Below are 112,849 nucleotides of genomic sequence, written 5' to 3' on the forward strand. Positions count from 1 at the left end.
ATGTGCCGGTAACCGATCTCTAGGGCGGTGCGCACCGCGCCTGCGGTCTCGTCGGGGTCGATCTGATAGACGCCGAACCCGAGCTGCGGGATCGTGGCGCCGTCGTTGAGGGTGATGGAGGGTACGTTGCTCACCGGTGCAGCGTGCCCCGTCGGTGTGCAGCGCAAACGAGGCTGACGCCAGCGTTCACCGGCCGTGCGTCAGTCCGTCCGCAGCACGGCCAGCAGGCGCCGCGCGGCGGCCACCCGGTCGGCGGCCGCGCCGGTCAGCGCGTCCAGCGCACACTCCGGATCGGCGGGCGGACCGAGGTGCCCGCAGCCGCGCGGGCAGTCCTCGATGGCGTCGGCGAGATCGGCGAACGCCAGCAGGACGTCGTCGGGTGCGATGTGCGCCAAGCCGAACGACCGCACGCCCGGGGTGTCCACCACCCAGCCGGACACCGCCAGCGGCAGCGCCACCGACTGCGTCGAGGTGTGCTTGCCCTTGCCGACCCCCGACACCTCCCCGGTGGCCCGGTCCGCCGCGGGGACGACGCGGTTGACCAGCGTGGACTTGCCCACACCGGAGTGGCCGAGCAGCACCGTCACCCTGCCATCGAGCAGTTCGGCGATGCGGTCGACGGTGTCGCCGCGGCCGGCGGTCACCACCTCGAGGTCCAGTCCGGCGAACTGCGCGGCGAACGGTTCGGGCGCCGCCAGATCGGTCTTCGTCAGGCACAGGATGGGGGTCAGCCCGCCGGCGTACGCCGCGATCAACGCGCGCTCCACGAACCCCGTCCGCGGCGGTGGATCGGCCAACGCGACCACGATCAGCAGCTGGTCGGCGTTGGCGACCACGACGCGTTCGGTCGGGTCGGTGTCGTCGGCGGTGCGCCGCAGCACCGTGCGACGGTCCGAACGCCGGACGATGCGGGCCAGGGTGTCGGGTCGACCGGACAGATCGCCGACGATGCCGACGTCGTCGCCGACCACGATGGGCGTGCGGCCGAGTTCGCGGGCGCGCATCGCGGTGACGAGGCGACCCGGATCGCCGCCGAGCGCACAGCCCCACCGCCCACGGTCCACGGTGACGACCATGGCCTCCTGCGCGTCCGCGTGCTCGGGACGGGTCTTGGTGCGCGGCCGCGATCCGCGGCCGGACCGGATCCGGACGTCGGACTCGTCGTACTCGCGGCGGCTCACCGCTTCTCAGGCACCTGGGGCTTTTCAGGCACCTGGGGCTTCTCAGGCGCCTGAGGCGTCTCGGTGACCTGCCCGCCCAGCATGTCCGTCCACATGCGCGGGAAGTCGGGCAGCGTCTTGGCGGTCGTGCCGATGTCGGCGATCTCGACACCGGAGGTCCGCAGCCCGACGATCGCGCCCGCCGTGGCCATCCGGTGGTCAGCGTAGGACTCCCACACGCCGCCGTGCAGCGGGCGGGCGACGATGACCAGTCCGTCCTCGGTCTCCTCGCACTGGCCGCCGAGGCGGTTGATCTCGGTCGTCAGCGCGGCCAGCCGGTCGGTCTCGTGGCCGCGTAGATGCGCGATGCCCCGCAGCCGGGACGTCGCCCCGGGATCGGCGAGCGCCGCGAGGGCAGCGACCGCCGGTGCCAGCTCACCGATCTCGCGCAGGTCGGCGTCCAACCCGGCGTAGCCGTGCGGACCCACGACCTCGAGGTGGGCGTCGCCCCGGCGCACCTCGGCGCCGATCTGGCGCAGCAACGCGACGATGACGTCGGCGGGCTGCACGCTCTCGGCCGGCCAGCCGGCGATGCGGACAGTGCCGCCGGTCGCCACTGCGGCGGCCAGGAACGGCACGGCGTTGGACAGATCGGGTTCGATCACCCAGTCGTGGGGTGCGACGTCCCCGGCCGCCACCCGCCACCGGTTGCCCTGCGCGTCGTCGACCTCCACGCCGGCGGTCCGCAGCATCGACACCGTCATCGCCACGTGCGGCGCGGACGGCACCGCCGTCCCGGTGTGCACGACGGTGAGCCCGTCGTCGAACGTCGCCCCGGACAGCAGCAGCCCCGACACGAACTGCGAGGAGGCCGACGCGTCGATGTCGACGGTCCCGCCCCGCACGGCCCCGGTGCCGTGCACCCCGAACGGCAGCGCGTCACCGCGCACGTCGACGCCCAGCCCGCGCAGGGCGTCGAGCAGCGGGGCGATCGGCCGCGACCGCGCCTGCTCGTCGCCGTCGAAGGTCACCACCTCCTCGGCGAGCGCTGCCACCGGCGGTAGGAACCGCAGCACGGTTCCCGCCAGCCCGCAGTCGACGGTCGCCTCGGCGCGCGGTGCGATCGCGCCCCCGACGGTCAGCTCGGTGCCGTCGCCGTCGACGTCCACCCCGAGCGTCCGCAGCGCGCCGATCATCAGGTCGGTGTCGCGGCTGCGCAGGGCGCCGCTCACCGTCGAGGTGCCCGTCCGGGTCGCCAGCGCCGCGAGGATCAGCGCCCGATTGGTGAGCGACTTGGAGCCGGGGACCGCGACGGTCGCCTGGACGGGGGTCGGTGCAGTCGGGGCCGGCCAGGTACTCACGGAAGACCATCCTGCCTTGTCGCCGCAGCGTGCCACCATGGGATGCATGTGCGGGCGATTCGCGGTGACGACCGATCCGGCGCTGTTGGCCGAGAAGATCAAGGCGATCGACGAGGCGACGTCGCTGGACCGCACGGGCTCCAACTCCACGGTGTCTAACTCGACGGCGTCCGACTCGACGGCCCCCAATTACAACGTCGCGCCGACCACCACCGTCGCGACCGTGGTCAAGCGGCACGACGAACCGGACGACGAGTCCACCCGCCGGGTGCGCCTGATGCGCTGGGGGCTGGTTCCGCCGTGGGCGAAGACCGGCGAGGGAGGTGCCCCGGACACCAAGAAGGGCCCACTGCTGATCAACGCCCGCTCGGACAAGGTGACCTCCTCGCCGGCGTTCCGCACCTCGGCGAAGTCCAAGCGCTGCCTCGTCCCGATGGACGGCTGGTACGAGTGGCGTGGCGAGAAGGGCGCCAAGACGCCGTTCTTCATGTACGCCGGCGACGGCGAACCGCTGTTCATGGCCGGTCTGTGGTCGACGTGGCGGCCGCAGGGCGCGCCGAAGGACGCCCCGCCCCTGCTGAGCTGCACCATCATCACCACCGACGCCGCGGGCCCGCTGGCCGACATCCACGACCGCATGCCGCTGACGATCAGCGCCACCGACTGGGACCGGTGGCTGGATCCGGACGCGCCGATCGACGAGGGCCTGCTGCGCGGGCACGGCGACCTGGATCGCATCGAGGTGCGGGAGGTGTCGCGGCTGGTCAACAGCGTCCGCAACAACGGGCCCGACCTGATCGCGCCCGTCGAGCCGGAAGCCCGGGCCGAGCAGGGCACCCTGCTGTGACCGCGGCGCCGCTGGCGTCGAGCGCGGTGATCGATGCGCTCGGGGCGGACCTGCGCAGCGCGCGCTACACCACCGACGGTGTCGCCGACCTGCTCGACGCCGGCGCAGCCTTCAGCCGGGGTCTGTGGTGGTCGGCGCTGCGCGCCACCGAACGCGCCGCACCGGGAGACGCACGGCTGGCCGTCCTGGTGCGGCTGTTCCTGCTCGGCGCCGAGGAGTCCCGCGCCCGCGTCGCGGAGGCGCTGCCCACTGCCGGGGTGGACGCGCTGCTGGCCGACGGCGTCCTGGAGACGGGGCCCACCGGCGGGCTGCGTGCCGCGCTCGACGTGCGGCCGCACGGCGACGGCGTACGCGACTTCCTGGTGGTCTCCGACCTGGACGCCGCGCTGCGCGCCGGGCCGGTGCGGCGCGACCACGTGCTCGGCATCGGCGGAGCGTCGGTGTCGTTGGCGCACGCGGTGATTCGCGAGCCCGTGCAGCGCGCGCTGGACCTCGGCACCGGGTGCGGCATCCAGGCGCTGCACCTCGACGCGCACTGCGAACGGATCGTCGCCACCGACACCAACGCCCGCGCGCTCGCGCTCGCCGCGGCCACCGCCCGGCTCAACGGCATGGCGTGGGACCTGCGCGCCGGCAGCCTGTTCGACCCGGTCGGCGGGGAGCGCTTCGACCTGATCGTCTCCAACCCGCCGTTCGTCGTGGGCACCGGCGCACTCGACTACGAGTACCGGGACTCCGGCATGGCCGGCGACGCGCTGAGCCGCACGCTCGTCGAGCAGGCCGCCGAGCACCTCACGCCCGGCGGCACCGCACAGCTGATGGCCAACTGGATCGTCCACGCCGGCCAGGACTGGCGGGAGCGGGTCCGTTCCTGGCTGGCCGGTACCGGCCTGCACGCCTGGGTGGTGCAGCGCGAGTTCGCCGACCCCATGGGTTACGTCTCGCTGTGGACCTCCGATGCCGGGGAGCGCCCGGAGGACGCGGCGCGTCGCGGCGGGCAGTGGCTGGACTGGTTCGACGACGAGGGTATCGCCGGAATCGGCATGGGCATGATCACGCTGCGGGCGCCGCGGTCGGGGGAGACCCGGGCGCCCGACCACGTCCTGGAGGAGATCACCGGGGCCGACGAGGCACTCACCGGTCCGGAGGTCGCGGCGTTCCTCGCCCGGCGCGAATACCTGCACGTCACCTCCGACGACCGGCTGCTCGCCGCCCGGCTGTCCACCGCGCCGGTCGTCCTCGAGGAGCAGTCCCTGCCCGGCCCCGACGGGTGGCAGGTGGTGGGCGCGGCGGTGCGCCGCCCGGGCGGCCCGGCCGCCGTGCTCGGCGTCGACGAGGTGTCGCGGGCGCTGCTGGCCGGCTGCCGCGGCGAGGTGCCGCTCGGCATGCTGATCGAGCTGCTGGCCACCCACCACGGCGTCGACGCCGATGCCCTGGCCGGCGCCGCGCTGCCGGTCGTCCGCGAGGCGATCGGCCGGGGGATCCTCTACGAGGCCGACTGATGTCCGGCGACGTGCTGGGCGTTCCGCTGACGGCGCCGCCGCTGGCGCTGCCCGTGACGTTCGACCAAGTCTGGGCCGACCTGGTGTTCCTGCACTGGCCCGTCGAGCCGGACGCGGTACGCCGTTTCTTCCCCGTGGGCACCCGTCCCGACGTCTTCGCCGACGGCATGACCTACGTCGCGCTGGTGCCGTTCGTCATGCGGCACACGCGGATCGGCACCCGCCTGCCTCTCGGCTACCTCGGTGGGTTCGCCGAGACGAACGTCCGGCTGTACTCCGTCGACGACGCGGGCCGGCACGGCGTGCTGTTCCGCTCGTTGGAGACCGAGCGGCTCGCGGTGGTACCCGCGACGCGCGGCGCGTTGGGCATTCCCTACACGTGGGCGCGCATGCGCGTCGAGCGCGACGGCCGGCGGATCACGTACACCAGCAGCAGACGGTGGCCGCGGCGCGGTCTGCGCAGCGCCCTGACCGTCGACGTCGCCGACCGCATCACGCCGACGCCGCTGGAGACCTGGTTGACCGCGCGGTGGGGCGCCCACACCCGCAAGGCCGGCCGCACGTGGTGGTTGCCCAACGAGCACGACACCTGGCCACTGCACGGCGCCCGCGTCGTCGACCTCGACGACGACCTGGTGGCCGTCGCGGGGGTCACGCCCGCCGGCCCGCCCCTGCGGGCGCTGTACTCGCCGGGGGTGCACACCTGCTTCGGACGTCCGACCCGGGTGACCTGACTCGGCTCAGCCGCGTCGCACCGCGGTGACCACCGCGTACGGCGCGGTGAAGCGCACCCCGTCGGCCGAGGCATGCGGCCGCAGCGCCGCGGTGAAGGCCGCGAGGAGGCGGTCGCGCGCGGCGGCGTCCACCCGGGCGAACAGGGCGACGTGCATCGGCGATTCGTCGGTGAGGAACCCGAGCGCCGCGTCGAGCGACGCGAACTCCCACGGGTGCCGCCCGTCGACGATCTCGACGTGTCCGAAGTCGGCGGCGAGGCGGTCGTGCACGACCTCGGGGTCACCCCACTGGTCGGGGGTGAAGTCCGCTGCGGGCGGGGCGCCCAGCACCTCGACGATGGGGTCGTGGAACGGGTTGCGGGCACTGCGCACCCAGGCCGAGAAGCCCAGGGCAGCACCGGGTTTCAACAGCCGGGCGAGTTCGGCGACCTGCCGGGCGGGGTCGACGAAGATGATGCCCATGTTCGACACCGCCGCATCGAAGGCGTCCGACGGCAGGCCGGTGTCCGCGGCGTCGGCGGTGACCCACGTGATGGCACGGTCGGCGGCCTTCGCGCGGGCCTGTTCGAGGAGTTCGGCCGTGAGGTCGACGGCGGTGACGGTGGCGCCGCGGTCGACGGCGGCCAGTGCGGCGCTACCGGTGCCGCAGGCGAGGTCCACCACCGCCGCCCCGTCGAGCGCGCGGCGACGTCCGACGGCGTCGACCACCTGCCCGGCGATGGACGCGATGCGTTGCCCCACCGCCTCGTAGCGCCCGCCCGACCACGGCGTGCTCACTGCTAGCCCTGGTATCCCGGCGGGTTGGGGGTGTCGACCCACAGGTCCACGCCGAGGTCGGAGCCGGGCACGCAGTCGTACACCGACAGGTCGGTGACGCCGGACTCCAGCAGCACGTCCTCGCACAGCAGCGAGTGACCGGTGTAGCTCGTCGGCTTGTTGAGGACGACGTACGCGGCGTCGGCGTACACGTCGGGCTTGCGGGCGCGGGCCATCGCCTCGTCGCCGCCGAGCAGGTTCTGCACGGCGGCCGTGGCGACCAGTGTGCGCGGCCACAGGGTGTTGGAGGCGATGCCGGCCTCGCGCATCTCCTCGGCGATCCCCAGCGCGCACAGCGTCATGCCGAACTTCGCCATCATGTAGGCGGTGGGCTTGAGCCACTCCGACTCCAGCCGCAGCGGCGGGGACAGCGTGAGCACGTGCGGGTTCTCCCGCCCCTTCATGTGCGGCAGGCAGGCCTGGGTGACGGCGTACGTGCCGCGCACCTGGATGCCGTTCATCAGGTCGAACCGCTTGAGCGGCACCTCCTCGACCGAGCCGAGGTTGATGGCCGAGGCGTTGTTGACGCAGATGTCGATGCCGCCGAACCGTGCGACGGCCTGGGCGACCGCCGCCGTCACGGAGTCGCCGTCGCGGATGTCGCCGACGATGGGCAGGGCCTGGCCGCCGGCCTCCTCGATCTCCGCCGCGGCCGTGTAGACGGTGCCTTCGAGCTTGGGGTGCGGCTCGGCGGTCTTCGCGACCAGTGCGATGTTCGCGCCGTCGGCCGCGGCCCGCTTGGCGATGGCCAACCCGATGCCCCGGCTGGCGCCGGAGATGAACATGGTCTTCCCGGAGAGCGACATGGGTTCACCCTAGAACCCGGTGACGCCGATGTCGGCGGTGACCGCGTCGGTGAGGCGGATCAGGTCGGCGGGGGCGAGCGCCACGTCGAGGCCGCGCTTGCCCGCACTGCACAGCACGCGGTCCCAGCGCAGCGCGGACGCGTCGACGACGGTGGGGAGCCTCCTACGCTGACCGAGCGGCGAAATGCCCCCGACGACGTACCCGGTGGACCGCTGCGCGGCGGCGGGGTCGGCCATCTCGGCGCGCGCGGCGCCGAGCGCCGCCGCGGCGGCCTTGAGCGCCAGCCGGGACGGCACGGGCAGGACGGCGACCGCGAGTCCGGTGGGCACCGAGATCACCAGCGTCTTGAGGATCTGCTCGGCCGTGACGCCGGCCGTGTCGGCCAACGCGGCGACCGCCTCGGCCCCGAAGGAATCCGCGCGGGCATCGTGGTGGAAGTGCAGCACCTCGTGCGCCACGCCGGCCGCGACGAGGACGCCGATCGCCGGGGTTGCTGCGCGGGCCACCGGTACACCGTAGGACCCGGGGAACAACCCCCTGGCACCTGCTGTTGTTCGGGGCGGTCGGCGATGAGCGGGCCACCGGTTCCGGCGTCGTCGATGCCGTGTCGGTTCGGCAACTAGGATCTACGGGAAGGGGACCTCGGTGCCAACGGCCCTGATGGAACGTCCGGTGGACGTGTCCGATCCGTGCGGCGCCGCGAGAGAAGGGACGGTGTCCACCGACATGACCGACTCGAGCGTGCCAGACGGATCGGTTCCGGCCGCATCCGAGGAGTCGGACGCCGACCTGACCGCACGGTTCGAGCGGGATGCCATCCCGCTGCTCGACCAGCTGTACGGCGGCGCCCTGCGCATGACCCGCAATCCCGCCGACGCCGAGGACCTCCTGCAGGAGACCATGGTCAAGGCGTACGCCGGGTTCCGCTCCTTCCGCGAGGGCACCAACCTCAAGGCCTGGCTGTACCGCATCCTCACCAACACCTACATCAACAGCTACCGCAAGAAGCAGCGGCAGCCGGCGGAGTACCCGACCGACGAGATCACCGACTGGCAGCTCGCGGCCAACGCCGAGCACTCGTCCACCGGTTTGCGGTCGGCCGAGGTGGAGGCCATGGAGGCGTTGCCGGACACCGAAATCAAGGCGGCGCTCCAAGCGTTGCCCGAGGAGTTCCGCATGGCGGTGTACTACGCCGACGTGGAGGGCTTCCCGTACAAGGAGATCGCAGAGATCATGGACACCCCGATCGGGACCGTGATGTCCCGACTGCACCGCGGTCGCAAGCAACTGCGCGACCTGCTGGCCGACGTCGCGCGTGATCGCGGCTTCATCCGCGGTGCGCAGGTGGGTGCCCCGGAGGAGGTCACGTCATGAGCCAGGAGTTCTCGCGTCCCGAGGGACACGACTTCACGCCGCCCGTCGGCCCGGTCGATCCCGAGCATCCCGAATGTGCCTCGGTCATCGCCGAGGTATGGACGCTGCTCGACGGGGAGTGCACGGCCGAGACCCGCGACAAGCTCAAGCAGCACCTCGAGGAGTGCCCCACGTGCCTGCGGCACTATGGCATCGAGGAGCGCGTCAAGAACCTGGTGGCCACCAAGTGCAGCGGTGAGCGCGCCCCCGACGCCCTGCGTCAGCGGCTGCGCATCGAGATCAGCCGCACCACCATCATCAGGGGCTGACCGCCCCGCCATCATCCTGGGGCTGACCGCCCGAGAACGTCGAAACGCCCGCCTGTCCCTCGGGGACGGGCGGGCGTCGACGTATGCGTCAGCGGGCGATCAGCGCACGGACTTCGAGCCGGCGTTGGGTCGCTTGCCGTGGTTGGCCTTCGAGTGCTTCCGATCGCGCTTCTTGCGGCCCCGCTTGGCCATGGTGGTCCTCCGTTTGCAGTGATACCGATACTCAACGGCCAGTGTCTCACGATGGGCCCGTCGAGTTCCAATGCGTTCGGCCGGGACCGATGTGGTTCGATGGACTCCTACCGCGGCACCTCGATCGGCGAGGTTCGAGGAGTTGAGACGATCGGAGTGGAGATGGCCGAGGACGTGCGCGCCGAGATCGTGGCCAGTGTGCTCGAGGTCGTGGTGCACGAGGGCGACCAGATCGGCGAAGGGGACACCCTCGTCCTCCTGGAATCCATGAAGATGGAGATCCCGGTCCTCGCCGAGGTCGCGGGGACCGTGTCGTCGGTCAACGTCGCGGTCGGCGACGTCATCCAGGCCGGCGACCTCATCGCCGTCATCGACTAGGCGCCCCAGGCCCCGGGAGTTCGTTCGTGTCGACCCTCGGTGACCTGCTCGCCGAGCACACCATGCTGCCCGGCAGCGCGGTCGACCACCTGCACGCCGTCGTGGGGGAGTGGCAGCTGCTCGCCGATCTCTCGTTCGGCGACTACCTGATGTGGGTGCAGCGCGACGACGACGACCTGGTGTGCGTGGCCCAGGTCCGCCCGAACACGTCGCCGACCGTGCTGCTCGCCGACGCCGTCGGCACCCGCAACCCGGCCGCCGCGATGCCGGTCGTCGTCGCGGCCTTCCAGTCCGGCCACATCGGCCGGGAGAGCGACACCGCCGCGGTCGGCGGCGCGGACACCAGCTGGCTCAACGTGGAGGCGGTGCCCGTACGGCACGGCAGCCACGTGGTCGCGGTCCTCACCCATCAGACGGCGCTGTCGGACCGCAAGGCCAGCCCCCTGGAACGGGCCTATCTGGACTGCGCCCGCAATCTGCTGCACATGCTGAGCGAAGGCACGTTCCCCAACGTCGGCGACGTCGCGATGTCGCGGTCCAGCCCGCGGGTCGGTGACGGGTTCATCCGCCTCGACGGCGAGGGCGTGGTGGCGTTCGCCAGCCCCAACGCCATCTCGGCCTACCACCGCATGGGGCTGGCCGCCGAACTGGAGGGGCACGACCTGGTGAGCGTCACCCGGCCGTTGATCTCCGATCCGTTCGAGGCCCAGGAACTCGCCACCCACGTGCGGGACTCGCTCGCCGGCGGATCGAGCATGCGGATGGAGGTCGACGCCGGCGGCGCGGCGGTCCTGCTGCGCACGCTGCCGCTGGTGGTGCACGGCGCCGCCGCCGGCGCCGCGGTCCTGATCCGCGACGTCACCGAGGTGAAGCGGCGCGACCGGGCGCTGCTCAGCAAGGACGCCACCATCCGGGAGATCCACCACCGGGTGAAGAACAACCTGCAGACGGTCGCGGCGCTGCTGCGGTTGCAGGCGCGCCGTACCACCAATCCGGAGGGCCGGGAGGCGCTGATCGAGTCGGTGCGGCGGGTGTCGTCCATCGCGCTGGTCCACGACGCGCTGTCGATGTCGGTCGACGAGGAGGTCAACCTCGACGAGGTGGTCGACCGGATCGTGCCGATCATGAACGACGTCGCCTCAGTGGACACCCCGATCCGCATCGTGCGCGACGGCGATCTCGGCGTGCTGGACGCCGATCGCGCCACGGCACTGGTCATGGTGATCACCGAACTGGTGCAGAACGCCATCGAGCACGCCTACGACGCCACGTCCCCGCAGGGGTGCGTGACGATCCGCGCCGAGCGTTCCGCACGGTGGTTGGACGTGGTGATCCACGACGACGGTCGGGGCCTCCCGCCGGGCTTCAGCCTGGAGAAGTCCGACCGGCTGGGCCTGCAGATCGTACGCACCCTGGTGTCCGCCGAACTCGACGGCTCACTGGGCATGCACGACGGGCCGTCGGGCGGGACGCAGGTGGTGTTGCGCGTGCCGATCGGCCGGCGTGCGCGCAGCCCGCAATGATCGCTGAGCCCCGGCCCGACGAGACGGGCCCGAAACGACGGCCCCGATACGACAGCCCAAAACGACGTACGGCCCCGGATCGCTCCGGGGCCGTACGTCGTATCGGAAGGATCTAGACGCCGGTGCGCGCCTTCGTCCGGGCGTTGCGCCGCTTGAGCGCGCGACGCTCGTCCTCGCTCATGCCGCCCCACACACCCGCGTCCTGGCCGGACTCCAATGCCCAGGTCAGGCACTCGGTGGTCACCGGGCAGCGGTTGCAGACGAGCTTCGCGTCAGCGATCTGGGCGATCGCCGGACCGCTGTTCCCCACGGGGAAGAACAGTTCCGGGTCCTCGTCACGACAGACCGCCTTGTGCCGCCAATCCATTGGATTCTCTCCTCATTCAGTCTCGTGCGTCGTGCGCAGCAAAGCGCCCGATCTTTTCCTTCGGCTGTTGAACGCGTGCACACGAATGTTTCTGCGCTGTTGCATCCGATGCTTTCACAGGCTGAACGGATGTCAATAGAAGCGCGTTAACACGTGGGCAATGTCACTTGGCTCTTTGGTGGCACCGCGTTAACGGGCCCCTCATTCGTTTGTACTAGACTCAATCCACTTGCGCCCTGAATCCGGACATCTGCAAGGAAAGTCACAGTTCACGCGAGGTGCGGCGGTGGTGCCACCACGTTCAGGGCGCTCGGCACGGACGTGAACGTCATCGAATCGCGCAGCCCGACGTAATCCCCGTCGATCTGGCACGCGACCGGTGCGTCGGCCGTCACGGTCGCCCAGGCGAGGTCGTCCTCGCGGACCAGGTGCTTGGCCTCGATGCGCGGTGTCTTCGCCATCATGCGACGGACCAGCCGCAGATTGGCCAGCACGTTCATGCTGGTGGTGGCGAATACTCCGAGACCGGTGTCGAAGGTCGTCGTCGGATTCGTCCACACCGGGCGGGAATTCGCATAAGTCCACGGGCTCGCGTTCGACACGAAGGCGAAGTGCACGCCCGGCACGGGCTCGCGCCCGGGCAGGCGCAGTGTCAGCGTCGGCTCTCGGCGCGCGCTGGCCAGCACCTCACGCACGGCGACGCGGATGTAGCGGCCCGCGGTCACCGTGCGGCCGCGCTCGCGCTGCGCCTCGACCGCGGCGACGACGTCGCCGTCCACGCCCATCCCCGCGGTGAACACACCCCACCGCTCGCCGCAGTCCATGAGCCCGATCCGCCGCCACGCCGCCCCACTGCGCCGGGCGCCGAGCAGGTCGATCAGCTGATTGGTGGCGTCGACCGGGTCGGCGCTGATGCCGAGTGCCCGCGCGAACACGTTGGCCGAGCCGCCGGGAACGACGCCGACCGCGGGCGCGTGGGGGTCGGGAGTGGCGCGCTGCGGCCCGCACTCGCCCAGGATTCCGTTGACCACCTCGTTGACCGTGCCGTCGCCGCCGTGCACGATCACCACGTCGAAGCGGTCCCGCGCGGCGTCCCTGGCGATCTCGATGGCGTGGCCGCGGTGGTCGGTGTGCGCCACGGTCAGCGTCACCCGACTCTCCAGCGCGTGGGCCAGCAGGTCCCGGCCGGCTGCGGTGGTGGATGTCGCATTCGGGTTCACGATCAGCACGGCGCGCACGGAATCCCAGCCTAACCGTGCCGTGTCGGGCACCCTCTACGCTGGCCGTCGTGACTGGCCAGGTGATGTTCCGGTGATGGTGCCCGCCCCGGCGACGGTGCGGCAGGCCGCGATCGTGGTCGCGCTCGAAGGCGTGGCGGCGGTGGTGATGACGGTGCTGGAGGCCGTCGGGCACTTCCGCGGTACGGGTTCCATCGCCGGGTTCAGCTCGCTGGGTACTGCGGCGTGGTTCGCGATCATGGGATCGGCGGTGCTCGCCGCGGCGTGGGCGCTGTGGACCGGACGCCGGTGGGGTCGGGGCATCGCGGTGTTCACCCAGTTGCTGTTGTTGCCGGTGGCCTACTACATGTCGATCGGCTCGGGACAGTGGGCGCTGGGCATCCCGGTGGCGGTGTGCGCGGTGGCGGTGCTCGCGCTGCTGTTCAGCCCGTCGGCGCTGCAGTGGCTGGGCGCGGTCGACGCCGGCCGCCCGGGTGACGACGAAAAAGCCTGACGCCGTTCAGGACTCGGCGAGTGCGGTGAGTTCCGGTCCGGATACCCGGTAGGTGATCCACTCGCTCTGCTGACGGCCGCCCACCGCGTCGTAGAGGGCGATCGCGTTGACGTTCCAGTCCAGCACCGCCCACTCGAGCCGGGTGTACCCGGCGGCGGTGCAGGTGCGCGCGAGGGTGGCCAGCAGCCGTCGCGCCAGACCGAGCCGTCGAAACTCGGGCCGCACGAACAGGTCTTCGAGGTACACCCCTGCCACGCCGTCCCACGTCGAGAACGAGCGATACCACACCGCGCAGCCCGCCGCCCGGCCGTCGACCTCGGCGAGCAGGGCCGAGGCGACCGGATCCGGACCGAACAGCGCCGTCCGCAACTGGGCCTCGGTGACGGTGCACTTCTCGGTCGCGTCCTCGAACGCGGCCAATTCGCGGATCATCGCGACCAGCTCGGCCTCGTCACCGGGCTGCGCGGTGCGGATGTCGACTGTGCTCACTGCGGTACTCCCAACGCGGTCATGATGGTCGCGAACTTGATCCCGGTCTCGGCCACCTCGTCGTCGGGGTCGGATTCCGCGACGATGCCGCCGCCGGCGCGGGCCTCGGCGACCCTGCGGTCGGCCGAGAGTTCGGCGCACCGGATGGCCACCACCCACCGGCCGTCGCCGCGGGCGTCGCACCAGCCGACGGCTCCGGCGTAGAACCCGCGGTCGCCCTCGAGTTCGTTGATGAGGTCGGTGGCGGGGCCGGCCGGAACGCCGCCGACGGCAGGGGTGGGGTGCAGTGCGATCGCGAGATCCAGTGCCGTGACCGAGGTGTCGCGCAGCCGTCCGGTGATCGGTGTGCTCAGGTGCCACACCGCGGACGTGCTGCTCAGCTCGGGTCGCGCGGCGATGGTGACGTCGCGGCACAGCGGCGCCAGCGCGGTGCGCATCTGGTCGACCACCAGCTGGTGTTCGTGCCGGTTCTTCGCCGACGCCGCCAGCGCCCGGCCGTGCGCCGCGTCGGTGTCGGGATCTGTCGACCGCGGCGCCGAACCGGCGAACGGCCGGCAGGTCACGACGTCCCCGGTGCGCGCGACGAGCAGCTCGGGGCTCGCGCCGATCAGCGCCGCTCCCGGCCTGCCGGCAGGGGTGAGATCGGCGAAGTACGCGCTGGCGCTGTGGTCGCGGGCAAGCAGGTGCAGCACGTCGACGGCATCGAGCGGGGCGTCGGCGACCAGACGCAGCGCGCGGGCGAGTACGACCTTGTGCAGGCCGGTGCGGGGATCGTTGAGCCGGCGCAGCGCCTCGGCGATCCGCGCGCGGTGCACCTCCGGTGCCGGGAATGCCCCGTCGACGCGGACACGGGGCAGCGGCCGCCCGGACGCTGCCGGGGGACCGTCGGCGAAGCGCAGGTGCTCGGGGCGGAACAGCGCGGCGGGACGGGTGAGGTCGAAGGGCAGCGCCCCCACCACCATCGGTGCCTCACCGGCGGCGAGCGCGGCACGCGCGTCCGCCAGCGCCGGGTAGCCGGCGGCGATCCCCTCGGCGATCAGCGTGCCGGCGGGGCCACCGAGGACGAAGGAGGGTTCGCCCATCAGGCGGGCAGACACGGGTTGGGATGTCCGGTCAGCCCCAGCGCACTGATCTGCCGGACGCCGTGCTCCCACCCGCACACCGCGAGCGACGCAGCCACCATGGAGACCCGGATGCCCTGCGGCACGGGCAGTTCCACCCAGCGGGTGAGCAGGGCGCGGGAGAAGTGGCCGTGCCCGACGAAAACCACGTCGCGCTCGGCCATGTGCGACAGCGCCAGGGCGACCGCGCGGTCGGCGCGCACGGTGACGTCGGCGATGCTCTCGCCGTTCGGGCAGCCGTGCGTCCACACCATCCAGTCCGGCACGGTCTGGCGGATCTGCGGGGTGGTCAGACCCTCGTAGTCGCCGTAGGCCCACTCGGCCAGGACCGGGTTGACCTCGTCGACGTCGAGCCCGGCCAGTTCGGCGGTGACCAGCGCGCGGTGGCGTGGGCTGCTGATCACCAGCGGGTCGGTGAGTCGAAGGTCGGCGATCGCCTCGGCCGCCAGCCTGGCCTGCTCGCGACCGACGTCGGTGAGGTCGAGATCGGTCGTGCTGGTGTGCCGGCCCGCCCGGGACCACTCGGTCTCACCGTGCCGCAGCAGCAGCAGGCGGTGCCGTTCGACAGTCACCTCGTGATTGTGCCGTACGCCCATTACCCGAGCGCGCGTGCTTGGATGGTTGGCGTGACGCGGGTACTTGCGGTCGCCAATCAAAAGGGCGGCGTGGCCAAGACGACGACGGTGGCGTCGCTGGGCGCGGCCATGGCGGAGAAGGGGCAGCGGGTGCTGCTCGTCGACCTCGACCCGCAGGGATCGCTCACGTTCTCCCTCGGCCAGGACCCGGACAAGCTCGCGGTGTCCGTGCACGAGGTGCTGCTCGGCGAGGTCGAACCGAGCGCGGCGCTGGTCACCACGCCGGAGGGCATGACGCTGCTGCCCGCTAACATCGACCTGGCCGGCGCCGAGGCGATGCTGCTCATGCGGGCCGGACGCGAGTACGCGCTCAAGCGGGCGCTGGCGAAGATCGCCTCGGACTTCGACGTCGTGGTGATCGACTGCCCGCCGTCGCTGGGCGTCCTGACCCTCAACGGCCTGACCGCCGCCGCCGAGGTCATCGTGCCCCTGCAGTGCGAGACGCTCGCGCACCGCGGCGTCGGGCAGTTCCTGCGGACCGTGAACGACGTGCAGCAGATCACCAACGCCGACCTGGTGCTGCTCGGGGCGTTGCCGACGCTCTACGACTCGCGGACCACGCACAGCCGGGACGTCATCTTCGACGTCGCCGACCGCTACGAGCTGCCCGTGCTCGCACCGCCCATCCCGCGTACCGTGCGTTTCGCCGAGGCCAGCGCGTCGGGATCGTCGGTGCTCAGCGGACGAAAGAACAAGGGCGCCCTGGCCTACCGGGAACTCGCCGAGGCGCTGCTCAAGCACTGGAAGTCCGGCAAGGACCTGCCGACCTTCACTCCGGAGATCTAGCTCAGCCGCTCCTGCCTATGGGCGGCTCAGCCGCCGAGCGCCACCAGGGCGTCGCCCCGCTGCTCCAGCACGACCGACCCCGCCACGGCGGGGACCACCGGGTCCGGCCCCGCCTGCCGCGTCAGCGCGATGTGCCGCTCCCCGGCGCCGGTCTTCGGGTCGAATACGTCGTATCCCTCGGTGACCGGCACCAGCAGGCGGCCGGCCATTTCGACGCCGGGGCCGACGGGTGCCTGCCCGTTGACGGGATTGACGGTGAAGCGGTAGCGCAGTCCGTCGACGGCGAACACCAGCAGGGAGTCGCCCGTCCACCAGGTGACGAGGTCGCCGGCGCGCGTCACCGCGGCCTCCTCCGACGCCGGTGCGGGCAGCAGGGTGCTGGCGACGGTGGCCCCGGTGTCGTCGATGACGTTGACCGTGGGTTTCGGCGACGGCAGGTAGACGGCGGTCATCGTGTCGGACACCGCGATCACCCGGGCGTCGGAATCGGCGGGCACGCCGGGCAGCTCGACGAACTTCGTCTCCGGTTGATCCTCCTCGTCGGCGGGCTTCAGCAGCGTCAGCCGCAGGTCGCGCGCCCCCGGGCAGGCCTCGAGCACCGCGACCAGCGCCGTGCTCGACGCAGCCGAGGTGAAGCGGCACAGCGGCTTCGCCGGCACGTCGGGCTTGATCGGCGCATCCAGAGCGCCGTAGCTGATCATGCGCACCATGTCCGAGCGCCACAGCTCCAGCCGGTTCTCGCCGGCCGAGAGCACGGAGGTGCCGTCCGAGGAGAGGGTGACGCGGTCGTCGGCGTACGCGGTGCGCGTGGCGTCGCGGCGCCCGGTCTTGCCGTCGACGGTCGTGACCTGACCGCAACCCCGCGCGTCCGGGTACACCGCGACGGCGTCGGAGTACACCGACGTGACGCCGCACAGGTCCACGTCGCGGGCGTAGCTCCACAGCACGTTCCCGGTGGCGGGATCGCGTCCCTCCATCCGGTCACCCGCGCCGGTGACGACGCTGCCGCCGGCCAGCACCGGCCGGGAGGTGGCCGGGCTGGCCGCCGTCCACAGCTGGCGCAGGCCGTCGGGTACGGCGCGGGCATCCTTCACGGACGGCACGGGTGCCGCGGCGGGACGGCTGTCGGTGGCGCGCGCATCACTGGTCCACCAGATGCTCCCGGCGGCGATCGCGACGATCACCACGAGGGCCAGCGCCACCAGGACGTCGCCCCTGGTGCGGCGTTCGGGTCGAACCACGAGGTCGGCGGCGGGTGTCAGCCGGACGTCGGAGCGGCCGCGTTGCTGCGGCGACGACGGCGGCGCCGACCGCTCGACCGGCTGCCGGAACCGGCCTCGCCGGACTCGGCGGCGGGTGCGTCGGTCGGCGCGTCGGCCTGGTCGACGTGCCCGCTGGCGGCCTGGCCGCCGCGGGTCCGCCTGCGGTTGCGGTTGCGCGCCGGACGCTCGCTGCGCTCGCGCGGCTCCCGGGCCTCCCGGGTCGCCGAGGCCGCGCTGCGGGTGGCGGCACCCACCTTGCCGGTGACGTCGGTGGGGATGTTCAGGTCGCTGTAGAGGTGCGGCGAGCTGGAGTACGTCTCGGCCGGGTCGGGCGTGTCGAGCCCCAGCGCCTTGTCGATCATCGACCAGCGGCTCAGCTCGTCCCAGTCGACCAGGGTGACGGCGATGCCGGTCTTGCCGGCGCGGCCGGTGCGGCCGATGCGGTGCACGTAGGACTGCTCGTCCTCGGGGATCTGGTAGTTGATGACGTGCGTGATGTCGTCGATGTCGATGCCACGTGCGGCCACGTCGGTCGCGACCAGCACGTCGACCTCGCCGGTGCGGAACTGCTTGAGAGCCTTCTCCCGGGCGCCCTGGCCGAGGTCGCCGTGCACGGCGCCGACCTTGAAGCCGCGCTCGGCGAGTTCGTCGGCCACCTTCTGGGCGGTGCGCTTGGTACGGGTGAAGATCATGGTGGCGCCGCGGCCCTCGGCCTGCAGGATCCGGCTGACGGTCTCCACCTTGTCCAACGCGTGCGCGCGGTAGATGTACTGGGTCGTGGTGTCGTGGGTCTGCGAGGACTGCGCCGACTCGGCCCGGATGTGGGTGGGCTGGGTCATGAAGGTGCGGGCCAGCGTGATGATCGGATCCGGCATGGTGGCCGAGAACAGCATCGCCTGCCGCTCGTCGGGGATCTGCCGCAGGATGCGCTCGATGTCGGGCAGGAAGCCCAGGTCGAGCATCTCGTCGGCCTCGTCGAGCACCAGCATGCTCAGCCCGCCCAGCTGCAGGTGCCCCTGCTGGGCGAGGTCGAGTAGACGTCCGGGCGTGCCGATCACGACGTCGACGCCCTTCTGCAGCGCCTCGATCTGCGCCTCGTAGGGGCGGCCGCCGTAGATGGAGTTGACGGCGAGCTTGCGCGGTGCCGCGCCCTCGACGTCGACGGTCAGGTACTTCGCGGCGCGGGCGATGTCCTCGTAGACCTGCAGGCACAGTTCGCGGGTCGGCACGACGACGAGCGCGCGGGGGATGCCGGTGAGGGCCCGCGTGGCGTCGGTCGTGATGCGCTGCAGCAGCGGCACGCCGAAGGCCAGCGTCTTGCCCATGCCGGTGCGCGCCTGGCCGATGAGGTCGTCACCGGCCAGCGCCATCGGCATGGTCAGTTCCTGGATGGCGAACGGGTGTTCCTTGCCGTCCTCGGCGAGTGCGCGCACGATCTCGTCGCGGACGCCGAGATCGGCGAAGGAGATCTTGGCGGGTTCTGCCGCGACGACCTCGGTGATCTCGGTGATCTCGGTGATCTCGGTGTCGTGGGCGGCGGTGGTGTCAGTGGATTCGGTGGTGGATTCGGTCATGTGGTGGGGGCGGTGCCTTTCGGGTCGATCCTCGGTGCCAAACGCGGATGGTCACGCGCGCACGAGTTTCGACGAAAGGAGCACCGGGGCCCTGGCCTCATCGGGAGGCGAGCCGACTGCGTGCACGCACATTTCTTCGGACGCCACCCGCCGGAAGCGGGCCACGGCCTCCTCCATCATAGCTGGTCGCCGCCGCGGCCGAGGGCGGCCGCACCCGCGGCGTCTAGAGTCGACCCATGACTCCGACCCAGCCGGCGGCCACCGGAGAGCAGGCCTCGGCCCCCGTCGACCGTGGTGTCACGGCCGATCACCCCGGCGTTCACGAGCTGTTCGCGCTCCTGGCGTACGGCGAGGTGGCGGCCTTCTACCGGCTGACCGAGGAGGCGCGCATGGCGCCGAATCTGGCAGGCCGGATCAACATGGCCAGCATGGCCGCCGCCGAGATGAACCACTACGAGGTGCTGCGCGAGGCGCTCGAGCAGCGTGGCGTCGACGTGGTGCGGGCGATGACGAAATACGCTCCGGCACTGGAGAACTACCACCGGCTGACGACGCCCAGCACGTGGCTCGAGGCGCTGGTGAAGACCTACATCGGCGATGCGCTGGCCGCCGACTTCTACCTCGAGATCGCCGACGCGCTGCCCGCCGAGGCGGCCGCGGTGGTGCGGGCGGTGCTCTCGGAGACGGGGCACTCGCAGTTCGTCGTCGCCGAGGTGAAGGCCGCGGTCACCGCGAGCGAGAAGCAGCGCCACCGCCTGGCGCTGTGGTCGCGCCGCCTGCTGGGTGAGGCCATCACGCAGGCGCAGTTCGTCCTGGCCGACCACGACGAACTCGTCGACCTGGTGGTGGCCAGCGGCGAGGGCCTCGAGCAGCTGGCGGGCTTCTTCGACCGCCTGCAGCGCACGCACACCTCGCGGGTCCGCGAACTCGGCCTCGGCTGAGCCCTACCTGGTGCAGGTCGTGATCAGCGAATTGCTGGTCTGGGCGGCGATCGTCGCTCCCGCGGCATCGGTGATCGCGCAGTTCAGCTGACCGGTGACGCTCGTCGCGGTCACCGAGGTCAGGGTCACGCCGGGGTCCAGCACGATGGTCTTGTGCCACGGCAACGCCACGTTGACGTCGGTCTGCAGGGCGCCCTGGGCGTCGGTGTAGATGACGGTGACCAGGTCGAGCAGCGAGCGCGTGCCCGTGACCGCGTAGGTGATGGTTCCCGGGGCGGCCGCGGGGTCCGGTGCCGGGGCCGGAGCGGGTGCGGCCGGCGGCGCGGCGGTCGCGCTGGGCGTCGGCGACACCGTGGTGACGGTCTCGGCGGGCAGTGACGCCACGGGCGGCGGCGGCGCGGTCGGGCGTGCGGAGGTGAACGCGGGCTCGCTCGGTGTGGTGGCGGGCGCGCCGCTGGTGGTCGGCGCGGCGACGGTCGCCGACACCGAGCCGCTGTCCCCGCCGCCCAGGATGACGACGGTGCAGATCACCGCGACGAGCAGGATGGCGCCGGCGACACCGGCCACCCACACCCAGCGCCGGTCGAGCGGCTCGTAGTACTTGTAGACGTCGTCGGGGTAGTTCTCGGCGTCGGCGTCGGCGTCGGCGCCGTCGTAGGCGTCGTAGGCGTCGTCTCGGGGGTGACCGCCGTTCTCGTCCCGATGGGTTCGACGGTCGTCGTCGAGGACCTGGGTGCGGTGCGCGTAGCGACCGGATCCGCCGCCGTCGGTGCGCGACTCGGTCAGGTAGGACGGCGTGTACTCCGGCGGATACGGAGCGGAGGTCGAGGCGGAGGAGCGTGTGTACCGGCGGGCGCGGGGGGTGCCGTGGTCGTAGCCGTACGTGCTGCCGAAGCTGCGGGCGCCACCGTCGCCGTAGGCGGTGTCGCTGCCGTAGGGCGTGTCGTCGCCGTCGGCGGAAGCGTAGGCGCGGTCACTGCCGTAGGCCGAAGCGCCGCCGTGGGTCGCGCCGTACCGGCCGTCGTCGTCGTAGGCACCGCGGCTCCGGTCTGGGCGCCACGACTCCGCGCGCGATCCCGATCGGGGCGAATACGGTGGAAAATCCCTGCTCATCACGCTTCCCGTGGTCGTCGATCACTGCCAGTCCTGATGCTAACGAGGCGGAAGTGACGGGTGAGGCGGACGCGCGGCCGGGTGAGGTCACGGTCGGGACTCGGGTTGGACAAGGCGGCGGTGACCTCGCCCGGCGGGGACGGTGTTCGCGCACCGCCGAACCGCCGGAGTGCGGTGTCCACTAGCCTTTCGGGTGAGACAAGCATTCGTCGACGGAAGGTTCAGCGGTGGAGGTCAAGATCGGTGTCGCCGACAGCCCGCGCGAGTTGGTTCTGAACAGCGCGCAGTCGCCGAGTGAGGTGGAGAAGGTCGTCACCGACGCGTTGGGCCAGGACGGCACGGTGTTGAGCCTGACCGACGAGAAGGGTCGTCTGTTCCTGGTGCAGAGCGCGCGGATCACCTACGTCGAGATCGGTCCCTCGGACTCACGCCGCGTCGGCTTCGGCATCGGGACCGTCGGCGCGGAGGCCGTCAAGAACGGGTGAGCGGCACGTGTGACAGTCCGCCCCAAGCGAACTGAACGGTGCCGTCGACCGCCGCCTCCTTCGAGATCGGTCGGTCGTTGTTCAGCCAGTAGCGGGCGCTGTCCACGCTGACGGCCACCAGGCCCACCGCGATCATGCGGGCGCGGTGGGCTTCCAGGCCGGAGTCGATGCTGATGAGGTCGAACACCGCGTCGGTGCACGACTCGGTGGCCATCTTCACCTGCTCGGACACCAACGGTTCGGTGACGTAGTCGTTCTCGAAGATCAGCCGGTAACCCTGGCTGTCGTGCTCGATGAAGTCGAAGAACGCGCCGACCGCGGCGTGCAGCCGGCGCCGGTTGTCGGTGGTCGTGCGCAGCGCCTGACGCACGCCGGACACCAGGTTGTCGACGTGCCGCTGCAGCACGGCGAGATACAGCTCCAGCTTCGACGAGAAGTGTTGATAGAGCACGGGTTTGCTGACCCCGGCGCGGTCGGCGATCTCGTCCATGCCCGCGGCGTGATAGCCACGGTCGACGAAGACCTCGCTGGCGGCGATGAGGAGCTGGCCGCGACGCTCGTCGCGGGGGAGACGGTTGCCGCGTCGGTTGCCCCCCGCCGACCGCCCGGAGGCGGCGTCGCCGTTCGGCGGCTGCGCGCCTCTCCTCTCGGCGGCGTTGGCGAGATCGCTCATCACGTCCTCAATCTGGGTCGCCTCAGACGTCCCCCGGTTCGATCGGTTGCGGCCCGCGGATGCGCCGGCCGGTCATCGCACCGACCTTACTACTCCCGGCGAACGCCCTGGGTGATCTGCCGTCGGAGGCCAGTTCGAGTGGCGCGCCGTCGCGGACTACGGCGTCGGGCTGTGCCATTCTGGTCCGGTGACCCAAGACTCCCGCATGCGCGGAGGACCGGTGGGTCCGGAACGTCGCGGGGGCGGTCGTGCGCCCGTACTGCGCAACGAGTGGCGCGAGCCGCTGCGCGCACAACGCGATCCGGTGGCAGGCGATCCGGGACGGCCGCGGTCCAGGCGCGACGAGCACCAGCAGCTGCGCAAGCAGACCTGGCTCGGCAGGTTCGTCTCGACCTACGGTTGGCGCGCCTACGCCATCCCCGTGCTGGCCGTGCTGACGCTCGTCGTCGTGTACCAGACCCTCACCGCGCCCGCGCCGGCCAGCCAGACCGAGGCCGACGGCCCGGTGCAGGGGCCGCCCACGATCACCGCGGGCAGCACCGCCATCCTCGGCGCCCCGCCGAAGGGGCTGACGCAGTTCGACGCCAACCTGCCGACCGGCATCCTGCCCGACGGCGGCCCGTTCACCGAGGCGGGCGCGAAGACCTGGCACGTGGTTCCCGGTGCCACGCCGAAGGTGGGGGAGGGCACCACCAAGACGTTCACCTACAGCGTCGAGGTCGAGGACGGCGTCGACACGGCGTCGATCGGCGGTGACGAGGCCTTCGCCCGCATGGTCACCGAGACCCTGTCCAACCCGAAGAGCTGGACGCACAATCCGCAGTTCGCCTTCCAGCGCACCGACGATCCCGCCGTCGTCCCCGACTTCCGCGTCTCGCTGACCTCGCCGATGACGGTCCGGGAGGGCTGCGGCTACGACATCCCGATCGAGACGTCCTGCTTCAACCCCGCCTACCTCACCGACCAGCCGCGGGTGTTCCTCAACGAGGCCCGGTGGGTGCGGGGCGCGGTGCCGTTCCAGGGCGACGTGGGCTCCTACCGGCAGTACCTCATCAACCACGAGGTCGGCCACGCCATCGGCTACCAGAAGCACGAGCCGTGCGGCGAGAACGGCGCCCTGGCGCCGATCATGATGCAGCAGACGTTCTCGGTCAGCAACGACGACAACGCCCGCTTCGACCCCGAATCGGTGCAGGCCGACGGGCGCACCTGCCGGTTCAACCCCTGGCCCTACCCGATCGCCTGATCCGGCCGGGACCCGCCGGGAAGGTCTGAGCGGTGGTTACCGTTGAATGACTGTGCCTGGTGCGGAAGTCACCGGGGTCCGCCTTCGATCACGAGGAGTTCACGTGCCCGGTGATCCCACGTCCTTGCCGCCGCTGGTCGAGCCCGCGGCGACGCTCACCCGCGAGGAGGTGGCGCGCTACAGCCGCCACCTGATCATCCCGGATCTCGGTGTCGATGGTCAGAAGCGGCTGAAAAACGCCAAGGTGCTGGTCATCGGCGCCGGCGGTCTGGGCTCGCCCACGCTGCTCTACCTGGCCGCGGCCGGCGTCGGCACGATCGGCATCGTCGAGTTCGACGTCGTCGACGAGTCCAATCTGCAGCGCCAGATCATCCACGGCCAGTCCGACATCGGCCGTTCGAAGGCGCAGAGCGCCCGCGAGTCGGTGCTCGAGGTCAATCCGCTGGTGACGGTCAACCTGCACGAGTTCCGGTTGGAGCCCGACAACGCGGTCGACCTCTTCTCGCAGTACGACCTCATCCTGGACGGCACCGACAACTTCGCTACCCGCTACCTGGTGAACGACGCGGCGGTGCTGGCGCACAAGCCCTACGTGTGGGGGTCGATCTACCGCTTCGAGGGTCAGGTGTCGGTGTTCTGGGAGGACGCCCCGGACGGGTTGGGCCTGAACTACCGGGACCTCTACCCCGAGCCGCCGCCCCCGGGCATGGTGCCGTCGTGCGCGGAGGGCGGGGTGCTCGGCATCCTGTGTGCGTCGATCGCGTCGGTGATGGGCACCGAGGCGATCAAGCTCATCACCGGCATCGGCGAGCCCCTGCTCGGTCGGCTCATGGTGTACGACGCGCTGGACATGACCTACCGCACCATCAAGATCCGCAAGGATCCGGCCACTCCGAAGATCACCGAGTTGATCGACTACGAGGCGTTCTGCGGCGTCGTGAGCGAAGCGGCCGCCGATGCCGCGGCCGGAGCGACGGTCACCCCGCGCGAGCTGCGGGAGATGATCGACACCGGCCGCAACGTCGCGCTGATCGACGTCCGCGAGCCCGTCGAGTGGGAGATCAACCACATCGAGGGCGCCGAGCTGATCCCGAAGTCGACGCTCGAGGCGGGCGACGGTCTCGCGAAGCTGCCGCAGGACCGCGTCGCGGTGCTGTACTGCAAGACCGGCGTGCGGTCGGCGGAGGCGCTGGCCGCGGTGAAGAAGGCCGGCTTCTCCGATGCGCTGCACCTGCAGGGCGGGATCGTGGCGTGGGCCAAGCAACTCGAACCCGACATGGTGATGTACTGACGGCTGATCGGCCGGTCAACGGCTTAGGCTGAGCGGCGTGACCGTCCCGATGCCCAGCGCCGATGGGCCGCCCGACCACGTGTTGACGGCGTTCGGGCTGACCGGGTTGGCCCCGGTCGCCCTCGGCAGCGGGTGGGAGGGCGGCTGGCGCTGCGGCGAGGTCGTGCTGTCGATGGTGGCCGATCCCGCGCGCGCCGCGTGGTCGGCGAAGGTGCGCGAGACGCTGTTCGTCGACGGCGTGCGGCTGGCCCGTCCCGTGCGCTCCACCGACGGTCGGTACGTGGTCGCGGGCTGGCGCGCCGACACCTTCGTGGCCGGCAATCCCGAGCCGCGGCACGACGAGGTGGTCTCCGCTGCGGTGCGGCTGCACGAGGCCACCGCCAAGCTCGAGCGGCCGCGGTTCCTGACCCAACCGCCCGCGGTGCCGTGGACCGAGGTCGACGTCTTCATCGCCGCCGACCGTGCGGCGTGGGAGGACCGGCCGCTGCACAACCTGCCGCCCGGTGCGCAGTTCGCGCCCGGCTCGGCCGACGGGCAGCGCTCGGTCGACCTGATCAACCAGCTCGCCGCACTGCGCAAGCCGACGCGCGCGCCGAGCCAACTGGTGCACGGCGACCTCTACGGCACGGTGCTGTTCGCGGGGACGGCGGCGCCGGGCATCACCGACATCACGCCGTACTGGCGGCCGGCGTCGTGGGCCGCGGGCGTCGTGGTGGTGGACGCCCTGGCGTGGGGTGAGGCCGACGACGGTCTCGTCGAACGCTGGTCGTCGCTCTCGGAATGGCCGCAGATGCTGTTGCGCGCGTTGATCTTCCGGCTCGCCGTGCACGCGCTGCACCCCCGCTCCACCGCGGCCGTGTTCCCCGGGTTGGCGCGCACCGCGGCGCTGGTCCGCCTGGTCCTCTAACGCGCCTCGAAGCGGTGCCGGTGCTCGGACAGCGGCACCCGCCCGTCGGTCGCCAGGACCCCCTCGGCGCACAGCAGTTCCAGTTGCCGCTCCGCCAGGTGCGGCGCCGGCGTGCCGGAGGCTCGGATCACGCGGTGCCACGGCAGATCCGAGGAGTCGGTGCGCATGATCCACGCGACGATCCGCGGGCTGGCGAGCCCCGCCGCGTCGGCGATGTCGCCGTAGGTCGTCACCGCGCCGGCCGGGACCGCGGCGACCAGCGCGCGCACGGCCTCGACCTGCGCGTCGGTGATCGCCGCCATTTTCAGCCCAGGCGGTCGCGGATCACCGCGGCGGTCTCCGCGGGGCGGGCCAGCGGCACCATGTGGTCGCAGTCCCACTCGAGCAGCGTGAAGTCGTCGCCCAGCCCGGTGTCGAGCGCCTCGACGAGTTCGTCGGTGGCATAGGGCGGTTGCACCTTCGTGGCCCGCACCAGCGTCGTCGGCGTGCCGTCCCGCGGCACCGTGACCGCGCGGGTCAACTCGCTCCAGTAGCACAGCATCGCCGGGATGCCGATGCGCCAGCCGACGCGTCCGTTGGGCAACGGCACCAGGTGTTCGTCGAGTTCGCGCTCCACCTCCGCGGGGTCCACCTCGCCCCAGGAGCCGTTCACCTTCTCCTGCCGTGCTTCCTCGCGATCGGTGTAGTCCGGGGAGGCGTACATCTCGTCGGCGATCTCGCGCATCCGTGCCCCGTCGAGTGCGACGGCGGGGTCGAGCAGCACCAGCGCGGTGATGAGGTCGGGACGCGCGGCGGCGAGGTTCAGCGCCAGCGCGCCGCCGAAGGAGTGCCCGACGACGACCACCGGGGCGCCGCCCTCGGCGTCGAGCAGGGCCGCCAGCGCGGCGGTGTTGGCGTCGATGGTCCACGGTGCATCCCACGACGATCGGCCGTGACCGATGAGATCGGGTGCCAGCACGGCGACGTCGGCGAGGTGCTGCTCGGCGAGCGACTGCCACCGCCGCCCGTGACCGGTCAGTCCGTGGACGGCCAGGACCCGGGCGGGACCGGGCGGACCGAAGCGGTGGGTGTTCAGGCTCTGCGTCACCCGTCCGATGCTGCCAGCCTCGACCGACGCCGACGTGTCGGACCCCCGTGGTGTCATTCTCCTCATGCCCATCCCGCCCGCTCCGACGCCCGCCGTCCCGTCGCCCGACGCCCTGACCGACCCCGGGCTGCGGGGGCGCGTGCGCGTGCTCGGTGGGCCCGGTACCGGCAAGACGACGCTGCTGACCCGCATCGCGACGGCGCGCATCGCCGCGGGCACGTCGCCGGAATCGGTTCTGCTGCTGACTGGTTCGGCGCGGCTCGGCGCGCAGGCCCGTGCGGCGGTCACCACGGCGCTGCTCGGTGACGGCGCGTCCGGGCCGCGGGCGGTGCGCGAACCGCTGGTGCGCACCGTGCACTCCTACGCGTTCGCGGTGCTGCGGGCGGCCGCGCAGCGCAACGGCGATGCGCCGCCGCGCCTCGTCACCGGCGCGGAGCAGGACGGCATCATCCGCGACCTGCTGGAGGGCGACGTCGCCGACGGTGACCGCTCGGCCGTGGGCTGGCCCGACGAGCTGCGACCGGCGCTGCGCACCGCCGGGTTCGCCACCGAGCTGCGCGACCTGCTCGCCCGCTGCGCCGAGCGCGGCGTCGATCCCGTTGCGCTGCAACGTCTCGGCCGCAGACACGGCCGTCCGCAGTGGGTGGCGGCGGGCCGGTTCGCGCAGGTCTACGAGCAGGTCATGCTGCTGCGCTCGGCGGTCGGCATGGCGGCGCCGCAGGCCACCGTGCCCGCGCTGGGTGCCGCCGAACTCGTCGGCGCGGCCCTGGACGCGCTGGCCGCCGACGCCGACCTGTTGGCCGCCGAACGCGCCCGCGTCGACCTGCTATTGGTCGACGACGCGCAGCATCTCGACCCGCAGGCCGCGCACCTGGTTCGGGTGCTCGCGGCGGGTGCGGACCTCGCGGTCTTCGCCGGCGACGCCAACCAGTCGGTGTTCGGCTACCGCGGCGCCGATCCGGGCCTGCTGCGCACCGAGGACCCGGCGGTCCTGCTCACCCGGTCGCACCGCTGCGCGGCGGCCGTGGCCCGCGCCGTGAGCGGCATCGCCGCCCGGTTGCCGGGCGCTGATCCGGCGCGCGCGGTGACCGGCGACGAGGACGTGCCGGGAGCGGTGGCCGTGCGGATCGCCGCCTCCCCGCACGCCGAGTCCACGATGATCGCCGACGCGCTGCGCCGCGCGCACCTCGTCGACGGGGTGCCGTGGGAGCGGATGGCCGTCCTGGTGCGGTCGATGCCCAGTGCCGGTGCGGCGCTGGGCCGTACGCTCGCCGCGGCGGGCGTCCCGGTCGAACGCCAACCCCTCGGTGCGCCGCTGGCGGAGTACCCGGCGGTCGGTGCGCTGCTGACGGTGCTCGACTGCGTGGCCGGCGGCCTCGACGGCGCCCGCGCGGTCGACCTGGTCACCGGGCCCATCGGCCGCGTCGACCCGGTGTCGCTGCGGCAGCTGCGTCGCTCACTGCGCCGCGCCGACGGCAGCCGACCGCCGCGCGACTTCCCCGACCTGCTGCTCGCCGAACTCGACGGTGCGGGCAGTGCCGAGCTGCCCGACCAGCTGGCCCGCCCGCTGCGCCGGGTCCGCAGCGTGCTCGCCGGGGCCGCGCGCAGCCACGCCGCCGGGCAGGACCCGCGGTTCACGCTCTGGCAGGCATGGCACCACTGCGGGCTGCAGCGCCGCTGGCTGGCGGCCGTCGAGCGCAGCGGCGGCGCAGCGATCCAGGCGACCCGCGACCTCGACGCGGTGACGGCGCTCTTCGACGTCGCCGAGCAATACGTCACCCGCACCACCGGCGCCACCCTCACCGGCTTCGTCGATCACGTCCGCGGCATGACGCTCGCGGTGACCCACCGCGACGACCGGCGCGCCGACGACGGCGTCGCCGTGCTCAGTGCGCACGCCGCGCTGGGGCGCGAGTGGGACGTCGTCGTGTTGGCCGGACTGCAGGAAGGTCTATGGCCCAACACCGTTCCGCGTGGCGGCGTGCTCGGCACCGGACACCTGGTCGACGTGCTCGACGGCGTGGCGGACTCGTCGGGCACCACGGTGTCCAGCCGCGCGCCGCTGCTGGCCGAGGAGCGGCGGCTGCTGGTCGCCGCACTCGGCCGGGCCCGTCGTCAGGTCGTGGTGACCGCCGTGGACGGCGGCGAGGACGACGAGTCGGCACTGCCGTCGCCCTTCGTCGCCGAACTCGCCGCCTTCGCCACCGAGGACGTGCCGCAGGACGCCCCGCCGGTTCGGGCGCCGCGCGTGCTGACCCCGGCGGCGCTGGTCGGGCGGTTGCGCGCGGTGGTGTGCGCCCCCGCCGAGGCGGTGACACCGGAGCACCGTGCCCACGCGGCGGCGCAGCTGGGCCGTCTGGCCGCCGCCGGCGTCGCCGGGGCCGATCCGGCGCACTGGCACGCCACCACCGCGACCTCGACCACGGAGCCGCTGTGGGCCGGCGACGAGCACGTGGTGGCGCTGTCCCCGTCGACGCTGCAGACGCTCACCGACTGTCCGCTGCGCTGGCTGCTCGAGCGGCACGGCGGCGCCGACCGCCGCGACGTCCGTTCGGCGCTCGGCTCGCTGGTGCACGCGCTGGTGTCCGAGCCCGGCATGACCGAGGAACGGATGCTCGCCGCGCTGGAGCGGTCCTGGCCCGAGCTGCCGTTCGACGCGCCGTGGCATGCCGCCAACGAACTCGAGCGGCACCGCGCCATGCTCGTCGCGTTCGTGCAGTGGCTCGCCGACACCCGCGGCCGGTACGGCGTGGTGGGCACCGAGGTGGACGTCGACGGCGTGCTCCCCGCGGGTCCGGACGGCCCGGCGGTGCGGGTGCGCGGCCGCGTCGACCGGCTGGAGCGCGACGCCGAGGGGCGCCTGGTGGTCGTCGACCTGAAGACGGGCAAGACGCCCGTCAGCAAGGACGACGCGCAGCGCCACGCGCAGCTCGCCGCCTACCAGCTCGCGATCGCCGAAGGGCTGCTGCCGCAGGGTGATCAGGCCGGTGGCGGGCGGCTGGTGTACCTGGGCAAGCCCACCGCGTCGGGCGCGTGCGAGCGTGAACAGGACCCGATGGGTGCCGATGCGCGCGAGCAGTGGCGCGCCGGGGTGGCCCGCGCCGCCGCCGCGACCCGGGGACCCGAGTTCACCGCGCGCGTCAACGACGGCTGCGCGCACTGCCCGGTCAGCGCCCTATGCCCGGCCAACGCCGCGAAGGAGGGCCGGTCGTGACGCCGCGCTTCAGCCCCACCGACCTCGCCGAAGCGTTGGGCATCTTCGCCCCGACCGACGAGCAGGCCGCGGTGATCGCGGCGCCGCCCGGGCCGCTGGTGGTTATCGCCGGCGCGGGGGCCGGCAAGACCGAGACGATGGCGGCGCGGGTGGTCTGGCTGGTCGCCAACGGCTATGCGCGTCCCGGAGAAGTGTTGGGCCTCACCTTCACCCGCAAGGCGGCCGGTCAGCTGCTGCGCCGCGTGCGCACGCGACTGGCCCGGCTGGCCGGTGCGGGTCTGATGCCCGGGGACGACGTCGCCGACGAACACCCCACGGTCAGCACCTATCACGCGTTCGCGGGCACGCTGCTGCGTGAGCACGGCCTGTTGCTCCCGGTCGAACCGGCGACGCGGCTCATCAGCGAGACGGAGCTGTGGCAGTTGGCGTTCCGCGTCGTCTGCGAGCACCCGGAGCGCCTCGAGCTGGCCAAGTCGCCGGCGACGGTCACCGACATGGTGCTGCGCCTGGCCTCGCAGTTGGCCGAGCACCTGGTGGACACCGCCGAGCTGCGCGACACCCACGCCGAGCTGGAGCGCCTGGTGCTGACGCTGCCCGCGGGCCCCGGCCAGCGCGACCGCGGTCCCACGCAGGCGCTGCTGAAGATGCTCGCCGCGCAGACCGAGCGCACCGAACTCATTCCGCTGGTCGATGCGCTGCACGCCCGCATGCGCGCCGACCACGTCATGGACTTCGGCATGCAGATGTCGGCCGCGGCGCGGCTGGCCGCGCGGTTCCCGCAGGTCGGTGCCGAGCTGCGCAGCCGTTACCGGGTGGTGCTGCTCGACGAGTACCAGGACACCGGACACGCGCAGCGGGTGGCGCTGTCGGCGCTGTTCGGCGGCGGCGCGGACGACGACCTCGCCCTCACCGCGGTCGGCGACCCGATCCAGTCCATCTACGGTTGGCGCGGCGCCTCGGCCACGAACCTGCCGCGCTTCACCACGGACTTCCCGCGCGCCGACGGCAGCCCGGCGCCCACGCTCGAGCTGCGCACCAGTTGGCGCAACCCGCCGCGCGCGCTGCGTCTCGCCAACGCGGTGTCGGCCGAGGCGCGGCGCCGGTCGGTGTCGGTGCGGGAACTGCTGCCGCGTCCCGACGCCCGGCCCGGCACGATCCGGTGCGCCCTGCTGTCCGACGTGGCGGCCGAACGCGACTGGGTCGCCGACGAGGTCGCCCGGCGCTGGCACGCCGCGCTCGACGCCGAGGAGCCGGTGCCCACTGCCGCGGTGCTGGTGCGCCGCAACGCCGACGCCGCGCCGATGGCGGAGGCGCTCACCACCCGCGGCGTGCCGGTCGAGGTGGTGGGCCTGGCCGGTCTGCTGTCGATCCCCGAGGTGGCCGACGTCGTCGCGATGCTGCGGCTGGCCGCCGACCCGACCGCGGGCCCGGCCGCGATGCGGGTGCTGACCGGGCCGCGCTGGCGGCTGGGCGCCGCGGACGTCGTGGCGCTGTGGCGTCGCGCCGTCGAACTCGACGGCGGTGGACGGGCGGCCGACGCGACCGTCGCCGACATCGTCGCCGAGGCCGCTTCCGACGCCGACACCGCGTGCCTCGCCGACGCCATCTGCGATCCCGGAGCGCCACAACGGTATTCGGCCGACGGTCACGAGCGGGTGGTCGCACTGGGCCGCGAACTGACCGCGCTGCGCGCTCAACTGCACCATCCGCTGCCCGACTTCGTCGCCGAGGTGCGCCGCCTGCTGGGCGTCGACGCCGAGGCGCGTGCCCGGCAGCCGGTGGCATCCGGCTGGACGGGGACCGAGCACCTCGATGCCTTCGCCGACGTGGTTGCCGATTTCGCCGCGCGCTCCTCGGAGTCGGTGCCCGGACTGCTCGCGTTCCTCGACGCGGCGATGACGGTCGAGAACGGCCTGGCGCCCGCCGAGGTGACGGTGGCCCGCGACCGCGTGCAGGTCCTCACCGTGCACGCGGCGAAGGGCCTCGAGTGGGAGGTCGTCGCCGTGCCGCACCTCAGCGCCCGGGTGTTCCCGTCGACGGCGCTCGCCCGCACCTGGCTGACCGACGCCGCCGACCTGCCGCCGCTGCTGCGCGGTGACCGGGCCACCGAGTCCGAGCACGGCGTACCGGTGCTCGACACCTCCGACGTGACCGACCGCAAGATGCTCGGCGACCGCATCGCCGCGCACAAGAAGAGCCTCGACCAGCGACGCGTGGACGAGGAGCGCCGCCTGCTCTACGTCGCGATCACCCGCGCCGAGGACACGCTGCTGATCTCCGGACACCACTGGGGTGCCACCGAACTCACGCCCCGCGGACCGTCGGACTTCCTCACCGAGATCCGCGACGTCCTGGTGGCGGCCGACGCCGCGGGCGAGCCGTGCGGCGAGATCGTCCAGTGGGCGCCGGCCCCGGCCGACGGCGAACCGAATCCGCTGAAGGATCAGATGATCGAGCGGACCTGGCCGCCGGTCGCACCGACGGCCGCCGACGACGACGTCCGCCGCGGCGCAGAGCTGGTCACCGCGGCGATGGCTGCGGGGCCGGTGCAGGCCGGGGCACTCGAGGGGCGCCTCGACGATCCCGACGACCCGGACGGCGACGCCCCCGACGTCGCTGACCCCGACGTCGCTGACCCCGAGGGCTGGGCCGCCGACGTGGATGCGCTGCTCGCCGAGCGGGCACGCGGCCGCGACCTGCCGCCGGTCGCTTTGCCGGGGCAGCTGTCGGTGAGTGCGGTGGTGGACCTCGGCCGCGACCCGGCGGGCGCGGCGGAGCGGCTACGCCGACGGCTGCCGGTCCGTCCCGATCGGCACGCCGCGCTGGGCACCGCGTTCCACGACTGGGTGCAGCGGTTCTTCCACGCCGAGCGGCTGTTCGACCTCGACGACCTGCCCGGCGCGGTCGACGGCGAACTGGCTCGCGCCGACGCGGAGCACCTGGCCGAGCTGCAGGCGGCGTTCGCGGTGTCGCCGTGGGCCACCCGCACACCGGTCGACGTCGAGGCGCCGTTCGACGTCGTGATCGGCGGCACCGTGGTGCGCGGCCGGATCGACGCCGTGTTCGCCGACCCCGACGGCGGCGTCACCGTCGTCGACTGGAAGACCGGGGACGAGCCGAACGAGCCGAAGGACCTGCAGCACAGGGCGATACAGCTGGCGATCTACCGGCTGGCGTGGGCCGCGATGCACGGCGTCGACCCCGAGACGGTGCGTGCGGCATTCCACTACGTGCGCAGCGGCACCACCGTGGTGCCCGCGGACCTGCCCGACGCCGAGGCGATCGCCGGCCTGCTCGCCGCGGCCGACCCGGCGCGCGCCGTCAGTTCCGGGGAGCGGTGCGGTACACCTTGAGCGCCTGCAGCACCATCGGCACCTGCAGCGGCAGACGGGCGAGCGCGACGAGGCGCGCGGGCCAGCCCTTGTTCCACCACAGCCGGACCATGTTGACGTTCGCCGGGTAGACGGCGAGATACAGCGCGATGGCCGCGAGTGCTCCGAGCCGGCGGGTGCGGGGCGCCAGCAGCAGCGCACCGGTCGCCACCTCGACGACACCGGAGGCGTGGGTGTACACGCGCGGTCCGCCGGGCAGCTCGGCGGGCACGATCGTGTCGAACGGCTTCGGCGCGACGAAGTGCAGGGCGCCCATGCCGATCAGCAGCGCGCCCATCCGCTGGGCGGTGGCCTGGCCGGCCGCGGAGCTGCTGTGCGCTGAGGGTGTCAGGGGGGTCATGGTTACATTGTGCTGTGCAGCGCCGGCGGCGGATGATGGGGCCTCGTGGCCAGGGGTAAGTTGCGCCGACGGCTGCAGCGGCTGGACCGCGAGATCCTGACCGAACGGCACGAGGCCGACCTGGTCGACGTCCTCACCATTCCCGAGGACTTCGTCAGCCCGGCACGCCGGATCGCCATGCGCGTCATCTGGGCGCTCGGCGCGCTGTTCGCCGCCGTGTTGATCGTCTACCTCGACCGCGACGGCTACCGCGACATCGAGTCGACGCCGGACGCGAGCAGCCCGCTCACGTTCCTGGACTGCCTGTACTACGCCACGGTGTCGCTGTCGACCACCGGCTACGGCGACATCACGCCGTACACCGAGACCGCCCGCCTGGTGAACGTCCTCGTCATCACCCCGCTGCGGGTGGCGTTCCTGATCGTGCTCATCGGCACCACGGTCGAGACGCTGACCACGCAGTCGCGGCAGGCGTTGAAGATTCAGCGTTGGAGGAAGAGCGTGCGCAACCACACCGTCGTCGTCGGCTACGGCACCAAGGGCAAGACCGCGGTGACCGCGATGGTCAGCGACGACGTCGCGCCGGGCAACATCGTCGTCGTCGAGCAGAACGACTACGCGCTGGAACGCGCCAAGGCCGCCGGTCTGGTCACCGTCCGCGGCGATGCCACCAAGGCCGAGGTGCTGCGGCTCGCCAGCGTGCAGCACGCGGAGACGATCATCGTAGCGGCCAATAGCGACTCCGACGCCGTGCTCGTCACCCTCACCGCGCGCGAACTCAACCCGAACGCGAAGATCATCGCTGCGGTCCGCGAGGCGGAGAACAAGCACCTGCTGACGCAGTCGGGCGCCAACACCACCGTCGTCACCTCCGAGACCGCCGGCCGGCTGCTCGGCGTCGCGAAGAAGACGCCCAGCGTGGTCGAGGTGATGGAGGACCTGCTGACGCCCGACGCCGGCTTCGCCATCAGCGAGCGCGCCGTCACCGCCAAGGAGGTCGGTGGATCGCCGCGGCACATGAAGGACGTCGTGCTGGGCGTGGTGCGGGGCGGCGAACTGCTGCGGATCGACGCCCCCGAGGCCGACGCCGTGGAACTGGGGGACAAGCTGCTGGTCGTCAAGGCCGCCGATGCGGAGGACGACTGACCCATGGCCTCATTCCTGCTGCGCAACGTCCCGCTGCTGTCGCGGGTCGGCGCCGACCGCGCCGACGTGCTGCGCACCGACGTCGACGCCGCGATCGCCGGCTGGCCCGATGCGCTGCTGCTGCGGGTGGACCGGCGCAATCAGGTGCTGATCTCCGACGGCCGCGTCGTGCTCGGTGCGGCCGCGGCGTACGCGTCGGGCCCCGACGAGCACACGGTGTTCCTGGGCCGACTCGACGACGGCAGGCACGTGTGGGGGGTGCGCGCCGCGCTGGAGGCGCCCGAGGATCCGACGGCCCGCACCGAGGTGCTCGACCTGCGCCGCGCCGGGCAGGTCTTCGACGACGCGAGCGCACAGCTGGTGTCGACCGCCACGGCGCTGCTCAACTGGCACGACAGCGCGCGGTTCAGCGCCATCGACGGTTCACCGACCAAGCCGATCCGCAGCGGCTGGGCCCGGGTCAACCCGACCAACGGGCACGAGGAATTCCCCCGCATCGATCCCGCCGTCATCTGCCTGGTGCACGACGGCCACGACCGCGCGGTGCTGGCCCGACAGACGGTCTGGCCGGAGCGGCTGTTCTCGCTGATCGCCGGGTTCGTCGAGGCCGGCGAGTCGTTCGAGTCGTGCGTGGTGCGGGAGGTGGCCGAAGAGATCGGGCTCGCCGTGAGCGACGTGCAGTACCTCGGCAGCCAGCCGTGGCCGTTCCCGCGATCGCTGATGGTCGGCTTCCACGCGATCGCCGACCCGGAGCAGGAGTTCGCCTACACCGACGGCGAGATCGCCGAGGCGGCGTGGTTCACCCGCGACGAGGTGCGCGCAGCGCTCGAGGAGGGCGACTGGAGCAGCGACTCGACGTCACGGCTGCTGCTGCCCGGCTCGATCTCGATCGCCCGCGAGATCATCGAATCCTGGGCGGCGCTGGACTGATCCGGCGCGGCGTCAGCCCGCCAGCTTGGCCTTGACCTGCTTGGCGTTGGGATTGGTCAGCGTCGAACCGTCGGCGAACTTCACGGTCGGCACGACGTGGTTGCCGTTGTTGACCGAGCCGACGAACTCCGCCGCGGCGGGGTCGGCCTCGATGTCGACCTCGGTCCAGGAGATGCCCTCGGCGCGCAGCGCCATCTTCAGCCGGGAACAGAAGCCGCACCACGACGTGGTGTACATCGTCAGATCGCTCATAGCACCTTCAACATAGCCGACGGGCCGGGCCATGCCCGGTGGTGACGGACACGCCACCGCCGGGCCCACGTGTGTCGGCCCACCCTGCCAAGATGGTCGGCATGCCCGCCCCGCACGCACCCGCCGACGGCGGCCTGCGCGCCGGGCTGCTCGCCGACCTCGACTCCGAACAGCGCGAAGCCGTCCAAGCGCCCCGCGGGCCGGTATGCGTGCTCGCCGGCGCGGGCACCGGCAAGACCCGCACCATCACCCGGCGCATCGCGCACCTCGTCGCCGCCGGGCACGTCGCCCCGGGCCAGGTGTTGGCCGTGACGTTCACCTCGCGCGCCGCGGGGGAGATGCGGGTCCGGCTGCGTGCGCTCGACGAGGAGGCCGGCGGCGTCGGCACCGGCGCGGTGCAGGCCATGACGTTCCACGCCGCGGCGCGCCGGCAGCTGCACTACTTCTGGCCCCGGCTCGTCGGCGACACCGGCTGGGAACTGCTGGACAGCAAGTTCGCCGTGGTGGCCCAGGCCGCCAACCGTGCCTCGATCCGGGCGAGCACCGACGACGTCCGCGACCTCGCCGGCGAGATCGAATGGGCCAAGGCGTCGCTGATCAGTCCGGAGACCTACCCCGACGCCGTCGCCAGGGCCTCGCGCGACATCCCGTTCGACGCGGCGAAGGTGGCGACCGTCTATGCGGGGTACGAGGCGCTCAAGGCGCGCCGCGAGGGCACCACGCTGCTGGACTTCGACGACCTGCTGCTGCATACGGCGGCCGCGATCGAGACCGACGCGTCGGTGGCCCAGGAGTTTCGCGACCGGTACCGGTGCTTCGTCGTCGACGAGTACCAGGACGTGACGCCGCTGCAGCAGCGCGTGCTCGACGCGTGGCTCGGCGACCGCGACGACCTCACCGTGGTGGGCGACGCCAACCAGACGATCTACTCGTTCACCGGGGCGACGCCGAGCCACCTGCTGGACTTCTCCCGGCGGTTTCCCGACGCCACCGTGGTGCGGCTCGAGCGGGACTACCGCTCCACCCCGCAGGTGGTGTCACTGGCCAACCGGGTGATCGCCGCCGCGCGCGGCCGAATGGCAGGCAGCAGGCTGCACCTCGTCGGTCAGCGGCCGCCGGGCCCGGAGCCGTCCTTCAGCGAGCACCCCGACGAGGTCGCCGAGGCCGCGGCCGTGGCCAAGCGGATTGCGAAGCTCATCGCCGCCGGGACGGCACCGTCGGAGATCGCGGTGCTGTACCGCATCAACGCCCAGTCCGAGGTGTACGAGGAGGCGCTGACCGAGGCCGGCATCGCGTTCCAGGTGCGCGGCGGCGAGGGCTTCTTCAGTAGGCAGGAGATCCGCCAGGCGCTGCTGGCGCTGCAGCGCGCCGCCGAGCGGGGTGCCGAGGTGGCCGGCGAGCAGCTGGCCGCGGCGGTCCGCGACCTGCTCGAGCCGCTCGGGCTGACGGCCGAAGCGCCGGCCGGCACGCGGGCGCGGGAACGGTGGGATGCGCTGGCGGCGCTGGCCGACCTCGTCGACGAGGACGTCGCGCAGCGTCCGTCGCTGACGCTGCCGACCCTGGTCACCGAGCTGCGGCAGCGGGCCGACTCACGGCACCCACCGGTGGTGCAGGGCGTCACGCTGGCGTCGCTGCACGCCGCGAAGGGCCTGGAGTGGGACGCGGTGTTCCTCGTCGGCCTCGCCGATGGCACGCTGCCCATCTCGCACGCCCTGTCGCACGGCGCCGACAGCGAGGCCGTCGAGGAGGAGCGCCGGCTGTTCTACGTCGGGATCACCCGTGCGCGCGTGCATCTGGCGCTGAGCTGGGCGCTGGCCCGCACACCCGGTGGGCGGCAGGGTCGCAAGCCGTCGCGCTTCCTGCAGGGCGTCGCGCCGCAGTCGGTCACCGACACCGGCCCGAGCCGGCCGCGCCGCCAGCGGGGCCCGGCGCCGAAGTGCCGGGTGTGCAACGGAGCGCTGGCCACGCCGGCGGCGATCATGCTGCGCCGCTGCGAGACGTGCCCGTCGGACATCGACGAGGCGCTGCTGGCGGAGCTGAAGGAGTGGCGCTCGCGCACCGCCAAGGAGATGAGCGTGCCGGCGTACGTGGTGTTCACCGACAACACGCTGATCGCCATCGCGGAGACACTGCCGGGCGACGACGCCGCCCTGGTGGCGATCCCGGGCATCGGGGCGCGCAAGCTCGAGCAGTTCGGTGCCGACGTGCTGCAGCTCGTCCGCAGCCGTGGCTGAGAAACTGCCACCCGCCGTCAAGATCGAGCCATTCTCGCAGGTAGAAAATCATTTGTGGCCGATCCGTGTTAGCGTTTAGCCTCGTAGTCGCATAAGAGAATCGCATCGAGCAACGATGTTCTCGAGTCGTCGAGGGGAGGTCCCGGAATCATGATCAGCACTGCACTGCACGGCGTAGCCGCAACGGGTGTCGTCGCCTCCGGCGACCGCCCCGGCATGACGTGGATCCCGGCCTCCCCGACCACCCTCGCGGTGGTCGGCGCTGCCGTTCCCGCCGCTGCCGTTCCCGCCGTTGCGATTCCGGCCGTTGCCATTCCGGCCAACGCGGCCCACGCCGCCGGCGCGCACGACATGCGCAAGCGCCGCGCCGCCGCCGCGACCGTCGCGTCCGTGACGAGGGGCCCCATCTAGGAGCACCCACGAACAGCCTCTAGGCCACGGACCCGAAGTCACCGGATCCGTGGCCATTGTTTTGGGAAGACCCGAAACACCTGGTCGAAGGATCCATCGAGACAGATGACCGAGTAACACGACCAGGAAGCAGGAGAGACATGTCGGACCTGACATGCCGCGAGAGGCTGTCGGTGCCCTGTCACGACGGAGAACCGGACCTGTGGTTCGCCGAGAGCCCGACCGACCTGGAGCGGGCCAAGGCGCTGTGCGCGGACTGCCCGATCCGGCGCGAGTGCCTCTCGATGGCGCTGGAACGTCAAGAGCCGTGGGGGGTCTGGGGTGGAGAGATCCTCGACCGTGGAACCATCGTGGCGCGCAAGAGGCCACGGGGTCGCCCCCGCAAGAACCCGCAGCAGGCTCCTGCCGCGGCGTGCGTCGGGGCCGCCTAGCGCGATCCGCTAGGCGGCTCCGCCGTCAGGCGGCCTCGACGAAGCCCGGAATCAGTTCCTCGGCAAGCCTTCTCGCGGGGATGCGAGCGTCGAGTTGGCAGGAGATGGCGACGTTCGAGGCGATGACGCGCATCGGGATCGCCAGCTTGGCCGGGATGTCCATCTGCCGGGCCGCCTTGATCTGATCGACCGAGAGGTCCATGTTGCGGGCGGCCATCTTCTGCAGCCACTTGCGGGAGTAGTGGAACTCCTCGGACTCCAGCGGCTCGACGTACTGGCGCAGCATGTCGTCGATCTCGGTGTGCGACACGCGTTCTCCGCGCTGGATGAATCCGGCGCGCTCCATCGTCGGCAGCAGGTGGTCGTAGTCGCGCTGCAGCGCGTAGCGCACCATCTGGCCGATCTCGACCGGCAGGCCGCCCGGCATCGGTGCCACCGCACCGAAGTCGATGACGCCCATCTTGTCGCCGGGGAGCAGCATGAAGTTCCCGGGATGCGCGTCGCCGTGCATCATCTCGAGCCGCTGCGGTGCGTCGTAGGTCAGCTCGAAGAGCCGCGTCCCCATGACGTCGCGCTGCTCGGGCGTGCCGTCGCGGATGATCGCCGACATGGGGGTGCCCTCGATCCACTCCGCGATCACCACCTTGGGCGCGCTGGCGACCACCGCGGGCACCACGAAGCGCGGATGGTCGCGGTAGGCCTTGGCGAAGGCGCGCTGGTTGTCGGCCTCGAGCCGGTAGTCGAGTTCCATCTCGGTGCGCTCGATCAGTTCGTCGACGACACCCTGGACGTCGGCGCCGGGGGAGAGCTGCTTGAAGACGCTGACCATGCGCCGCATGGTCTTCAAGTCGGCGCGCAGCGCCTCGTCGGCGCCGGGGTACTGGATCTTGACGGCGACCTCGCGGCCGTCGGCCCACACCGCCTTGTGCACCTGTCCGATGCTGGCCGACGCGACCGGCTCGTCGCCGAACGACGTGAAGCGCTCCCGCCACTTCGTGCCCAGCTGCGCGTCGAGCACGCGGTGCACCTTGGCCGCGGGCAGCGGGGGAGCGTCCTTCTGCAGTTTGGTCAGCGCCTCGCGGTACGGCTCGCCGAACTGCTCGGGGACGGCGGCCTCCATCACCGACAGCGCCTGGCCGACCTTCATGGCGCCGCCCTTGAGTTCGCCGAGGACGGTGAACAGCTGGTTGGCGGCCTTCTCCATCAGTTCGGCGTTGACCTCGTCCCTGGACTGACCCGTGAGCCGCTTGCCCAGACCCAGCGCGGCCCGGCCCGCGAACCCGACGGGAAGCGTCGCCAGCTTGGCGTTGCGCGCTGCCCGACCACGTTTGATGTCTGCCACCACACCATCATCCACGACCAAGCTGAACAGTCACCTGTGACGTCGGGAACCGGGTCGCGGCCCCCGGAGCGAACGTCGCGGCTCAACAGCCGCAGCGCGGGTGGCGGGTCCAGTGGCGACGGACCGTCGACCCGGTGCGGACGTCGAACTCGAGCGTGGTGTCGACCGTCGGAGGCGGGTCGGCGACGAGGTCGCCGGCGAGGTCGGCGGGGCCGGCGTGGATCGCCGCGACGACGCGGTCCACCTGATCCAGGGCGAGCGCCGCCGTGCCGAGGACGGCGGCCCGCCCGGACGTACCGACGGTGCGCCGCAGTTGCGCGGCGACCGCGGGCCAGGCCGCGTCGCGGTCGCTGCGGTGCAGGTCCGCGCAGCGCACGCAGCTCGAGCGGCCCGGCAGGACCAGCGGGCCGACCAGACCCGTGCCGTCGCGTACCCGTACCGGCAGGTATGCCACCGCGGCGGTGTGCAGGGCGCGCACGACGTGCGGGTCGGCCACCAGGTCGTCGGCGAGCACCACCAGGTCTGCGGTGCGGGTGGTGACCGCGGCGTGGCTGAGCCGGCTGTGCTGTACCCGCGTGCCCGAGCAGCGCAGCGCGCCCAGCAGCAGGTCCGACAGCGGGCCGCGGCCGTGCACGCGCACCCGGGCGGTCCGCACCCGCACGGGGGTGGCGCGCAGCAGTCCGGTGTCGGTCAGGGCGGCCAGCAGCGCGGTGACGGCGCCGTCGTCGACCGCGCCGCGATTGCGGGCGACGGCGACGAGGTCGGCGGGCGTGACACCGCCCTGCAGCAGGCGCAGCAGGTCGGCGAGCGCGGCGGCCGACAGCCCGGCGGGTGGCCGGACCACGATGGCGCGGCGCGGATCCCAGCCGACCTGCACGGTGTCGTCGGGGCGCAGCAGCACCGGCATGGCCGGGTCGAGCGTGAATCGCTGCACCCGTCGATTCGATCACGCCCGCGAGGGGGCGGACGTCACTCGTTGGTGGGCGGGGTTCCGGGGCCGGAGTCGGGGTTGGTGCCGGAGTCGGGGTCGGTGCCGGCGTCCTTCTCGAGTTCGGCGATGGCCTGGTCGATCTCGCTGGTGCCGCCGCCGATGACGCGGTCGATGAAGCCGGCGGGCTCGTCGAGGTCGTCGCCGTCGGGCAGCAGGTCGGGGTGCTGCCACACGGCGTCGCGGCCGTCCTGGCCGACGGCGTCGGTGAGGCGCTCCCACAGCACGGCGGCCTCGCGCAGCTTGCGCGGCCGCAGTTCCAGGCCGACGAGGGTGGCGAAGGTCTGCTCGGCCGGGCCGCCGGTGGCGCGGCGGCGACGCAGGGTCTCGCTGAGCGCGGCGGTGCCGGGGATGCGGTCGCCGAGCGCGGCGGTCACCACGGTCTGCACCCAGCCCTCGATGAGCGCGAGCAGCGTCTCGAGCCGTTCCAGCGCGGCGACCTGCTCGGGGGTGGCCTTGGGCTCGAACATGCCCTGGCTGAGCAGCTGCTCCATCTTGGACGGGTCGGTGAGCGCGGAGGGGTCGATGCCGCGGGCGAGGTCCTCGATGCCGCTGGTGTCGACCTTCATGCCCTTCGCGAACGCCTCGACGGCGCTGAGCAACTGGCTCGACAGCCACGGCACGTGGCTGAACAGCCGGTGGTGGGCGGCCTCGCGGGCGGCCAGGAAGGTGATGATCTCGCTGCGGGGCTGCTCGAGCCCGTCGGCGAAGGTCTCGATGGACTCCGGCAGCAGGGCGGCGACGCCCTTGGGGCCGAGCGGCAGGCCGATGTCGGTGGAGGTCAGCACCTCCTTGGACAGCGTCCCGAGGGCCTGGCCGAGCTGGCTGCCGAAGGCCATGCCGCCCATCTGCGACATCATCGCCATCAGCGGGCCGGCCATGGCGCGGGCCTCCTCGGGCAGCGTCGAGGTCCACACCTCCGACATCTGCTGCGCGACCGGGTCGCAGAGCCGCTTCCAGGTCTCGAGGGTGTTGTCGACCCAGTCGCTGGGCGTCCAGGCCACCGACCGCGACGTGCCCTCCGGCAGCGGGGTGACGCCGTCGAGCCACGTCTCGGCGAGCCGCACGGCGTCGGCGATCGCACTGGTGGTGGCGGCGGGGATGGGCTTGACGAAGCCGATCGAGCTGGACGCCAGCTGCCGGGCCAGGTCGTAGTTGACCGGGCCGCCCTGACCGCCGCCGGCCATCGCCGTGCCGGCACCGCTGAACATCTCGCCGAGCTTGGAGAAGATCTGACCGAGGTCGGCCATGTTGAACTCGCCGCCCTGACCGCCGCCGAAGCCGAACGGATCCTGCGGCGTGTTGGGGTCGCGGTCCTTCTTGGACTTGTCGGGGTCGTCTCCGGGGTCGCCGGCGGAGAACCCGAAGGGCAGGTCAGGCATGCCGTCAACGGTACTCACCACCGCGGCGCGACGCGGACCGGCGGGTCATGCCGAGAGCGAACCGGCCCGCGGACTCTACTGTGGGCACCGTGATGGGCGGTGTGAACAGGCGCATTCTGACGCTGCTGGTGGCTCTGGTGCCGATCCTGGTGTTCGGGATGTTGCTGTCGGCGGTGACGGTGCCGTTCGTCGGACTGGGCCCCGGCCCGACCTTCGACACCCTCGGCGAGGTCGACGGCAAGGAGGTCGTCGACATCGAGGGCACCGAGACCAAGCCGACGTCCGGCCACCTCAACATGACGACGGTCAGCCAGAGCGACGGCATCACCCTTGGCCAGGCGCTGGCGCTGTGGGCGTCCGGCCGCGACCAGCTGGTGCCGCGGGCGCTGGTCTACCCGCCGGACAAGAGCAAGGACGAGATCGACGAGGCCAACACCGCGGACTTCAAGAGTTCCGAGGACAACGCCGAGTACGCCGCGCTGTCCTACCTGAAGTACCCCGCCGCGGTGACCGTGGCGTCGGTGAGCGAGCCGGGACCGTCGGCGGGCAAGCTCCAGGACGGCGACGCCATCGACCTGGTCAACGACAAGCCGGTGGCCAACCTCGACGAGTTCACCGCACTGCTCAAGGCCACCAAGCCGGGCGACCAGCTCGTCGTCGACTACCGGCGCAAGGGCGGGGACCTCGGCACCACCACGATCACGCTCGGCGACAACCCGGACCGCGACTACGGATTCCTCGGCGTCAGCGTCCAGAACGCGCCGTGGGCCGACTTCACCATCGACTTCAACCTCGCCAACATCGGCGGACCGTCGGCGGGCCTCATGTTCAGCCTCGCCGTGGTCGACAAGCTGACGACCGGCGATCTCAACGGCGGCGAGTTCGTCGCCGGCACCGGCACCATCACCGACGACGGCAAAGTCGGGCCGATCGGCGGCATTACGCACAAGATGACCGCGGCCGCCGAGGCCGGTGCGACGGTGTTCCTGGTGCCCGCGGAGAACTGCGCCGAGGCGAAGACCGCGCACGAAGACTCATTGACCCTCATCAAGGCCGAGACGCTCACCCAGGTCGTCGACGCGTTGAAGGCGCATTCCGCCGGTCGCGAAACACCCGGCTGCTGAGCCGGTGCGCCCGTCGATGCTGAGAGATCCCTTCGAAGGCGATGCGTACAGTTGTGGCACGTCGCGTGGGGTCCGCTGCCCTCGCGCCGAACGACCCGAGCACCGAGAGTGGAGTTGACGAGTGGGGATGCGGCCTACGGCACGAATGCCGAAGCTGACTCGACGTAACCGGATCCTGGTCGGCATCGCGCTGGCCATCGTGCTGCTGTTGCTGATCGGCCCGCGCTTCGTCGACGCCTACGTCGACTGGCTGTGGTTCGGCGAACTCGGCTACCGCTCGGTGTTCACCACCGTGCTCGGCACCCGGGTGATCGTGTTCCTGGTGGCGGCGTTGCTGATCGGTGCGGTGGTGTTCGCCGCCCTGACGCTGGCCTACCGCACCCGCCCGGTGTTCGTGCCGTCGGCCGGACCCAACGACCCGGTGGCGCGCTACCGCACCGCCGTGATGTCGCGGATGAAGCTGTTCACCATCGGCATCCCGGCGTTCGTCGGCATCCTGGCCGGCATCGTCGCGCAGACCTACTGGGTGCGGGTGCAGATGTTCCTGCACGGCGACGCATTCGGCGTCACCGATCCGCAGTTCGGTCTGGACCTCGGCTTCTACGCCTTCGACCTGCCGTTCTACCGGCTGGTGCTCAGCTACCTGTTCGTCGCGACGTTCCTCGCGTTCATCGCGAACCTGCTGGGGCACTACCTGTTCGGCGGCATCCGATTGGCTGGCCGCAGCGGCGCGCTGAGCCGCGCGGCCCGCATCCAGCTGATCTCGCTGGGCGGCACGCTGATCCTGCTCAAGGCGTTCGCCTACTGGCTGGACCGCTACGAGCTGCTGAGCCACACCCGCGGCGGCAAGCCGTTCACCGGTGCGGGCTACACCGACATCAATGCCGTGCTGCCCGCCAAGCTCATCCTGCTGGCGATCGCCGTCATCTGCGCTGCTGCGGTGTTCTCCGCGATCGTGCTGCGCGACCTGAGGATTCCCGCGATCGGCGTGGTCCTGCTGCTGCTGTCGTCGCTCATCATCGGCGCGGGCTGGCCGCTGATCGTCGAGCAGTTCAGCGTCAAGCCGAACGCCGCACAGAAGGAGTCCGAGTACATCGGGCGCAGCATCACCGCCACCCGGGACGCCTACGGGCTCACCGATCAGACGGTCACCTACCGCGATTACGCCGGCAACTCGCAGGCCACCGCACAGCAGGTGGCCTCCGACCGCGCCACCACCTCGAACATCCGGCTGCTCGACCCGACGATCGTCGGCCCGGCCTTCACCCAGTTCCAGCAGGGCAAGAACTTCTACTTCTTCCCCGACCAGCTGTCGATCGACCGCTACCAGGGTCCCGACGGCCAGCTGCGCGACTACGTCGTCGCGGCACGCGAACTCAACCCCGACCGGCTGATCGACAACCAGCGGGACTGGATCAACCGGCACACCGTGTACACCCACGGCAACGGCTTCATCGCCTCGCCGGCCAACACCGTCCGCGGCATCGCCAACGACCCCAACCAGAACGGCGGCTACCCCGAGTTCCTGGCGAGCGTCATCGGGGCCAACGGCGACGTCGTCTCGCCCGGCCCGGCGCCGCTGGACCAGCCGCGCATCTACTTCGGCCCGGTGATCGCCAACACCGCCGACGACTACGCGATCGTCGGCCGCAACGGCACCGACCGCGAGTACGACGTCGAGACCAACACCGAGACGAAGAACTACACCTACACCGGCAGCGGTGGCGTGCCGATCGGGAACTGGTTGTCGCGCAGCGTGTTCGCGGCCAAGTTCGCCGAGCGCAACTTCCTGTTCTCCAACGTCATCGGCTCCAACAGCAAGATCCTGTTCAACCGCGACCCCGCGGCGCGCGTGCAGGCGGTGGCGCCGTGGCTGACCACCGACAACGGCGTGTACCCGGCGATCGTCAACAAGCGCATCGTGTGGATCGTCGACGGCTACACGACGCTCGACAACTACCCGTACTCGGAGCTGACGTCGCTGTCCTCGGCGACGGCCGACTCCAACGAGGTGGCGCTGAACCGGCTGGCGCCGGACAAGCAGGTGTCCTACATCCGCAACTCGGTCAAGGCCACCGTCGACGCCTACGACGGCACCGTCACGCTGTACCAGCAGGACGAGAACGATCCGGTGCTCAAGGCGTGGATGTCGGTGTTTCCCGGAACGGTGAAGCCCAAGAGCGACATCTCCACCGAATTGCAGCAGCACCTGCGCTACCCGGAGGACCTGTTCAAGGTGCAGCGCGCGCTGCTCGCGAAGTATCACGTCAACGATCCGGTGACGTTCTTCTCGACGTCGGACTTCTGGGACGTGCCGCTGGATCCCAACCCGACGGCCAGCAGCTACCAGCCGCCGTACTACATCGTCGCGAAGGACATCGCGGAGAACGACGATTCGGCGTCGTTCCAGCTGACCAGCGCGATGAACCGGTTCCGCCGCGACTTCCTGGCCGCGTACATCAGCGCCAGTAGCGACCCGGCGACCTACGGCAAGATCACGGTGCTCACCATCCCGGGCCAGGTCAACGGTCCGAAGCTGGCGTTCAACGCGATCAGCACCGACACCGCGGTCAGCCAGGACCTCGGCGTCATCGGCCGGGACAACCAGAACCGGATCCGGTGGGGCAACCTGCTGACGTTGCCGGTGAGCAACGGGGGCCTGCTGTACGTGGCGCCGGTGTACGCCTCGCCTGGTGCCAGTGACGCAGCGTCCTCGTACCCGCGCCTGATCCGCGTCGCGATGCTCTACAACGACCGGGTGGGTTACGGCCCGACGGTGCGCGACGCGCTCGACGAGATCTTCGGTGCCGGTGCGGGCGCGACGGCCACCGGCCCGGCGCCCGCGGCGGGCCAGCCGGCGAACGGCACCCCGCCGGCGGCTCAGCCGCAGCAGGGCAGCACGCCGCCGCCCGCCGGGCAGCCGCCGCAGCAGGGCCGCGCGCCGGAGGTGCCGACGCCGGTCGCCGTGCCGCCGGGCGGCCCGGTCCAGCTGTCGCCGGCCAAGGCCGCGGCGCTCGACGAGGTCAACCAGGCGCTGGACAACATGCGTCAGGCCCAGCAGGGCGGCAACTTCGCCGACTTCGGTTCGGCGCTGCAGCGGCTCGACGATGCGATGAACCGATACCGCGACGCCCGGTAGCGCGTCCCCTACGCTCGTCGCGTGCGCTATCGGATGCTCGGGCCGCTGCGGGTGGCGCGAGGCGATGTCGCCATCGACATCGGTCCACCGAAGCAGCGTGCGGTGCTCGCGGTCCTGCTGCTCGCCGGCGGTCAGGTGGTGTCGGTCGACCGGTTGATCGACGCCGTCTGGGGTGACGACGTGCCGGGCAGCGCGACCGCCAGCCTGCAGGCGTACGTGTCGAACCTGCGCCGGGCGCTGCGCGACGACGCGGCCGAGCAGGCCTCGCCGATCGTGCGGCAGCCGCCCGGCTACTACCTCGACGTCGGATCGGCCACCGTCGACGTCGTGGACTTCACGCACGCCTGTGCGCGGGCGGCCGCCGCCGTCGACGACGGCCACTGGGCCGAGGCGCTCGCCGAAGCCGATGCGGCACTGGATCTCTGGTGCGGACCGCTGCTGGCGGACTTCCACGACGAGCCCTGGGTCGCCGCCGAGGCGACGCGGCTGCGCGAACTGCACCGGGAGTGCGCGGACGCCCGCGTCACCGCCCTGCTGGCGTGCGGCCGGGTGCCGGCCGCCGTGCCCGCGGCCGCCGACCTCGCAGACGCGGACCCGCTGTCGGACCGGGCCTGTTGGCTGCACGTGCTGGCGCTGTACCGCGCGGGCCGCACGTCGGAGGCGCTGGACGCCTTCGCCCGGCACGCCCGGGTGCTCGACGACGAACTGGGCCTCGAGCCGGGTGCCGAGCTGCGTGACCTCCGCACCGCGATCCTGCGGCAGGCGCCCGAACTGGCCGCCTGGCCGCGGTCGCCGGAGTGGACCGGCGCCCGGGAGGTGACGGCCACCCCCAGCCCCGCGGTCAGCGAGCCGGCGGTGGCCGATGCGCCGGCCCGGGCGGGCATCGTCGGGAGGGCGCGCGAACTGGCGGCGGTGGACCAGGTGCTGGCCGACGCCGCCGCGGGCGCCACGCGCTGGCTGGTGCTGTCAGGCCCGCCCGGCATCGGGAAGACCCGGCTGGCCGAGGAGGCCGCCGCGCGCGCCGCGGCCGGCGGGGACACCGTGTGGGTGAGCTGCCCCGACGAACGCACGACGCCGCCGTGGTGGCCGATGCGGCAGCTGGTGCGTGCGCTCGGCGGGGACGCCGACGCCGTGCTCGAGGTGCCGCAGCAGGCCGACCCCGACATTGCGAGATTCGAGGTCTACGAACGCATTCAGCGCCTGCTCGAGGACGCGCCCGGCCTGCGGGCCGTCGTGATCGACGACGTGCAGTGGGCCGATTCGGCATCGGTCAGCGCCCTGGCCTACGTGGCGGGCGCGCTGCGCGACCGGGGTCTGGCCGTGGTGCTGACGGTGCGCGACGGGGAGCGGACCGCCGAACTGGGGCGGCTGCTGGGCACCGTGGCGCGCGGGACGCGCAACCGGCACGTCGAGGTGTCGGCGTTGACGTCGGACGAGGTGGCGGCGTTGGCGACGCAGGTGGCCGACGAGGTGGTGACCGACGCCGAGGCCGCGACGCTGGCCGTGCGGACCGGCGGCAATCCCTTCTTCGTCTGCGAGTACGCGCGGCTGCCGCGCGATGAGCGGGTCCGCGCCGACATCCCGGTGGCGGTGAAGTCGGTGCTCGACCGCCGCCTCGCGGGGCTCGATCCGGTTGTGCTGCGGACGCTCCGGACTGCCGCGGTGATCGGCGACGACGTCGACGTGCCAGTGCTGGCAGCGGCCACCCGGCTGGACGTCGACACGCTGGCCGACCAGCTCGACGAGGCCGCCGACGAGCGCATCGTGGTCTCGTCGCACACCGGGGACGGTTACGCCTTCGCGCACGGTCTGCTGCGCGAGCAGCTGGTGGCGAGCATGCCCGCGCTGCGCCGGCAGCGATTGCACGCCACGGTCGCCGAGGTGCTCGAGGCCAGCGGTGCGCCCGACGTGCACACCCGTCGGGCGCAGCACCTGGTCGCGGCGCAGCCGTTGGTGGAACCCGACGTGGTGGTCGACGCCTGCCGGCGTGCGGCCGAGGAGGCCACGGCGCGCTGGAGTTCCGACCTCGCGGCGCGGTGGTGGCAGGCCGCGCTCGACGCGTACGACCGGCTGCCCGCCGCCGCGCGCGACGACGCGGAGCGCGACGCGCTGACCGTCGCCATGCTGCAGGCGTTGGCGCGCGCGGGGCGGGGACAGCTGGTGCTCACGACGGTCGAGCGGCATCTCGCCGAGGCGATGCGCGCGGAGCGCACCGCCACCGCGGGCCGGGTCGCGAGCGCACTGCTGCGCGCCAGCGGCGGTTGGCCGTGGTTGGCGCCGGGGCACGACCCGGGCAGTCTGCTCGCGCTGCTGGAACGTGCTGCGGCGGTGGCCGACCGGGACGCGGGCGCCGGGGCGCGGGTGCTGGCGGCGTTGGCCGTGGGGCACTGCTACCACCCGGACCCGGCGCTGGCCGCCGGTCACCTCGACCGGGCGGAGGCGCTGGCGGAGTCGACGGGCGACCCCGAGGTGCTGGCCGACGTGCTGATGGGCCGGCTGATCACCTACTCGGGGGTGGCTCCGCTCAGCGCTCAGACACTGCGGTGGGCGAATCGACTGGAGTCGTTGTCCTACAGCGGTTCTCGTGAGGACGCCGTGATCGCGCACTCGGTGAGCACGATGGCGGCGATGAACCTCGGCGACGTCGAAGCGGCCCGGCGCCACCTGGCGGCGGGCATCGCCGGCAGCGAGGAACTCCGGTTGCCGGTGCTGCGCGCGCAGCTGCGGTGGATGGAGGCCGTACTCGCGGTGTGGCGCGGCGACTTCGCGGAAGCCGAACGTCACCACGGGATCGCCGCACACGTGCACGAGCAGACCGAACTGTACGAGGCGGGCAGCGGCCTGGTGGCGACGGTGTCGCTGTTCCGGGAGAAGGGGGATCCGGTCGACCCCGCGTGGCCGGGGATCGGTGCACCCGCCGAGAACGGCGGGCAGGGCATGGTGGCGCTGGTGAAGACGGCGCTGCTGACCGTCGAGGACGGGCCCGCCTCCCAGGCGACCGCCGTGGAGATCCTGCGGCGCTGGGTGGCCGAGAAGGACCGGCCGCACGTGTGGACGACGCTGGGGCATCATGCGCTGCTGGCGCACCTGGCCGTCGACCGCGGCCTGACCGAGTTCTGCGCGCCGCTGCTCGAGGAGTTGACGCCGTTCGGCGACCGCATCGCGGTGATCGGTCAGGTCGGTGTCGCCGGGCCGGTGGCCCTGGCCACCGCGCGACTGCGCGCCGCTCTCGGCGACCGCGACGGGGCGCTCGCCGACCTCGATCGGGCGGTGGCGATCGCCGAGCACACCGGGGGCACACCCACCCTGCTGCGGTGTGCGCTGCTCGCCGCCGAACTGACCGAGGCGCCCGACGAGCGACGGCGCGCGGCGGCGCGCGTGGCCGGCGACGCCCGTCGCCTCGGCATGCTGGGCGTCGCGCGGGCGGCCGAGGCGTTGGCCTGAGCAGCGCTTGGCGCGCTTGGCGGCGCACGCCAAGCATTCGCCAAGCGCCGCGCGCCAGGCTCTCCTCACTGACCCTGAGAGGACCCACGATGACCCTGATCAACGACACGGCGACCGACGCGCCCTCGCTGGCCGGCCTGCGCGACGCCGTCGCCGGCCCCGTCGCGCTGCCCGGTGAGCGGGTGTACGCCCGGGCGACGCCGTGGAACGTCGCGGTGACCGTGGCGCCGGCGGCAGTCGTGCTGGCGACCTCGGCGTCCGACGTCGCGGCCGTCATGCGGTTCGCCGCCGAGCGGGGCTTTCGGGTGGCGGTGCAGGCGACCGGCCACGGCGCGCTCGGCGTGGGCGCGGACACAATCCTGGTGCACACGGGTGGCCTGGGCGGCTGCGTGATCGACGTGCCGCAGCGCACCGCGCGGGTGGGCGCCGGCGTGACGTGGCAGCAGGTGATCGACGCGGCTGCGCCGCAGGGTCTGGCGCCGCTGTGCGGGTCCGCACCCGGGGTCGGGGTCGTCGGTTACCTCACCGGCGGCGGCATCGGCCCGCTGGTGCGGACCGTCGGGTTGTCGTCGGACTACGTCCGGGCCTTCGAGCTGGTGACCGGCGCCGGGGAGGTGCTGTGGGTGACGCCCGAGGAGCACGCCGAACTGTTCTGGGGCGTGCGCGGTGGCAAGTCGATGCTGGGCATCGTCACCGCCATCGAGTTCGAGCTGCTCCCGATCGCCGAGTTCTACGGCGGCGCACTGTACTTCGACGGCGACGACGCCGCGGCGGTGCTGCACGCCTGGCGGGAGTGGGGTGCCGGGCTGCCCGAGACCGCCAACACGTCGATCGCGCTGCAGCAGCTGCCGCCGCTGCCCGGCGTGCCGGAGCCGCTGGCGGGCCGGCTGACGGTGGCGGTGCGCTACATCGGGCTCGGCGACCCGGGTGACGCCGAGCGGCTGCTGGCGCCGATGCGCGCGGTCGCGACGCCGGTCCTGGACAGCGTCGGGCGCTACCCGTACGCGGCGATCGGCATGGTGCATGCTGATCCGGTGGACCCCATGCCGATCAACGAGGACCAGGCGCTGCTGCGCGAGCTGACGCCCGAGGCCGTCGACGTCCTCCTGGCGGCCGCCGGGCCGGGGTCGGGCTCGCCGCAGGTGATCGTGGAGCTGCGCCAGCTGGGCGGTGCGCTGGCGCGGGAGCCGCGGCACCGCAGCGCGTTCTGCCACCGCGACGCCGCGTACTCGCTGGCCGTCATCGGCGCGATGGTGCCGCCGGTCGCCGAGGCGGTGCCCGGCCACGCCCGTGCGTTGTGCGCGGCGCTGGGAGAGTGGACCACCGGCGGGCAGATGCCGAACTTCGCCCCGTCGCACGACGCGGACCGCCCGCGCCGCTGCTACGACGAGGACACACTGGCCTGGCTGCAGGCGCTCGCGCAGCGGCACGATCCGGCCGGAACGTTGGCCTGAGCACCCGATTTGGACTCCGCCCGCGGCTTCGGTAACCTTTCGTTTACCCGACGCGGGGTGGAGCAGCTCGGTAGCTCGCTGGGCTCATAACCCAGAGGTCGCAGGTTCGAATCCTGTCCCCGCTACCAGGTAGAACGGCTCCCGGAGGCAACTCCGGGAGCCGTTTTCATTGGGTTTGTGAACGTGTTTGTGAACGTTAGCGAAGCTACCCTTCACCCTTCACAAGGTCGCGTTGGAGGACCTCTCGCTGTTCGCGTTCGTCGCAGCCCGTCATTTCAGGTCAACGCCCTGGTGCTCATGCCCGCTCCAGAGATCGCTGTGTGCGTACTCGTGCCGACATGCGCGGCGGCGAGGCCCCGCGAGAGCTAGTGGACGAGAAGTGAGGCGAGCTGGTGGTGCGTGGGAATGAACTCAAGCTGGCAGCCCATCCCGGCAGCGCACTTCTGCACGCTGCAAAAAGCTGACGCCAGGCGTATCGGTACACGTGACAAGTGGCGGACCGCTGTCTAATCTCCGGCAGGGTCTATCTGTCCGTCTGCGGCACGTTCGGAGTTATCCGAAGTGTCGACACCACCCCCGAGCAGAAATGCCGCCGCCTGCTCGGCAGCTTCCCTGTCATCGTTTTTGAGTACATGGGCATAGGTCTGAAGGAAGAACCCGACGTCCGCGTGCCCGATGCGCTCACTAACAATTTTCGGGCTAACGCCGGCCTTCAACGCTGCTGTCGCGTACGAGTGCCGTAGATCGTGGAACGTGATGCGCTCAAGTCCGGCGGCTGCCGCTAACCGGTCGAACCTCTGCCGGATGGAATCGGGGTGCGGCGGTCGGCCGTCCTCAAACGTGAAGACGTAATTGCCAGGACGGTAGTCGGTCCCGAAGAACTCCCTCTCCTCATCCTGTTGCCGGCGCCACTTCTCCAGCGCCTCAGCGGTAGTCCGGTCTATCGCGATCGTCTGGTCCGCGTTGTGCGTCTTGCCACCGGCCTTATCGAGCGCTTGGCCACCCACCACTACCCGATTGTCGTGCACCGTGATTTCGCGGGCGTCCAGGTCGACATCGGGCCACCTCAGGCCACAAATCTGCCCGCGTCGTATTCCGGTGGTGAGTTCAAGGAGAAAGAGCGCGGCGAAGCGATCACCGCTTACCGCCCGCAGGAACCTCTGTATTTCCTGAGCGTTCCAGATGGTTCGACGCGCGCGGGATCGTTTTGGAGGCCGCACGTTGGCTGCTGGGTTGTGAGCCGTGTACTTCCACGCGACGGCATCGACGAGGGCCCGGTGGATCATCGCGTGCACATTTCGTACGGTCTTCGGGGCTAGTCCGGGATTCACGCGCTTCGGCACGATACCGGCCTTGTACCGGCGTACTGCGGCGCGGGCGGCGTGAATCGTTGTGCCACAGGCGTTAGCGACCTCGCGCGGCTCTGGCGATGCTCCGTTGATCGTGTGGCTATGCCAGTAGCGGTACATCGCATAGTTGCGGTCTTGCTTGATTCGGCCGCTGCTTAGGAGTTTGGCGTAGAGCCTCAGCAGCTGCGGCTCGTCCAGACGCTGCAGCTTCTCTGCCCCAATGTGAGGAATTACGTAGCTCGCGGCATAGTCCTTCCAGTTCTGCCACGTGGTGGCATCCAGCGATGCCTCAACAGCGACGAACCATTCCGTGAAAAATTGAGCGACCGTGCGGGTGGACGGTCGGATGATGCGTCCCTGATCCGCTTCCCGCATGGCATCGCGACATGCCTTCCAGGCTTCCTTCTCAGTCGGGAATCCACCCTTTGAAACGGTGGGGTACTCGCCGGTGGACGGGTCTCTGTCCGGTGCTCGGAACCGGTATGTCCACGTTTTCCCGCGCTGATAGACCGCTCCCTTCACGGGGCGACCAGTTGACGCAACTCGGCTGTGACGATGTAGACGCGACCGCCCAGCCTGCGCGTGGGCAGTTCGCCTGACGCGGCAAGCCGGTAAGCGGCTGCCCTGCTGATGCCCAAAATCTCGGCGGCCTTTTTTACTGCCAGAAGAAGGGGAAGGTCATCAAATACGTTATTAGACACAGAGTTTCACCTCCTCTCACAAATTAATGAGTTTGCCGCTTTTGTGGGCTGCATCGCGGGCAGAACGCTGCTGCTTGCGTGCCGTCCAATTGTGTTATCGAGATCGTGCGCGATAGCGGATCCTCGCATTCGCCGCACCACGGTGTTCTTCCTCTTGGTGCGAAGGGCGGTGGGGCTGGTAGCTCGGAAAGCCGTCGCCTTAAAACCGCTGCCGGAGAGCGAACGCCTTCGGGTCGAGATGCGAGGTGATCAACCAAGGTCTGAGATGACCAGCCCGCCGCGAAAGCGGCTTCAATCGCGGGAACGAGCTTCCTTGCGTCCTCGCCGCTGACTCGCCAGGGTGCGGGAAGGGAGTTGAGTAACGAAACTGACGATGGTTCGGCTTGAGGTTCTTCTTGGAGGTTCAAGGGGTCCGCGCATCGGACCCCCTGCCGAACAGACTGTGGACCCCCCCTGTGCGAAAGCCGGACGGGCCCCGCCGTCTGCTCGGACTGGGGGTGTCCGAGAGCTGAGGTGGGGTGCAAGTGCGGCGCATCAGGGTGATTGAGGAGGTAGAGATTCGAGCGTCTGGCTCCGGAATCGTGATGCCGAGCGACTCGAACTATAAGTCTGTCGTTCTCCAGCTTGCCGAGCACCTTCAGGACGGTGCTTCGCGCGGCACATGTCTCCGTCACAAGGGTTCGTTGAGACGGGTAGCAGGAGAAGGTTCCATCCGCTCGGTTCGCGAGCAGCATGAGGACGAGACGTTCTAGCGGAGTCTCGACCTCAACCGCTATGGACCAGTCGAGCGCTTTCCAGCTCATCGGTCGTCCTCGCTTGCTGTTTTCGATCGGTAGAACATCGGCGCAAAGTTCTCCTTATGCGGTGGTACGCGCTCGCTTGGACAATGGAGCTGGCCAATTCGACCAAGACACGCGATATCAATCTCGTAGAACTGGAACGTAGATGGACGGATGAAACGGCGTCCACCACCTTGGGCAACATGACTGAGATTTCAACTGCTGTCGCGCTTTCGGGCAGACAAGAGGCGAATTTCGCACAGCCAACTTGGGTAGTGGCCGGCGGTCTCTTGAGCACCAGTTGAGCCCTAGTTGAGCCCTAGTTGGGCACTAGTTGTTCTATTCGTCTGTGTCGCTGTACCTTTGGGCATGCCCGCAAATCGCGCCATACCCGGCAAATGAGGTTGGGTGGCCGGCGGTTTTCTCGCATAATCTGTTTGGGTCAGTGGTCAGTGGCGCACGTGCTCGCTACTCTTACGGGCGTGTATGGCGCGATCCCAGGCTCTGGCTGCGGCCGTGCCTGTCTGTCGGCCGGGCCAGCTGTTTCATGTGGCAAGTTCGGGGACGAGACGGTTTCTTAAAACGCGGAGGCTAGATGTGAACGATGACATGAGTCAGGCCAATAGCCGCGGTTTCGAACTCGGCAGGAGACATGCCGCACTCGCGGAGGTCATCAGGCAAGCAGCGGTGTGGGCGCGTTCCTTTGGGGTGCCAACTTCTGAAGTGCTACCAAACGCAACGCCATTCGTGACGTACCCACTTAGGCGACAAAGCGATTATTTGATGTCGCTGTGGGAGCGCTTGGGTGGTGCGTGCTTGGATCTTGCGTGCTCGTTTGAGGAGGGATCGAGCAAGAGGCATGGCTCAGCAGCGCCGCATCGAGATGAGTGCGCGATTGAACCAACGAACTGCGTAAGCGGCGCAGACTATGTATTTAGCCTCCAATCCAGATCGCCGTATTACCAGACGTTGCAGGATTTCTGGCGAGACGAGGTCGCGAGTGCGTCGCTGTACCTCAGTGTTGCCGGAATAGGTACCGACGATCTCGAACGGTATGCCTCCGCCTCGCAAGCGATCTTTGATGACGCATCAGCTGTGATGCGTGACGCCTACGCGCATGCGGTTGCGGCAACCTATGGGCGGATCTGGGCCCGCGCTTCGGGTGACAACGAGGGGCGTGCCCTGATTGCTTGGATGAGGGCCCTTGTCGAGGTTGGGTTCACGTTTGAAGAATGTGTGTCAGAACTGCGCGATGTCGGACTAGCATCGCCTGAAGCCGTGGCGTATTGCCTGGCTCGTAGAAGCTCATGGTTTTAGCGAATGCATACGCAGGAGTGCGCGCTGCGCACTAGGGTTCGGTCCAGTGTCTGACAGTGCGGGTGGTCGCCGCCGTAACTGGCGACATCGCGAAAATCGTAGAAGCACTGCGTTTTTATCGAAGCGGGTGAGTCACGAGGACCACGATCTCATAGTTGCCTACGCGAAGAGCTTGGACGTTTCAGTCGCCGCTCTCCTTGATCCCGCTATACAAGAACTTCTCAGCAGGGCTCGTGTTCATTTCGCGCAAACTTCAGTTGAGCGCGCTGATCATCAGGATTCCAATTGAGCGACCCGTAAGAGGGCCGCACCGAATTGCTGTGGTGTTCCTCGGCTAGCGACGGCCCTTGGAGATGGCGTCGGTTATTCGGTCTGAGAGTGCTTGATCGCCCAGAAGTTCTTCGACTAGCGCGGCGAGTACTTCTTGTCCGGTAACTCGCGCGAGGCCGAGCTTGTCTGCGGCGCTGCGCTGCCAGTTGTCGAGGCCACGGTGGGCGATAGGAGAGAGATCGACGGTACGGCGGACGTTTTTCTGGCGCACGACAGGGGTTGTGGGCGCAGGTGTCGACGGTGCGGCGCTTTCCTCCGGGAGCTGGCTGGCCTGCCGTGCCTGCGGCGGCTTTTGCCGCAGTCGTTCAGCGTTTGCTCTGATCTTGTCTGCGGCGGCGCTCACGTGACTGTCCCTCTGATCTGATTCCCGTACTTCAGCATGTCAGTATTTCAGTACGGTTCGCATCGCCGCCCACCAACTCGGCCGCGATGTCGCCATACGCGGTGGCCGCGGCGTTGATAATTGGAAGTCCGAATGCCTGTGCGTAGCGTTCCAGGCGGCCGACTGTGGGGCCCAGAACACGTACTCCGTCGTCGATTAGCATTTGGCGGTACACCTCGGTACTCGCGGCACGGGGAACAGTGCGGGTCAGCACGACGGCTAGCTGAGGCGGGTCAGCTGGAGACAAGGTGGCGGCGTCTTCGACTACTTCCCGGATTGCCGCTAGTCGTGCGTACTCCATCCCGGTCGGCGCCAGCGGCACCAGGACGTGGGTTGCGAGCCGGATGGCAGATGCGACCACTCCGCGACGTTCCGTCATCGGCGGTGTATCGATCACCACGGCGTCGTAGCGTTCGCCGACGATTCCCGGCAACTTTCGGTGCAAGTCGGTCACAGGCATCCCGATTACGGGCAGGGACCACGCCCCGACATCTGACCATGTGAGCAGAGATTCGTTCTCCCCGTCGGCGTCGACACCCAGTACGGACAGTCCAGTTTCGGTCATTGCGTGCATGACAAATGCGGCGGTCGTTGTTTTGGTTGATCCGCCTTTGAGGTTGGCCACAACAAGTGTGAGCGGAGGTGACATGGGGTCGATTCGTTAGTAGCGGAATGCCTTTCATTCAGCGATCACTATAGAAACGCCAGCGCCACTGGGGCCAGCGCCACAAGCAACTTCGACCAGAATCAGTAAGTCAGTATCTACTGAAATACGGAGTGTTCTGTTAGTTTGTTGCTATGGAGAATGACTTGGCGACGGTGGTTGCGTTCGTTGCGCAAGTTCGATTGAACTGCCGCACTCTGCTGGCCAACCCGTTCAACGCAGCGGCTGGCGAGGCCCTCGCCGATCTCATGTTGGAGGTTGCTCCGCTAGCCGATGAAGCACTCGGACGCATCACAGCCGCGGCTGTCGACGAAGGCGCCGGAGCGACAGGCCTCCTGGAGGGTTTGGCCGCAGCCAGTCCACAGCGGACTGCGTTGAGCCGTATGTACTGACCTACTGTCCTACTAACTTACTGACTACTTCGCAGTGAAGTTTCCTATCAGTGCCTACGAGGGGTCACGGGACCGAGTGAGAAGGGCGATTGCCGCCGAAGCCCCCAGTCCTCGACCTGGCACCGTTGAACCCATCGGTCGCACCTGGGGGTAAAGCGCCAGAAAGGACTTTCGCTAGCCGCGAAGCGCCCTGGCGGTTCAGTGCCTTGCGGCTCTCTACGCTCCGTCAGTCCGATGCACGTAGCCATCTCGCGCGGCTCGTCGTTCGTCGCTGAATTCGTCGGTGTTGAACTCCGTGGCTAGCAGGGTGTAGCCGCCATCGACGTCATCTGGGCGCGAAGACGTCGGCACAGACGGCGCTGACCCGCTTTCACCACCTTCGCCCGTCACGCGTTTCAGGGTAGACGCGGTCGGTCCGCCGCCCGGTGTTGTCACACGCGCCCGTCACAGTTCCATTCGGATGCGTCCCTCGCACCCATGAATCATGTCCGTGCTAATCCGGTCTGACACAGGTCGGGTGTTCCTCGGGCCTAATTGGTAGCGCAGTTGTCGTCGCCGCTTGTGTGGCGGGCCTGAGGGTTATGCGACCTTCCGTGCCTGGTCAGTTTGCGCCTCGTCGAGGTAGGCCATAAAGGGCGCGTATCTCGTCTTCGCCGAACGTGCGACCGGCGGCAATGTCGGCTTCCGATTTCATCAGCAATTCGCGAAGACGCCCAACGTCAACGGATGTATCATCGAAGGGCCAGTCGTCGAGATCACCAGTGGGCCAGTCGTCCTCGGGAGACGGCTCATGGCAATCATCCGGCACACCACGGTCGGGCCTCTGACGTAGCGGTGGGTGGTGGGAGACCCAATTACCTCGGGTATCGCTGTTCTCTTCCGTCACCTTCCGAGGATAGGTCAGATCGGTCGCTTCCACGCGGGTAGCCAACCCACCATATCGGCGACCCGCTTGCAGCCACGGTCAAGGGCCGAGCAAGATGTTCCGATACGCGAGTGAGCGTGCAGAGCCATCCGGGTCCTCCACCTAGGACGGATTGTCTGAATTCAGTCATTTTGGACACGGCGATGCATAGTCCGTTAAATTGCTCGATTTGCCTATGCTGTTCCATGAGCTGAGGAAACGTCACATGGCAAGTTGGCTGTCCTGGTGGCCTCGTGTCAGCTTCTCGCCTACCGTCGTGTTCATGACGACGGGGTTTCGGCGGCCCCACCGGGCCGAGGTGGGCGTCGCGGCAACAGCCCTGGTGCTCGCTGCTGCTGCATTGGTGATCACCGGCCTGGCGCTGGTGCGCCCCATCGCCCCCGTCCAGCACGCGGTCAATGTCGTCGAGCCCCGGCCGGCCACCTACAGCAGCACCGAAATCGCGGCTGCGAAGAACGCCACGTGTTCGGCGTGGGATCAGGCGGCCCGGACCATCACCTCGGCCGGAAAACAGCGCGCATCAATCGCTGCAACGACGGGCAGATCCAGTCCGGAAACCGACGAAGCGCGAACGGTCGAAAAGCGTACGACGGCCACTCAGATGACCTTTCTCCGAACACAACTCAGCCCGGCGACACCGAGCGATATCCGCAAACCCGTCTCGGACTGGATGGCATCTCAGATTGACGCCATGCACGGAGTCAACGTGAGGGACTGGGATGCGTCTAATGCGGCCATCACGCGCGGCAACGATCTCGTCGACGTGATCGACGCGAAATGCGGGCTCTCCTGATGCCCGCCACTGGAGGGTCAGCGGGCTCGTATGGGCGGTTGATCGTCACACCGGACATGGAACCGCCCGACGCTTCGCACTGGGACGCCCAGGAGCAGGCCTACAGGGCCGGCGCGACGACGTGGGACGGCATCCACCAGAAGATCGTCGTCGACAACGCGGCGTTCCGCGATGCCGCCGATTCTCGGGGCTTCGACGAGGCGCACCGGGCAGGTGCGGTGTTGGCCGAGGAGGCCAAGACGATCGCCGAGTGGCACGACAAGGTGGCCAACAAGTGCGCCGACATCGCCACCGTGTTGCGTGACACACGTGCCGGTCAGGAGCAGCTGATCCGGGAGGCTGATCCCAAGATCGCCGCGGCGGAGCTGCCCGGCGAAGCGGAAGCGCTCGTGGCTCAGTATCACGGCATCGCCAGGTATCAGACCGAGGCAGGCGTGGCGGCCGCTATGGCCGCGCACACCTCATTCAAGACAAGCAGCGAAAACGTGAGAGCCCTAGACCTTTTGACGAGATGGGGCGATGTCCCTGCCAGCCCACCCGTACAACCCCTGGATAATCCGTCACCGGGAATCGAGCAAGTAGACAACCCTAAGAAGACACCGCTTCAGGACGCTGAAGACATCCCCAAGAGGACGCCCCTTCAAGAGGGGAGTGACGCTCCAGCGACACCAGACGCGCCAACAGACAAAGCCGGTACCTCCGTCACGCAACCGGGGGTGTCCCCTGGCGTCGACGCGGGGACGGGCAAAGCGGGTGTTGGCGATGAGGGACTCGCGGCGTCGAGTCCGGTCACTCAGCCGGGGATGACTCCTGCGCCGCGGCCGGCGGCGGCGTCGCCGCTCGGCGGCGGTGCGCCGTCAATGGGCGGGTTGGGCAGTGGTGGCGGTGGGTTGGGTTCCGGTGGCGGGATTCCGAAGATTCCCGGTGGTCTGGGAAGCGGCGGTATGTCGGGGGCGGGCTTTAATCCGCTGAGTAGCGGTTTGGGTCAAATGCCCGGCGCCGGAAGCGGATTGTTGACTGCTGGCGGCGTTCGGGGATCATCTACGGGCGCGGAATCATCCGTGTCGCCGTTGTCTGCGTTCAATCAGGGAGCGGCGGCGACGGCGGGCATGGGCGGCGGGATACCGCCTGCGCCGCCGCCGGCTCCGGCGAGTCCATCGTCGGCCCTGTCAGCGGGCGGTGGTGTGCATGCGGCACCGGCCGCGGCCGCCCCCGGCGGGGGCGTCTCGCCGGCCGCCGCGCAGCCCGGTGCGGTGGCCCCGGCTGCCCCTGCTGCCGCGCCCACCGGTGCGGGTGTGGGGGCCGGTGGGGGTGCGCCGATGATGCTGCCGCCCGGTTCGATGGGGCCGCCAGCCGCGGCCGTTCCACCGGCTGCGCCGACCATGCCGGCGGGCACTGTGGGCTCGACGAACGCTCCGGCGGCGCCCGTCGCCCCGTCCGGAGCGGGTGCGGCGGCGAGCCCGACACTGATCCCGGCCAGCGTCGTTGCTGCGGGCCAGCTTGCGGCCGCCCAGGAGCGCCGCGAGTCGGCCGACGCGGCGGCCGCCAAGGAGTTGGCGTACAAGCTTCAGCACGCGGCTCAAGAGATCGAGTACCCGATTGAATGGGCGGTAGGAGTCTTCCGCTCACCGAGCGGCACGGAAACCGTCACCACCTCCAACGACGGAGCAAGCTACATCCCGGCGGGTGTGTTCATTCCGCGCTCCGTGCGGGTGCTGTCCACAGATCCGTTGGTGGACGACCATTTTCGGCAACTCTGGTTCGGGTGGGGCGACCCGGCGCGGGTGCTCATCGAGTACGCGAAGCTGCGAGCGGAAACGGGCTGGCGGCTGGTCGCGGCCGCGACGACGAGCGTGGTGAACGTGCTGCGGGATGCCGGAATTGAACACCCGCCCTCCTGCACGCGCCAGACCAACCCGTGGCGGCAGGAGGGCGTCGAGATCCCCGCACCGGTCTTGGACGACATGCACGAGCACCGCCTGGCGGCGCTGTGGCCTGACGTGTACCCACGGCTGCTGCGCGTCATGACGGCCGACCCGATCTTTCAAGACCGCATCGTTCAGGGGGTGAGCGCATCGCTGGTCCATTTGGCGACCACTCAGGCTCAGGCGCTCGACGACGGCATCCACGACGCGATTCGCCGGGTCTGGATGGCCAGGGGCGCTGACCGCGAACCCACGGTGCAGCAGTGGGCGGAATACGACGCCGAAGCCAAGAGCTTCAACGCCACCACGTCGATCTTCCGGCCGGGGTTCGTCAACGGCTCCATCGCCGATCCTGCCGACACCCTGCAGGAGCGGGTCCTGTACCGAGCACATTGGCTGGTAGCGCGTACCGCCGAACACATCGGCGGGTGGGCCCGGCGCCCGCTGCCGCTGCCCGACATGTGTTACGCCGCGGCCGCTACCGGGGCACTCCCTCACCTGCGCGACGTGATCGTCAAGGCTCTGGTCAGCGTTGAAGAGGACCTCCAATACGAGGCTCCTCGATGACGACGCAAACCAGAGGACGTGGACGGCGCAGCCTGGAGGGTCGAGCTGAAGCGCTGGCCACGCCGAGTTGGCCAACACCATCTACCAAGCATCGCTGTGGGTGCGCGAGTTTCACGTGCCCACTGGGGACGGTCGCTGGGGTGACGCCTCGGCACCACCGAGCTATCCGCTGCTCGGGTACGCCGAGCGGCTGGAGACGATCGGTGCAACGCTGAAGATGTTGTGCGCGAACGCGTCTTTGTCCACGCCGGTCTGAGTTAGGATCGCACGACGCTGAAGGCACCGCCGCAGATCTGGATACCGGGGCGTGACCCCGATTGGCGAGAGGCCGACTACACCGAGGGCGGCCGATACCTTCTCTTCACCCGGCCAAGCGCTCCCAATTGCGATATCGTTACTGCGCAACAGCATTGGCGCGCCGCGCTCTCCGCACCGTCGGTGCTCGAACACCATCTTGGGGTACAGCAGCTCGCTATATTCGCGGAGCAGGCCGAGTGACTGTTCGACATCGCCCATGACACGATTCGTGCGGCGTCGACGGCGGCCGGTGCCGCGGCCGTCTGATGACGCGCGGCCTTGACGTCCAAGATGACGGAGTCCGTGCCCGGCGTGACCGCGCGATAGGAAGTCTTCGACCTGCCTGTGGTCGTTCGGTCCGACCTGGATACCCATCGTGCCCGTCGGGATCATCCTTTGTGTCCTGACTACCCCGTGAATCGCAAGGACGCGAGGGGAGCAGCGGCATCGCGCGACGGCACGACCCCCGTGCGAAACCGCGCGGCGCGACGACGACATCCGCGCGGGAGACCGAAGCCAGTCGGTCTCTACGCGATACTCAGACGGGTAACGCGCCGGCCAGGAGCCGTCGGGCTCGGCGGATCGCAGTAGAGAGAGGTGGAGCGTGATGTGGGTAGGTGCCTCGTGCAATCAGGGACGAAGCGCTGGAGTCTGCGGCTGATGCGCATCACTCGTTTGCGGGTCCAGAATTTCCGCAATCTGGCCAATCTGGATCTGGCGTTGGTTCCCGGCACGGTGATCGTGGGCGAGAACCGGGCCGGCAAGTCGAACCTCATGCACGCAGTGCGGCTGGTACTTGATCCGCAAATGTCCTACGCCGATCAGCAGCTTACTCGCGAGGACTTCTGGGACGGACTGTCTGACGGCAGTGCGGACTGGAATCCGATGGTCGCCGGTGAGGTCATCGAAGTATCGCTCGACCTGGAGGACTTCACCGACGACGAACGTCTGGTGGCGGCCCTGGCCGACGCGTTGCTCCCTGTGGACCCGATGAGAGCGCGGCTGACTTATCGCTTCGCGCCGATTGACGCTGGTGGTGTCGGCGCGGGCCCGACCACGCCGCCGCGGTACCGCGGGCAGCTGTGGGGCGGCGCGCTCGCGGACGGCAAGGCGGTATCGGCGGCGGCACGCAGTTACATCTACTTGCACACCATGGGGGCGCTGCGCGACGTCGAAGAGGACATCCGCAGCTGGCGACGGTCCCCGCTGCGGGCGTTGCTGGAACGGGCCTCCCGTAACACCGATGAGTCCGAATTGGTCGCGGTGCGAGAAGCCTTGAAGTCGGCCAACGACAGCCTCAACGGGCTGCCGGAGATCACCGCGCTGAGTGTGGCGATCTCGACGCGGCTGACCGAGATGATCGGCCCCGCACAGGCCATGGAGACCGAATTGGCGGTGGCACCAGATGATCCGGTCCGCATCATCCGGTCCATGCGACTGTTCGTCGAGGGCGACGCCCACCGGCACCTCGCCAGTGCCAGCCTCGGCACGTTGAACGTGCTGTACCTGGCGTTGCTGGAACTGGGGTTGCAGGGCCGGATGGCCGACTCCGACATCGCCCACGTCGTGGTGGCCATTGAGGAACCCGAGGCACACCTGCATCCACATCTGCAGCGTCTGATTTTCCGGCGGCTGCTCGCACAGGCCGGTGCCACCCAGACGGTGATGGTCACCACGCAATCGCCCCACGTCGCCAGCGTCGCCGATCCGCGCAGCCTGGTGGTGTTGCGCACCGACGAAACCGCGCGTGCCACCACTGCGTGCACCGCGCACGACGCGGCACTAGACGCCGACGAGTGGGCCGACATCGGCCGCTACCTGGACGCCACCCGCGCCGAGATGGTCTTCGCGCGGGCGGTGCTGCTCGTCGAGGGCTTCGCCGAGGAGGTGATGGTGCCCGTTTTGGCTGCGCAGCTGAAATTGGACCTTGACAAGCTCGGCATCACGGTGTGCGCCATCCACGGCACCCACTTCGGATCGTATGTCGCGTTCTGCGAAGCGCTAGGTATCCGCTGGGCCGTGTTAACCGACGGCGATCCCGGCGCCACGCCTACTGGGGCTGCACGCGCCGCCGCATTGGTCGCCGAGCTGGGCCGCGAGGGTGATCCGGTGACAAATGGGATCTTTCTTGGGGACACCACCTTTGAGTACGACATGGTGGGCCTGGCGGCAAATAAGCGGACCTGCTATGACACGTTGAAGGGGCTGTGTAAGGCACCGTCGCAGAAGGTCATTGAGGGCTGGGATACGGAGGAGCCCGGACACGACGACTTCATGAAGATCGTGACCAACGCTGGAGGCAAGGGCCGCTATGCCCAACGCCTCGCCCTCGCAGCTGTGCAACCGCCGCCCTACGTCGCCGCGGCCTTGACCTACCTCGCTGCACCGTGAAGCCGCTGTCGGCGTCGGTCGACGAACTGCGCGACAACCCCGAGCAGTGGGCGGCGCTGACCACGGTCGGGCACTGCGTCGTGTTGGCGCCGCCGGGCAGCGGAAAGACCAAGCTGCTCACCACCCGCGTCGCGCTCGACCTGACCAACGCCATCCCCGACCCGCAAGGCGCGGCGTGCGTCACCATGACCAACCCGGCGGCCGGCGAACTCCGCGATCGGCTGCGCGGGCTCAGCGTCGAGCGCCGCGGCGCCGCGTTCGTCGGCACCGTGCACAGTTTCGTGCTCAACCGCATCGTGTTGCCCTTCGCCGGATACGCCCGACGCCCCGAACTCGCGCGGATGTCCATCGCCACCGACGCGCAGCGCAAACGCGCCCTCAACGATGCGATCACCGCCGCCGGACCCGCCGATCGGCGGCTGATCCGCTCGACCGTAGAGCACCACTTCAAACGGCTCTCCTCACCCGAGGCGTGGGCCCGATCCGGGGCCGCGATCGTCGCCGCCGGCGAGGGGTACCGTCAGCGTCTGCACGCCTTCGACTTGATCGACTTCGACGAGATTATCGAAGTCGGCGTGCAGTTCGTCGAAGCCCACCCGCTCATCCGCCGGGTCCTGTCGGCCCAGTACCCCAACATCTACGTCGACGAGTACCAGGATCTGGCGCCCGGCCTGGACCGCGTCGTGCGGTCCCTGTGCCTCGGCGACGGCGCCGGGTCGCAGCTGTTCGCTGTCGGAGACCCCGACCAGGCCGTCTACGCGTTCACCGGTACCCGCCCCGAGCTGCTGATTGAGCTGTCCCAGCGGCCTGACGTCACCCCGATCACTTTGCGCCGCAACTACCGGTGCGGGGAGGAGATCATCCGCATCGCCCGCGGCGTGAAGCACGGCGCCGCACCGGTCGACGCGCATCGCGGCGGCGGCGCGGTCACCCTCGACAAGTGCCCCGGCGGGTTCGCGGACCAGTGTGCCCACGCCGCCCATCGCGTGACGGTCATCCGCCGGGCCGGGACACCGCTGCACCAGATCGCGGTCATCGCCAGCACCAACGACCTGTGCCTGACCGTGGTCCAGGCGCTGGCCGATGTCGGAATTCCCGCGTTCTTCCGCAACACCAACGATTACCGTCACACCAGCGCCACCGTCCTCGTCGAGGGCTGCGCGGCTTGGGCCTGCAGCGGCCGCGAAACCAGCGACTACCGGCTCGGATCGCTGCTGCGCCAGTGGCGATCGCTGTACGGTTCCGGCCGCGACCGCGAGCATGACGCTCGGCTTACCGCCCTGCTGCTGAGCTATCGCGACCGCGGCGACGCGCCCGCGCGCCGCTTCCTCGACGACGTGCTTGCCACCGGCCTGGACGCGGTGCTGCAGCGACCCGAACTCGGCGACGACGCGGTGCAGATCGCGGCGATGCGTACCGCACTAACCACCGGGGGACTGTCCGGGCTGACCGCTGCGGGGCTGGCCGAGCGCGCCCGAAAGACCGGCCGCGTGGAGGTCACCACCATGACGTCAAGCAAGGGCCTGGAATTCGACGTGGTGTTCATCCTGGGGCTCGACGAGGATCGCATTCCGTTCTTCGCCGCCACGACCCCCGCCGAACTCGCCGAGGAGCGACGCAAATTCTACGTCTCCCTGACCCGCGCCCGCGACGAAGTGCACCTCTACTACTCCGGATTCGTTGAGGTCAACTGGGGCGTCAATCGCAAAGGGGCGAGCCGTTTCCTGCGCGAGATCGGCATGCTCTAACCCCTAGCCCTGAGACCCGGAGCTCAGGTCGGCTCACCTTATGCGGAGTACTCGGCGGTGATGGCCTTCATCCGCCAGCGCTCTGTAGCGCGTCCGGTCGCACCGGTCTGCCGTTGGGCGAGCCGGTACAGCATGGCGGATGACGCACGGCCAACATGCCTGCGCCGGTGAGCCGATGAGCCGGTCGGCACCGCGTACCCGCCGGCGGCTCCGGCTACAGTCGGCGCACCCTTACAGCCCTGCGCATCCCCTCAACCATCAACTTGTTGTCCCGAGTGTTAAAATGGGCCTTCGGTCGGTAGGCGTAGCGGTACTCGTAGTGGTACTCCTCCTGCTTCCACTTCGAGCCGTCCGTCATTTCGACGATTGTGTTGCCGTCCCAGCCGGTCCACGCACCTTCAAGAGTGTACTTTTGCTCCATTAAGCCATCTCCTCGCGGTCAAACTGACATGCGTCACGATCGCACGGCCCGCCGACACTCAGCCGGTCAAGCGCGAACGGCTCTCGGATAGACGTCGGCTGACACTGATGCGGCTGCCTACTCGGGCGAGCTAAACGACGCGGGGGCGGCCCCCTTGGGTGGCGCTCGGTGAGCCTACTGACCCCAAAGCCCCTGGTCACTTCCATGCATCGCTGCCACCGGCCGCGCCGTCGATGCGCCGGCATTTCAGATGTATCGAATTCAGGATGACCGGCTGGCGGAGCACTGGGAATTCGCCGACTTCGCCACGCTGTTGCGGCAGTTGGACTCAGCAATCCGGTAGCACGTTGACCCCTGTATGTCCTTACGCGACTGCCTCCTCTCAAGCCGTTGACGCTTCGATCTAGTCGTCGATGCCGGCGCCCAGTGTGTGCTCCGGGTTGTCGAGTTCCGGTTGAGACTTCCGCCATCCCAAGGCGAGGTGGCGGCGATGGGCCGCGCGCGCGGCGCGCGCCGCGCCGTCGTACTGGGTGAGCACGTGCCGCCACGATTCGCCGAGGTGGGTGCGGCCGAGGCGGTCGGCCAGGGCGACCGCGGGCACCGGCTCCAGCAGCGGGTCCGTGGGCTCGGTGGGCGCGACGGTGAGGGTCGTGTGCCAGGGTAGGGATTGGGAGAGCAGCCGCACCGCCGACTCGCTGGGCCCGCGGGTGGTCCGGGGGTACAGGAGGATCACGCGGGCGTCCGCGGTCGCGGCGTGGCGTGCGATGTCGACGAGCTGGTCCGGCTCGGCGGCCGCGGGGTCGTCGATGACCACGATGGCTCCCGGCGGTAACGCCCAATGGTGGTTGCCGACTTGCTGATGAGCATGGGTGACCGTGGTGATGGTGTCGGCGAGTTCGGCGTCGCGGGCGGCTGCCGACGCGGTGTCGGTTGCAGAGAGCCAGAGCACCTTGCGGTCGGCGGCGTTCGCTGTGCTGCGCAGTGTGTAGAGCGCCGCGGCGGTGTCACGGTCAGTGACGTCGGCTGCCACGACACTGAGCCGGAACGGTTGTGCGGCCAGGGCTTTGAGCTGATCCGCGGTGTACGGCTCATGTGCGGCCACGGCGGCCGCGGGAATGTCCAGGGGTGTGCGGGTGAGGTTGACGTCGCCGGCCACTTGCAGCAGCGCCACCTCGGCACGCGCCGATTCCAGCAGCTGCTCCAGCGTCTCGGAGGTCGCGGTTTGGGCAGTGGCGAAGGCGGTGGCGACATCGCGCTCCGCGCGTCCGAGTTCGCGGCGCAGTTCCTGGCGGCGGTCGCGCAGCTGCGCACGGGCGGCCAGGTCCTCGCGCTCGGCGTCGCCGCGCGTGGCCTGGATGTCGTGTTCGGTGACGATCTCAGCACCGCCCGCGGCCGCGGTGCGCGCGGCCTGCGCGTCGGCCAGGGCCTGCTGGAACCGCAGAGCCGGCGGCTGCTCGGGTAGCAGGCCGGTGTAGAAGGTGACGTCTTGACGGGCTGAGATGAGGTCGAGTTCGTCGGCGTCGGGGTCGGCCCGCAGAAGGTCGAGCCGGTGACGGGCGTGGTCGACCATGCGCAGCATGTCGTTGTAGGCGGCGTCGGCGTCGGCCCACTGCTCGATGACCGCGGCCAGGGCGAGGGCGTGCGGCCGATCGGCGTCGACCTGGTGGCGCATCCGGAGCAGCTCGTCGGCCGCTGCGCGCATGGCCGGACCGTTTCCGGCGCGAATGTCCGCGCTGAGTTTTTTCAGCTTGTCGCTGACGTCGCGGTATTCCTGTTGCAATTCATTGACCAATTCCATGGTGATGCCCAAATCCGGTGCGGGGCGATTTGCTGTGAAATCCTCGAATTGCAGTCCTTCGAATTCATCTGGCCCGTGTTCGAGCCAGTCGTCGGGGGCCGCGGTGTCGAAGTAGTCGTCGAACGGTGACGGTTCCTCGAGGTCGGGGTAGGGGCTGTCCGGGTCGGGCGGGAACAGCGCTTCCTCGTCGGGGTGCGGTGGTGCCTCCTCGGGGGTGGGAAGGTCGGCGTCGTCGATGCCGAACCGCGCGTGCAGTCGGTGGGTGAAGGCGTCGACGGTGTAGGTGATCAGCCGTGCGTAGTCGCCGGGGGGGATGGGGTGGTCGGCGTCGGCGGCGTCGGCGAGATGCTCGGCGGCGACGTGGAGGAGATCGCGCGGTGTCCACTTGCTCGGGTCGGCGGCGCTGATGGCGGCGACCAGCCCCGGCCAGGCCGGATCGGAGGTGATGGTCTCGGTCAGCGCCGACCCGAACACCGCGTCGACGTCGACGATCCAGGCGGGCCGCAGACGTGAGTGGGTGGTGGCCAGCGTGGCGGTCGGGGAGAGGGCTCCGGCGATGCGCCACCACAGTGCTGCGGCGGGCAGCTCGTCGGGCAGCGGTCCCTGACGCGCGGCGGTGGTGATGATCTGCCGCAGGTCGGGGGTGGTGCGCGTGGCCTGGGCGAGCTGGGCGGCCAGCTGCGGCCAGTAGGCATCCGAGCGCACTCGTGGGTCGATCGCGTCGATGACTTCGTTCCAGCGCGTTGTGTCGGCACTGCGCCGTTCGATATCGGCAGCGGCGTAGCGCTGCAGGGTGCCCTGCACGGCGCGGGTCCGCACGGGGTACTGCCGCGCTCCGGTGAGACGGGTGTCGGCGTCCTCCACCCCCACCGCGGCCCGGAACACGGCGATTTCGGCCGTAAGGGCGGGGTTCACGGTGATCAGGGGCCGCGCCCACGCGGGGGCGGTGCCGTTGGTCCAGGCCCGTGCACGCTCGCGGATCTGGTCAGCCAGGCCCTCGACCAGCTGCTCGCGCCGGGCCAGGTAGGCACCCCAGGTCGGGTCGTCGGCCAGTGCCTGCGGGACGGCGGGAAGCCAGCGCAGCACACCGATGCCGGCGGAGTGTGTGCCGGCGGGGTCGATGCGGTGATCGAGGACCGCGGCGGGATCGGCGGCGTCATCTACGCTGCCCTTGGCCAGCGCCTCGACCAGCAGCGCGCGGGGATCGGCACCCCCGAGCGCCAGCACCGACAGGTTGCGGCGCAGCACGGGCCAGGCGTCGCGCTCGCTCAGACGGGGGATCACCTCGTCGGCGATGGCGTCCAACCGGTCGCGCGCCCCGGCGCCCAGCTGGCTTTCCGCGGCCACGCCGAGGGCGTCGTAGAACATGTCGGCGGCGGCCTGCAGCCGGGCCGCGGGGTCTTCGGCGCGGCGGGCTTCGGTGGTGGCCGACACCTGGGCGCCGTCGCGGGCCAGCGTGCGGGTCAGGACGTCGACGGCGGTGTCGGGGTGGGTGGCCTTGGGGGACAGCAGCCGGTGCGGATCGCCTTCGGCGGTCGACAGGTACAGGTGGTTCTCGTCGGTCGCACGGGTCATCGCGACGTAGAGGTGCTGGCGGGTAAGCATGTCCGAGCCCACGATGTGGCAGGTGCCCGTGGTGTCGCGCCCACCGGCGGTCAAGCCCTGGGCGGAGTCGATGGTGGCCGCGTAGCCGAGCGTGACGTGTTCGGCGATGTAGTCGGCGGGCAGCGTCACGATGTGGCCGCTGCGCAGCTGGCGGGCTTTCACGCCGCCTTCGGCGAGGATCTCGGTGATGGTGTAGCGGTAGCCGTTGCGCACGAAGTCGTTGCGCCCGATGCGAATCCACCGCGCGTTCTTGCGGGTGCGGATGGTGTCTCCGACGCTGGCGTGCAGCTGGTCGGCCAGCACCACGGTGGCCGCCCGCGCGGCCTCGGGATCGGCGGCCAACCGGTCGTCACGAGCGCGGGCGTTGAGCGCGTTGATGACGTCGTTGGTGGGGGCGAGCAGGATGCTGTCGGCGCCGGCGGCGAGGTCGGCGCGCCACGCCCGGTAGGCCATGTCGGCGGCGGTCTCGTCGGTTCCGACGTGCACGCGGTGGTGGTCGATGTAGAAGCCGATGCCCGCCGGATCGGCGTCGTGCAGCGCGAGCCCGGCGGCGGCTTCTGCCGGTGACTTGAACCGCACTACCTCACTGAGGGTCAACGCGTCGGTGGCCTCGGCGATGTCGCGCAGGACACCGCCGGCCGAGATGGACGACAGCTGGCCGTCGTCACCGACTAGGCGCACGCTGGCGCCCTTGCGCAGCGCGTCGGTGATCATCGCGTCCAGGCCTGTGGTGGCGGCCTTTCCGGCCTCGTCGACGACGATGAGCGTGTCAGGCCCTACCTCGTCGAACCAGTCGGGAACACCGAAGGCTGCGGCCTTGTCCGGGTCGGCGGAGAAGACGTACTTGTCGAGGGTGTCGGTGGTGGCTCCGAGGTCCTGCCCGAGCACGATCGCCGCGTCGGCGGTGGGGGCCAAACCGATGACGTGGCCGCCCGAGCTGCGCCACGCGTGGGCCAGGGCGGCCATGGCGGTGGTCTTGCCCGTTCCGGCGGGCGCCAGCGCGAGTGCGACACGGCGCCCCGAGGTCGCCATCTCCGACACCAGGGCGGTCTGGCCGGGGTTGAGTGTGCGCCCGCGTGCCGCCGAATCCGCGAGCGCCAGTTCCACATCGGCGGGCGTGGCGGCGCGGCCGTCCCAGCGGTGCACCGCGTCCAGAATGCGGCGCTCGGCGGCCAGTGTTTCGCGGTTGGTGTAGAGCTGCACGCCGTGGCGGGAATAGACGCTGGCGCCGTCGCGGCGACGCAATGCGACAGGCTCATCGAGCTCGGCGTCGGCGACCCGCGCGTGCGGCAACGAGAAGCCGTCCCCGAGAGCGATTTCGGTGAGACGGTCGACCAGTGCGACATCGTGCCCCACCCCGTGGTTGCGTGCGATGCGCAGCGCCTCGGCGCGCACGTGATGCGGCTGCCAGGTGGACCGTGATTCCGACACCGTGGCGATGAGTTCGCCAGCACGCGACACGATCCATTCCCGGTCGACGACGGGTGCGCTCCGGGAGCGGTGGGGACCGGCCAGAACACCGGCCAGCATGGTGTGCACGCCATCGCGCCCCAGGACCTCCACGGCCTGCGTGCGCCACACGTGGCGCTGCTCGGCCAGCGAGCGCGGCTCGTGCTTGGCTTCACGCGATTCCAGTGTCGCCTGTTGGGCCAGCGCGATGATCTCGGTGTTGGTCGGTTCGCGTCCGTGAGCGGCCTGAAACGCCTTGGCCAATTCGGCGGTACGCGCCTCGATCGCCACGCGCCGGCTCGACCACCGCGCCATCAACTCCGCCGACATTCCGTCGACTTCGCGGACCGGTCGTTTTCCCCGCCCGCGGGACTGCTCGACGAACGCCACCCCGAGGCGCTCGATCATGTGCGCTTCGAGCCGAGTGTTGTACAACTCCGAGGCCGCCACCGTCACCCGGTGCAGCGGCTGACCGTCCAGCGCGAGCCACCGGCGCACGCCGTTGGCGTCCACGTAGGAGACCTTGTTGGAGATCGCCACGTGGGTGTGCAGATCGGGATCACCGGCACGCGAATCGCGATGGGTGAACGCCGCCGCGATCAGGCCCTCGGTATCGACCTGGGCGATACCCCCTGCGCCCGTGCGGGTGAACGTGGCTTGATCCTGCAGCCACTCCAGCACGTCGGCCACCGCGGCGTCGTGGGCTGCTTCGATCTGTTCGGACACCGACAGCGGGGCGATGGCCCACAGCGCCGACACCGATTTCACCGGTGAGAACGTCAGGTCGTAGCCGGCGACGGCGGTGGTGGCCGCGCGCGTATTGCGGGCGATGAATCCCGACAGTTCCCGATCGTCGGACGGTAGGCGGCCGTACTCCTCGGAGAACAGTTCCAACGCCACACGGGTGCGGATCTGCGCGCGGATCTCGGGGTCGATCGCGGCGTTCCAGTGCGCGCCGGTGTCGGCGTTGTGGTCGCGGAACGCCACCGCCAGTCGTCGGGCGAACTCGGGTTCGCCGTCGACGACGCGGAACTTTCGGCCGAGGCGACCGGCGGCCCGTTCGGGGCCCGCTCCGCGCCCGTTGGCGTAGGTGGAGATGGCATCGGCGTTGGGGTGCAACCCCACCCCGTAGAGGTTGCGCATCTGCGCTTCGCTGACACCCGACCCCTCATCGACTGTCCAAAGCTCCTCGCGGGCTTGCGGACTCACCTCGCAGCGCCCGGTGTCCGACAGTGCGGCCAGGCCGCGGCCCATCCATCGGCCCGGTGACTCGCCCTTGGCCGAGTAGTAGTCGGCCAGCGTGGAGCGGCCCCGCTCGGTGCTGTCGGCGGCAGCGACCTGCCGCACCAGGTACAGGTATCCGTCCCCGGCGGTCAGCTTGTGCAGCGTCATCACCATGACGCGCACGCACGGGTCCGCATGGGCCGCACGCTACGAACCGCACGCCCGGCGAAGCCACCACCAAACCGGGGGTTCTTAGAAAACTCTTAGACGGGAGCTTTTCCTGAGTGCAAGAGGTGTGTGCTTCGTCGGTGGGCTGTAAACGGGGGTGCGAGGAGGGGGGCTTGCTGTGGGTGCGGCGGTTGGCGGGTGAGGCGAGGTCACGGTGGGTTGAGGGTGGCGACGGTGAAGCGACAGGAGAGCGGCGGGAGGGTGGCGGAAACATTGGTGGACGACGAATGTGGCTGTGGTGGTGGCCTGCTCGGCCCGAACGCTTCTAGGGTCCTCGACCATGACGGCAGCGAGATCATCCAGGGCGGAGGCCCGGCGCCGGGCCGTGGAAGCGGCTCGGCGCGCCAACGAGGAGCGTGCGGCACGCGACAGGGCGAACATCAAGGACGCCACGATCCTGCTGCACGCGCTCGACAAACTCGACGCGATCGGCGAGTGGAAGAAGGCCCGGCGCGCGGAGCTGCGCGCGCAGGCCGACGCGCAGCTGGAGCGCGAAGAGGCCAAGCGGGTGGGCGACGAGCGAACGGCGGCTGGCGCGGCGATCGAACGGATGCGTGAGCGGGGTGAGACGCTGACGACGATCGCGACCAATCACGGTGTTGCTATCGGAGCCGTGCGCGCGATGGCACGGCGCGCGCCGCAGGCGGGAAAGCCGCTGCCGCGGAACGGTTCGCATGCACTAGGTGCCGATGGTCCTGCAACCGGTGAGGCGGCGGCGGGTGCCGCGGTCGGCCCGGACACGGGCGAGCCGCCGGCCGGAGCGGCCTCCGCGTGACAGTTCTCCGGCTCCGCCGATGGCAGGCGCGGCAGACCGTGAACCCGACAGCGAGCGCGCGTTCGGTGCTGTGCTGCGGCGTCGCACTGCAGCACAGCGGTCGCGGCCGTCGCGGTGGCGCTGCGGTTGATTGGGTTTCGCGCCCTCCCGCATGCCTGAAGGGCTCGCGGGTCGTCGCGCCGCCGTGCCGCACTCGCCGGCCCGCGACCGCGCCGACACCGGTGGGGTCTGCCGGGGCTTTCGGCGGAGTGCGGCGCACGATGGTGCGGGCCGCGTCGAACGTCGGTGTCGGCGGTTAGGTTCACCGACTATGAGGAGTGCGGGGGAGCTGACCGTGGATCGGCGGGTGCACGCCTCGGAGATCGCGCGCTTTCACCGGCATGTGGTGTGCGGTCCCGCGGTGTCGGACTGCGACATCTGGACCGGTGCCATCGGCGCCGATGGCTACGGCCGGTTCTACCTCACCCGAGCGGGGTCGGGGCTGTGCGTGCGGCCGCATCGCTACGCGTTGGCGATCGTGTCCGGGGTGGTGCCCGCGGGCGTCCTCGGTCTGCACGAATGCGACAACCCGGTGTGCGTCAAGATCGCTGATGCAACAGACCCACACCAGCACGTCGTTTCGGGGTCCCAGGGCGACAACATGGAGCGCATGGCGCGGATGCGGCGCGGCGGCGGTCGATATGCGCTGCGACGCATCGACAGTCGTGGCGTACGGCGTGAACGGTCGGTGGCGCTGCGCGAGGCCGTGCGCCACGGTTGGGATGCCGCTGCGGTGCAAGCCGCGCTGTTGGGTGATCAACCCACGCTGTGGTGAATCCGCAAAGCGGTGTCGCATCGCCCGATGACGGGGCCAGAGGATGCGCGTCGGCGGGCGACGTGGAGTGTTGCCTGTGGCCGCTTAGCCGCGCTGCAGGAGCGTCGCGTCGCATGGCGGGGCCACGGTGGTGGCGTCGAACCACACGGGCACGGCCGCGATGCCGGCGGTGCGGGCCCAGCAGATGCGGTGCTGGCCGATCGTTTCGCGCTCGCCCTGGCCGTTGACGTACACGCGCAGCGAGTCGCTGTAGCTCAGCAGCGCCAGCGCCAGCGCCGGCGATCCGCCGGGTCGAGCGACGCGAACGACCGGTGACTGCGTGCCGCGCTGGCGATGGTCGCGGTGTCGGCGCTGACGGGGAACGGCTCGAGGAAGGCCGTGACGGCGGGCAGCGCGACGGTCCAGTCTCCCGAGTGGACGTCGCAGCTGCGGCGGCGCACGGCGATGTCCTCGCGAGCGAACAGCGCGCGGTAGCCGTCCCGGCCAGGGTGGTGTCCGAGGGTGCGGATGACAACCTCAAGAGCGAGGGGGCAGTTGGACCGTGTGCCGTCCGGATGGGGCCGCTCGCCCATGGTGTGCGGGTAGGGCAGCTCGGCCACGCTGGTGAGGTAGTACGGCATCGGTTAGGACGCGAGGGCGTGCGTGGTCCCGACTGTGGCGAAGACGGCCCGTAGGTCACGGCGCGCCCCGAGTTCGGTGTAGGGCTCGATGGTGGCCACGCCGACGACGCGGCTGCCCCTGGGCGAGTGAGATCAGTTCGTACGCCGCGTGGGCGGCGCTGAGCTGAGTGGGGCGGTGGTAGTAGTCCGACAGCACCAGGTACGCGTGCAGAGCGGCCTGGGCGGCTTCTGGGGTGTCGTGCGGGGTGCTCACGTCGCGGCCGCCCTCGTCGATGGTCAGCGTGTAAATGGGGGCTCCTTCAGTGAGTGTCGGTCGTGGGTGCGGCGGGGGTCTCGTCGTCGGGCGAGATGACGATGGTCGCGACCTGTGCGGCTCCGAGGTCGGCACCGGACAGGACCGCGTACACGCCGCTGCCTTGGTCGACGATCCGGTCGTCGGGCTGCGCGGCTGCGATGTGGTCACGCGCGGCGGCGTAGGCGTTCTCTGCGGTGGCGTGGTCGAACGACTCCCACAACGGCATGGCGTCGGGCTCGTGCGGGTCGGCGATGGTGGTGGTGTGGGTCATGGTTGGCGTTCCCGTCAGGCGGCCGCGTGCACCGGCAGTGACTTGATGCGGTCGGGCCGGAAACCCGACCAGTGGTCGTTTCTGGCCACCACCACGGGGGCTTGCAGATAGCCGAGGGCCATCACGAAGTCGCGGGCTTCGGGGTTGGTGCTGATGTCGACGACCTCGTAGGAGATGCCCTGCTTGTCGAGCGCCTTGTAGGTGGCGTTGCACTGAGCGCAGGCGGGCTTGGTGTAGACGGTGACGGTGGCTGCGGTGGTCATTTCAACTCCTGAATTCGCGAGTTTTTTGGGGTGCTGATGTACCTTTTATATTAATTGCGGACAGGCAATTTGGCAACGGATATAGCCATATTCCACGCATGCAATTATGGCGGCTATCTGCGGTTATGTTTCGGGCCGATAATGGCACTAGGAAATCCCTTGAAGTCGCACTAGGAAGCATTTCCGCCATTCCATTTTCTCGGCGTCTTTTCATCCCGGCGACACCGAAGTGGCCCCGCGGAGCGCTACTCCACGGGGCCACTTGGGCGGGGCCGCTAGTCCTCTGTGCAAGCCTGCCGGTACACGCTGTCGGCTTTGCGCTTTCCGAGGATCACCTGCTCGATGTCGCTGAGCGGGTAGCCGTTCTCCTCCAGGAACCGCAGGTAGCTCTTGGTGATGTCCTGGGGTCCTCGCCAGGCGTCCTTGCCGGTGCGGGCTTCGATGGTCGCGAGCACCATCCCGAGCATGATCACCAGCGCGCGGGCATCGCCGGTGGCGGAGAGTTTGGCGACCGCCATCTTGGGCGTCTCGTTGTCGGACAGGCCGAGCAGCTCGGGAGCGAGTTTCTGGCCGTGGTAGTCGTTGAACAGATCTGCCCGATTCACCAACGCATCCGCGAGATACATGGCCGCCCCCTTCGGGGCGGTCTTTCGGGCCAGCAGCTTGTCGCGCACCCATTCCCGGCGCACCACCGCGGCCGCTTCGCCCAGCTTGTTCAATGCGATCAGCTTGCGACGTTCGGCGCGTTCCTTCTCTGCCGCTTCCTCGCGAGCCCGTTCCCGCGCGATGGCGCCATCGGGGTCGTTCGCGTTGGCGAGCTGGTCGAGGTCGACGCCGTGCTGGCGGGCCAGCCAGTCCGGCATGGTGACACCGGCACCGGCCAGATCCGTGCAGAAGTACTTCGGCTCGAACACCGTCCCCTCGCGGACCGTGCAGAAGTGCCGCAGGCCCTCGCCGGGTTCGAGGTCCGGGTCGTCCTCGGTGTCGAAGTCGATCTCGTACTCGTCGACGACCGTGCCGGTGTCGGCGTCCACGTAGACTTCGGCGATTTCGAGCCAGACCGCCCAGTGGCGGGGTTCCATTGCGGCAATGGCCTCGTCGGTCAGAGGGGCCCCGGAGGCGTCCTTGAGGTTCTGCGCCGAAATATGGGCCTTGTCGTACCAACCGGGACGATTGTCGAGAACCGTGTACCCCTTCGCGGCGTACCCTTCGGCAGCTTCGGCGTAGCGGGCGCGTTCCTCGCGGTCGGCGCGCAGTTGGGCGACACGGTGCGCGAACTGGTCGGTGCCGGCGACCTTGATCAGCTCGGCCTGGGCCTCGTCGTCACCGTCGAACTCCACGAAGCTGGTGGCTTCGATCAGGTTGAGCTGCCCGGTATCCAGAGCGCTCATCGCCTTCTCGGATTCGATGGCCACCTTAGCTGCGGCGACCGCCTCCTTGGTGGTGGACAGTCCCTTGGCCACCTTCGTCGGTGACACCCCGTCGAGCAGCAGCTGGTTGATCCCACGGGCCCGCTCGGCGTCGGTGAGGGGCAGGCGGCGGTCGTTGGTGACGATCTGCTCGATGACGCGCTGGGCGCGAACGGCGGTCTCGGTGCCATCGACGGTGCGAACGTACACCGGCACCGAGGTCAACCCGGCCTGGCGGGCGGCCTGGATGCGGCGCTGTCCCTCGCGCACAAGGGGGTTGTCATGACCGTCGATCCGCACCGCAAGCACGGGAACCATGACTCCGTGCTCCTCGATGGAGGCCAGGAAGTCGCGGTCCAAACGGGGGTCCAGGCGAACGTTCTCTTCGATCTCAATGTCGTTGGGCGACAGGTGAAGCAGCTCGGGGGTGGCGATGGTGGTCATCGGGGGTTCCTTTCTCGGATTGTCGAACGTGTTGCCTATAGGCTACGCCGCGTGTAGCCTATAGGCAACACCATTTGAAAGCGAGAAGGGTCGATTCCCGATGAGCACAAGCCTCGACCAGCTCCCCGGCATCACCGAGACTGACCGCGGCACAACAGTTGTGATGAGCTACGGCATGGGCGTGGACTCCACCGTTATGGTGACACTTCACTGCTGTCGCAGAGGTCCCTAGCCAACGCCAGCTTCGCTGTGTTTGGCGTGTTCAGATCCCGGAGGATCTCAACCTTGCTCATGTACAAGACGTCACCGGTGAGAGCGCTCGGCGCACCTGGGCTCGGCGGTGACGAAGCCCAGGTGCTGCGTCGTGCCGGTGTAGGCGACGGGCTGCCGTTCCTACTCGGCCCCGACGGCTCGTACGACCTGGAGTTGAACCGGTTCGTGCGCGAGTTGGACGGGTGGGGTGTGCGCTCGGAACACACGAGAGAGGCGTACGCGCGTGATCTGATGTTGTTCGGCCGCTTCCTCCACGAGCACCGTGGTGGACGGTCCATCTGGGACGCCGGCCAGGACGATCTGCGCGCCTACAAGCGGGCGCGGCGGCGGACCAAGGGCTTCACGGTGTCCGCGTCGACCTGGAACAGGTTCATCGCGGCGCTAGACAAGTGGGTCAAGTGGGCGATACACGAGGAGCTGATCGAGGCCCAGCCGTTCCGCATGGTGGAGAAGACGGTGTTGACGCCCCGCGGGCTGGTACGGGTGCTGTTCAATGCCGAGCGCGAGGTCGAGGACAGCGCCGGGCCGGTGCGGTTCCTGGCCTACGAGGACTACCTGGTGTGGCGGGACGTCGGGTTGCGTGGCCAACTACCCGACGGCTCGCCGGACCCGAGTTGGCGCGGTCGGCACGGCGAGCGCAACGCGGTGTTCGCCGACCTGTTGGTCTGCACCGGGATGCGGCTGAGAGAGGCGTCGAGCCTCCTGGTCACCGAGGTACCGCCGCTGGCGCAGCGGCGGCTGACCGGAGACCTGAACCTGCCCGCGACGATCACCAAGCGCAGCCGGCCGAGGACGGTTTTCGTGTCGCGCCGCGTGCTGCGCGACCTGCACCACTACGTCGACATCGAACGCGACGAACTGGTCGAGCGCCGCCGGGCGGCCGGGGCTTACGGGTGTACGGACGCCTGGATGGGAGTTCGCTCCGCCGGCAAGACTGCGCTGACGCTCGTCGAGGATGGCCGCTCGCGGCCGTACTCGCGGGTGACGATCGAGGAACGGCAGCGACTGTGCCGGGTCGGCGACGACGGTCCGGGTGGTCCGTTGTGGCTGTGGCTCGGTGAGGACGGCTTGCCGCTGTCGCGGTCGACGTGGCAGGCGGTGTTTCGGCGAGCCAACGAACGGTGCGCCCGGTTCGGCCTGGACCTGGTGGTCCATCCGCACGCCCTGCGTCACACATTCGCCGTGCACATGCTCGGGCTGCTGCTGCGCCAGACCGTCCGCGCGTTGCGCATGGAGCCCGGCGAGACCCTGATGAGCCAGCAGGTGAAACGGCTGCTGGTCGGCGACCCGCTGCGCAAGTTGCAGCTACTGCTCGGCCATCGCCAGCGCGAGACGGTCTTCGTCTACCTCGACGTCCTGGACGAGGCGCAGGAGATCGTGCTGTCCGCGCTGCGCGAATGGGATGAACAAGCCGAAGCGCTGAGCAGGGTCCGGCTTGAGGATGGTGCTGCCGCGTGAACCGCACCGAGGGTGCCGGCTCCGGTCGCCGTGGCCGCTGGGCGGCTTTCCCGACCGAGGAGCAGATGCCCGCGCAACCCGCTCCTGTCCCGGACATCGGTCCGCTGGTGCTCCGGCTGCACCTGGATGGCGCCGACCGCACGTTCGACATGTCCGCGTGGCCATGCCCGCGGTTGACCCGCCAGCTTGCCGCGACGCTGCGCACGGTGGCCGCCGACGGACCCGAATCGAGTTACCAGGCGTTCAAGGTGAACCTGTTCTCGGTGCGGAAGTTCGTGCGGTTCATCACTGGAGCCGAACCGCAGAACGCCACCGAGGTCGAGTTCAGTGACCTGGAGGCCGAGCACATCGACGCGTTCGAGCAGGCGCTGATCGCCGAGTACGGACCGGACAGTGACCAGCCGCGCATCAGCATCGGTGTGGTGGTCCGGCTGCTCCGCGTGGCGTTCGACGCCAGCCCCACGACGTTCGATCCCGACCTGGCTATCCGGCTGAGGTTCCTCGGACGGGAAACCCGTGCCCGTCAGACGAGACCCTTGGATGCCTACCCGCAGAACGTGTTCGAGGCGATCAGGAACGCCGCGCTGGCGGATGTCCGCGCGATCGCGCGCCGAATACAGGATGGCGAAGCCCGAGCCGCGACGGGCCAGGACCCGAACGTCGGCGGTTGGGATGTGATCGAGAACGTGCTGTGGCACATCGCCCGTCACGGGCCTGTCACGATGCAGTTCCTGCGGCCCCTGGTCGGCAAGAGGCTGGGCAACGGGCGCCCGCTCAACGCGGCGCTCATCCTCACTCGGGAGGACAACGTCGTGTTCCTGATCCTGCTGATCTGCATGACCGGGCTTGAGCCGGAGTGCGCCAAGCGGTTGCAGGCCGACTGCTTGACCAACCCGGCCCGCGGGTTCGTGAGTGTCAACTATGTCAAGCGGCGCGCGCACGGTCGCCGGATCTCTAAGTCCATGCGGGTCAGCGATGGCGGTGCCCTGCACCATCCCGGCGGTCTGATCCGACTGGCGCTGCGGCTCACCGCGCGAGCCCGCGAGTTTAGTGGCAGCACCGATTTGTGGGTCGACTACGGAGACAAGGGCCTGCGGGACTCCTTCCCGCTCGGCGGGCAGGGTCCTTGGGGTCACGTGGACAACTGGCAGAAACGACACGGCATCGACCAGATGACCGACGCTGACGGAACGCCGGTGCGGCTGGATCTGCGGCGGCTGCGCAAGACCTACAAGTCCCAGCAATACCTCAAAGCCACCGGCGTGCTCGCCGACTTCACCCAGGGCCACACCGCCGACGTCGCCGCAAACCACTACGCAAACATCCCCGCCCACGACGAGCTGCACGACCAAGCCGTGGAGAACGGCCTGCGCGAAGCGCTGGACGTCGCGCTGCCGCCGCCGGTGGTACTCGACGAGGACGGCACCCGCCTCGATGCCGGAGAAGGGGACCTGCCACCCGAGCAGGTGCAGGCGCTGCTGTCGCGCGAGAGCGACGTGTTCCTGGCCTCCTGCCGCGACTTCTACGACTCGCCTTTCGGGGCGAAGGGCAAGCCGTGCCCGGTGTCGTTGTGGGGCTGCCTGGAGTGCCCGAACGCGGTGTTCACCACCCGGCACCTGCCGCAGGTTCTGACCTTCCTGGACTTCATCGAGCGCCAGCGGGAGGAGTACCCCGTCAGCGAGTGGAACGTGCGCTACGGCCTGGCGTGGGACCGGATCGTGCGCGGCATCCGGGCCAAGTTCCGAGACGAGCAGATCACCACCGCCCAGACGATCGCCGAAAGCGGTGGGGCACGGTTGCTGCTGCCGCCCGAGTTCTGGGAGGCCGTCGCGTGACCCGCGCCCCCGCACCGCGCCCGTCCGCCGCGCCGGAGCCATCGGCCGATCCCTGGGTGCTGCCCGAGTCCTTGACCACCGAGACAACTGGCCGCGGCCCCCGGTTCAGCGACGACATCTGGGATTTCCGACCGTTCGCGCCCCGCAGCAACGGCTACCTCCGGCTGGACTTCACCGAGCTGCCCGACGAGATCGCGATGCTCACGGCCAAGGAGTTCATCTACTCCCGCATCCACCGCGTGGTCCCGCTGTCCTACGGATCGCGGACCGCCCGACCGATGAAAATCACCAACACCTACAAGGACTTCATCATCGTGCGTCAACTGTTTACCGAGCTCGGCAAGCAGGGCGTGACGCGCTTGGCGCAGGCCCGCCAATCCCACCTGGACGCGACCGCACGCGTCTGGCGTGAGACCTGTGTGCCAAACACGCTGGCTGTCCGGATCGGCGTCATCCAGCACCTGGAGGCGCACAGCCCGTACCTGACCGCGGACCGCCTCACCGTCGTGCCCTGGAAGGGCCGCCCGGCCACCCAGGTCGCCGGGCGGCGACCGGACGAGGAGAACAGCACCCCGCGCATCCCCGAGCCGATCATGGCTCCACTGCTGCGCGCCGCCCTGTTCTACGTCCAGACCGCCAGCCGGGACCTCCTGGCCGCCCAGCGGGAAATCGCCGACCTGGAGCAGGCCCGAGCAGGCGGCCGGTGCCGGCATGGCGAGGCTGTCACCAAGATCGAGGCGTTCCTGGACCGCCGCCGTCAGGAGGGGCGAGGTGTTCCCGCACTGCCGCTGTACTGCCTGGCCCAGCGCCCGACCGCGCCGGTTGTCGACGGCGTCGTGCAAGCCCCGAACGCCGCTCTCGTCGCCCTGATGAGCGGAACCAACAGCTTCCAGGGGCATCCGACACGGCTGATGGAGCAGATCGGCGCCGAGATCGGCTACGAAGAGGGTGGTCTGGACACGCCGATCTCGACGTGGCCGGACACCGGGCGACCCTGGCGAGGGCGGCTGAATCACCGCAGCCTGCATGACGAACTGCACCACCTGCGCACCGCCTGCTGGGTGCTGGTGGCTTACTTGTCAGGACTTCGGGACATGGAAGTCCTGGAGCTGGCGCGGGACTGCGCTGTCACCACCACCACCGCCGTTGACGGCCGGACCCGCTACAAGCTGCGCGGCCGGGTCTTCAAGGGCCGCAAGCTCACCGGTGACGAGGCCGAGTGGGTCGTGCTCGACGCCGTTCACGAGGCGATCGACGTCCTGCTGCAGATCAACGACGACCCCACGCATCTGTTCGGTTACCGGCTCTGGCCCGCCAGCAAGCCACGGCTGGCGAACAAGCTCACCGAGCGCCTCGGTGGTTTCCGGGACCACGTCAACGAGCTGTTCGGTACCCAATCGTCCGACGGGGTGGCCGAACCGTTCGTCCCCGCCGACGGGGAACAGCAGTGGGTGTTCACCACCCGGCAGTTCCGGCGGAGTCTGGCCTGGCATATCGCACACCAGCCCTTCGGTGTGGTCGCCGGTGCCCGGCAGTACCACCACGCCAAGGTGACCATGTTCGAGGGCTATGCCGGGACCTCAGCCTCTGGGTTCGCCGCCGAGGTCGCCGCCGAGGAGGCGGTCGCCATGCTCGACTACGTGGAGGATCTTTACCGGGATTGGAACACCGGCGCCCAGTCCGGCGGTGGGGCGGCCGAGCGGATCAACGCCGAGTTCCAGCGCATTCGGCGCGAGCTGGGTGATCTGCCCGGCGTCGTGTCCGACGAGCTGCGGCTGCGGACGATGCTTCGGCATCTCACCAAGACGCTGCATCCCGGCGTGCTCAACGACTGCTTCTTCAACGCGGCGACCGCGGTCTGTGTCAAGCGAGCCAAGGTCGTCGGGCAGCCCGTTCCGCAGCACAACATGTGCCTGCGCTGTCCGAACGCCCGACGGTCCACAGTGCACCGGCCCCGGCTGGCCGCCGCCCGCAATCAGGCCCTGGATCTCCAGGCGTCCTGCGAGAAAGCCGGTCCGGTCCCGAAACTCCAGCAGGTCGCGCTCACCGGCTACATCACCGAGCTCGACCAGCTCATCGGTGATCTCGACAGCGAGGAGGCGCAGGCGTGACCCGCGTCGCTACCCAAGTCCGCCTGGAGCAGGCGCTGACCCGGCTGCTCGCCGGTCAGCCGACTGTGACCGACGGCGAGCTGACGGTCTCCAACCTGTGCCGGGAAGCCGGTGTGGGCCGCGACTCGTTCTACCGCTCGCCTCCGGAGTTCAAGGACGCCGTTGTTGCGGCACAAGCGAATCGAGAAGCCCAGCAACCTGAACTCGTCGCGCTGCGCGAGGAGATCACCGCCCTCAAGCGGGAACGCAAACAGACCGCCAGCGACCACGCCGCCACCGTGCGGGAACTGGAGGAGACGATCAGGGTCTACGCCAACCAGATCCAGGTCCTCGCCCTGCGCAACTCGGAGTTGGAGGACCAGATCCGACATCTGGCGCACCACGATCCCGACGTGATCTCGCTTCACACCCGGAGGTGACCCCCGTCCACCGACGCTGTGACACCGAGAGCGGCCGGGCGGTTTCTAGATGGCGAGCTGTTCGAGGGCGGCGAGGTACGCCTCGGTGTAGGTCGGGAATTGGGCGACGCCGTCGAGCAGGGTGTCGATGGAGATCTGGGCGCGGATGGCGAGGGCGGCGGTGTGGATCCATTCCCCGGCTTGGGGTGCGATGGCCCAGGCCCCGATGAGCGTCCGCTGGGTGCGGTCGGCGATGAGACCGAGGGTGCCGTCGGGGTCGGTTTCGTAAGTCCAGGGTCGCGCGATCGAGTCGGCGAGGTCGAGTTCGGTGGTGGCGATGTCGAGGCCACGCTGGCGGGCTTGGTCGGTGGTCAGGCCGACAGCGGCGATCTCGGGTTGGGCGAACACGACGCGGGGGATGCCGCTGTAGGTGGTTTGGCGGGGTGTGCCGAGGATGTTGTCGGCCACGACCCGTCCTTGGTACATGGCGACGTGGGTGAACAGCGCGACCCCGGTGACGTCGCCGAGCGCCCAGAGGCCGGCGGTGACGCGGCAGTGCTCGTCGACCTCCAGCGCGCCGCGCGGGTCCGGTGTGACCCCGACAGTCTCCAGGCCGAGCCCGTGGGTGCGGGGGCGGCGTCCGGTGCCGAGCACGACGACGTCGGTGCGCACGGTGGTGCCGTCGTCGAGGTCGATCACCGTATCGGCGCCGTCGCGGCGCGCGGCGGTGGCCTGCCGGCCGAGACGGACGTCGATGCCGTCGGCGCGCAGGTGGGTGGCGACGATGTCCCCGACACGGGGGTCTTCCCGGTCCAGCAGCCGGTCGCCGCGCTGGATCAGGGTGACCCGAGCGCCCATGCGAGCGAGGAATTGGCCGAGTTCGATCCCGACGGCGCTGCCGCCGATCATCACGATCCGCTCGGGGATCTCGCGCAGGGTGGTAGCTTCCCGGTTGGTCCATACGCTGACCTCGTCCAGGCCCTCGATGGGTGGGTGGATCGCGTCGGAGCCGGTGGCGATCACCACGTGCTCGGCGGTGAGTTCCCGGCCACCGGCCCGTACCCGCCACGGGTCCCGGCCCACCAGGGCTGCGGTGGCCTTGATAACCGTGACGCCCTGCTTCTCGTATCCGGTGACCTGCTCTGTGTCGTCGAGGTGGCGGATCATGTAGTCGCGGTAGTCTCGCAGTGCCGCCCAGTTCTGCGCCGGAGTGGACAGGCCGGCCGCGTGGGCGGCTTCGGCGCGGGCCTCGGGTGGGCGCAGCAAGGTTTTGGACGGGATACACGCCCAGTAGGCGCACTCCCCGCCGATCAGTTCCTGCTCGATCAACGCGACCCGCCGTCCGCCCGCGTGCAGGCGCGAGGCGGCGGTCTCGCCGCCCGGTCCGGCGCCGATCACGATTACATCGAAGTCCGTACTCACAGTGGCTGTCCCTTCTCGGTGATGGCGGTTCGGGCGGCGCAGGTGGGCGTCAGCAGCACCCGCCGGGCTCGGGCTCCTCGGATTGAGCGGCGTCCAGCTGCCGGCCGAGTTGATAAGCGTCGGCGACTGGGAGGACCGATCCGCCGGGGTGCTCAGCGAGCCAGGGCGCCGCGGCGTCGGCGTCGGCGAAGAAGTGCACGTGGTTGCAGAAGGAAGCCCGTACGGAGACCAAGTCGTCAGGCGTGACGATGGAGACCATCGCGGTCTGGGGCTCGACATCCCTGACTCGGTCGGGCTCGACGGTGAGCCGTATCGGGGCACCGGTGCTGTGGCAGGGGGATTCAACCTGGGCGGATTGGCCGAGGGTGGCGGGGAAGATGAGGGTGTCCAGGGCACACCAGGTGTAGAGCTGGTGGCCGTCGACGGTGAAACGGTGCGGGGTCGGGCGCAGCGTGATGCCGTAGCCGACGATCCGTCCGGCGTCGTCGTATTCGGTGTCGCGCAGTCGGCCCACCGCCTGCGCAACCTCGTCACCGGCGCGGCCGGTGGCGGCCGCGAGGTCGGCAATCGTGAGGGGTTCGCCGCGGGCCAGTTGCCGCAACAGCGGCTGCCATAGCCATCCGGCCGGGCTGTCCTGGCGGGAGAAGACACTATCCATAGTGGACACCACGGTGTCCAGGTCATTCGTCATCGGGATTGTCCTTCCGAGAGCAGGGTTTCAGGAGGCGCAGCAGGAGAGTTTGGACACGTCGCGGGTGAAGGTTTGGGCGGCGAGTTTGATGCCCTCCGCCATCGTCAGATAGGGGCACCACAGGTCGGCCATCTCGTGCACCGTCATCTGGTTTGCCAGCGCATAGACAGCGGTGGCGATGACGTCCCCGGCGCCCGCGGCGAGCACGTGCGCGCCGAGCAGCCGCCCGGAGCCTTGTTCGGCGACGAGCTTGATCGCGCCGCGGGTGTCGCGGTTGACCAGCGCCCGCGGCACGTACTCCAGCGGCAGCACCCGGCACTTACAGGCGTAGCCCTGCTCCACCGCTTGGACGTCGGTCAGCCCGGCGGAGGCGAGACTGGGCGTGGTGAAGGTGACCGCGGGCAGGTGATGGTAGTCCAGGGTGCGCCCGGCGTCGCCGAAGGCGTTGTCGACCACGACGCTGCCATGGGCCCCGGCGACGTAGACGTACTGCGGGTGCCCGGTGACGTCCCCGGCCGCCCAGACGCGCGGGTTGTCGGTGCGCAGATACTCGTCGACGACCACCTCCCCGCGATGCCCGGTCTTCACGCCCACCGCGTCGAGATTGAGCCCGGCGGTGACCGGGTTCCGCCCAGTCGCGAGCAGCAGCCGCTGCCCAGTCACCCGCTGCCCACCGGCGGTGACGACGACGCCCGAACCATCGGCCTCAACCTCAGTGGCGCGCTCGGCGATCACGGCGATGCCGTCGTCAGCGAACACCCCGGCCAGCAGGCCGGCGAGTTCCGGTTCGGTGTGCGGGGCGAATCGGCCCACGATGCTCACTCGGACGCCGAGGTGGGCGAACAGTTGCGCCTGCTCCAGCCCGACGTAGCCGCCGCCGACGACGACCAACGACTCGGGCAGTTCGGTCTGCTCCATCGCGGTGGTCGAGGTCAGGTAGTCCACCCGGTCGGCTCCGTCGAGGCCGTCGGTACGCGGGGTGGAGCCGGTGGCGATCAGGTAGTGCTCGGCCTCGACCCGGACGTGGCCGCCGTCATGCAGGTTCACCTCCAGCGCCGGTCCCTCGATGAACCGGGCCTCGCCGGGCAGGATCTCCCACCCGTACTCGGCGGCCAGGTCGACGTACTTCTCCGCCCGCAACCCTGCCACCAGCGTGTCCTTGCCACCGATCAGCGCGGCGGCGTCCACCGGGCCCGCGCTGGTGGAAATCCCCGGAAAGTGCTGGTCCAGCGCCACATGGCGGGCCTCGGCCGCGGCCAGCAGTGCCTTCGACGGCACACAGCCGACGTTGACGCACGTCCCGCCAACGGTGCCGCGCTCGATCATCACCACGCTCTTGCCCTTGCCGCGGGCCGCGATCGCCGCCGCGAACGCACCCCCACCCGAACCGATCACCGCCAAGTCGTACCGCACCAGCGATCTCCTCCCACTGACATATTCGTCTTCCCGGATGCATAGATGCTAACCTAAGATTCGTACATCCGGATACGACAGACACTCGATGTGAGGACGGCGACCGTGGCCGACGCTTCCGAACGCAGCAGCACGCTGCTGCCCACCGAGCCGAACGGGGTGGAGATGATGGCGAAATTCTTCCGCGCCCTCGGCGACCCCGCCCGGCTGCGGCTGCTGGAGTTCCTGCTGCACGAGGAACACGCCGTGGGCGAATGCGTCACGCACATCGGCCTGTCCCAGGGCCGGGTGTCCAGTCACTTGGCCTGCCTGTCCGACTGCGGCTACGTGCAGCTGCGCCGCCAAGGCCGCTTCGCCTACTACCGGGTCACCGACCCCCGCGTCGCGGAACTGGTGCTGCTGGCGCGCTCGCTGGCCGCGGACAACGCCGCCGCCCTCGCCGCGTGCATGCGCATCACCGCCCCGAACGCCTGACCAGCCGAGGAGACCGCCTCCATGTCGACCAACCCCGGCTCCGAGAGCAAGCGCACCGCGCTCGCCGCCGCCGGTTTCCTCCTGGTCCCCATCGTGTGTTGCGGCCTGCCGGTGCTGATCGCCGCCGGAGCCCTTGGCGCGGTGGGCTCGGTACTGGGCAACCCCTGGGTCATCGGCACCGCCGTCGTGGTGGTCCTCGCCGCGGTGACGCGGTTCGCGCGCCGGCGCGTCACCCGACACGGCGCCACCCGAGACAACTCGTGCTGCCCGCCCGTGCCACCCGCCCGCGACCAGCCCGATCGGCCACACGAGTCCTCCCACCCCAACCAGGAGTCCTGACCCATGCCTGACGCACCCGCCCCGACCGGACCTGCCGCGCCGCGCTCTCGTCGACGACTCGTCACGATCGCGCTGACCGTTATCGCCGTCGTCGGGATCTCCGTCGTGCTGTATTCGGCGTTTTCCCCGTCGAGCAAGCAGACCGCGTCCCCACCCGCTGCCGACGGCAGCGCAAAGGCCGGGACCACTGCCGCTGCGGGAGCGTTCACCGCCCGAACCCTGCAGGGCGTGCAGGTCGCGGTGCCCGGCTCGCGGCCCAGCGTGCTGTTCTTCTTCTCCGTCGGGTGCGGCGGTTGCGGTCCGGCCACCCACACCCTCGCCCAGGTCCAGCAGGCGGTCGGCACGAAGGCGAACTTCGTCGCCGTCGACATCGGCCCCGGCGAAACCGAGCAGGACATCACAGACTTCCTCACCGCCAACCAGGCCACCAGCCTTGCCTACGCCAGCGACAGCAACGCCACCCTGATCAGCGCCTACCAGGTCACTCAGCTGTCCACCGCCGTCGTGCTGGACGCCTCCGGCAAACCGGTGTTCCGCGCTGTCGAGCCCACCGCCGATCAGATCCGTGCCGAACTGGCCAAGGTGAGCGCGTGATCGGCCCGCTGTTGGCGCTCGCCTTCGGCGCCGGGATGCTCGCCCCGGTCAACCCCTGCGGCTTCGCCGTACTGCCCGCCTTCCTCGCCTACGCCGTCGACACCGGCGACGGCCAGGCGGACGCGCGGCCCGGCGCTTTGTCCCGGCTGGCCGGTGGCCTGCGCGCCGGGCTCGCGCTGACCGCCGGGTTCGCCGGCACCTTCACCGCCATCGGACTACTACTGGCCCTCGGCTTGCGTTCCCTGACCGGTGTCATCCCGTGGCTGGCCGCCGCGCTCGGCGCGATCCTGGCCGTGGGCGGCCTGGCCATGGTCGCCGGCGGACACCTGCCGCTGCGGCTACCCACCCGCCGTTCCGGCACCCCGCGGCAGGGGCCCAGAGGCATGGTGGCCTTCGGCGCCGGGTACGCACTGGCCTCCGCCTCCTGCACGCTCGCGGTGCTGCTCGCGGTCGTCACCCAAGCCCTGGCCAGCACCAACATCTCCGGCGTCCTGGTCGTATTCGCCGCCTACGCCGCCGGCTCCGCCACCCTGCTGCTGTCCCTCGCGCTATTCGCCGCATTCGCCAGCGGCCTGATCAACCGGTTCCTCCGACGGCTGCTGCCCCACATGAACCGCATCACCGGCGCCGTGCTTGCCCTTTCCGGCGGCTACCTACTCCTTTACTGGCTGCCACAACTACTCGGCGGGCACCCCGGCATCGGCGCACTCACCGGCGTCGTCGGCACCGTGTCAGCCTGGATCACCGGACACCAACTTGCGATCGCCATCACCGCACTCGGCCTCATCCTCGTCACCGCGATCGCCACCCTCACCCGCCGCGAACGCCGCCACACCACCACCGACACCGCCGACGACTGCTGCGCACCCAGGCCACAGCCCGAAGAAAATGCGGACCAGGTAGGAGGACCCGGCAGCAGGTGACCTGCCTGCCGGGATCCAACTGGCACGCGGGCCTCTACGATGCGAGCCCGAGGCGGCCGGATTGTCCCCATGGGAGTCCGGCAGGCGGCAAAGCCTTGCTGTAGAAGCAAACCACCACAGTCGACGACGCAGGGCTGCGGACTCTGCATGCCTCCATCTTCACGGAGAATTGCGCAAGCATCGCCCCGCACCACGCCGCCGGTTGCTGAACCGTCGGCATCCGCGAACGCATCGCCCAGCGGGGCGGCGTCTGGCACAACACAGTCTTTTATCGAACGCCGCTCAGCCGTCCGATGATCGGTCGGCCCAGTCTGACTGGACATTTGCCGCAACGAGTGGCCATTCCGCAAAGGCTCGGCTACCGCCAGTTCGCAACGCGGCCATCAAGAGTTCAGTGAGACATGAGGGTCCTTGAGCGGCTACTTCACCGTTCGATGATCGGGCAGATCGATCTGTTCGGTTCCGACTCGGTATCGGCTGCCACGGCGGTGTCCCGACTGGCGGTGAGGCTCGCACGCAGCGCCAGCAATTCGGTAATGGTGTTGTCGATCTCCGCGATCCGGGCGTCGAGTAGATCCCGTACGGCTCCGCACGGGGTGGGACCGGCGCGGCGGAGGGTGAGGATGGTGCCGATGTCGTCCAGGGGGAGGTCCAGGGCGCGGGCGCGGCGGATGAAGGTGAGGGTGTCGACGTCGTCCTGGTTGTAAAGGCGGTACCCGGCCGCAGTGCGCTGGGCGGGCGGCAGCAGGCCGCGCTCCTCATACAAGCGCACGGCCTTACGGGTGAGCCCGGCCGCCTGGGCGGCCCGCCCGACGGTCATCGCCTGGGCCATCGTCTGCCTCCTTCGCGTCCCGGCCGCTCGCCTTGACCTTCACCTGGGGTGAAGGTTTTAGCGTCTCCAGTGTAGGACCGGAAACCGAAGGGAGGCGCAGGTCATGGCAATAGTCGAGTGCGAGGTGTACCGGCGCCCGGACCCGGAGCGCGGATGTGAGATGACCGTCACCAAGGGCGCCGTCCCAGGCCACGGTCGCGACCGCAACCCCACCTGTTGCTGCGGGCACACCATGGAGAAAGTCCGCTGAGCCGCGGCCAGCCAGGACGTGCGGGCACCGGGCTGCGCCAGGTGTTCTCCCATCCTGGTTACCGCCGGTTGTGGGCGGCGCGCACCGCTTCTGCCTGGGGTGACGCGTTCGCCACCGTGGCGTTGGGCCTGCTGGTGTGGGACCGCACCGGCTCCGGGCTCGGTGTGGCCGGGGTGATCGTCGCGGAGATCGTCCCGGTGCTGCTGCTGGCACCGTTCGCTGGGGTGGCAGTCGACTGGTTCTCGCCGGTGCGGGTCATGGTGGTTGCCGACTTGGCGCGCGTGCTGGTGGCTGCGGGGCTACCGCTGGTCGCCGGCTCGGTGCCGGGCATCTACGCGGTGGCGTTCGCCATGTCCGCAGCGTCGGCGTTGTTCAATCCGGCCGCCAGTGCCGCGCTGCCCGCGCTGGTGAACGAGGAGGAGTTGATCGCCGGGAACTCGGGGATCTGGACCGCCGCGGTGCTCTCCCAGATCGTGCTCGCCCCGGCTGCGGGTGCCGTGGTCGCGACCGTCGGCTATGGCCTGGCGTTCTGGGTGAACGCAGCGAGCTTCGCCGTCTCGGCGCTGCTGCTGTCCCGCCTGCACCTGCTGCGCCCGGCAGCCGATGCGGCCCGTGCCGCCTGGTGGCATCAGGCCCGAGACGGCATCAGGGTGCTGGCCGGGCACCGGGTGCTGCGAGCCTTGGCCGCTGGTCAGGCCCTGGCGGCGTTGTCGGCCGGAGCGACCAGTGCCCTGCTGGTTGTGTTGATCCGCGAGCGCCTGGGCAGGGGCCCCGCCGGATACGGAATCGCGCTGGCCTGCATCGGCGTGGGCGCCGCAGCAGGCCCGTTACTGCTGACCCGGCTGATCACCGATCCTCGCAAACCCGCGTTCATTTTCGGACCCTATCTGTTGCGCGCCGCCGTAGATGCCGTCCTTGCGAGTGTCCGCGTCCCGGTGGTGGCGTTGGGCAGCCTGGCCGGCTACGGCGGGGGCACCTCTGCCGGCGCAGTCACCTTCAACTCGCTGCTGCAGGCCGAAACCCCACCCGCCGCACGCGGCCGGGTCTTCGCCGCCTTCGATCTGATCTGGCAACTCGGCCGCCTGGCCTCCCTCGGGCTGGGTGGGTGGCTGGCTGATGCGGCAGGGATCACCGCCGTCTACGCCGCAGGGGCTGCACTGCTCGTCGCTGCCGCTCTGATCGGCCGAGCCGGTCTGACCGACCATCGCCACCACCAAGAGAAGAGGCGCTGACGCGAGGACTTCGGCGCCGGCGACGACGCTCGGCCACTGGCATCAGTCCGACGAACAGAGCTCCGACTCCGCAGCGATCACCAGGGGCCGGCTGGAAAATCGCCATTCACACCAGGCCCGCCCTTGGAGAATCCCGAGGTAGGTTCCACCGAGGCGCCGCCGCCCTGCGACACCGTTCCTTCTGCGACAGCTTGACTGTTTACATAACCACCGCCATCCTGCTGCGCTGGCTCGTCGACCCGACGAGCCGTGATTTCGATCTGGCCGACCTCATCGTCATCACGGCCGACACCGGGGGAGAGTTCGACCAGACCGTCACCGACGTCGAGCAGGTCGTGCTCCCCGAGTTGCGCCGCCATCGAGTGCGCTTCATCCAGGTCGGCCGATCGCAACGCAAGACCACCGCCAAAGGCGATGGCGTCGCGGTCCTCCAGGACACCACCGAGCCCACGCGCCTGTACCGCACGTCCTACACCCTGGCCGACGAAATGCTCTCGGCGGGAACGGTTCCGCAGATCGGCGGTACTCGTGCGTGCTCCATTCACGCCAAGGGGAACTGTTTGGACCCGGTCATCGCCGCGGTGACCGCCGGGCGGCGCTATCGCCACGTCGTAGGCTTCGAAAGCGACGAGCACTCGCGGGCCGCGAAGGACGCGCAGTACAACACCGACCGCCGCACCGGCTGGTACCCGCTGCGCGACTGGGGCTGGGACCGGGCCCGCTGTCTGGACTACATCGCCGAGATCACGTCCCGTCGTTGGTCAAAATCAGCGTGCGGCTTCTGCCCCTTCTCCATGCGCACCGAAGCCGGGCGCACCGGCATCGTCGAGCGGTGGCGTCTCGAACCACACAGGGGCGCCCAGGCACTATTCCTCGAGTACGTCGCGCGCAGCCTCAACGAACGCCAGACCCTCATCGAGGGCGGCTCGGCGGCCGACCTGGTGGCCGCCGCCGGGTTGACCGAGGTGCAGTCACGATTCGCGGCCAGGCTCGACGAGTGCGAACACGCCGTCTACGAGGTCCGTCGACTCACCCGCAGGCCCGCCGCGGGCGGCGCGGGGCGCGGCATCACGGCCCGTTCGGTGCGGGCGGTCGCCCGTGGCACCCGCGCACAGATGGAGCAGGACCTCCGTGGGCGCGGCGGTCGGCGGCTGACCGGCGACGATGGGGTCGTTCGCCATGTCGTGCGTGAACGCGGTGACCAGCTCCCGGCGCTGGAGTTCTTCTACGTCGTGTGTCCGGCCGTGGTGGACGACAAGCAGCGGGCCGGGTTCGAATCGTGGTGGCAGGAGGCGACGACCGATGCTGTGCTGTTCTGAGTCCACCCGCGTCCATCCCGCCGGTGTAGCCTTTGGGCAACTCCGAGGGAAGGGGACGGACATGGAGGCGACACCCGCCGACGACGGCTCGCTCATCCTCGCTGCGCTCGGTGCCGCGATCCGCGAACACCGCACGGCCGCCGGCCTCACGCAAGCACAGCTGGCCGTGCGGGCGGGCATCGGTCGGCCCCACCTCAATCACATCGAGGTTGGCCGCAAGAGCCCGACCGTGGTGGTACTGGTGCACCTGGCCCGTGGGCTCGGGATCGAGCCGGCGGCCCTGTTGGAGACGCAGCCGCTCAGCGGGGCGACGCACTGAAGGTGCGCGCCACCTCGATGCGTTGAATCATCGACGCGGCCTCGGCATGGTCGGGGCATCCGGCGTCGTCGGTGCCCGTCTGAATGAGGGCCACCAGCCCGCCATCGGCGCGCAGCTCGTAGCGCGGCGTCTGCGGCAGCTGCCTGACCCCCGCCGCGTGCATCGCGTCGAGTGCGACGGCCAGGACGGCCGTCACCGCAGCGTCGTGATCCTCGGCGGTGTCGAATATGGTGTCGACGCGATCGGTGATCGTCGTCGTCAGAGACCAGGTAACGGTCACGGTGTGCCTCCTCGGCGGTGGGTGTGTCCTTGGGCTGATTGTGCGGGATCGGACGACGAAAGCCGGGCCTGTCCTCCACGGCTGTGGATGAACAGACCCGGCTCGGTCCGGTCTGTGGATAACTACATCTTCGGCGGCGCGTAGTCCCGGTCGTGGGGATCGGCGGCGAAGTCCGGTCCGTCGAGGAAGACCTGGGCCGCGGTGCGGTGGGCCTTCGTCAACAGGTCCACGGCGCTGACCGCCCCGTCCTGATCGAGGATCTGAAACGTGACCGGGCCCAGATGCAGGTCCAGCCAGCGGATCTGGCGGGTTCGGTCGCGGGAGAGTTCCTGGCGGGGCACGACCGCGTAGGCGGGGCGGCGCATCCAGTCGATGGCCACGGTCGGCACCGCGAAGGGCTCGGCCGTGGTCGGTGCGGGGGCCGGGATGTGGCGGGGGATGAGGGCCATCGCCGCACGTGCGGCGCAGAATCCCTCCAGCACGCCCTGCGTGGCCTGAGCCGACAGCATCGTGAAGAGCAGGCAGCCCCACTGCATCCGCAAGCGGGCACTGGGGGAGCAGGCGTGACTCACGGTGATGTCGCCGTCCTGCACGCCCTGAACGCGGACGATCGTGTGGCTGACCAACGCCGCCGGGGTGACGTGCGCTTCGGTGGATCGAGTTTTCATCAGGTGCACCTTTCGGAGTGTCTGCGTGTTGCTTATAGGCAACAGTCTATCGTTATTCCCGTTGTGGCGCAATAGATTTCGTCATCTGACCTGTGTCGACGTGCGCAGCGCGCCCACCGTCCTCGTCAAGGCCGTTACGTTTCCGAGCCCCCGCCCTGACCGCCGCGGCGCGCGGTACCGAGGGGCAATCTCCCGAGTGACGAGGCTGGATCGGTGCGACTCGACGGGAAAGACCTGCATGCAACCAGGGCCCCACCAACCCGCGTTCGCACCGAGTCCGCGAGCTCGACAGCGGGTCGGCTGAGCCGACGACCCGACTTAAACAAGAACGGCCGTGGTGGTGGCGCCATGTCGCCTGGCGGCGTTATCGTTCGGCCCATGCAGCACCGTCGCGGTGTCGCCGCACGCGATCGTGACGGCAACCCCCAACCGCCCGGCGGCGGAGCCGTCATTGATGGCCTCGGCCCGCGCAGTGCACGCCTACCGGCGCTCGCCGTCACCGCGCTGCTCGCGCTAGCCGGGTGCAGCGCTCCGGTCATCGGCGGGACTCCCGTGGGCGTCGAACCTGCCTAGACGGCAAGCGATTTGGGCAGTCGTCTGCTCACAACCGAGGAGGCGGACGCCGCGATGCACACTTCCGGTATGACCGTCGACACCACGATGAGCAGCATGGTCGGCGACAGCGGCAACGTAGAGCCTGCCGCCTGCCTGCCGGCGGCAAGCGTCGCCCAGGACGGGGTGTACGCGGGGTCCGGCTGGGACGCCGTGCGAGTGCAGAGCCTGCACGAGCCCGGCGAGGACTTCGACCACCTTCTGCATCAGGCTGTCGTCGAGTTTCCGGCGCCGCGGGATGCCGCCGCGTTCTACGCCGACTCGATCGGCACCTGGGCCGCCTGCACGGGCACCTACACCTACACTCCGACCGGCGTCATCTGGAACGTGGGTGAGAGCACGCAGGACGGGGCAGTGCTGACCGTCTCGACCAGTCAGCAGGACGCGACGTGGCTGTGCCAACGTGCGTTGAGCGCCGCCGCGGCGGTCGTCGTCGACGTCCTCACCTGCTCCGGTGATGACCGGTCCGCCATGGCCGCCGCCGCCACCGTCGCGCAACAGATCGCCGCCCGCGCAACCAATCAGTGACGGCCCGCGAGCGGGCCACGCGTGCTGCGCTGGCCCGCTCGGAAATTGATCGGGTCCGAAGTTGGCTCTGGTGGTGGACTCGGATGCGTCGCGCTCCGTACCGTCCGTTCCCATGACCGCACCCATGTCCGGTGCCCTCGCGGACGCCGAAAACGACTTGCGCACAGCACAGTCCGAGATTGACCCGCATCGCCAGGGCCAGTACGCGCGCTCTGCGGCAGACTCGGCCGCCGAGGTGGCCGTCGATGGCAACACCAGCGACGCCGATCGGGCTCGCGCAGTGGGGGGTCATGGACGCTGCACTCGTGCTGGCGGGACGTAGCCTGCTGCGCGAGGCGCAGTCGACACTCGCCGGCGCTCGGGACGACCCTGACCCGCAGCAGCGACGGGAACTGGCGCGGTTGGCGGTGAGTAAGGCGCGACAGGTCAGCCGTCACCGGGATTTCACCGACGACGAACGCGCGGAAGCCCGCCAGATCATCGGGCATGGACGGATGCTCGCGACATCGGTGGGTGCCTCCGTTCGGCGCCAGCAGCGCGTGGAGCGCGAGCAGGAACAACCCGGTATCGCTATCTGATCTGCCCGGTTCGCGACGTGAGGTGCGTAACCTCAGTCGCGTGGGGGAGGCAGATGAGGCAGCACGCCCGCAGGCTCCGATAGTTGTGAGTGCCGCCTGCATCGGCTGGGCCCGCTCGGCGCACTACATCACCGAGCCAGTTGACGGCGGCGACGTGCAGCTGCGCTCTGAGGCCGGCGCACCGTCGCGATACTTCATCCGCCGCCGCGGCACCGATCGCCTTGCGCTCACCGAGACCGAGGACGATGCCGAGGAGCATCCGCTTCTGTTCGTCGCCGAAATCGGCGTCCAGGAGAAACACCTGGTCGCGTTGATCGCCGTTGATCGCCGACGACATCCGCGACGACCTCGACCTGCCCTTCCTGGAGATGGACTGGTCGATAGACGCTGTTGCTGCGGGGTATCAGGTGAGCGACATCGAACGCGGCTACCGAACCCTCACGCGCAGGGGAGGTGCGCCCGTCGCCGCCGCACCCGACCCGACCCTGAGCCTATTGACGCTAATACCGCTGTCGCACTTCATTCAGTGGTCGATCGCCGACCTGAAACGCTCGTTCCTCAACCCGGCCGGAGTCCCTCTGTTGCACCGGGGCCGTTACGCGGCGCCTAGGTGCGCTCCGGTGAGGAACCCTGGCCCGGTGGTGGACTACGGCGCGAGCGACGATCTACCGTCAGGTGGTGGGAACGAGGAATGCTGACGGGCCGTTTACCGGGCGCCAGGTGGCGGACGAGTCTGGGCTGGCGGCCGAGCTTGTTTCGAGTCTGATTCCGCGAGCGTCAGCCGATACCGAGGTCTACGACGAGATGGGTCTGTGGCGCGCGAAGGTCGCAAAACTGTTGCTGGACAGCGGCGCACGGATGAATCTTGTGAAGGTGGCAGTGCGTGAGCCGCTGTCCGTTGCGGAGTTGCGGGCCACGGTCGAGAACGCCAACGCTTGGGCCGGGCCGTCAGTCTAGTCCCGTGGGCGCCTGCGAGAGCGATCTGGCTGCGCGTTCAGCGGACGCATGGCCCCACCGACCCGAACGCGGCGCTGGACCAATGCGTATGCGCCGGCAGGCGACGCTGTTTAGCAGTGGCTATCACCTGCTTATCGGAGGGGGAGGGCTGTTGGGTGCGCTCACCCCGTCGCGGTGTTGGCGTGATTGGGTGCGGTCGTCCGGGTGAATGTGGGCAGGCCGCCCTCCGCCGTCACTGTGACCGTTCTCGGGCCAGAGGGGGACGGGGGTGGCCGGGCCCCGATCCAGCGTGGTGGCAGCCCTTGGAGGGTTCGAGCGGGTATCCGATAACAGCTCGCGAGCGATGGCCCTCGGCGGTATGCGGAGCTCGTTCGATCAAAGTTCGTATGCGGGGTCATCGTCGAGGATCGTCGCGAACATCGCCGTCAGCCCTTCGAGATCGGATTCGGCTCGCGCCGTGTGGCATGCGCTGTGCAACTCGGTGAGGTCGGTCTTGCGCCAGTCGAGTCCAGCGCCTCGTTCGGACAGCAGCAGGTCGAAGAATTCGCGGGTGGAGCGGCCGTTTCCCTCGCGGAAAGGATGGGCGAAGTTCACGTAGTCGTACAAGTACGCCACTGTTGGTGCGAGGTCGACGTCAGCAACGGCTCGGAGTCGGTCGAGTCGGTGGATCTCTGCCGCAACGTGAGTCATCGGCCGGCCGACGCTGTCCGGCGGACAGAACGATTCGCCGTCTTTCTCGATGCCAACGGTTCGCACATCACCGGCCCACACGTACACGTCTTGGAAGAGGTGGCGGTGGATGGCTTGCAGGTACGTCAGATCGTAGGTGCGCTCACCCGCGAGCTCGGGGCCCTCACGAAGCTCAATGACCCGTGCCTCGACGAGATCGTTCTCCGCGTCGCGAAGCGCTTCCGATGTCACGGCGCCGACGCGGTTGCGCAGGATGCTCGTGCCGGGGATGAAGTAACCCTGCCAGTTCCGCTCGAGATCGCCGGTCTCCCAGGGGTGTGGCACTGCAGGCTCGATTACTGCAGTTTGTATCGGCGCCTGACGCGGTCGCGCAGCTCGGCCGCTGTGATGGTTCCGCGGGCGTAGGCTACCTGGTCGGCACGCGTCGCGTCGGTACTGCGGGCACCCTCGAGTTCAGAACTGCGGCGGATGGCACGCACGGCTTTGACGCGGCGCTTGGCCTTCTGCAGCTCGGTCATCAGGAACACCGCCTCACGTAGGTGCATCCAGGATAGTCGACGCGGCTGACATCAGGTGAAAGGCGCGTACGGGACCTGTCGACGGCCCCGCCGTCAACTCATCGACATTGGTCGACGACTGTCGGGAACCCAACCCGAGGTTGTGCGAAAGGGGCAAACGTCCGGCCGGACCCAACTCGCGCGAACGGATGCGACTCGAAACGCGAGCCAGCCTCCCGGCGTCTCGTCCCCGTCGGAGCGCTGAGACAGCTCAGGCCGCCGGATTAACCGCGGCCGGCGCGCCACGGCGCTGCCTGGACCGTTCGAAGCCTCGCTTGATTGCATTGCCCCCGGTGATGACCAGCTGATACGGCTCGAACCGCTGCGAGACGGCTCTGCTCATGAGGCTGTCGACAACTCCTTCATGCCCTCATCGACGGCGTGGGGCTCGACGACCGGACAGGGCCTGCATGGTTATCGGGTGTGATGTCCTGCGTCAGCTAATCGACTGACGTATCACGATCCATACCGGTTCGAGCAGGATGTGGACTCGACTTCGAAAATCGATGGTGAACGTGCTCACGTGTCGAGCCTGTTGTTGTGTTCGTCGACGAGCCAGCGTGCGATGTCGACCAGTTTCAGGTTCGAGTTCTGCGAGGTTTTGAGAAGCAACGCGAAAGCCGCCGTGCTAGACAGGTTTTCCCGGTGCATCAGGATGCCCTCGGCTTGCCCGATGACGTCTCGGCTGGCCAGCGCGCGGTCGAACTGCGCTTCGGCCTTTGAACCGACGAGCGCGACGGAGGCGTGTTGGGCGACGAGTTCACCGATGAAAGACGGAGTCCTCGGTGAAGACGCCGGCGTCACGGGCGTAGAGGTTCAGGGCGCCGAGGCTCTCCCCCTCGACGAACAGCTGAAACGACATCAGGCTCATCACGCCGCGTTCGACGGCCGCCGCGGTGAACCGCGGCCACCGGGCCTCGGTGGTCATGTCGTCGATCAGGATGGTGCGCTGCTCGCGCAGCGCACTCAAACACGGACCGTCGTCGAGCTGGGTCTGCAACTCATCGAGTTCGTCGATCAGTGGATTGCGGGGGACCCGTGGTGTCACCGAGCGTCTTTGTATCAGGGAGATGCCCGCCCAGCGTGTGCCCGGCACTGCCGCCACCGCGCCCTCGACGATGGCCCGCAACGTCGAATCGGTGTCCGTTCGGCCTTGCATCCGGATCGCGAGGTCACCCAACAGCGACGCCAACTCGTTATGCAACCCCTGGGCCATGACGATGACACTAGGTCTCAAGATGCCGCACCGCCCTGAATAACGAACGCCCAGGCCGCCAGCTGATCAGTCGGCCAGGCGGACGCGGATCGGGCGTAGTAGACGTCGGTGTTGGGGCTCGACCCACAGCATCATGATCTCCGCGTAGCCGGTGTTCATCGTCTCCACTCGGACGTTGACCCGAACGCCGGCCAGATCCACCATGGGCACCTCACCGAGCCCGTGGTCGATCGCCGCCAGAAAGGGGTAGGCCGAGGGGTGCAAGCGTCGCGGGTACCGCGTGTTTCCGAAGCGCTGCACCCACTTCGGGGAGCGAGGTGTTTCCTGACGGTCGTAGCTGCCGTCGCTGTTGGGCGTCCTGCTCAGGCACAGCACGTGGACGGCGTCCTGATGTGTTTCGGCGTAGCGTCGAAATGCTGCCCGAAAAGACGATCCGTAGCGCTGGGCGAGGTGGGCCACGCTGGCGACGCCGATCTCCAGGCTTCTGGCGTCGTGGGTGAATCCGTGACGTTAAAACATCAATTCAGCGGCGCCCTGATTGGCTTCCTGCTCGAAGAGTCGGTTGGTTGAAGGACTCAGCGTTTCTTCGTTGTCGGTGTGAACGAGCTGCTGCTGCCAGGGCAGCAGGTCGTGGGTGACTTCGTGGAGTTTCACGAAGTTCTTGCGTGCCTCGTGGGTGACCAGCTCGCTGACGTGAACGGTGCGCTCACGACGGTCCAGCGCGCCGCGCAGGCCCCGGAAGCCGCGGCGAACGAGATCGCGCACCGCCTGGGGCATCGCGGCGAGCACCCCTTCGTCGAGGGTGAACTCGTCGGCCTCCAATAGACCGCGCGCCGACACGATGTCGTCCACCGGCGTGGGGTACCGGCCGTAGGCATCAGCGGCCTTGAGCAGCGCATGAGTGCGTTGCTCGATGTCCCGGGCGCTATCGAGGCCCTCAAGCATTTCGCTGCCGCTGCTTATGTCGTAAGAGCTGGAGGTACGTGGTGAGGGCCTCCGCCTCCTCCGCGGTGAGACCTTCGGAACTCAGCGCGTGGGCCAGCGTGTTGCCGTGCGCCGCGCCGCCTGGCACGACGTATCCGGCGCGACGCATCAGTTCGAGGTAGTCCGCGCCCAGCGTTTCGGCCAGACCGTAGAGCACCTTCGGCGATGGACTCTTAACCTCGCCGCGTTCGAGTTTCTGCAGGTAGGCGGTACTGATCCCAGACGGCTCGGCCACGGCTTTCAACGTCTTCCCCGAGAACTCGCGCAGCTCGCGCAGGGTGGGGCCAAGGGAAGCGTTGTCGGTGGTCATAGCACTATCATAGGCGCCTTTACACGATAGTGGAAACGTCTGGTACACTAAAGTAGAAAGGTAGTTACCAAAGTGTTTCGGCTCCGCTGGGGGGCTGGCACTTACGAGAAAGGACATCGTCAATGGCCAAGGGGCATCACCGCAGTGCGACGACCGGTCGCTACGTCAAGGCGTCCAACGCCGCGCGCAATCCCAGGACCGCGGTCACCGAACGCGGGGCCAACCGCAGCAATGGAACCCATCACCGCAGCGCCATCACGGGCAAGTTCGTGACGGCCTCCACCGCGGCGCGGCACCCCAACACCACGGTCACCGAACGCGGCTGACCGCTTCTCCGAGCGGCGGGGATCTACGGTCCCCGGTGGACCGCCCCGCCGCTCGGAGTGCCTATTCCACGCGCAGACCCTTCAAGGATTAAAGGAGAGTGAGGCCATCATGGCCGTGTCCGTTCCCACCATCACCTGCCCGTACTGCCGATTCACCTTCGTGAACGTCCGTGTCACCAGGCACGGGCTTATCCGCTGCGGCAACTGCGGCAAGACGATGAAAATCTGACTCCGACGACATAATCAGCCGGAGCGGCTAGGCCTCAGTTGTGAGAGATACCGGTAGGCCGTGGCGCGACTGATGCCGAAGGCCTTCGTAAGCTCCGGGGGACGGGCTCACCGGTGGCTGACAGCCCGGCGCAGCTGCTCCAAACGCTCCGCGTCAGTTCGGCGGGCTTCATGGACGGAAGCCGGCTCGCCGACCGGACTCTCGTCACGCACCACCCCAGAGGGTACCGCGCCGTCATGGATATCACTCGTTATCCATCGATAACCCCTCCGCTTTCCTCAGATGAAATCTTTGGGTAGTCCTCGGGGCGGGCGATGCGCTGACATCCTCCCCGGTGAACGCATCGGCCCTGCTGGCGTGCTGCTTCACGGCGCCAGCGCCGTCTACCAGGCAAGCGAATCCCTGCCCGTCGAACCAGACGGCCGCGACGGGGTGTTCGCCGGCGCCTCCAACGCCACCGGAACCCTACAACTGCGGGTCACCCGTACGGTGGCGGACACCGTGATCGCCGTCGCGATGGTCGCCGACGCCAGTGCGAGTAAGGCGTTGACGCAACTGTTCATCGAGGAGGCCGAACAGCGCTACTCGGTCGGCATGGTCATCGCCACCATCGCACTGCTCAGGGTTCCCTTGATGCTGGGCGCCGATCTGCAGACGACGCTATTGCGCGCGACGTCGTCCATGATCGCCCGCCTCACCGCGTCCGCTCGGTGACGTGGACCTACTGCGGGGCGGCGGCGGGGTAGGCGTGCACGAGTGCGCTGGACAGCTTGGGTACGGCGTGAGTGAGGGTGTGCTCGGCCCCGTGGGCGATGCGGTGGGCGTCAGCCAAGCTTGTGGCCGGGTCGATGTCGAGTTCGGCGTCGGCGTGCAGCCGGTGCCCGAGCCACCGCATCTTGACGCTGCGTACGGCGGTGACTCCCGGTTCTGCGGCCAACGCGGCTTCAGCGGCGTCGACAAGAGTGGGGTCAACGCCGTCCATCAGGCGGCGGAACACGTCGCGGACCGCGGTGCGCAGCACGGCGAGGATGGCGGCGGTGATGAGCAGCCCGATGACGGGATCGGCCAGCGGGAATCCCAACGCAACACCCCCGGCGCCGAAAAGCACGGCCAGTGAGGTGAATCCGTCGGTACGGGCGTGCAGACCGTCGGCGACCAGCGCGACCGAGCCGATGCGGCGACCGACGCGGATGCGGTAGATCGCGACCAGTTCGTTGCCGATGAACCCGACCAGACCTGCGGCGGCGACCCAGCCGACGTGCTGGATGGGAACGGGGTTGATCAGGCGGCGGACCGACTCGACGCCGGCGACGACGGCCGAGAGTGCGATCATCGCGATGACGAACAGTCCGGCGAGGTCTTCGGCGCGGCCGAAGCCGTAGGTGTAGCGCCGGGTCGCGGCTCTGGCGCCCAGGGCGAAGGCGATCCACAGCGGAATGGCGGTCAAAGCGTCGGAGAAATTGTGAATCGTATCCGCCAGCAGCGCAACCGATCCGGAGATCACCACTATCACCACCTGCGCGATCGACGTCGCGCCGAGTGCCAGCAGACTGATCTTCACCGCCCGGATAGCGGCGGCGCTGGATTCGAGCGCTCCGTCGATGCTGTCGGATGCATCGTGACTGTGCGGGACGAACACCTCCCGCAGCGCGGCCCCGATCCTGCCGCCGCGCCTGTTGTGACGATGGCCGTGGTCGACGCTGTGATCGTGGCCGGGTAAGTGATCGTCGCCGGGAGGGTGGTCGCGCGGTTCGCCGTCAGGAGTCATGCGCGGCGGCCTGACCGCCGCGTCGGTGTCGAGCCGGGTTCTGTGACCGGTCCGGTTTCGTCGTCGGTGTGCAGGGTTTTCAGTTCCTCGGCGCTGCGGTGGTGGCCCGGCACTCCCGGGCCCGCGTGTTCTGCGTTGAACACCGCGTCGGTGACCAGCTGCCCGACGTGATCGTTGTCCAGGCTGTAGTAGATCGTCGTGCCCTCGCGGCGGGTCCGGACCAACCGCGCCATCCGCAGCTTCGCCAGATGCTGCGACACCGACGGAGCGGGTTTGCCGACGTGCTCGGCGAGGTCGTTGACCGACATCTCCCGGTCGACCAGTGCCCACAGGACCTGCACTCGAGTGGTGTCGGCCAGCATTCGGAACACCTCCACCACCAGGTCCACCTCATCCTGTGGCAGCGCACGACGGCATGGGCCGTTATCTGCATTCATATGCGTATAGTAGATGTTGGCCTGTCGAGCGACAACGTTGCAAGTTGAGCGCAAGGCCTGTGGGGGCCATTCTCACCGCCAGTCGTCAGCGACGCGATCGCCGCGAGATTCACGTACGACCCTCGGCTTGCCCAAGGCCCTGTTCGCCACGAATGTGAGACCTCGCGAGTCGAGGTCGATGAGGTAGTCCACGTCGTCGACCTGCCCGTGTGACGAGTCTTGACCATGGTTACGTATCAATCTAGTACTCAGTTGTTGGTGTTCTGACGACACCGGATAGTTTCTATCTCCTGGTGTTCGAGGCGTAGCAGCCACCTTCCTCTGATCGTCCGATCTACCGTTCGCGCGATCAACTGAACCCAAAGTCGCGTGAGGCACATGTCGATTCTCAGGTTGCAGAACAGTTTTCGCGAGAGTTCTCATGCGGTCGATCCGCCACCGACGGCCCACCTGCACCACGTGCAGAACCAGCGGATTGTAAGGGCTCCCGTCTGGGGGCCATGCCGCTACGAATACAGAGGTCGCGATCGATGAGGTGACATCGCAGCCAGGAGCCAGGATGACGGGTGTCGAAGAGAGCGAGCGGAGCCCGCAGCGTCCTGCTCGGGCCGTCTCGGGACTGCTCGCCGCTGCAGTCACCTTGGGGGTTGGTGTCCTCGTCGCGGCCGTGGTGGGGGCGGCGTCCTCACCGTGGCTGGCGGTGGGTGGCGCCGTTGTCGATCACTCACCGTTCGCCATGCGGGAGTTCGCCATCGACACCTTCGGAACCCGTGACAAGCTGGCGCTGTTCATCGGGATGGGGATCATCATCGACGTGCTGTCGGTCGTCGCGGGCCTCGCCGAAACACCACGGCGGCCGTACGGCTCGATCCTGTTCGCGGTCTTCGGCGTGGCCGGTGTCGCCGCCGCGGTCGCGGTCGCGGGCGTCGCAGCCGGCCGCTACGTCGGCGACCGGATGCGCAGCTTGGCGGGCGACCGAGCCGGTTTCCGGGTCCCCACCGTTGAGACCCCCGCCCCGCCGGTCACGGCGGCCCACCAGGTGGCCGTGCCCGAGATGACGAGTTTCATCACCCCCAACGACACGTTCTACCGCATCGACACCGTTCTGCAGATCCCAGCGCTGACAACGGATCAATGGCGCATTGCGCATTCACGGCATGGTGGATCGCGAGATCACCCTCACCTTCGACGACCTGTACCGCCGGTCGGCCGTCGACCGCGTCATCACGCTCACCTGCGTGTCAAATCCGGTGGGCGGCAACCTGGTCGGCAATGCGCGATGGACCGGATACTTACTGACCGACCTGCTCGCCAGTGCCGGCCTCGACCCCGACGCCGACATGCTGCTGTCTCGAAGCGTCGACGGGTTCACCGCGAGCACCCCCCTGGCCGCGGGACTCGACGGCCGCGACGCTCTGCTGGCCGTGGCAATGAACGGCGAACCCCTACCTCTGGAACACGGGTATCCGCCCGGCTCGTGGATCCCGGCCTCTACTGATACGTCTCGGCCACCAAGTGGGTGAGCGAGCTGGAGATCACCCGCTTCGACAAGGCGTCGGCCTACTGGACCGAGCGCGGGTGGGCCGCCCGAGCGCCGATAAAGATCTCGTCCAGCGTCGAGGTGCCGGCCGGATTCGCTCGGCTGAAGGCCGGAAGCATTGTCGTCGCCGGTGTGGCCTGGGCGCAGCAACGCGGCATCGAATCAGTGGAAGTTCGTGTCGACAACGGGCCGTGGCAGTTCGCGACGCTCACGGCCGAGTACTCGATCGACACGTGGAGGCAGTGGTACTGGGAGTGGAACAGCAGTCCCGGCACGCACACCCTCGCCGTGCGCTGCACGGATCGGTCGGGCCAACGGCAGATCGTTGAGCAGCGGCCGACCGTTCCGGATGGCTCCACCGGTCTGGAACGGCGCGTGGCCTTCGTCGAGTGACGGCGAGGTCGGCGTCCAGCCGTACGAGACGTCGGTGTTCACGCGCCACAGCTCTGCAAAGCTACGTCCCGTGGCGAAACGGCGAGGAGCGTCGTCGACGACGGCGGGCCACTTGACGGTTATGCAGCCGGTCGCGGCCAACACGATCGGGCGCACGCCGCTGCCCGGTTATTCGACGGCCGCCACGACTTGTACCGTGGCGCCGTCGTCCGCCGATTCGTACACGGCGGTTTCGGTCGCGATGTACACCTCACCGTCGCCGGCAGCGAGGAGGGCTTGAGGTCTGGCCGTCAGAGCGTGTCGTGGTCGCCAGGTCCGGCCGGCGTCTGTGCTGGTGTACAGAGTTCCCTCGATGTCAGCTCCGACGAGTGGTCCGCGCTCAGGCCAGCTGATGAACACCAGTGCCGGTGTGCCGACGATGGCGGCGAACGTGAGTGCCCCGTCGGTGCTCCGCTGTAACCCTTGGCGGGTTGTCGCGAGGATCTCGTCAGCGTCCACCGGTGATACCGCGAGGTCGACAGCAGCGACTTCTGCCCGTGGTTGCCAGGACCGTTCGTCGAGGCTGATCAGGACCTTCCCGGACTGGCTGTCGTGACCGTAGACCCGTCCATGGCGGTACTCGAGGGCGTGGAAGTCGGCGCTGCCCTCCAAAGACAGTGACTTCCAGGACTCACCGGCGTCCTCGCTCTTGATCAGGCCCAGATGCGGCAGCTGTTGACGATCGGCCGGATCGGGGTGGCCGCTGGCCAAGAACTCGTCGGGGCCGGTGACGGTGAAGCCCATGAAGTCCTGCGTCAGGGTACCGACTCGATGCGGCTCTTGATTGTCGTCGATGCGAAAGAGCCCGTAATGCGTTGCGACGTAGAGGGAGTCGGTCGCCGGGTTGATGCCGAGGCCGTGGATATGGGTCATGCCCGGCACGAGTGCGGTCGTGCTGTCGGGAGGATTCGCCGAACACGCCGCGGCGAGGGCTCCGGTCAGAACTGCGCCAGTAAACCTACGGAGCCGCGCACTGATACCATCGGTCGCCGACGACCCACGTTGTCCACACCTGATGATTGCCTTCTGGTTACGGCGAGACACTCGTATGACGGGGCGCGGCAACGGTTTAGGGTGTCGGGGCGGGTGCAGAGGCCGTCGGCATGCCCGGCATCGGTGACATCGACGGCGCGTTCATGGTTTGTTCCATCATCGTGTTGCGGCCCATGTTCATGTAGTCGCAGCAACTCGGACGTGCGACGAGCAGATACAAACCAGCGACGATGACGGAGATCCCTACCGCGATACCCGTGATCGCCAGGGCTTGATAGAGCCGTTGAGGCCGGGTTCCGCGCGGGGCGATTTCCGTCATGGTTGTCCCTCCGTGGGTGATCTGCTGCGGAGCAGGCTGTACTACGAGACGCCAGGCGGCGGTGCCGACACACACCCGAGCAAGGAGATGACAGGGTGTCGCTTGCGATGCTCGGGTCGGGAAACGGGCCCGTTAGATCTGCCAGTCCTGCGCGCCGTCGGGTTGGTTGTAGATGCCGCCGGTGGTGTTCTTGATGACAACGGGGTCGCCGCTGCCGAAGTTGTCGTAGAACCACTGGGCGTTGGCGGGGCTGAGGTTGATGCAGCCGTGGCTGACGTTGCGCTTGCCCTGATCGGCCACCGACCAGGGGGCGCCGTGGACGAAGATGCCGCTGTTGTCGATGCGGACGGCGTCTTGCACCTTGAGCTTGTAGCCCTCGGCGGAATCGATGGGGACGCCGTAGGTGGAGGAGTCCATGACGATGTCGGCGAACCTCTCCAGGACGTAGTAGGTGCCGTTCTTGGTCTCGTACTTCGGTTTGCCTAGTGACACCGGGAAGGTTTTCTCGACGACGCCGTTTCTCGTGACGGTCATCTGATGGGTGGCGTCGTCGATGGTCGCCACGAGGGATTCCCCGGTGCGGAAGCTCGCCTTGGTTCCCGAGGCGTCGACGGTGACCGTCGTGTTGGCGGGCCAGAAGTCGATGGGGCGCCAACGGACCTGAGTGTCGGACATCCAGTAGAACTTGCCGGGCACGGGCGGGTTGGACGAGACGTGGATGGCTTGTTCGGCCATGGCGCGGTCGGCGATGGGACGCTGGAAGGTGATGGAGATCGGTTTAGCGACGCCGACCATCGACCCGTTGAGCGGGTTGAACGTCGGCGGGGCGAACACCGGCGGGCTGGTGTAGGGGGTCGGATCCTGTCCGGCGGGGACACCGGTCGCGCTCGCTGCTGGAATGGCGGACGGATTCGGTGGCTGCAGTGGGGGAGCTGGCGCGGGGGACTGTTCGGCGATCGCCGACGTGTCCGTCATCGGATCGACTGTGACTACGGGAATGGCCGGGTCGGGTGAGTCGGGCGCCACCGGTTCGGCGTTCGCGCGCGGACCCGCCCACAACGTGGTGCTGAGGCCGATGACGGCGGCTGCGGTGAGCGCAGCTGCCACGGTGGCTCGCCGGGTCATGAATCCTCCTGAAGTTGAGCGGGTGGCGCCGGATAACGCCGCCATGCGCCGCGGCCCGTTGCCACGGCAATCCTACGCACTTGGTACGTAGATGAACAGCGGTCGGCGGGCTGGGTCCGTTACCCCGACGACCGTGGGTCCGTCAGGCGGTGGTGTTGCCGGTCCGCCATTGTTCCCAGGGCACGTTCCAGTCGCCGAGCCCGTCGGTCCCCGCGAGGGTCGATCCCACCGTGTTCATCACTTCGACGATGTCACCGCGTTTGGTGTTGTCGTAGAACCACTTCGCGTTCTCGGGACTGACGTTGAGGCAGCCGTGGCTGACGTTGGTGTTGCCCTGGCTACCTATCGACCAGGGTGCGGAGTGGACGTAGATGCCGCTGTAGGACATCTGGGTGGCCCAGTCGACGTCGAGGCGATATCCGTTGGGGGAGTTGACGGGGACACCGTACGTCGAGGAGTCCATGACGAGGTTGGCGTATCTGTCGCCGATGATGTAGGCGCCGTTGTCGGTGGGGGTGCTGTTCTTGCCCATCGACATCGGCATGGTCTTGATCACCTCGCCGTTGCGCCGCACCGTCAACGTCTTGGTGGCGTCGTCGGCGGTGGCGATGACCTGGTCGCCGATGGTGAACCGCGTTGTGACGCTGTCCTGTCCGAACAATCCGTCACCGAGGTCGACGCCGTAGGTGTTCACCGCGACCTCGACGGAGGTGCCCGGTGTCCAGTACTGCGCTGGGCGCCAACGGACTTCGCGAGCACTGAGCCAGTAGAACGCTCCCTCGACGCGGGGGGTCGTGGTGACGTCGATGGCCCGTTGTGCAGCCGCGCGGTCGGTGATGTCCTCGTCGAAGCGGATGGCCACCGGTTGCCCCACTCCCACGACGTCGCCGTCGTTGGGCATCACGTAGGGCATCGTCAGGTTCTGTGGTGACTGAGTCTGAAACGTCATGCGCTGGGTGACCACTCCGGCGAGTCCGAGTGCCTCGGCGGTCAAGGTGTACCGCTTGTTGTAACCCAGTGGTTCGGCGGTGGACCACGTCACGCCGTCCGGGCCGAGCTGCCCGGTGATGGTCTTGCCGTCGGCATTGATCATGTCGACTGCGCCCAGGACGCCGTCGCCGGCGGCCACGGTCACCGGCGCATCCACGGGGACCCCGACGGCGCCGTCGGTCACCGACGACCGCAACCACGGCTCGAGCAGATCGGCATAGGGCTCGCCCTTATCGGCGATGGCCGCGGGCGTCTGCGCCGTCGTGGTGACCGCCGGACTCGCGCACGCTGCGACGGCGAGCGCCGACGCGACCAGCACGACGATCGCCGCAGGAAAACGCCAGCTTCGGTTCGGCGCGAGTTCGCGAGTCGGTCGCGGTTGCACTGACGTGCGGTCGGTCGGCAAGGAACCAGCCTTTCGGAGACGCTCGGATTGCCAGCGCGGTGACGCTGCTGCAGTCTCCAGTGTCACGGGGTCGAGTATGGGCGGCTTGGCCCTTCGATGAAGATTCGGTAATGACGGTCGCCGCTCGGTCGGTCATGCGGCGGTCACGTAGACAAGTTCGTTGCCGTTTCGTAACGTAGTCGCGATCTACGTAGTAATTACAGAGTTAGTAGCAATCGACGTGTGATCGGTTCACGGGTTCATTCGCGACGCGAAGGGTCATCTGCTTTGTCTGTCGAACGTGTTGCCAGAATGACACGTGCACGCTCCAGCCGGGGGCTGCGCATCGCGGCATCAGTGGTTCTGCTGCTCGCAGTGGTGTCGAGCACCGGCAACGCCGACCCCGCCTCGGATGCGTTGGCCAGGCTCAACGAACTATCCCGAACAGTCGAGCAGACCACCGAGGCGATGAACTCCGCCGAACTGGACCTCGACGCCAAGGTGGCCGAGCAAGCCGCCGCCGAGGCGCGCCGCAACGCCGACGAGGCCACTCTGAATGCGGCCACGGCTGATCTGGAGTCGTATCAGAGCGCGGTCGACGACGTCGCCGCCGCGATGTACATGGGCGGACGATCAGACGGCATGTCGGCGGTGCTGACCGCGGATTCCCCCCAACAGTTGATCGATCAGTTGTCCGTCCAGCGCGTCATCTCGGCGGAGATGGCCACCGCGATGAAGGGATACCGGCGGGCCAGCGACCGGGCGAACGCGGCGGCCCGCGAATCCACGGATTCCGCGGCTGCAGCACGTGGCGCCGCCGAGCAGGCCGCCGCGGTGCGCGCCGAATTGCAAGCCCGACAGAGCGAGTTGATGCGCCAGATCGCGGCGGTCAAGGCGCAGTACGACGTGCTGACCCCGGAGCAGCGCGCCGTCCTGGCCGACCCCGGCCCGCCGCCGCCGGCACCCGATCCCGCACCCACCCCGGACCCGAGCATCATCGCCGCGCCGCCACCGGCTCCGGTCGAGGGTGCGCCCGCGCCCACCGAGGCGCCCGGCGGGCGGAACGACGTCGTCGTTCAAGCCGCCCTCACCCAGATCGGCAAGCCCTACTCCTGGGGAGCGACGGGCCCAGACGCGTTCGACTGCTCGGGGCTGATCCAGTGGGCGTTCCTGCAGACCGGCCGCAAGCTGCCGCGCTCGAGTCAGGCGCTGGCCGACGGAGGCCAACCGATCGGACAGGGGGACCTGCAGCCGGGGGACATCGTCACGTTCTACGACGATGTCTCCCATGCCGGCATCTACATCGGCGACGGCATGATGGTGCACGCCTCGACCTTCGGGGTGCCGGTCAAGGTGGCACCGATCTCCTCATCGCCGTTCCACAACGCCCGCCGCTATTGACCGTGCACGCTGACGGCGAAGAGGGAACCAACCGCCTTTACCGATTCTTCACCGAACGTCGCGGCGACCCTTAGACGGTTCGGCCACGCTGGGGTGCGAGATGGATGTGGCCGATCGCGACGCGAGATCGGTCCTCGACGTCGAGAGGCGATGTCGAGTACGGAACACGGAGGACTCGGATGAGGAACGTTGGGAAGTTCGGATTGCTGGCCGCTGCTGCGGTGGCGGGCACGTTGACGGTGGGTGCGTGTAGCAACACCTCGGCGGAGCACGACATGTCGTCGATGGGCAGCTCGCAGACCTCGGCTGCTTCGGCCCCCTCGACGTCGAGTGGTCAGTCGGCGCAGGCGCACAACGATGCCGACGTGGCGTTCGCGCAGGGCATGATCCCGCACCACCAGCAGGCCGTCGAGATGAGCGACATGCTGCTGGGAAAGCAGGGCATCGATCCGAAGGTGGTGACGCTGGCCAATCAGATCAAGGCGGCCCAGGGCCCCGAGATCGAGAAGATGCAGGGCTGGCTCACCGACTGGGGCGTGCCGACCACGCCGTCGCCGGGGATGCCGAACATGTCCGGGATGCCCGGTCACGACATGAGCGGCATGGGCGGCGGGGGCATGATGTCGCAGCAGGACATGGCGGCACTGCAGAACGCCCAGGGCGCCGAGGCGAGCAGGCTGTTCCTGACGCAGATGATCGAGCACCACAAGGGAGCGATCACCATGGCCCGCACCGAGGTGGACGGCGGCCAGTTCCCGGCGGCCACCGAGATGGCGCGCTCTATCATCACCTCTCAGCAGCAGGAGATCGACTCCATGAACGCGATGTTGGCCGCGATGTGAGTGCGGTCGGGCCGCTCGAAGGAGAGTCGTTGAAGCGTCGTCAAGCGGCGGCGCCCGTGGTCAGCGGGATGATGTTCGCAACGGCACGAGCAGCAGCGGCAGTCCGATGGTGAAGGTCGCGCCCGTGCCGGAGCCTGCGCTGGTGGCGCTGATGTGGCCGCCGTGGGCGTCCACCAGCGCCTTGGCGATGGCCAATCCCAGCCCCGATCCGCCGTGGTCGCGATCGCGGGCGGTGTCGGCGCGGTAGAGGCGTTCGAAGACGTGCGGTAGGTGCGCGTCGGAGATGCCGTCGCCGTCGTCGGTCACGCGGACGACGAGGTGCGGGCCCTCGATATCGGTTCCCACGTTCACGTGGCCCCCGGCGGACGTGTGTCGCAGTGCGTTGTCCAGGACGTTGACCAGAACCTGAGTGAGCCGCTGCGGGTCGCCCCACACGTCGTGCCGCACCGCCGCCAGGTCCGTCGACAGCGTCACGTTCTTGGCGTGGTACCGGTCGGCGACGGCGGCGACGGTCCGGGTGATCACGTCGGCGACGTCGAGATCGGTGAACGACATCGTCGCTGCGCTCTCCTCGGCCTGGGCCAGTGCGCCCAGATCTCCGGCGAAGCGCACGAGTCGACGTGACTGATCGCGCATCATCGCGATGGTGTCGGGGGTCAGTGGCCGGATGCCGTCCTCGACGGCTTCCAG

Annotated in this window: 110 protein-coding genes, 1 tRNA gene and 1 pseudogene (2 of these 112 only partly in view); 53 read left to right on the plus strand and 59 right to left on the minus strand. The window is 69.4% G+C overall.

Annotated elements, in window-relative coordinates; genetic code table 11:
- The 3 genes from FZ046_RS13395 to aroA form a co-directional block, all read right to left on the minus strand.
- Window positions 1–134: the 5' end (the start) of an aldo/keto reductase gene (locus FZ046_RS13395; protein WP_070355753.1), read on the minus strand. 715 nt of this gene lie to the left of the window's left edge; 134 of the gene's 849 nt are visible here — the first part of the coding sequence; its start codon is at window positions 132–134; the stop codon falls past the left edge of the window.
- A gap of 66 nt (window positions 135–200) precedes the next feature.
- Entirely contained in the window at window positions 201–1,181 is a 981-nt protein-coding gene (rsgA, locus tag FZ046_RS13400; RefSeq protein ID WP_070355752.1) for a ribosome small subunit-dependent GTPase A, read from the minus strand.
- Window positions 1,178–2,521, minus strand: a complete 1,344-nt coding sequence (gene aroA, locus FZ046_RS13405; RefSeq protein ID WP_246182993.1) for a 3-phosphoshikimate 1-carboxyvinyltransferase — start codon at window positions 2,519–2,521, stop codon at window positions 1,178–1,180. Before aroA ends, rsgA begins: the two co-directional genes overlap by 4 nt.
- A 46-nt stretch (window positions 2,522–2,567) precedes the next feature.
- Between aroA and FZ046_RS13410 the strand changes: the two genes are divergently transcribed.
- The 3 genes from FZ046_RS13410 to FZ046_RS13420 are packed head-to-tail and all read left to right on the plus strand — an operon-like array spanning window position 2,568 to window position 5,604.
- On the plus strand, window positions 2,568–3,368 hold the full coding sequence (locus FZ046_RS13410) for an SOS response-associated peptidase (RefSeq protein WP_070355750.1): 801 nt from the start codon (window positions 2,568–2,570) through the stop codon (window positions 3,366–3,368).
- Window positions 3,365–4,870: a DUF7782 domain-containing protein gene (locus FZ046_RS13415; RefSeq protein WP_070355749.1), complete on the plus strand. Its 1,506-nt coding sequence runs from the start codon at window positions 3,365–3,367 to the stop codon at window positions 4,868–4,870. Before FZ046_RS13410 ends, FZ046_RS13415 begins: the two co-directional genes overlap by 4 nt.
- Window positions 4,870–5,604 (plus strand): YqjF family protein, encoded by a 735-nt coding sequence (locus FZ046_RS13420; protein WP_099046073.1) that lies wholly within the window; start codon window positions 4,870–4,872, stop codon window positions 5,602–5,604. Before FZ046_RS13415 ends, FZ046_RS13420 begins: the two co-directional genes overlap by 1 nt.
- 6 nt (window positions 5,605–5,610) lie before the next feature.
- On the opposite strand, the gene FZ046_RS13425 is transcribed toward FZ046_RS13420, so the two are convergent.
- From FZ046_RS13425 to FZ046_RS13435, 3 genes are read right to left on the minus strand one after another with little or no spacing between them, the layout of a single operon-like run.
- Window positions 5,611–6,381, minus strand: coding sequence for a class I SAM-dependent methyltransferase (locus FZ046_RS13425; protein ID WP_070355748.1), 771 nt, complete (start codon window positions 6,379–6,381; stop codon window positions 5,611–5,613).
- Between the two features lie 2 nt (window positions 6,382–6,383).
- The gene (locus FZ046_RS13430; RefSeq protein ID WP_070355747.1) at window positions 6,384–7,226 is read right to left on the minus strand and encodes an SDR family oxidoreductase; all 843 of its coding nucleotides are present in this window, start codon (window positions 7,224–7,226) and stop codon (window positions 6,384–6,386) included.
- A 9-nt stretch (window positions 7,227–7,235) separates the two neighbouring features.
- Window positions 7,236–7,733, minus strand: coding sequence for an aminoacyl-tRNA deacylase (locus FZ046_RS13435; protein ID WP_070355746.1), 498 nt, complete (start codon window positions 7,731–7,733; stop codon window positions 7,236–7,238).
- Window positions 7,734–7,953: 220 nt separating this feature from the next.
- Here FZ046_RS13435 and FZ046_RS13440 point away from each other — a divergent pair, with 220 nt between their 5' ends.
- Entirely contained in the window at window positions 7,954–8,601 is a 648-nt protein-coding gene (locus tag FZ046_RS13440) for a sigma-70 family RNA polymerase sigma factor (protein ID WP_070355762.1), read from the plus strand.
- Window positions 8,598–8,909, plus strand: a complete 312-nt coding sequence (rsrA, locus tag FZ046_RS13445; RefSeq protein WP_070355745.1) for a mycothiol system anti-sigma-R factor — start codon at window positions 8,598–8,600, stop codon at window positions 8,907–8,909. The genes FZ046_RS13440 and rsrA overlap by 4 nt, the downstream gene beginning before the upstream one ends.
- Window positions 8,910–9,008: 99 nt before the next feature.
- On the opposite strand, the gene FZ046_RS28315 is transcribed toward rsrA, so the two are convergent.
- Window positions 9,009–9,101, minus strand: coding sequence for a 50S ribosomal protein bL37 (locus FZ046_RS28315; protein ID WP_003882799.1), 93 nt, complete (start codon window positions 9,099–9,101; stop codon window positions 9,009–9,011).
- 162 nt (window positions 9,102–9,263) lie between these two features.
- On the opposite strand from FZ046_RS28315, the gene FZ046_RS13455 reads away from it, so the two are divergent.
- Both FZ046_RS13455 and FZ046_RS13460 read left to right on the plus strand, forming a co-directional pair.
- On the plus strand, window positions 9,264–9,479 hold the full coding sequence (locus FZ046_RS13455; RefSeq protein ID WP_070355761.1) for a biotin/lipoyl-binding carrier protein: 216 nt from the start codon (window positions 9,264–9,266) through the stop codon (window positions 9,477–9,479).
- A gap of 26 nt (window positions 9,480–9,505) precedes the next feature.
- Window positions 9,506–11,002 (plus strand): two-component system sensor histidine kinase PdtaS, encoded by a 1,497-nt coding sequence (locus tag FZ046_RS13460; RefSeq protein ID WP_070355744.1) that lies wholly within the window; start codon window positions 9,506–9,508, stop codon window positions 11,000–11,002.
- Window positions 11,003–11,114: 112 nt separating this feature from the next.
- On the opposite strand, the gene whiB1 is transcribed toward FZ046_RS13460, so the two are convergent.
- Both whiB1 and FZ046_RS13470 read right to left on the minus strand, forming a co-directional pair.
- Entirely contained in the window at window positions 11,115–11,369 is a 255-nt protein-coding gene (gene whiB1 / locus FZ046_RS13465; protein WP_070355743.1) for a transcriptional regulator WhiB1, read from the minus strand.
- A gap of 269 nt (window positions 11,370–11,638) precedes the next feature.
- A complete protein-coding gene (locus FZ046_RS13470; protein ID WP_070355742.1) occupies window positions 11,639–12,607 on the minus strand; it encodes a diacylglycerol/lipid kinase family protein in 969 nt (322 codons plus the stop codon).
- Window positions 12,608–12,680: 73 nt separating this feature from the next.
- Here FZ046_RS13470 and FZ046_RS13475 point away from each other — a divergent pair, with 73 nt between their 5' ends.
- Window positions 12,681–13,100 (plus strand): hypothetical protein, encoded by a 420-nt coding sequence (locus FZ046_RS13475; protein WP_070355741.1) that lies wholly within the window; start codon window positions 12,681–12,683, stop codon window positions 13,098–13,100.
- 6 nt (window positions 13,101–13,106) lie between these two features.
- On the opposite strand, the gene FZ046_RS13480 is transcribed toward FZ046_RS13475, so the two are convergent.
- Genes FZ046_RS13480 through FZ046_RS13490 form a run of 3 tightly spaced genes read right to left on the minus strand, consistent with a single transcriptional unit; the run spans window position 13,107 to window position 15,282 of the window.
- A complete protein-coding gene (locus tag FZ046_RS13480) occupies window positions 13,107–13,532 on the minus strand; it encodes a GNAT family N-acetyltransferase (protein ID WP_070355760.1) in 426 nt (141 codons plus the stop codon).
- Between the two features lie 53 nt (window positions 13,533–13,585).
- The gene (locus FZ046_RS13485; protein ID WP_070355740.1) at window positions 13,586–14,671 is read right to left on the minus strand and encodes an isochorismate synthase; all 1,086 of its coding nucleotides are present in this window, start codon (window positions 14,669–14,671) and stop codon (window positions 13,586–13,588) included.
- Entirely contained in the window at window positions 14,671–15,282 is a 612-nt protein-coding gene (locus FZ046_RS13490; protein WP_070355759.1) for an acid phosphatase, read from the minus strand. Before FZ046_RS13490 ends, FZ046_RS13485 begins: the two co-directional genes overlap by 1 nt.
- A 45-nt stretch (window positions 15,283–15,327) precedes the next feature.
- On the opposite strand from FZ046_RS13490, the gene FZ046_RS13495 reads away from it, so the two are divergent.
- Window positions 15,328–16,131, plus strand: a complete 804-nt coding sequence (locus FZ046_RS13495; RefSeq protein ID WP_070355739.1) for a ParA family protein — start codon at window positions 15,328–15,330, stop codon at window positions 16,129–16,131.
- Window positions 16,132–16,157: 26 nt separating this feature from the next.
- On the opposite strand, the gene FZ046_RS13500 is transcribed toward FZ046_RS13495, so the two are convergent.
- Window positions 16,158–17,372 carry an Rv3212 family protein gene (locus tag FZ046_RS13500; protein WP_070355738.1) on the minus strand — a complete coding sequence of 405 codons (1,215 nt, stop codon included), beginning with the start codon at window positions 17,370–17,372 and terminating at the stop codon, window positions 16,158–16,160.
- Window positions 17,373–17,389: 17 nt separating this feature from the next.
- Entirely contained in the window at window positions 17,390–18,967 is a 1,578-nt protein-coding gene (locus tag FZ046_RS13505; protein WP_149484258.1) for a DEAD/DEAH box helicase, read from the minus strand.
- A 236-nt stretch (window positions 18,968–19,203) separates the two neighbouring features.
- Between FZ046_RS13505 and FZ046_RS13510 the strand changes: the two genes are divergently transcribed.
- On the plus strand, window positions 19,204–19,908 hold the full coding sequence (locus FZ046_RS13510) for a ferritin-like fold-containing protein (RefSeq protein ID WP_070355590.1): 705 nt from the start codon (window positions 19,204–19,206) through the stop codon (window positions 19,906–19,908).
- A gap of 3 nt (window positions 19,909–19,911) precedes the next feature.
- Here FZ046_RS13510 and FZ046_RS27415 read toward each other — a convergent pair whose 3' ends face one another.
- On the minus strand, window positions 19,912–20,694 hold the full coding sequence (locus FZ046_RS27415) for a hypothetical protein (protein WP_083298513.1): 783 nt from the start codon (window positions 20,692–20,694) through the stop codon (window positions 19,912–19,914).
- Between the two features lie 554 nt (window positions 20,695–21,248).
- On the opposite strand from FZ046_RS27415, the gene FZ046_RS13520 reads away from it, so the two are divergent.
- Window positions 21,249–21,506, plus strand: coding sequence for a DUF3107 domain-containing protein (locus tag FZ046_RS13520; RefSeq protein ID WP_070355589.1), 258 nt, complete (start codon window positions 21,249–21,251; stop codon window positions 21,504–21,506).
- Here the strand turns inward: FZ046_RS13520 and FZ046_RS13525 are convergent.
- Window positions 21,493–22,179 (minus strand): HTH-type transcriptional activator FasR, encoded by a 687-nt coding sequence (locus tag FZ046_RS13525; RefSeq protein ID WP_070355599.1) that lies wholly within the window; start codon window positions 22,177–22,179, stop codon window positions 21,493–21,495. The two genes, FZ046_RS13520 and FZ046_RS13525, sit on opposite strands and share 14 nt — an antisense overlap.
- A 205-nt stretch (window positions 22,180–22,384) precedes the next feature.
- Here FZ046_RS13525 and FZ046_RS13530 point away from each other — a divergent pair, with 205 nt between their 5' ends.
- The 3 genes from FZ046_RS13530 to FZ046_RS13540 all read left to right on the plus strand — a co-directional run bounded on the left by FZ046_RS13530 (window position 22,385) and on the right by FZ046_RS13540 (window position 25,623).
- Window positions 22,385–23,425, plus strand: a complete 1,041-nt coding sequence (locus tag FZ046_RS13530; protein ID WP_070355588.1) for a DUF3152 domain-containing protein — start codon at window positions 22,385–22,387, stop codon at window positions 23,423–23,425.
- A gap of 124 nt (window positions 23,426–23,549) precedes the next feature.
- On the plus strand, window positions 23,550–24,716 hold the full coding sequence (gene moeZ / locus FZ046_RS13535; protein WP_328514425.1) for an adenylyltransferase/sulfurtransferase MoeZ: 1,167 nt from the start codon (window positions 23,550–23,552) through the stop codon (window positions 24,714–24,716).
- Window positions 24,717–24,765: 49 nt separating this feature from the next.
- Complete coding sequence (locus tag FZ046_RS13540; RefSeq protein WP_070355598.1) at window positions 24,766–25,623, plus strand: TIGR02569 family protein; 858 nt, start codon at window positions 24,766–24,768, stop codon at window positions 25,621–25,623.
- Here FZ046_RS13540 and FZ046_RS13545 read toward each other — a convergent pair.
- Window positions 25,620–25,925, minus strand: a complete 306-nt coding sequence (locus tag FZ046_RS13545; RefSeq protein WP_070355586.1) for an MGMT family protein — start codon at window positions 25,923–25,925, stop codon at window positions 25,620–25,622. The two genes, FZ046_RS13540 and FZ046_RS13545, sit on opposite strands and share 4 nt — an antisense overlap.
- A gap of 2 nt (window positions 25,926–25,927) precedes the next feature.
- Complete coding sequence (locus FZ046_RS13550) at window positions 25,928–26,710, minus strand: alpha/beta fold hydrolase (protein ID WP_070355585.1); 783 nt, start codon at window positions 26,708–26,710, stop codon at window positions 25,928–25,930.
- A 64-nt stretch (window positions 26,711–26,774) separates the two neighbouring features.
- Here FZ046_RS13550 and FZ046_RS13555 point away from each other — a divergent pair, with 64 nt between their 5' ends.
- Both FZ046_RS13555 and FZ046_RS13560 read left to right on the plus strand, forming a co-directional pair.
- Complete coding sequence (locus tag FZ046_RS13555) at window positions 26,775–29,924, plus strand: ATP-dependent DNA helicase (RefSeq protein ID WP_070355596.1); 3,150 nt, start codon at window positions 26,775–26,777, stop codon at window positions 29,922–29,924.
- Complete coding sequence (locus FZ046_RS13560) at window positions 29,921–33,277, plus strand: ATP-dependent helicase (protein ID WP_070355597.1); 3,357 nt, start codon at window positions 29,921–29,923, stop codon at window positions 33,275–33,277. The genes FZ046_RS13555 and FZ046_RS13560 overlap by 4 nt, the downstream gene beginning before the upstream one ends.
- Here FZ046_RS13560 and FZ046_RS13565 read toward each other — a convergent pair.
- Window positions 33,246–33,656, minus strand: coding sequence for a DoxX family protein (locus FZ046_RS13565; RefSeq protein WP_070355584.1), 411 nt, complete (start codon window positions 33,654–33,656; stop codon window positions 33,246–33,248). The two genes, FZ046_RS13560 and FZ046_RS13565, sit on opposite strands and share 32 nt — an antisense overlap.
- A gap of 45 nt (window positions 33,657–33,701) precedes the next feature.
- On the opposite strand from FZ046_RS13565, the gene FZ046_RS13570 reads away from it, so the two are divergent.
- On the plus strand, window positions 33,702–34,802 hold the full coding sequence (locus FZ046_RS13570) for a potassium channel family protein (protein WP_070355583.1): 1,101 nt from the start codon (window positions 33,702–33,704) through the stop codon (window positions 34,800–34,802).
- Between the two features lie 3 nt (window positions 34,803–34,805).
- Window positions 34,806–35,732: an NAD(+) diphosphatase gene (gene nudC / locus FZ046_RS13575; RefSeq protein WP_070355582.1), complete on the plus strand. Its 927-nt coding sequence runs from the start codon at window positions 34,806–34,808 to the stop codon at window positions 35,730–35,732.
- A 12-nt stretch (window positions 35,733–35,744) separates the two neighbouring features.
- Here nudC and FZ046_RS13580 read toward each other — a convergent pair whose 3' ends face one another.
- Window positions 35,745–35,984, minus strand: coding sequence for a mycoredoxin (locus tag FZ046_RS13580; protein WP_176749646.1), 240 nt, complete (start codon window positions 35,982–35,984; stop codon window positions 35,745–35,747).
- Window positions 35,985–36,085: 101 nt separating this feature from the next.
- Here FZ046_RS13580 and FZ046_RS13585 point away from each other — a divergent pair, with 101 nt between their 5' ends.
- The 3 genes from FZ046_RS13585 (at window position 36,086) to FZ046_RS13595 (ending at window position 39,060) form a co-directional block, all read left to right on the plus strand.
- Window positions 36,086–38,218 (plus strand): ATP-dependent DNA helicase UvrD2, encoded by a 2,133-nt coding sequence (locus FZ046_RS13585; RefSeq protein WP_070355594.1) that lies wholly within the window; start codon window positions 36,086–36,088, stop codon window positions 38,216–38,218.
- A 150-nt stretch (window positions 38,219–38,368) separates the two neighbouring features.
- The gene (locus FZ046_RS13590; protein WP_070355581.1) at window positions 38,369–38,629 is read left to right on the plus strand and encodes a hypothetical protein; all 261 of its coding nucleotides are present in this window, start codon (window positions 38,369–38,371) and stop codon (window positions 38,627–38,629) included.
- A 140-nt stretch (window positions 38,630–38,769) separates the two neighbouring features.
- Window positions 38,770–39,060 carry a WhiB family transcriptional regulator gene (locus FZ046_RS13595; RefSeq protein ID WP_070355580.1) on the plus strand — a complete coding sequence of 97 codons (291 nt, stop codon included), beginning with the start codon at window positions 38,770–38,772 and terminating at the stop codon, window positions 39,058–39,060.
- A gap of 25 nt (window positions 39,061–39,085) precedes the next feature.
- On the opposite strand, the gene FZ046_RS13600 is transcribed toward FZ046_RS13595, so the two are convergent.
- From FZ046_RS13600 to FZ046_RS13610, 3 genes are all read right to left on the minus strand, one after another.
- Window positions 39,086–40,417 carry a macrolide-binding ATPase MABP-1 gene (locus FZ046_RS13600; protein WP_070355579.1) on the minus strand — a complete coding sequence of 444 codons (1,332 nt, stop codon included), beginning with the start codon at window positions 40,415–40,417 and terminating at the stop codon, window positions 39,086–39,088.
- 67 nt (window positions 40,418–40,484) lie between these two features.
- A complete protein-coding gene (locus FZ046_RS13605) occupies window positions 40,485–41,336 on the minus strand; it encodes a bacteriocin biosynthesis cyclodehydratase domain-containing protein (protein ID WP_099046061.1) in 852 nt (283 codons plus the stop codon).
- Window positions 41,337–41,371: 35 nt separating this feature from the next.
- On the minus strand, window positions 41,372–42,772 hold the full coding sequence (locus tag FZ046_RS13610) for a zinc-dependent metalloprotease (protein ID WP_070355578.1): 1,401 nt from the start codon (window positions 42,770–42,772) through the stop codon (window positions 41,372–41,374).
- A 101-nt stretch (window positions 42,773–42,873) separates the two neighbouring features.
- On the opposite strand from FZ046_RS13610, the gene FZ046_RS13615 reads away from it, so the two are divergent.
- The 5 genes from FZ046_RS13615 (at window position 42,874) to FZ046_RS13635 (ending at window position 52,061) form a co-directional block, all read left to right on the plus strand.
- The gene (locus FZ046_RS13615) at window positions 42,874–43,896 is read left to right on the plus strand and encodes a YlbL family protein (protein ID WP_070355592.1); all 1,023 of its coding nucleotides are present in this window, start codon (window positions 42,874–42,876) and stop codon (window positions 43,894–43,896) included.
- Between the two features lie 121 nt (window positions 43,897–44,017).
- Window positions 44,018–47,035, plus strand: coding sequence for a UPF0182 family protein (locus FZ046_RS13620; protein ID WP_149484259.1), 3,018 nt, complete (start codon window positions 44,018–44,020; stop codon window positions 47,033–47,035).
- A 21-nt stretch (window positions 47,036–47,056) separates the two neighbouring features.
- A complete protein-coding gene (locus tag FZ046_RS13625) occupies window positions 47,057–50,479 on the plus strand; it encodes an ATP-binding protein (protein WP_456093935.1) in 3,423 nt (1,140 codons plus the stop codon).
- 89 nt (window positions 50,480–50,568) lie between these two features.
- A complete protein-coding gene (locus tag FZ046_RS13630; protein ID WP_070356235.1) occupies window positions 50,569–51,933 on the plus strand; it encodes an FAD-binding oxidoreductase in 1,365 nt (454 codons plus the stop codon).
- A gap of 51 nt (window positions 51,934–51,984) precedes the next feature.
- Window positions 51,985–52,061: transfer RNA gene (locus FZ046_RS13635), tRNA-Met, on the plus strand.
- Window positions 52,062–52,439: 378 nt separating this feature from the next.
- Here the strand turns inward: FZ046_RS13635 and FZ046_RS13640 are convergent.
- From FZ046_RS13640 to FZ046_RS28165, 6 genes are all read right to left on the minus strand, one after another.
- Window positions 52,440–53,804: a site-specific integrase gene (locus tag FZ046_RS13640; protein WP_125939862.1), complete on the minus strand. Its 1,365-nt coding sequence runs from the start codon at window positions 53,802–53,804 to the stop codon at window positions 52,440–52,442.
- On the minus strand, window positions 53,801–53,983 hold the full coding sequence (locus tag FZ046_RS13645) for a helix-turn-helix domain-containing protein (protein WP_083298610.1): 183 nt from the start codon (window positions 53,981–53,983) through the stop codon (window positions 53,801–53,803). The genes FZ046_RS13640 and FZ046_RS13645 overlap by 4 nt, the downstream gene beginning before the upstream one ends.
- 23 nt (window positions 53,984–54,006) lie before the next feature.
- Complete coding sequence (locus FZ046_RS13650) at window positions 54,007–54,786, minus strand: helix-turn-helix domain-containing protein (protein ID WP_070356237.1); 780 nt, start codon at window positions 54,784–54,786, stop codon at window positions 54,007–54,009.
- Between the two features lie 1,627 nt (window positions 54,787–56,413).
- Window positions 56,414–56,752, minus strand: coding sequence for a hypothetical protein (locus tag FZ046_RS27885; protein WP_083298612.1), 339 nt, complete (start codon window positions 56,750–56,752; stop codon window positions 56,414–56,416).
- Between the two features lie 31 nt (window positions 56,753–56,783).
- Window positions 56,784–57,440, minus strand: coding sequence for a nucleotide-binding protein (locus tag FZ046_RS13670; protein WP_070356239.1), 657 nt, complete (start codon window positions 57,438–57,440; stop codon window positions 56,784–56,786).
- 1,008 nt (window positions 57,441–58,448) lie between these two features.
- Complete coding sequence (locus FZ046_RS28165; protein WP_281288462.1) at window positions 58,449–58,733, minus strand: hypothetical protein; 285 nt, start codon at window positions 58,731–58,733, stop codon at window positions 58,449–58,451.
- A 244-nt stretch (window positions 58,734–58,977) separates the two neighbouring features.
- Here FZ046_RS28165 and FZ046_RS13680 point away from each other — a divergent pair, with 244 nt between their 5' ends.
- Complete coding sequence (locus FZ046_RS13680) at window positions 58,978–59,565, plus strand: hypothetical protein (protein ID WP_083298614.1); 588 nt, start codon at window positions 58,978–58,980, stop codon at window positions 59,563–59,565.
- Window positions 59,565–62,057 (plus strand): EspK C-terminal domain-containing protein, encoded by a 2,493-nt coding sequence (locus FZ046_RS13685; protein WP_149484260.1) that lies wholly within the window; start codon window positions 59,565–59,567, stop codon window positions 62,055–62,057. Before FZ046_RS13680 ends, FZ046_RS13685 begins: the two co-directional genes overlap by 1 nt.
- Before the next feature lie 162 nt (window positions 62,058–62,219).
- Here the strand turns inward: FZ046_RS13685 and FZ046_RS27420 are convergent, their stop codons facing one another.
- On the minus strand, window positions 62,220–62,573 hold the full coding sequence (locus FZ046_RS27420; protein ID WP_070355883.1) for a hypothetical protein: 354 nt from the start codon (window positions 62,571–62,573) through the stop codon (window positions 62,220–62,222).
- Window positions 62,574–63,014: 441 nt separating this feature from the next.
- Between FZ046_RS27420 and FZ046_RS13695 the strand changes: the two genes are divergently transcribed.
- Both FZ046_RS13695 and FZ046_RS13700 read left to right on the plus strand, forming a co-directional pair.
- On the plus strand, window positions 63,015–64,745 hold the full coding sequence (locus tag FZ046_RS13695; protein WP_070355882.1) for an ATP-dependent nuclease: 1,731 nt from the start codon (window positions 63,015–63,017) through the stop codon (window positions 64,743–64,745).
- Window positions 64,742–66,493, plus strand: coding sequence for an ATP-dependent helicase (locus tag FZ046_RS13700; protein WP_070355881.1), 1,752 nt, complete (start codon window positions 64,742–64,744; stop codon window positions 66,491–66,493). Before FZ046_RS13695 ends, FZ046_RS13700 begins: the two co-directional genes overlap by 4 nt.
- Before the next feature lie 214 nt (window positions 66,494–66,707).
- On the opposite strand, the gene FZ046_RS13705 is transcribed toward FZ046_RS13700, so the two are convergent.
- The gene (locus FZ046_RS13705; protein WP_070355880.1) at window positions 66,708–66,914 is read right to left on the minus strand and encodes a hypothetical protein; all 207 of its coding nucleotides are present in this window, start codon (window positions 66,912–66,914) and stop codon (window positions 66,708–66,710) included.
- Window positions 66,915–67,164: 250 nt separating this feature from the next.
- Between FZ046_RS13705 and FZ046_RS28320 the strand changes: the two genes are divergently transcribed.
- Window positions 67,165–67,257 (plus strand): hypothetical protein, encoded by a 93-nt coding sequence (locus FZ046_RS28320; protein WP_083298553.1) that lies wholly within the window; start codon window positions 67,165–67,167, stop codon window positions 67,255–67,257.
- Between the two features lie 60 nt (window positions 67,258–67,317).
- On the opposite strand, the gene mobF is transcribed toward FZ046_RS28320, so the two are convergent.
- Window positions 67,318–73,164, minus strand: coding sequence for a MobF family relaxase (gene mobF / locus FZ046_RS13715; protein ID WP_070355879.1), 5,847 nt, complete (start codon window positions 73,162–73,164; stop codon window positions 67,318–67,320).
- A 334-nt stretch (window positions 73,165–73,498) separates the two neighbouring features.
- Here mobF and FZ046_RS13720 point away from each other — a divergent pair, with 334 nt between their 5' ends.
- A complete protein-coding gene (locus tag FZ046_RS13720; protein ID WP_070355878.1) occupies window positions 73,499–73,993 on the plus strand; it encodes a hypothetical protein in 495 nt (164 codons plus the stop codon).
- 310 nt (window positions 73,994–74,303) lie between these two features.
- Window positions 74,304–74,807, plus strand: a complete 504-nt coding sequence (locus tag FZ046_RS13725; protein WP_070355877.1) for a hypothetical protein — start codon at window positions 74,304–74,306, stop codon at window positions 74,805–74,807.
- A gap of 84 nt (window positions 74,808–74,891) precedes the next feature.
- Here the strand turns inward: FZ046_RS13725 and FZ046_RS27425 are convergent, their stop codons facing one another.
- The 5 genes from FZ046_RS27425 to FZ046_RS13750 form a co-directional block, all read right to left on the minus strand.
- Complete coding sequence (locus FZ046_RS27425) at window positions 74,892–75,041, minus strand: hypothetical protein (protein ID WP_170292435.1); 150 nt, start codon at window positions 75,039–75,041, stop codon at window positions 74,892–74,894.
- Between the two features lie 20 nt (window positions 75,042–75,061).
- Window positions 75,062–75,427 carry a hypothetical protein gene (locus FZ046_RS13730; RefSeq protein ID WP_070355876.1) on the minus strand — a complete coding sequence of 122 codons (366 nt, stop codon included), beginning with the start codon at window positions 75,425–75,427 and terminating at the stop codon, window positions 75,062–75,064.
- A gap of 299 nt (window positions 75,428–75,726) precedes the next feature.
- Window positions 75,727–75,993: a hypothetical protein gene (locus FZ046_RS13740; protein ID WP_070355875.1), complete on the minus strand. Its 267-nt coding sequence runs from the start codon at window positions 75,991–75,993 to the stop codon at window positions 75,727–75,729.
- A gap of 14 nt (window positions 75,994–76,007) precedes the next feature.
- On the minus strand, window positions 76,008–76,256 hold the full coding sequence (gene nrdH / locus FZ046_RS13745; protein ID WP_070355874.1) for a glutaredoxin-like protein NrdH: 249 nt from the start codon (window positions 76,254–76,256) through the stop codon (window positions 76,008–76,010).
- Between the two features lie 275 nt (window positions 76,257–76,531).
- Window positions 76,532–78,109: a ParB/RepB/Spo0J family partition protein gene (locus FZ046_RS13750; protein ID WP_070355873.1), complete on the minus strand. Its 1,578-nt coding sequence runs from the start codon at window positions 78,107–78,109 to the stop codon at window positions 76,532–76,534.
- A gap of 291 nt (window positions 78,110–78,400) precedes the next feature.
- On the opposite strand from FZ046_RS13750, the gene FZ046_RS13755 reads away from it, so the two are divergent.
- The 4 genes from FZ046_RS13755 to FZ046_RS13770 are packed head-to-tail and all read left to right on the plus strand — an operon-like array spanning window position 78,401 to window position 84,205.
- A complete protein-coding gene (locus FZ046_RS13755) occupies window positions 78,401–79,840 on the plus strand; it encodes a tyrosine-type recombinase/integrase (RefSeq protein ID WP_014805453.1) in 1,440 nt (479 codons plus the stop codon).
- Window positions 79,837–81,675: a hypothetical protein gene (locus FZ046_RS13760; RefSeq protein ID WP_041783812.1), complete on the plus strand. Its 1,839-nt coding sequence runs from the start codon at window positions 79,837–79,839 to the stop codon at window positions 81,673–81,675. Before FZ046_RS13755 ends, FZ046_RS13760 begins: the two co-directional genes overlap by 4 nt.
- Window positions 81,672–83,786 (plus strand): hypothetical protein, encoded by a 2,115-nt coding sequence (locus FZ046_RS28170; protein ID WP_014805451.1) that lies wholly within the window; start codon window positions 81,672–81,674, stop codon window positions 83,784–83,786. Before FZ046_RS13760 ends, FZ046_RS28170 begins: the two co-directional genes overlap by 4 nt.
- The gene (locus FZ046_RS13770; protein ID WP_014805450.1) at window positions 83,783–84,205 is read left to right on the plus strand and encodes a hypothetical protein; all 423 of its coding nucleotides are present in this window, start codon (window positions 83,783–83,785) and stop codon (window positions 84,203–84,205) included. The genes FZ046_RS28170 and FZ046_RS13770 overlap by 4 nt, the downstream gene beginning before the upstream one ends.
- 45 nt (window positions 84,206–84,250) lie before the next feature.
- Here the strand turns inward: FZ046_RS13770 and FZ046_RS13775 are convergent, their stop codons facing one another.
- From FZ046_RS13775 to merA, 3 genes are read right to left on the minus strand one after another with little or no spacing between them, the layout of a single operon-like run.
- Complete coding sequence (locus FZ046_RS13775; protein ID WP_014805449.1) at window positions 84,251–85,606, minus strand: dihydrolipoyl dehydrogenase family protein; 1,356 nt, start codon at window positions 85,604–85,606, stop codon at window positions 84,251–84,253.
- Between the two features lie 49 nt (window positions 85,607–85,655).
- Window positions 85,656–86,297, minus strand: coding sequence for an organomercurial lyase MerB (gene merB / locus FZ046_RS13780; RefSeq protein WP_014805448.1), 642 nt, complete (start codon window positions 86,295–86,297; stop codon window positions 85,656–85,658).
- 27 nt (window positions 86,298–86,324) lie between these two features.
- Entirely contained in the window at window positions 86,325–87,710 is a 1,386-nt protein-coding gene (gene merA / locus FZ046_RS13785) for a mercury(II) reductase (RefSeq protein ID WP_014805447.1), read from the minus strand.
- A 165-nt stretch (window positions 87,711–87,875) separates the two neighbouring features.
- On the opposite strand from merA, the gene FZ046_RS13790 reads away from it, so the two are divergent.
- Genes FZ046_RS13790 through FZ046_RS13805 form a run of 4 tightly spaced genes read left to right on the plus strand, consistent with a single transcriptional unit; the run spans window position 87,876 to window position 90,040 of the window.
- Window positions 87,876–88,184, plus strand: a complete 309-nt coding sequence (locus FZ046_RS13790) for an ArsR/SmtB family transcription factor (RefSeq protein WP_079633045.1) — start codon at window positions 87,876–87,878, stop codon at window positions 88,182–88,184.
- A gap of 21 nt (window positions 88,185–88,205) precedes the next feature.
- Window positions 88,206–88,523: a mercuric ion transporter MerT gene (locus FZ046_RS13795; protein WP_014805445.1), complete on the plus strand. Its 318-nt coding sequence runs from the start codon at window positions 88,206–88,208 to the stop codon at window positions 88,521–88,523.
- A gap of 3 nt (window positions 88,524–88,526) precedes the next feature.
- Entirely contained in the window at window positions 88,527–89,117 is a 591-nt protein-coding gene (locus tag FZ046_RS13800) for a TlpA family protein disulfide reductase (RefSeq protein ID WP_014805444.1), read from the plus strand.
- Window positions 89,114–90,040 carry a cytochrome c biogenesis CcdA family protein gene (locus tag FZ046_RS13805; protein ID WP_014805443.1) on the plus strand — a complete coding sequence of 309 codons (927 nt, stop codon included), beginning with the start codon at window positions 89,114–89,116 and terminating at the stop codon, window positions 90,038–90,040. The genes FZ046_RS13800 and FZ046_RS13805 overlap by 4 nt, the downstream gene beginning before the upstream one ends.
- Window positions 90,041–90,464: 424 nt before the next feature.
- Here the strand turns inward: FZ046_RS13805 and FZ046_RS13810 are convergent, their stop codons facing one another.
- On the minus strand, window positions 90,465–90,872 hold the full coding sequence (locus tag FZ046_RS13810; RefSeq protein WP_014805442.1) for a heavy metal-responsive transcriptional regulator: 408 nt from the start codon (window positions 90,870–90,872) through the stop codon (window positions 90,465–90,467).
- Between the two features lie 291 nt (window positions 90,873–91,163).
- Between FZ046_RS13810 and FZ046_RS13815 the strand changes: the two genes are divergently transcribed.
- Window positions 91,164–92,354 (plus strand): MFS transporter, encoded by a 1,191-nt coding sequence (locus FZ046_RS13815; RefSeq protein WP_014805440.1) that lies wholly within the window; start codon window positions 91,164–91,166, stop codon window positions 92,352–92,354.
- A gap of 77 nt (window positions 92,355–92,431) precedes the next feature.
- Here the strand turns inward: FZ046_RS13815 and FZ046_RS27900 are convergent, their stop codons facing one another.
- Window positions 92,432–92,713 (minus strand): hypothetical protein, encoded by a 282-nt coding sequence (locus FZ046_RS27900; RefSeq protein WP_246182762.1) that lies wholly within the window; start codon window positions 92,711–92,713, stop codon window positions 92,432–92,434.
- Between FZ046_RS27900 and FZ046_RS13820 the strand changes: the two genes are divergently transcribed.
- Window positions 92,690–93,673, plus strand: a complete 984-nt coding sequence (locus FZ046_RS13820) for a hypothetical protein (protein ID WP_246182763.1) — start codon at window positions 92,690–92,692, stop codon at window positions 93,671–93,673. The two genes, FZ046_RS27900 and FZ046_RS13820, sit on opposite strands and share 24 nt — an antisense overlap.
- A 61-nt stretch (window positions 93,674–93,734) precedes the next feature.
- The gene (locus FZ046_RS13825) at window positions 93,735–93,992 is read left to right on the plus strand and encodes a helix-turn-helix domain-containing protein (protein ID WP_070352296.1); all 258 of its coding nucleotides are present in this window, start codon (window positions 93,735–93,737) and stop codon (window positions 93,990–93,992) included.
- Here the strand turns inward: FZ046_RS13825 and FZ046_RS13830 are convergent.
- Together FZ046_RS13830 and FZ046_RS13835 are read right to left on the minus strand one after the other, a co-directional pair.
- Window positions 93,973–94,272 carry a hypothetical protein gene (locus tag FZ046_RS13830; protein ID WP_070352295.1) on the minus strand — a complete coding sequence of 100 codons (300 nt, stop codon included), beginning with the start codon at window positions 94,270–94,272 and terminating at the stop codon, window positions 93,973–93,975. The two genes, FZ046_RS13825 and FZ046_RS13830, sit on opposite strands and share 20 nt — an antisense overlap.
- A gap of 122 nt (window positions 94,273–94,394) precedes the next feature.
- Window positions 94,395–94,940, minus strand: coding sequence for a hypothetical protein (locus tag FZ046_RS13835; RefSeq protein ID WP_070352317.1), 546 nt, complete (start codon window positions 94,938–94,940; stop codon window positions 94,395–94,397).
- Between the two features lie 627 nt (window positions 94,941–95,567).
- Here FZ046_RS13835 and FZ046_RS13840 point away from each other — a divergent pair.
- Complete coding sequence (locus FZ046_RS13840; protein ID WP_246182764.1) at window positions 95,568–96,080, plus strand: sensor domain-containing protein; 513 nt, start codon at window positions 95,568–95,570, stop codon at window positions 96,078–96,080.
- Window positions 96,081–96,325: 245 nt separating this feature from the next.
- Complete coding sequence (locus tag FZ046_RS13845) at window positions 96,326–96,658, plus strand: hypothetical protein (RefSeq protein WP_246182765.1); 333 nt, start codon at window positions 96,326–96,328, stop codon at window positions 96,656–96,658.
- On the opposite strand, the gene FZ046_RS27905 is transcribed toward FZ046_RS13845, so the two are convergent.
- Window positions 96,651–96,995, minus strand: coding sequence for a hypothetical protein (locus tag FZ046_RS27905; protein WP_070352292.1), 345 nt, complete (start codon window positions 96,993–96,995; stop codon window positions 96,651–96,653). The two genes, FZ046_RS13845 and FZ046_RS27905, sit on opposite strands and share 8 nt — an antisense overlap.
- Between FZ046_RS27905 and FZ046_RS27910 the strand changes: the two genes are divergently transcribed.
- Both FZ046_RS27910 and FZ046_RS13855 read left to right on the plus strand, forming a co-directional pair.
- Window positions 96,979–97,356 (plus strand): Imm61 family immunity protein, encoded by a 378-nt coding sequence (locus FZ046_RS27910; protein WP_070352291.1) that lies wholly within the window; start codon window positions 96,979–96,981, stop codon window positions 97,354–97,356. The genes FZ046_RS27905 and FZ046_RS27910 overlap by 17 nt on opposite strands.
- 22 nt (window positions 97,357–97,378) lie before the next feature.
- Window positions 97,379–97,615 carry a hypothetical protein gene (locus FZ046_RS13855; RefSeq protein ID WP_070352290.1) on the plus strand — a complete coding sequence of 79 codons (237 nt, stop codon included), beginning with the start codon at window positions 97,379–97,381 and terminating at the stop codon, window positions 97,613–97,615.
- A 375-nt stretch (window positions 97,616–97,990) separates the two neighbouring features.
- Here the strand turns inward: FZ046_RS13855 and FZ046_RS13860 are convergent, their stop codons facing one another.
- The 7 genes from FZ046_RS13860 to FZ046_RS13880 form a co-directional block, all read right to left on the minus strand.
- Window positions 97,991–98,629, minus strand: coding sequence for a Fic/DOC family protein (locus FZ046_RS13860; protein WP_070352289.1), 639 nt, complete (start codon window positions 98,627–98,629; stop codon window positions 97,991–97,993).
- An 11-nt stretch (window positions 98,630–98,640) separates the two neighbouring features.
- Complete coding sequence (locus FZ046_RS13865; protein ID WP_070352316.1) at window positions 98,641–98,823, minus strand: antitoxin VbhA family protein; 183 nt, start codon at window positions 98,821–98,823, stop codon at window positions 98,641–98,643.
- Between the two features lie 558 nt (window positions 98,824–99,381).
- Window positions 99,382–99,666 carry an ANTAR domain-containing protein gene (locus FZ046_RS27915; RefSeq protein ID WP_246182766.1) on the minus strand — a complete coding sequence of 95 codons (285 nt, stop codon included), beginning with the start codon at window positions 99,664–99,666 and terminating at the stop codon, window positions 99,382–99,384.
- Window positions 99,623–100,078: a GAF domain-containing protein gene (locus FZ046_RS13870; protein WP_246182767.1), complete on the minus strand. Its 456-nt coding sequence runs from the start codon at window positions 100,076–100,078 to the stop codon at window positions 99,623–99,625. Before FZ046_RS13870 ends, FZ046_RS27915 begins: the two co-directional genes overlap by 44 nt.
- A gap of 66 nt (window positions 100,079–100,144) precedes the next feature.
- The gene (locus tag FZ046_RS27920; RefSeq protein WP_246182768.1) at window positions 100,145–100,537 is read right to left on the minus strand and encodes a hypothetical protein; all 393 of its coding nucleotides are present in this window, start codon (window positions 100,535–100,537) and stop codon (window positions 100,145–100,147) included.
- 51 nt (window positions 100,538–100,588) lie between these two features.
- The gene (locus FZ046_RS27925; RefSeq protein ID WP_246182769.1) at window positions 100,589–101,023 is read right to left on the minus strand and encodes an ImmA/IrrE family metallo-endopeptidase; all 435 of its coding nucleotides are present in this window, start codon (window positions 101,021–101,023) and stop codon (window positions 100,589–100,591) included.
- Window positions 101,016–101,372, minus strand: coding sequence for a helix-turn-helix domain-containing protein (locus FZ046_RS13880; RefSeq protein ID WP_070352288.1), 357 nt, complete (start codon window positions 101,370–101,372; stop codon window positions 101,016–101,018). The genes FZ046_RS27925 and FZ046_RS13880 overlap by 8 nt, the downstream gene beginning before the upstream one ends.
- A gap of 122 nt (window positions 101,373–101,494) precedes the next feature.
- Between FZ046_RS13880 and FZ046_RS13885 the strand changes: the two genes are divergently transcribed.
- Together FZ046_RS13885 and FZ046_RS13895 are read left to right on the plus strand one after the other, a co-directional pair.
- Window positions 101,495–101,698 (plus strand): hypothetical protein, encoded by a 204-nt coding sequence (locus tag FZ046_RS13885; RefSeq protein ID WP_070352287.1) that lies wholly within the window; start codon window positions 101,495–101,497, stop codon window positions 101,696–101,698.
- 586 nt (window positions 101,699–102,284) lie between these two features.
- Window positions 102,285–102,641, plus strand: a complete 357-nt coding sequence (locus FZ046_RS13895) for a P-type ATPase actuator domain-containing protein (protein ID WP_070352286.1) — start codon at window positions 102,285–102,287, stop codon at window positions 102,639–102,641.
- 7 nt (window positions 102,642–102,648) lie between these two features.
- On the opposite strand, the gene FZ046_RS13900 is transcribed toward FZ046_RS13895, so the two are convergent.
- Together FZ046_RS13900 and FZ046_RS13905 are read right to left on the minus strand one after the other, a co-directional pair.
- Complete coding sequence (locus FZ046_RS13900; RefSeq protein WP_070352285.1) at window positions 102,649–103,695, minus strand: cation diffusion facilitator family transporter; 1,047 nt, start codon at window positions 103,693–103,695, stop codon at window positions 102,649–102,651.
- Window positions 103,692–104,132, minus strand: a complete 441-nt coding sequence (locus tag FZ046_RS13905) for an ArsR/SmtB family transcription factor (RefSeq protein ID WP_070352284.1) — start codon at window positions 104,130–104,132, stop codon at window positions 103,692–103,694. Before FZ046_RS13905 ends, FZ046_RS13900 begins: the two co-directional genes overlap by 4 nt.
- A gap of 559 nt (window positions 104,133–104,691) precedes the next feature.
- Between FZ046_RS13905 and FZ046_RS13910 the strand changes: the two are divergent.
- A pseudogene (locus FZ046_RS13910) lies at window positions 104,692–106,065 on the plus strand (molybdopterin-dependent oxidoreductase).
- 168 nt (window positions 106,066–106,233) lie between these two features.
- Here the strand turns inward: FZ046_RS13910 and FZ046_RS13915 are convergent.
- The 4 genes from FZ046_RS13915 to FZ046_RS13930 form a co-directional block, all read right to left on the minus strand.
- Window positions 106,234–106,986, minus strand: a complete 753-nt coding sequence (locus FZ046_RS13915) for a F510_1955 family glycosylhydrolase (protein WP_246182770.1) — start codon at window positions 106,984–106,986, stop codon at window positions 106,234–106,236.
- Between the two features lie 187 nt (window positions 106,987–107,173).
- Window positions 107,174–107,416: a hypothetical protein gene (locus FZ046_RS13920; protein ID WP_083298117.1), complete on the minus strand. Its 243-nt coding sequence runs from the start codon at window positions 107,414–107,416 to the stop codon at window positions 107,174–107,176.
- Between the two features lie 132 nt (window positions 107,417–107,548).
- Window positions 107,549–108,541, minus strand: coding sequence for a L,D-transpeptidase (locus tag FZ046_RS13925; RefSeq protein WP_070352283.1), 993 nt, complete (start codon window positions 108,539–108,541; stop codon window positions 107,549–107,551).
- A gap of 142 nt (window positions 108,542–108,683) precedes the next feature.
- Window positions 108,684–109,856 carry a L,D-transpeptidase gene (locus tag FZ046_RS13930; protein WP_070352314.1) on the minus strand — a complete coding sequence of 391 codons (1,173 nt, stop codon included), beginning with the start codon at window positions 109,854–109,856 and terminating at the stop codon, window positions 108,684–108,686.
- 372 nt (window positions 109,857–110,228) lie between these two features.
- On the opposite strand from FZ046_RS13930, the gene ripC reads away from it, so the two are divergent.
- Window positions 110,229–111,317 (plus strand): peptidoglycan hydrolase RipC, encoded by a 1,089-nt coding sequence (gene ripC / locus FZ046_RS13935; RefSeq protein WP_070352282.1) that lies wholly within the window; start codon window positions 110,229–110,231, stop codon window positions 111,315–111,317.
- A 179-nt stretch (window positions 111,318–111,496) separates the two neighbouring features.
- Window positions 111,497–112,159, plus strand: a complete 663-nt coding sequence (locus FZ046_RS13940) for a DUF305 domain-containing protein (RefSeq protein ID WP_070352281.1) — start codon at window positions 111,497–111,499, stop codon at window positions 112,157–112,159.
- A gap of 60 nt (window positions 112,160–112,219) precedes the next feature.
- Here FZ046_RS13940 and FZ046_RS13945 read toward each other — a convergent pair whose 3' ends face one another.
- Window positions 112,220–112,849, minus strand: partial view of a sensor histidine kinase gene (locus FZ046_RS13945; RefSeq protein ID WP_246182771.1) — the 3' portion only. Its footprint extends 471 nt past the window's final position; 630 of the gene's 1,101 nt are visible here — the last part of the coding sequence; its start codon lies beyond the right edge, outside the window; its stop codon occupies window positions 112,220–112,222.

This window comes from Mycolicibacterium grossiae, from assembly GCF_008329645.1.
GTDB classification, from domain to species: Bacteria; Actinomycetota; Actinomycetes; order Mycobacteriales; family Mycobacteriaceae; genus Mycobacterium; species Mycobacterium grossiae.

Coding starts and splice junctions, on each gene's coding strand:
- FZ046_RS13410 (WP_070355750.1), top strand. CDS start 2,568: ATGTGCGGGCGATTCGCGGTGACGACCGATCCGGCGCTGTTGGCCGAG.
- FZ046_RS13420 (WP_099046073.1), top strand. CDS start 4,870: ATGTCCGGCGACGTGCTGGGCGTTCCGCTGACGGCGCCGCCGCTGGCG.
- FZ046_RS13430 (WP_070355747.1), bottom strand. CDS start 7,226: ATGTCGCTCTCCGGGAAGACCATGTTCATCTCCGGCGCCAGCCGGGGC.
- FZ046_RS13440 (WP_070355762.1), top strand. CDS start 7,954: ATGACCGACTCGAGCGTGCCAGACGGATCGGTTCCGGCCGCATCCGAG.
- rsrA (WP_070355745.1), top strand. CDS start 8,598: ATGAGCCAGGAGTTCTCGCGTCCCGAGGGACACGACTTCACGCCGCCC.
- FZ046_RS28315 (WP_003882799.1), bottom strand. CDS start 9,101: ATGGCCAAGCGGGGCCGCAAGAAGCGCGATCGGAAGCACTCGAAGGCC.
- FZ046_RS13455 (WP_070355761.1), top strand. CDS start 9,264: ATGGCCGAGGACGTGCGCGCCGAGATCGTGGCCAGTGTGCTCGAGGTC.
- whiB1 (WP_070355743.1), bottom strand. CDS start 11,369: ATGGATTGGCGGCACAAGGCGGTCTGTCGTGACGAGGACCCGGAACTG.
- FZ046_RS13480 (WP_070355760.1), bottom strand. CDS start 13,532: ATGATCCGCGAATTGGCCGCGTTCGAGGACGCGACCGAGAAGTGCACC.
- FZ046_RS13485 (WP_070355740.1), bottom strand. CDS start 14,671: ATGGGCGAACCCTCCTTCGTCCTCGGTGGCCCCGCCGGCACGCTGATC.
- FZ046_RS13495 (WP_070355739.1), top strand. CDS start 15,328: ATGGTTGGCGTGACGCGGGTACTTGCGGTCGCCAATCAAAAGGGCGGC.
- FZ046_RS13505 (WP_149484258.1), bottom strand. CDS start 18,967: ATGACCGAATCCACCACCGAATCCACTGACACCACCGCCGCCCACGAC.
- FZ046_RS13510 (WP_070355590.1), top strand. CDS start 19,204: ATGACTCCGACCCAGCCGGCGGCCACCGGAGAGCAGGCCTCGGCCCCC.
- FZ046_RS13525 (WP_070355599.1), bottom strand. CDS start 22,179: ATGAGCGATCTCGCCAACGCCGCCGAGAGGAGAGGCGCGCAGCCGCCG.
- FZ046_RS13530 (WP_070355588.1), top strand. CDS start 22,385: ATGCGCGGAGGACCGGTGGGTCCGGAACGTCGCGGGGGCGGTCGTGCG.
- FZ046_RS13540 (WP_070355598.1), top strand. CDS start 24,766: ATGCCCAGCGCCGATGGGCCGCCCGACCACGTGTTGACGGCGTTCGGG.
- FZ046_RS13545 (WP_070355586.1), bottom strand. CDS start 25,925: ATGGCGGCGATCACCGACGCGCAGGTCGAGGCCGTGCGCGCGCTGGTC.
- FZ046_RS13555 (WP_070355596.1), top strand. CDS start 26,775: ATGCCCATCCCGCCCGCTCCGACGCCCGCCGTCCCGTCGCCCGACGCC.
- FZ046_RS13565 (WP_070355584.1), bottom strand. CDS start 33,656: ATGACCCCCCTGACACCCTCAGCGCACAGCAGCTCCGCGGCCGGCCAG.
- nudC (WP_070355582.1), top strand. CDS start 34,806: ATGGCCTCATTCCTGCTGCGCAACGTCCCGCTGCTGTCGCGGGTCGGC.
- FZ046_RS13580 (WP_176749646.1), bottom strand. CDS start 35,984: ATGAGCGATCTGACGATGTACACCACGTCGTGGTGCGGCTTCTGTTCC.
- FZ046_RS13585 (WP_070355594.1), top strand. CDS start 36,086: ATGCCCGCCCCGCACGCACCCGCCGACGGCGGCCTGCGCGCCGGGCTG.
- FZ046_RS13590 (WP_070355581.1), top strand. CDS start 38,369: ATGATCAGCACTGCACTGCACGGCGTAGCCGCAACGGGTGTCGTCGCC.
- FZ046_RS13595 (WP_070355580.1), top strand. CDS start 38,770: ATGTCGGACCTGACATGCCGCGAGAGGCTGTCGGTGCCCTGTCACGAC.
- FZ046_RS13610 (WP_070355578.1), bottom strand. CDS start 42,772: ATGCCTGACCTGCCCTTCGGGTTCTCCGCCGGCGACCCCGGAGACGAC.
- FZ046_RS13630 (WP_070356235.1), top strand. CDS start 50,569: ATGACCCTGATCAACGACACGGCGACCGACGCGCCCTCGCTGGCCGGC.
- FZ046_RS13650 (WP_070356237.1), bottom strand. CDS start 54,786: ATGAGCTGGAAAGCGCTCGACTGGTCCATAGCGGTTGAGGTCGAGACT.
- FZ046_RS13670 (WP_070356239.1), bottom strand. CDS start 57,440: ATGTCACCTCCGCTCACACTTGTTGTGGCCAACCTCAAAGGCGGATCA.
- FZ046_RS13680 (WP_083298614.1), top strand. CDS start 58,978: ATGGCAAGTTGGCTGTCCTGGTGGCCTCGTGTCAGCTTCTCGCCTACC.
- FZ046_RS13685 (WP_149484260.1), top strand. CDS start 59,565: ATGCCCGCCACTGGAGGGTCAGCGGGCTCGTATGGGCGGTTGATCGTC.
- FZ046_RS27420 (WP_070355883.1), bottom strand. CDS start 62,573: ATGGGCGATGTCGAACAGTCACTCGGCCTGCTCCGCGAATATAGCGAG.
- FZ046_RS13695 (WP_070355882.1), top strand. CDS start 63,015: ATGCGCATCACTCGTTTGCGGGTCCAGAATTTCCGCAATCTGGCCAAT.
- FZ046_RS13705 (WP_070355880.1), bottom strand. CDS start 66,914: ATGGAGCAAAAGTACACTCTTGAAGGTGCGTGGACCGGCTGGGACGGC.
- FZ046_RS28320 (WP_083298553.1), top strand. CDS start 67,165: ATGTATCGAATTCAGGATGACCGGCTGGCGGAGCACTGGGAATTCGCC.
- mobF (WP_070355879.1), bottom strand. CDS start 73,164: ATGGTGATGACGCTGCACAAGCTGACCGCCGGGGACGGATACCTGTAC.
- FZ046_RS13720 (WP_070355878.1), top strand. CDS start 73,499: ATGACGGCAGCGAGATCATCCAGGGCGGAGGCCCGGCGCCGGGCCGTG.
- FZ046_RS13725 (WP_070355877.1), top strand. CDS start 74,304: ATGAGGAGTGCGGGGGAGCTGACCGTGGATCGGCGGGTGCACGCCTCG.
- FZ046_RS13730 (WP_070355876.1), bottom strand. CDS start 75,427: ATGCCGTACTACCTCACCAGCGTGGCCGAGCTGCCCTACCCGCACACC.
- FZ046_RS13740 (WP_070355875.1), bottom strand. CDS start 75,993: ATGACCCACACCACCACCATCGCCGACCCGCACGAGCCCGACGCCATG.
- nrdH (WP_070355874.1), bottom strand. CDS start 76,256: ATGACCACCGCAGCCACCGTCACCGTCTACACCAAGCCCGCCTGCGCT.
- FZ046_RS13750 (WP_070355873.1), bottom strand. CDS start 78,109: ATGACCACCATCGCCACCCCCGAGCTGCTTCACCTGTCGCCCAACGAC.
- FZ046_RS13755 (WP_014805453.1), top strand. CDS start 78,401: ATGTACAAGACGTCACCGGTGAGAGCGCTCGGCGCACCTGGGCTCGGC.
- merB (WP_014805448.1), bottom strand. CDS start 86,297: ATGACGAATGACCTGGACACCGTGGTGTCCACTATGGATAGTGTCTTC.
- FZ046_RS13790 (WP_079633045.1), top strand. CDS start 87,876: ATGATGGCGAAATTCTTCCGCGCCCTCGGCGACCCCGCCCGGCTGCGG.
- FZ046_RS13795 (WP_014805445.1), top strand. CDS start 88,206: ATGTCGACCAACCCCGGCTCCGAGAGCAAGCGCACCGCGCTCGCCGCC.
- FZ046_RS13800 (WP_014805444.1), top strand. CDS start 88,527: ATGCCTGACGCACCCGCCCCGACCGGACCTGCCGCGCCGCGCTCTCGT.
- FZ046_RS13810 (WP_014805442.1), bottom strand. CDS start 90,872: ATGGCCCAGGCGATGACCGTCGGGCGGGCCGCCCAGGCGGCCGGGCTC.
- FZ046_RS27900 (WP_246182762.1), bottom strand. CDS start 92,713: ATGGCGGCGCAACTCGGGGAGCACGACCTGCTCGACGTCGGTGACGGT.
- FZ046_RS13825 (WP_070352296.1), top strand. CDS start 93,735: ATGGAGGCGACACCCGCCGACGACGGCTCGCTCATCCTCGCTGCGCTC.
- FZ046_RS13835 (WP_070352317.1), bottom strand. CDS start 94,940: ATGAAAACTCGATCCACCGAAGCGCACGTCACCCCGGCGGCGTTGGTC.
- FZ046_RS13840 (WP_246182764.1), top strand. CDS start 95,568: ATGCACACTTCCGGTATGACCGTCGACACCACGATGAGCAGCATGGTC.
- FZ046_RS13845 (WP_246182765.1), top strand. CDS start 96,326: ATGGCAACACCAGCGACGCCGATCGGGCTCGCGCAGTGGGGGGTCATG.
- FZ046_RS27905 (WP_070352292.1), bottom strand. CDS start 96,995: ATGTCGTCGGCGATCAACGGCGATCAACGCGACCAGGTGTTTCTCCTG.
- FZ046_RS13865 (WP_070352316.1), bottom strand. CDS start 98,823: ATGACCGAGCTGCAGAAGGCCAAGCGCCGCGTCAAAGCCGTGCGTGCC.
- FZ046_RS13870 (WP_246182767.1), bottom strand. CDS start 100,078: ATGGCCCAGGGGTTGCATAACGAGTTGGCGTCGCTGTTGGGTGACCTC.
- FZ046_RS27925 (WP_246182769.1), bottom strand. CDS start 101,023: ATGCTTGAGGGCCTCGATAGCGCCCGGGACATCGAGCAACGCACTCAT.
- FZ046_RS13880 (WP_070352288.1), bottom strand. CDS start 101,372: ATGACCACCGACAACGCTTCCCTTGGCCCCACCCTGCGCGAGCTGCGC.
- FZ046_RS13885 (WP_070352287.1), top strand. CDS start 101,495: ATGGCCAAGGGGCATCACCGCAGTGCGACGACCGGTCGCTACGTCAAG.
- FZ046_RS13900 (WP_070352285.1), bottom strand. CDS start 103,695: ATGACTCCTGACGGCGAACCGCGCGACCACCCTCCCGGCGACGATCAC.
- FZ046_RS13905 (WP_070352284.1), bottom strand. CDS start 104,132: ATGAATGCAGATAACGGCCCATGCCGTCGTGCGCTGCCACAGGATGAG.
- FZ046_RS13920 (WP_083298117.1), bottom strand. CDS start 107,416: ATGACGGAAATCGCCCCGCGCGGAACCCGGCCTCAACGGCTCTATCAA.
- FZ046_RS13925 (WP_070352283.1), bottom strand. CDS start 108,541: ATGACCCGGCGAGCCACCGTGGCAGCTGCGCTCACCGCAGCCGCCGTC.
- ripC (WP_070352282.1), top strand. CDS start 110,229: ATGACACGTGCACGCTCCAGCCGGGGGCTGCGCATCGCGGCATCAGTG.
- FZ046_RS13940 (WP_070352281.1), top strand. CDS start 111,497: ATGAGGAACGTTGGGAAGTTCGGATTGCTGGCCGCTGCTGCGGTGGCG.